The 113,433-nt window shown below is 62.4% G+C and carries 108 protein-coding genes, 1 pseudogene and 1 riboswitch (2 of these 110 cut by a window edge); of the genes and pseudogenes, 62 read left to right on the top strand and 47 right to left on the bottom strand.

What is annotated here, in order from left to right; translation table 11 throughout:
* From J4E08_RS01885 to J4E08_RS01855, 7 genes and pseudogenes are all read left to right on the top strand, one after another.
* Positions 1–457: the 3' end of a sodium:calcium antiporter gene (locus J4E08_RS01885; RefSeq protein ID WP_349537061.1), read on the top strand. It extends 572 nt beyond the left edge of the window; only the last 457 of its 1,029 coding nucleotides appear in the window; its start codon lies off the left edge, out of view; its stop codon occupies positions 455–457.
* Between the two features lie 94 nt (positions 458–551).
* Entirely contained in the window at positions 552–1,691 is a 1,140-nt protein-coding gene (locus J4E08_RS01880) for an acyl-CoA dehydrogenase family protein (protein ID WP_349537060.1), read from the top strand.
* Between the two features lie 80 nt (positions 1,692–1,771).
* Positions 1,772–2,782, top strand: a pseudogene (locus J4E08_RS01875) (enoyl-CoA hydratase/isomerase family protein); the annotation flags it as partial.
* 30 nt (positions 2,783–2,812) lie between these two features.
* Positions 2,813–3,688: a 3-hydroxyisobutyrate dehydrogenase gene (gene mmsB / locus J4E08_RS01870; RefSeq protein WP_349537445.1), complete on the top strand. Its 876-nt coding sequence runs from the start codon at positions 2,813–2,815 to the stop codon at positions 3,686–3,688.
* Positions 3,689–3,793: 105 nt separating this feature from the next.
* The gene (locus J4E08_RS01865) at positions 3,794–4,144 is read left to right on the top strand and encodes an excinuclease ABC subunit A (protein WP_349537059.1); all 351 of its coding nucleotides are present in this window, start codon (positions 3,794–3,796) and stop codon (positions 4,142–4,144) included.
* 92 nt (positions 4,145–4,236) lie between these two features.
* Positions 4,237–4,437: a YgaP family membrane protein gene (locus J4E08_RS01860; protein ID WP_349537058.1), complete on the top strand. Its 201-nt coding sequence runs from the start codon at positions 4,237–4,239 to the stop codon at positions 4,435–4,437.
* Positions 4,438–4,543: 106 nt separating this feature from the next.
* Positions 4,544–5,578 carry a hypothetical protein gene (locus J4E08_RS01855; RefSeq protein ID WP_349537057.1) on the top strand — a complete coding sequence of 345 codons (1,035 nt, stop codon included), beginning with the start codon at positions 4,544–4,546 and terminating at the stop codon, positions 5,576–5,578.
* A gap of 67 nt (positions 5,579–5,645) precedes the next feature.
* Here J4E08_RS01855 and uvrA read toward each other — a convergent pair whose 3' ends face one another.
* Entirely contained in the window at positions 5,646–8,534 is a 2,889-nt protein-coding gene (uvrA, locus tag J4E08_RS01850; protein ID WP_349537055.1) for an excinuclease ABC subunit UvrA, read from the bottom strand.
* Between the two features lie 155 nt (positions 8,535–8,689).
* Between uvrA and J4E08_RS01845 the strand changes: the two genes are divergently transcribed.
* Positions 8,690–9,046, top strand: a complete 357-nt coding sequence (locus J4E08_RS01845) for a rhodanese-like domain-containing protein (protein WP_349537054.1) — start codon at positions 8,690–8,692, stop codon at positions 9,044–9,046.
* Positions 9,047–9,091: 45 nt separating this feature from the next.
* On the opposite strand, the gene J4E08_RS01840 is transcribed toward J4E08_RS01845, so the two are convergent.
* The 5 genes from J4E08_RS01840 to J4E08_RS01820 form a co-directional block, all read right to left on the bottom strand.
* Entirely contained in the window at positions 9,092–10,177 is a 1,086-nt protein-coding gene (locus J4E08_RS01840) for an ABC transporter ATP-binding protein (RefSeq protein ID WP_349537053.1), read from the bottom strand.
* A gap of 62 nt (positions 10,178–10,239) precedes the next feature.
* The gene (locus J4E08_RS01835; protein WP_349537052.1) at positions 10,240–11,886 is read right to left on the bottom strand and encodes an alpha-glucosidase; all 1,647 of its coding nucleotides are present in this window, start codon (positions 11,884–11,886) and stop codon (positions 10,240–10,242) included.
* Positions 11,887–11,974: 88 nt separating this feature from the next.
* The gene (locus J4E08_RS01830) at positions 11,975–13,129 is read right to left on the bottom strand and encodes a carbohydrate ABC transporter permease (protein WP_183965065.1); all 1,155 of its coding nucleotides are present in this window, start codon (positions 13,127–13,129) and stop codon (positions 11,975–11,977) included.
* Between the two features lie 18 nt (positions 13,130–13,147).
* Positions 13,148–14,149 carry a carbohydrate ABC transporter permease gene (locus J4E08_RS01825; RefSeq protein WP_349537050.1) on the bottom strand — a complete coding sequence of 334 codons (1,002 nt, stop codon included), beginning with the start codon at positions 14,147–14,149 and terminating at the stop codon, positions 13,148–13,150.
* 72 nt (positions 14,150–14,221) lie between these two features.
* Positions 14,222–15,487 carry an ABC transporter substrate-binding protein gene (locus tag J4E08_RS01820; protein WP_349537049.1) on the bottom strand — a complete coding sequence of 422 codons (1,266 nt, stop codon included), beginning with the start codon at positions 15,485–15,487 and terminating at the stop codon, positions 14,222–14,224.
* Positions 15,488–15,733: 246 nt separating this feature from the next.
* On the opposite strand from J4E08_RS01820, the gene J4E08_RS01815 reads away from it, so the two are divergent.
* The 6 genes from J4E08_RS01815 to J4E08_RS01790 all read left to right on the top strand — a co-directional run bounded on the left by J4E08_RS01815 (position 15,734) and on the right by J4E08_RS01790 (position 23,038).
* Positions 15,734–16,756, top strand: coding sequence for a LacI family DNA-binding transcriptional regulator (locus J4E08_RS01815; protein ID WP_349537048.1), 1,023 nt, complete (start codon positions 15,734–15,736; stop codon positions 16,754–16,756).
* A 9-nt stretch (positions 16,757–16,765) separates the two neighbouring features.
* Positions 16,766–18,088: a GH1 family beta-glucosidase gene (locus J4E08_RS01810; RefSeq protein WP_349537047.1), complete on the top strand. Its 1,323-nt coding sequence runs from the start codon at positions 16,766–16,768 to the stop codon at positions 18,086–18,088.
* 17 nt (positions 18,089–18,105) lie between these two features.
* A complete protein-coding gene (locus tag J4E08_RS01805; RefSeq protein WP_349537045.1) occupies positions 18,106–19,062 on the top strand; it encodes a glucokinase in 957 nt (318 codons plus the stop codon).
* Positions 19,063–19,162: 100 nt separating this feature from the next.
* Positions 19,163–20,071 (top strand): DMT family transporter, encoded by a 909-nt coding sequence (locus J4E08_RS01800; RefSeq protein WP_349537044.1) that lies wholly within the window; start codon positions 19,163–19,165, stop codon positions 20,069–20,071.
* Between the two features lie 125 nt (positions 20,072–20,196).
* A complete protein-coding gene (gene eno, locus J4E08_RS01795) occupies positions 20,197–21,471 on the top strand; it encodes a phosphopyruvate hydratase (protein WP_349537043.1) in 1,275 nt (424 codons plus the stop codon).
* Positions 21,472–21,622: 151 nt separating this feature from the next.
* The gene (locus tag J4E08_RS01790) at positions 21,623–23,038 is read left to right on the top strand and encodes a sensor histidine kinase (RefSeq protein WP_349537042.1); all 1,416 of its coding nucleotides are present in this window, start codon (positions 21,623–21,625) and stop codon (positions 23,036–23,038) included.
* Here J4E08_RS01790 and ccmE read toward each other — a convergent pair.
* Positions 23,020–23,469: a cytochrome c maturation protein CcmE gene (ccmE, locus tag J4E08_RS01785; protein ID WP_349537041.1), complete on the bottom strand. Its 450-nt coding sequence runs from the start codon at positions 23,467–23,469 to the stop codon at positions 23,020–23,022. The two genes, J4E08_RS01790 and ccmE, sit on opposite strands and share 19 nt — an antisense overlap.
* 176 nt (positions 23,470–23,645) lie before the next feature.
* The gene (argC, locus tag J4E08_RS01780; protein WP_349537040.1) at positions 23,646–24,674 is read right to left on the bottom strand and encodes an N-acetyl-gamma-glutamyl-phosphate reductase; all 1,029 of its coding nucleotides are present in this window, start codon (positions 24,672–24,674) and stop codon (positions 23,646–23,648) included.
* Between the two features lie 389 nt (positions 24,675–25,063).
* On the opposite strand from argC, the gene J4E08_RS01775 reads away from it, so the two are divergent.
* On the top strand, positions 25,064–25,681 hold the full coding sequence (locus tag J4E08_RS01775; protein WP_349537039.1) for a BLUF domain-containing protein: 618 nt from the start codon (positions 25,064–25,066) through the stop codon (positions 25,679–25,681).
* A gap of 12 nt (positions 25,682–25,693) precedes the next feature.
* Here J4E08_RS01775 and J4E08_RS01770 read toward each other — a convergent pair whose 3' ends face one another.
* Positions 25,694–26,506 carry a glutamate racemase gene (locus J4E08_RS01770; protein ID WP_349537038.1) on the bottom strand — a complete coding sequence of 271 codons (813 nt, stop codon included), beginning with the start codon at positions 26,504–26,506 and terminating at the stop codon, positions 25,694–25,696.
* 185 nt (positions 26,507–26,691) lie between these two features.
* Complete coding sequence (locus tag J4E08_RS01765) at positions 26,692–30,108, bottom strand: indolepyruvate ferredoxin oxidoreductase family protein (protein WP_349537037.1); 3,417 nt, start codon at positions 30,106–30,108, stop codon at positions 26,692–26,694.
* 166 nt (positions 30,109–30,274) lie between these two features.
* Here J4E08_RS01765 and J4E08_RS01760 point away from each other — a divergent pair, with 166 nt between their 5' ends.
* The 5 genes from J4E08_RS01760 (at position 30,275) to J4E08_RS01740 (ending at position 35,763) form a co-directional block, all read left to right on the top strand.
* A complete protein-coding gene (locus tag J4E08_RS01760; protein WP_183965085.1) occupies positions 30,275–31,180 on the top strand; it encodes a LysR family transcriptional regulator in 906 nt (301 codons plus the stop codon).
* 327 nt (positions 31,181–31,507) lie between these two features.
* Positions 31,508–31,903: a YbaN family protein gene (locus J4E08_RS01755; protein ID WP_349537036.1), complete on the top strand. Its 396-nt coding sequence runs from the start codon at positions 31,508–31,510 to the stop codon at positions 31,901–31,903.
* A gap of 80 nt (positions 31,904–31,983) precedes the next feature.
* Positions 31,984–32,553, top strand: a complete 570-nt coding sequence (locus tag J4E08_RS01750; protein ID WP_349537035.1) for a DUF6151 family protein — start codon at positions 31,984–31,986, stop codon at positions 32,551–32,553.
* Between the two features lie 75 nt (positions 32,554–32,628).
* The gene (purL, locus tag J4E08_RS01745; RefSeq protein WP_349537034.1) at positions 32,629–34,788 is read left to right on the top strand and encodes a phosphoribosylformylglycinamidine synthase subunit PurL; all 2,160 of its coding nucleotides are present in this window, start codon (positions 32,629–32,631) and stop codon (positions 34,786–34,788) included.
* Positions 34,789–35,076: 288 nt separating this feature from the next.
* The gene (locus tag J4E08_RS01740) at positions 35,077–35,763 is read left to right on the top strand and encodes a M48 family metallopeptidase (protein ID WP_183965708.1); all 687 of its coding nucleotides are present in this window, start codon (positions 35,077–35,079) and stop codon (positions 35,761–35,763) included.
* A 5-nt stretch (positions 35,764–35,768) separates the two neighbouring features.
* Here the strand turns inward: J4E08_RS01740 and J4E08_RS01735 are convergent, their stop codons facing one another.
* Positions 35,769–36,920, bottom strand: coding sequence for a YhaZ family DNA alkylation repair protein (locus tag J4E08_RS01735; protein ID WP_349537033.1), 1,152 nt, complete (start codon positions 36,918–36,920; stop codon positions 35,769–35,771).
* Entirely contained in the window at positions 36,921–37,700 is a 780-nt protein-coding gene (locus tag J4E08_RS01730; protein ID WP_349537032.1) for an SDR family oxidoreductase, read from the bottom strand.
* Positions 37,701–37,827: 127 nt separating this feature from the next.
* Here J4E08_RS01730 and J4E08_RS01725 point away from each other — a divergent pair, with 127 nt between their 5' ends.
* Positions 37,828–38,823, top strand: a complete 996-nt coding sequence (locus J4E08_RS01725; protein WP_349537031.1) for a Hint domain-containing protein — start codon at positions 37,828–37,830, stop codon at positions 38,821–38,823.
* Positions 38,824–39,001: 178 nt separating this feature from the next.
* Here the strand turns inward: J4E08_RS01725 and J4E08_RS01720 are convergent, their stop codons facing one another.
* Positions 39,002–39,265: a DUF7218 family protein gene (locus J4E08_RS01720; protein WP_349537030.1), complete on the bottom strand. Its 264-nt coding sequence runs from the start codon at positions 39,263–39,265 to the stop codon at positions 39,002–39,004.
* A 186-nt stretch (positions 39,266–39,451) separates the two neighbouring features.
* Here J4E08_RS01720 and J4E08_RS01715 point away from each other — a divergent pair, with 186 nt between their 5' ends.
* Both J4E08_RS01715 and J4E08_RS01710 read left to right on the top strand, forming a co-directional pair.
* Positions 39,452–41,062, top strand: a complete 1,611-nt coding sequence (locus tag J4E08_RS01715) for a peptide chain release factor 3 (RefSeq protein ID WP_349537029.1) — start codon at positions 39,452–39,454, stop codon at positions 41,060–41,062.
* A gap of 103 nt (positions 41,063–41,165) precedes the next feature.
* The gene (locus J4E08_RS01710) at positions 41,166–41,585 is read left to right on the top strand and encodes a hypothetical protein (protein WP_349537028.1); all 420 of its coding nucleotides are present in this window, start codon (positions 41,166–41,168) and stop codon (positions 41,583–41,585) included.
* Positions 41,586–41,678: 93 nt separating this feature from the next.
* On the opposite strand, the gene J4E08_RS01705 is transcribed toward J4E08_RS01710, so the two are convergent.
* From J4E08_RS01705 to J4E08_RS01695, 3 genes are all read right to left on the bottom strand, one after another.
* Positions 41,679–43,949 (bottom strand): OmpA family protein, encoded by a 2,271-nt coding sequence (locus J4E08_RS01705; protein WP_349537026.1) that lies wholly within the window; start codon positions 43,947–43,949, stop codon positions 41,679–41,681.
* Between the two features lie 134 nt (positions 43,950–44,083).
* On the bottom strand, positions 44,084–45,334 hold the full coding sequence (locus J4E08_RS01700) for a vWA domain-containing protein (RefSeq protein ID WP_349537025.1): 1,251 nt from the start codon (positions 45,332–45,334) through the stop codon (positions 44,084–44,086).
* Positions 45,335–45,437: 103 nt separating this feature from the next.
* Positions 45,438–46,346, bottom strand: coding sequence for an AAA family ATPase (locus J4E08_RS01695; protein ID WP_349537024.1), 909 nt, complete (start codon positions 46,344–46,346; stop codon positions 45,438–45,440).
* 204 nt (positions 46,347–46,550) lie between these two features.
* Between J4E08_RS01695 and J4E08_RS01690 the strand changes: the two genes are divergently transcribed.
* From J4E08_RS01690 to J4E08_RS01640, 11 genes are all read left to right on the top strand, one after another.
* Positions 46,551–47,600 carry a glycosyltransferase family 2 protein gene (locus tag J4E08_RS01690; RefSeq protein WP_349537023.1) on the top strand — a complete coding sequence of 350 codons (1,050 nt, stop codon included), beginning with the start codon at positions 46,551–46,553 and terminating at the stop codon, positions 47,598–47,600.
* 82 nt (positions 47,601–47,682) lie between these two features.
* A complete protein-coding gene (locus J4E08_RS01685; protein ID WP_349537022.1) occupies positions 47,683–48,321 on the top strand; it encodes a sulfotransferase in 639 nt (212 codons plus the stop codon).
* Position 48,322: 1 nt separating this feature from the next.
* Positions 48,323–50,788 (top strand): glycosyltransferase family 2 protein, encoded by a 2,466-nt coding sequence (locus J4E08_RS01680; protein WP_349537021.1) that lies wholly within the window; start codon positions 48,323–48,325, stop codon positions 50,786–50,788.
* Position 50,789: 1 nt separating this feature from the next.
* Positions 50,790–51,491, top strand: a complete 702-nt coding sequence (locus J4E08_RS01675; protein ID WP_349537020.1) for an FkbM family methyltransferase — start codon at positions 50,790–50,792, stop codon at positions 51,489–51,491.
* Positions 51,492–51,546: 55 nt separating this feature from the next.
* Entirely contained in the window at positions 51,547–52,596 is a 1,050-nt protein-coding gene (locus J4E08_RS01670; RefSeq protein WP_349537018.1) for a glycosyltransferase family 2 protein, read from the top strand.
* Between the two features lie 133 nt (positions 52,597–52,729).
* A riboswitch (cobalamin riboswitch) is annotated at positions 52,730–52,936 on the top strand.
* Between the two features lie 134 nt (positions 52,937–53,070).
* Positions 53,071–54,873 (top strand): TonB-dependent receptor plug domain-containing protein, encoded by a 1,803-nt coding sequence (locus tag J4E08_RS01665; RefSeq protein WP_349537017.1) that lies wholly within the window; start codon positions 53,071–53,073, stop codon positions 54,871–54,873.
* Positions 54,874–54,898: 25 nt separating this feature from the next.
* The gene (locus tag J4E08_RS01660; protein WP_349537016.1) at positions 54,899–55,750 is read left to right on the top strand and encodes an ABC transporter substrate-binding protein; all 852 of its coding nucleotides are present in this window, start codon (positions 54,899–54,901) and stop codon (positions 55,748–55,750) included.
* Entirely contained in the window at positions 55,750–56,733 is a 984-nt protein-coding gene (locus tag J4E08_RS01655; protein ID WP_349537015.1) for a FecCD family ABC transporter permease, read from the top strand. Before J4E08_RS01660 ends, J4E08_RS01655 begins: the two co-directional genes overlap by 1 nt.
* On the top strand, positions 56,730–57,485 hold the full coding sequence (locus J4E08_RS01650; protein WP_349537014.1) for an ABC transporter ATP-binding protein: 756 nt from the start codon (positions 56,730–56,732) through the stop codon (positions 57,483–57,485). Before J4E08_RS01655 ends, J4E08_RS01650 begins: the two co-directional genes overlap by 4 nt.
* On the top strand, positions 57,485–58,144 hold the full coding sequence (locus J4E08_RS01645; protein ID WP_349537013.1) for an adenosylcobinamide amidohydrolase: 660 nt from the start codon (positions 57,485–57,487) through the stop codon (positions 58,142–58,144). Before J4E08_RS01650 ends, J4E08_RS01645 begins: the two co-directional genes overlap by 1 nt.
* A 135-nt stretch (positions 58,145–58,279) precedes the next feature.
* Entirely contained in the window at positions 58,280–59,236 is a 957-nt protein-coding gene (locus J4E08_RS01640) for a phosphoadenosine phosphosulfate reductase (RefSeq protein ID WP_183965123.1), read from the top strand.
* A 3-nt stretch (positions 59,237–59,239) separates the two neighbouring features.
* Here the strand turns inward: J4E08_RS01640 and J4E08_RS01635 are convergent, their stop codons facing one another.
* On the bottom strand, positions 59,240–59,515 hold the full coding sequence (locus J4E08_RS01635; RefSeq protein ID WP_349537012.1) for a hypothetical protein: 276 nt from the start codon (positions 59,513–59,515) through the stop codon (positions 59,240–59,242).
* An 85-nt stretch (positions 59,516–59,600) separates the two neighbouring features.
* Between J4E08_RS01635 and pyrC the strand changes: the two genes are divergently transcribed.
* Positions 59,601–60,635 (top strand): dihydroorotase, encoded by a 1,035-nt coding sequence (gene pyrC, locus J4E08_RS01630; RefSeq protein WP_349537011.1) that lies wholly within the window; start codon positions 59,601–59,603, stop codon positions 60,633–60,635.
* A 329-nt stretch (positions 60,636–60,964) separates the two neighbouring features.
* On the top strand, positions 60,965–61,432 hold the full coding sequence (locus J4E08_RS01625; protein ID WP_349537010.1) for a DUF6647 family protein: 468 nt from the start codon (positions 60,965–60,967) through the stop codon (positions 61,430–61,432).
* 9 nt (positions 61,433–61,441) lie between these two features.
* On the opposite strand, the gene J4E08_RS01620 is transcribed toward J4E08_RS01625, so the two are convergent.
* On the bottom strand, positions 61,442–61,900 hold the full coding sequence (locus J4E08_RS01620; RefSeq protein WP_349537009.1) for a thiol-disulfide oxidoreductase DCC family protein: 459 nt from the start codon (positions 61,898–61,900) through the stop codon (positions 61,442–61,444).
* A 147-nt stretch (positions 61,901–62,047) separates the two neighbouring features.
* On the opposite strand from J4E08_RS01620, the gene J4E08_RS01615 reads away from it, so the two are divergent.
* Entirely contained in the window at positions 62,048–62,713 is a 666-nt protein-coding gene (locus J4E08_RS01615; RefSeq protein ID WP_349537008.1) for an orotate phosphoribosyltransferase, read from the top strand.
* A 245-nt stretch (positions 62,714–62,958) separates the two neighbouring features.
* Positions 62,959–64,434 (top strand): replicative DNA helicase, encoded by a 1,476-nt coding sequence (locus J4E08_RS01610; RefSeq protein ID WP_183965136.1) that lies wholly within the window; start codon positions 62,959–62,961, stop codon positions 64,432–64,434.
* Between the two features lie 7 nt (positions 64,435–64,441).
* Here J4E08_RS01610 and J4E08_RS01605 read toward each other — a convergent pair whose 3' ends face one another.
* A complete protein-coding gene (locus tag J4E08_RS01605; protein WP_349537007.1) occupies positions 64,442–65,221 on the bottom strand; it encodes an adenosylcobinamide-GDP ribazoletransferase in 780 nt (259 codons plus the stop codon).
* A gap of 115 nt (positions 65,222–65,336) precedes the next feature.
* On the opposite strand from J4E08_RS01605, the gene alr reads away from it, so the two are divergent.
* The 14 genes from alr (at position 65,337) to J4E08_RS01535 (ending at position 78,040) form a co-directional block, all read left to right on the top strand.
* Positions 65,337–66,374, top strand: a complete 1,038-nt coding sequence (gene alr / locus J4E08_RS01600; RefSeq protein WP_349537006.1) for an alanine racemase — start codon at positions 65,337–65,339, stop codon at positions 66,372–66,374.
* Between the two features lie 8 nt (positions 66,375–66,382).
* Complete coding sequence (locus tag J4E08_RS01595) at positions 66,383–67,165, top strand: MlaE family ABC transporter permease (RefSeq protein ID WP_349537005.1); 783 nt, start codon at positions 66,383–66,385, stop codon at positions 67,163–67,165.
* A 67-nt stretch (positions 67,166–67,232) separates the two neighbouring features.
* Complete coding sequence (locus J4E08_RS01590; RefSeq protein WP_349537004.1) at positions 67,233–67,979, top strand: ABC transporter ATP-binding protein; 747 nt, start codon at positions 67,233–67,235, stop codon at positions 67,977–67,979.
* A 60-nt stretch (positions 67,980–68,039) separates the two neighbouring features.
* A complete protein-coding gene (locus J4E08_RS01585) occupies positions 68,040–68,426 on the top strand; it encodes a hypothetical protein (protein WP_349537003.1) in 387 nt (128 codons plus the stop codon).
* Positions 68,427–68,485: 59 nt separating this feature from the next.
* On the top strand, positions 68,486–68,911 hold the full coding sequence (locus tag J4E08_RS01580; RefSeq protein ID WP_349537002.1) for a paraquat-inducible protein A: 426 nt from the start codon (positions 68,486–68,488) through the stop codon (positions 68,909–68,911).
* A 146-nt stretch (positions 68,912–69,057) separates the two neighbouring features.
* Positions 69,058–70,425 carry a DNA repair protein RadA gene (radA, locus tag J4E08_RS01575; protein WP_349537001.1) on the top strand — a complete coding sequence of 456 codons (1,368 nt, stop codon included), beginning with the start codon at positions 69,058–69,060 and terminating at the stop codon, positions 70,423–70,425.
* 54 nt (positions 70,426–70,479) lie between these two features.
* Positions 70,480–71,040, top strand: coding sequence for a CvpA family protein (locus tag J4E08_RS01570; RefSeq protein ID WP_183965159.1), 561 nt, complete (start codon positions 70,480–70,482; stop codon positions 71,038–71,040).
* A 700-nt stretch (positions 71,041–71,740) separates the two neighbouring features.
* Complete coding sequence (purF, locus tag J4E08_RS01565; RefSeq protein ID WP_349537000.1) at positions 71,741–73,231, top strand: amidophosphoribosyltransferase; 1,491 nt, start codon at positions 71,741–71,743, stop codon at positions 73,229–73,231.
* Positions 73,232–73,313: 82 nt separating this feature from the next.
* Positions 73,314–73,862, top strand: a complete 549-nt coding sequence (locus J4E08_RS01560) for a DUF2199 domain-containing protein (protein WP_349536998.1) — start codon at positions 73,314–73,316, stop codon at positions 73,860–73,862.
* Positions 73,863–74,059: 197 nt separating this feature from the next.
* Positions 74,060–74,326: an amidophosphoribosyltransferase gene (locus tag J4E08_RS01555; protein ID WP_349536997.1), complete on the top strand. Its 267-nt coding sequence runs from the start codon at positions 74,060–74,062 to the stop codon at positions 74,324–74,326.
* 249 nt (positions 74,327–74,575) lie between these two features.
* A complete protein-coding gene (locus J4E08_RS01550; RefSeq protein WP_183965165.1) occupies positions 74,576–75,211 on the top strand; it encodes an SDR family NAD(P)-dependent oxidoreductase in 636 nt (211 codons plus the stop codon).
* Positions 75,212–75,336: 125 nt separating this feature from the next.
* A complete protein-coding gene (surE, locus tag J4E08_RS01545; protein WP_349536996.1) occupies positions 75,337–76,122 on the top strand; it encodes a 5'/3'-nucleotidase SurE in 786 nt (261 codons plus the stop codon).
* Positions 76,119–76,760, top strand: coding sequence for a protein-L-isoaspartate(D-aspartate) O-methyltransferase (locus J4E08_RS01540; protein ID WP_183965169.1), 642 nt, complete (start codon positions 76,119–76,121; stop codon positions 76,758–76,760). Before surE ends, J4E08_RS01540 begins: the two co-directional genes overlap by 4 nt.
* Before the next feature lie 65 nt (positions 76,761–76,825).
* Positions 76,826–78,040 (top strand): peptidoglycan DD-metalloendopeptidase family protein, encoded by a 1,215-nt coding sequence (locus J4E08_RS01535; RefSeq protein WP_349536994.1) that lies wholly within the window; start codon positions 76,826–76,828, stop codon positions 78,038–78,040.
* Positions 78,041–78,118: 78 nt separating this feature from the next.
* Here the strand turns inward: J4E08_RS01535 and J4E08_RS01530 are convergent, their stop codons facing one another.
* The 4 genes from J4E08_RS01530 to J4E08_RS01515 are packed head-to-tail and all read right to left on the bottom strand — an operon-like array spanning position 78,119 to position 80,618.
* Positions 78,119–78,961, bottom strand: coding sequence for an ATP-binding protein (locus J4E08_RS01530; RefSeq protein WP_349536993.1), 843 nt, complete (start codon positions 78,959–78,961; stop codon positions 78,119–78,121).
* Positions 78,958–79,908: a twin-arginine translocase subunit TatC gene (gene tatC, locus J4E08_RS01525; RefSeq protein ID WP_349536992.1), complete on the bottom strand. Its 951-nt coding sequence runs from the start codon at positions 79,906–79,908 to the stop codon at positions 78,958–78,960. Before tatC ends, J4E08_RS01530 begins: the two co-directional genes overlap by 4 nt.
* Positions 79,905–80,390, bottom strand: coding sequence for a Sec-independent protein translocase protein TatB (gene tatB, locus J4E08_RS01520; protein ID WP_349536991.1), 486 nt, complete (start codon positions 80,388–80,390; stop codon positions 79,905–79,907). Before tatB ends, tatC begins: the two co-directional genes overlap by 4 nt.
* Positions 80,391–80,396: 6 nt before the next feature.
* On the bottom strand, positions 80,397–80,618 hold the full coding sequence (locus tag J4E08_RS01515) for a twin-arginine translocase TatA/TatE family subunit (protein WP_183965173.1): 222 nt from the start codon (positions 80,616–80,618) through the stop codon (positions 80,397–80,399).
* 262 nt (positions 80,619–80,880) lie between these two features.
* On the opposite strand from J4E08_RS01515, the gene J4E08_RS01510 reads away from it, so the two are divergent.
* Positions 80,881–81,534 (top strand): helix-turn-helix transcriptional regulator, encoded by a 654-nt coding sequence (locus tag J4E08_RS01510; protein WP_349536990.1) that lies wholly within the window; start codon positions 80,881–80,883, stop codon positions 81,532–81,534.
* Positions 81,535–81,612: 78 nt separating this feature from the next.
* On the opposite strand, the gene J4E08_RS01505 is transcribed toward J4E08_RS01510, so the two are convergent.
* From J4E08_RS01505 to J4E08_RS01490, 4 genes are all read right to left on the bottom strand, one after another.
* A complete protein-coding gene (locus J4E08_RS01505) occupies positions 81,613–82,509 on the bottom strand; it encodes a fructose bisphosphate aldolase (protein WP_349536989.1) in 897 nt (298 codons plus the stop codon).
* Between the two features lie 166 nt (positions 82,510–82,675).
* Positions 82,676–84,031: a cytochrome P450 gene (locus tag J4E08_RS01500; RefSeq protein WP_349536988.1), complete on the bottom strand. Its 1,356-nt coding sequence runs from the start codon at positions 84,029–84,031 to the stop codon at positions 82,676–82,678.
* On the bottom strand, positions 84,028–85,257 hold the full coding sequence (locus tag J4E08_RS01495) for a hypothetical protein (protein ID WP_349536987.1): 1,230 nt from the start codon (positions 85,255–85,257) through the stop codon (positions 84,028–84,030). Before J4E08_RS01495 ends, J4E08_RS01500 begins: the two co-directional genes overlap by 4 nt.
* A gap of 57 nt (positions 85,258–85,314) precedes the next feature.
* Positions 85,315–86,064: a cytochrome c biogenesis CcdA family protein gene (locus J4E08_RS01490; RefSeq protein ID WP_183965186.1), complete on the bottom strand. Its 750-nt coding sequence runs from the start codon at positions 86,062–86,064 to the stop codon at positions 85,315–85,317.
* A gap of 93 nt (positions 86,065–86,157) precedes the next feature.
* On the opposite strand from J4E08_RS01490, the gene J4E08_RS01485 reads away from it, so the two are divergent.
* Positions 86,158–86,379, top strand: a complete 222-nt coding sequence (locus J4E08_RS01485; protein WP_349536986.1) for a sulfurtransferase TusA family protein — start codon at positions 86,158–86,160, stop codon at positions 86,377–86,379.
* A 68-nt stretch (positions 86,380–86,447) separates the two neighbouring features.
* On the opposite strand, the gene J4E08_RS01480 is transcribed toward J4E08_RS01485, so the two are convergent.
* Both J4E08_RS01480 and J4E08_RS01475 read right to left on the bottom strand, forming a co-directional pair.
* Entirely contained in the window at positions 86,448–89,726 is a 3,279-nt protein-coding gene (locus J4E08_RS01480; protein ID WP_349536985.1) for an Rne/Rng family ribonuclease, read from the bottom strand.
* Positions 89,727–90,412: 686 nt separating this feature from the next.
* A complete protein-coding gene (locus J4E08_RS01475) occupies positions 90,413–91,546 on the bottom strand; it encodes an anhydro-N-acetylmuramic acid kinase (protein ID WP_349536984.1) in 1,134 nt (377 codons plus the stop codon).
* 62 nt (positions 91,547–91,608) lie between these two features.
* Here J4E08_RS01475 and tyrS point away from each other — a divergent pair, with 62 nt between their 5' ends.
* The gene (gene tyrS, locus J4E08_RS01470; RefSeq protein WP_349536983.1) at positions 91,609–92,862 is read left to right on the top strand and encodes a tyrosine--tRNA ligase; all 1,254 of its coding nucleotides are present in this window, start codon (positions 91,609–91,611) and stop codon (positions 92,860–92,862) included.
* A 74-nt stretch (positions 92,863–92,936) separates the two neighbouring features.
* Here tyrS and J4E08_RS01465 read toward each other — a convergent pair whose 3' ends face one another.
* A complete protein-coding gene (locus J4E08_RS01465; protein ID WP_349536982.1) occupies positions 92,937–93,104 on the bottom strand; it encodes a hypothetical protein in 168 nt (55 codons plus the stop codon).
* A 161-nt stretch (positions 93,105–93,265) separates the two neighbouring features.
* Between J4E08_RS01465 and J4E08_RS01460 the strand changes: the two genes are divergently transcribed.
* A complete protein-coding gene (locus tag J4E08_RS01460) occupies positions 93,266–94,045 on the top strand; it encodes a GNAT family N-acetyltransferase (RefSeq protein WP_349536981.1) in 780 nt (259 codons plus the stop codon).
* On the opposite strand, the gene J4E08_RS01455 is transcribed toward J4E08_RS01460, so the two are convergent.
* The 4 genes from J4E08_RS01455 to J4E08_RS01440 all read right to left on the bottom strand — a co-directional run bounded on the left by J4E08_RS01455 (position 94,046) and on the right by J4E08_RS01440 (position 97,083).
* A complete protein-coding gene (locus tag J4E08_RS01455; protein WP_349536980.1) occupies positions 94,046–95,017 on the bottom strand; it encodes a DUF3179 domain-containing protein in 972 nt (323 codons plus the stop codon).
* A 53-nt stretch (positions 95,018–95,070) separates the two neighbouring features.
* Positions 95,071–95,946, bottom strand: a complete 876-nt coding sequence (locus tag J4E08_RS01450) for an alpha/beta fold hydrolase (RefSeq protein WP_349536979.1) — start codon at positions 95,944–95,946, stop codon at positions 95,071–95,073.
* Between the two features lie 74 nt (positions 95,947–96,020).
* Positions 96,021–96,584 carry a peptidylprolyl isomerase gene (locus tag J4E08_RS01445; RefSeq protein ID WP_349536978.1) on the bottom strand — a complete coding sequence of 188 codons (564 nt, stop codon included), beginning with the start codon at positions 96,582–96,584 and terminating at the stop codon, positions 96,021–96,023.
* Entirely contained in the window at positions 96,574–97,083 is a 510-nt protein-coding gene (locus tag J4E08_RS01440) for a peptidylprolyl isomerase (protein WP_183965202.1), read from the bottom strand. The genes J4E08_RS01445 and J4E08_RS01440 overlap by 11 nt, the downstream gene beginning before the upstream one ends.
* A gap of 146 nt (positions 97,084–97,229) precedes the next feature.
* Here J4E08_RS01440 and J4E08_RS01435 point away from each other — a divergent pair, with 146 nt between their 5' ends.
* Positions 97,230–98,444, top strand: a complete 1,215-nt coding sequence (locus J4E08_RS01435; protein WP_183965204.1) for a phosphoglycerate kinase — start codon at positions 97,230–97,232, stop codon at positions 98,442–98,444.
* Between the two features lie 55 nt (positions 98,445–98,499).
* On the opposite strand, the gene J4E08_RS01430 is transcribed toward J4E08_RS01435, so the two are convergent.
* A complete protein-coding gene (locus J4E08_RS01430; protein WP_349536977.1) occupies positions 98,500–99,438 on the bottom strand; it encodes an alpha/beta hydrolase in 939 nt (312 codons plus the stop codon).
* Positions 99,439–99,689: 251 nt separating this feature from the next.
* Between J4E08_RS01430 and J4E08_RS01425 the strand changes: the two genes are divergently transcribed.
* From J4E08_RS01425 to J4E08_RS01405, 5 genes are all read left to right on the top strand, one after another.
* Entirely contained in the window at positions 99,690–99,992 is a 303-nt protein-coding gene (locus J4E08_RS01425; protein ID WP_183965208.1) for an FtsB family cell division protein, read from the top strand.
* Between the two features lie 158 nt (positions 99,993–100,150).
* On the top strand, positions 100,151–101,158 hold the full coding sequence (pdhA, locus tag J4E08_RS01420) for a pyruvate dehydrogenase (acetyl-transferring) E1 component subunit alpha (RefSeq protein WP_349536976.1): 1,008 nt from the start codon (positions 100,151–100,153) through the stop codon (positions 101,156–101,158).
* Positions 101,158–102,555: a pyruvate dehydrogenase complex E1 component subunit beta gene (locus J4E08_RS01415; protein ID WP_349536975.1), complete on the top strand. Its 1,398-nt coding sequence runs from the start codon at positions 101,158–101,160 to the stop codon at positions 102,553–102,555. The genes pdhA and J4E08_RS01415 overlap by 1 nt, the downstream gene beginning before the upstream one ends.
* A gap of 10 nt (positions 102,556–102,565) precedes the next feature.
* Positions 102,566–102,808: a hypothetical protein gene (locus J4E08_RS01410; protein WP_183965214.1), complete on the top strand. Its 243-nt coding sequence runs from the start codon at positions 102,566–102,568 to the stop codon at positions 102,806–102,808.
* A 3-nt stretch (positions 102,809–102,811) separates the two neighbouring features.
* Positions 102,812–104,086 (top strand): 2-oxo acid dehydrogenase subunit E2, encoded by a 1,275-nt coding sequence (locus J4E08_RS01405; RefSeq protein ID WP_349536974.1) that lies wholly within the window; start codon positions 102,812–102,814, stop codon positions 104,084–104,086.
* A gap of 58 nt (positions 104,087–104,144) precedes the next feature.
* Here J4E08_RS01405 and cysE read toward each other — a convergent pair whose 3' ends face one another.
* From cysE to J4E08_RS01350, 12 genes are all read right to left on the bottom strand, one after another.
* Positions 104,145–104,963, bottom strand: coding sequence for a serine O-acetyltransferase (cysE, locus tag J4E08_RS01400; RefSeq protein WP_183965218.1), 819 nt, complete (start codon positions 104,961–104,963; stop codon positions 104,145–104,147).
* 102 nt (positions 104,964–105,065) lie between these two features.
* Positions 105,066–105,365 (bottom strand): DUF7742 family protein, encoded by a 300-nt coding sequence (locus tag J4E08_RS24460; protein ID WP_502949228.1) that lies wholly within the window; start codon positions 105,363–105,365, stop codon positions 105,066–105,068.
* Positions 105,362–109,318 (bottom strand): baseplate multidomain protein megatron, encoded by a 3,957-nt coding sequence (locus J4E08_RS01395; protein WP_349536973.1) that lies wholly within the window; start codon positions 109,316–109,318, stop codon positions 105,362–105,364. The genes J4E08_RS24460 and J4E08_RS01395 overlap by 4 nt, the downstream gene beginning before the upstream one ends.
* 3 nt (positions 109,319–109,321) lie before the next feature.
* Positions 109,322–109,753: a C40 family peptidase gene (locus J4E08_RS01390; protein ID WP_349536972.1), complete on the bottom strand. Its 432-nt coding sequence runs from the start codon at positions 109,751–109,753 to the stop codon at positions 109,322–109,324.
* A complete protein-coding gene (locus tag J4E08_RS01385) occupies positions 109,750–110,634 on the bottom strand; it encodes a phage/gene transfer agent baseplate hub protein (RefSeq protein WP_349536971.1) in 885 nt (294 codons plus the stop codon). The genes J4E08_RS01390 and J4E08_RS01385 overlap by 4 nt, the downstream gene beginning before the upstream one ends.
* On the bottom strand, positions 110,634–111,266 hold the full coding sequence (locus tag J4E08_RS01380) for a phage distal tail protein, Rcc01695 family (protein WP_349536970.1): 633 nt from the start codon (positions 111,264–111,266) through the stop codon (positions 110,634–110,636). Before J4E08_RS01380 ends, J4E08_RS01385 begins: the two co-directional genes overlap by 1 nt.
* Positions 111,267–111,290: 24 nt before the next feature.
* Positions 111,291–111,950, bottom strand: a complete 660-nt coding sequence (locus J4E08_RS01375; RefSeq protein WP_349536969.1) for an RcGTA-type gene transfer agent tail tape measure protein — start codon at positions 111,948–111,950, stop codon at positions 111,291–111,293.
* Entirely contained in the window at positions 111,947–112,156 is a 210-nt protein-coding gene (locus tag J4E08_RS01370) for a rcc01693 family protein (RefSeq protein WP_349536968.1), read from the bottom strand. Before J4E08_RS01370 ends, J4E08_RS01375 begins: the two co-directional genes overlap by 4 nt.
* Positions 112,143–112,475: a gene transfer agent family protein gene (locus J4E08_RS01365; RefSeq protein ID WP_349536967.1), complete on the bottom strand. Its 333-nt coding sequence runs from the start codon at positions 112,473–112,475 to the stop codon at positions 112,143–112,145. Before J4E08_RS01365 ends, J4E08_RS01370 begins: the two co-directional genes overlap by 14 nt.
* Entirely contained in the window at positions 112,475–112,897 is a 423-nt protein-coding gene (locus tag J4E08_RS01360) for a phage major tail protein, TP901-1 family (protein ID WP_349536966.1), read from the bottom strand. The genes J4E08_RS01365 and J4E08_RS01360 overlap by 1 nt, the downstream gene beginning before the upstream one ends.
* Positions 112,898–112,942: 45 nt before the next feature.
* On the bottom strand, positions 112,943–113,359 hold the full coding sequence (locus J4E08_RS01355) for a DUF3168 domain-containing protein (protein WP_183965236.1): 417 nt from the start codon (positions 113,357–113,359) through the stop codon (positions 112,943–112,945).
* A protein-coding gene (locus tag J4E08_RS01350; protein WP_183965238.1) for a head-tail adaptor protein crosses the window boundary here: on the bottom strand, positions 113,356–113,433 show its end. 279 nt of this gene lie beyond the right edge of the window; 78 of the gene's 357 nt are visible here — the last part of the coding sequence; its start codon lies beyond the right edge, outside the window — the gene reads right to left on this strand; its stop codon occupies positions 113,356–113,358. The genes J4E08_RS01355 and J4E08_RS01350 overlap by 4 nt, the downstream gene beginning before the upstream one ends.

Below are 113,433 nucleotides of genomic sequence, written 5' to 3'. Positions count from 1 at the left end.
TCCCGCCATGATCTTCATCGCTTTGGTGACGCTGATGGGGCTGGCGGGATGGGTCATCAGCCAGATCGGCGGAAGCTTCATCACCCGCTTCGGGCTTTCGTCCTCGCTTGTCGGCGCGCTGCTGACCGCCGTCGTCACCTCCCTGCCCGAACTGGTCACCACCATTGTCGCCGTGCGCAAGGGCGCGTTGCAGCTGGCCGTGGGCGGGATCATCGGCGGCAACACCTTCGACACGCTGTTCCTCGTGTTCTCCGACGTGGCCTACCGCGATGGGTCGATCTACAACGCCGTCGGCCTCACCGATCTGTACTGGCTTGCCACGGGCCTGTTGATGACGGCCGTTCTGCTCGCGGGTCTCGTGCTGCGCCAACGGCGCGGTCCGGCCCGCATCGGCGTCGAATCCGTGGTGATGATCTGCATCTATGCCAGCGCCGTCGCTGTCGAAGTCCTCGCCTGACACACCTTGCAATCTGCGCCCCTCCCTGCCTAATCTGAACAAGCGTTCATTTACGGAGCCGCCCCAGCGGCCCCACGGCATGGGAGGGTCAGAAATGGATTTTGCGCTGACAGAGGAACAATCGGCAATTTTCGACATGGCGCATGCCTTCGGGCAGGAACACATCGCGCCACATGCCCGCCAATGGGAAGCCGATGGCACCATCCCCAAAGATTTCTGGCCCCAGCTGGCGGACCTGGGCTTCGGCGGGCTCTATGTCTCCGAGGAATCCGGTGGCGCAGGTCTCAGCCGTCTCGACGCCACGCTCGTGTTCGAGGCGCTCTCCATGGCCTGCCCGTCTGTCGCGGCCTTCCTGTCGATCCACAACATGTGCGCCCGCATGATCGACAGCTTTGCGGACGACGCGTTCAAAGCCCGCGTTCTGCCAAAGGCGCTCAGCATGGAAACCGTGCTCAGCTACTGCCTGACCGAACCCGGGTCCGGCTCTGACGCCGCCGCCCTGAAAACCCGCGCCGCAAAGACCGATCAGGGCTACACCCTCAACGGCACCAAGGCCTTCATCTCCGGCGGCGGCTATTCGGATGCCTATATTGTCATGGCCCGCACCGGCGCGGACGGCCCCAAAGGCATCTCCACCCTGTACGTGGAGGACGGCACCAAGGGCCTTTCCTTCGGGGGGCTGGAGGAAAAAATGGGCTGGAAAAGCCAACCCACCCGGCAGGTGCAGTTCGACGACTGCCACGTCCCGGCAACCGCCCTGCTCGGCGAAGAAGGCAAAGGCTTCAAATACGCCATGGCCGGGCTGGACGGCGGCCGCCTGAACATCTCCGCCTGCTCGCTCGGCGCGGCGCAGACCGCGCTCACCATGACGCTGCAATACATGTCCGAACGCCGTGCCTTCGGCCAATCCATCGACCAGTTTCAGGCGCTGCAATTCCGCCTTGCGGATATGGAAATCGAACTGCAGGCCGCCCGCACCTTCCTGCGTCAGGCCGCCTGGAAGCTCGATACCGGCGCGCCTGACGCCACCAAGTTCTGCGCCATGGCCAAGAAGTTCGTCACCGAGGCGGGCTCCAAAACCGTGGATCAATGCCTGCAATTGCACGGCGGATACGGCTACCTCGCGGATTACGGCATCGAAAAACTGGTCCGCGATCTGCGCGTGCACCAGATCCTCGAAGGCACCAATGAAATCATGCGCCTGATCGTCGCGCGCCAGATGCTGGCCAGCTGAGCCATTCCGTTTCTCTGCGTTACAAATACCTCCGGGGTCCGGGGCAGCGTCCCGGTCCAACCACACCTTAAAGGCCCGACATGAGCGATCTGCACATCCGTACCACCGGCCAGGCTGGCCACATCACCCTCACCCGGCCAAAGGCGCTGAACGCCCTGTCCCACGACATGTGTCTGGCCATCGAACAGGCCATCGACGCCTGGCGCACTGATGACTCCGTCGCGCTGGTGATCCTCGACGCCGAGGGAGAAAAGGCCTTCTGCGCCGGCGGCGACATCGCGCAGATGTACCGCAGCGGCATCGCGGGCAACCCGGACTTTGCCCGCACGTTCTGGCGCGAGGAGTACCGCCTCAACGCCAAGCTGGCAGAATACCCCAAGCCGATCGTCTCGTTCCTGCAGGGGTTCACCATGGGCGGCGGCGTAGGGCTTGGCGGCCATGTCAGCCACCGCATTGTCGGCGACACCTCAAAGATTGCGATGCCGGAGGTTTCCATCGGCTTCATCCCGGACGTGGGCGGCACCTACCGTCTGGCCAAGGCGCCGGGCCGCCTGGGCGAATACCTCGGCCTCACCGCCCACCGCATGACCGCCGGTGATGCGATCCACGCGGGTTTTGCCGATCTCTACATCCCTGAAGACGCGTGGCCCACGCTCAAGACCACCCTGTCCGAGACCGGCCAGACCGACGCGCTCACCCAAGCCGCGCAGACCCCGCCCACCAGCGCCCTCGCCGACCAGCAATCGCAGATCGACGCCCTCTTCGCCGGGGAGACGCTGACAGATGTCATCAACCTGCTGCGCCACGGCACATCGGATTTTGCGGCCGAAACCCTCGCCACGCTGGAGAAACTCTCGCCGTTGTCGATGGCCATGACGCTGGAGATGATCCACCGCCTGCGCGGCCCCTCGCTCGACATTCGCAAGGCGCTCGAACTCGAATATCGCGTCAGCCACCGCATCATGGAGCATGGCGATTTTCTCGAAGGCATCCGCGCCGCCATCATCGACAAGGACAAGACCCCGCACTGGCGTCACACCCTCGACAATCTGCCCACGGTGGCGGTGTCGAAAATGCTGATGCCGCTGGGCAAAGACACATTGGATTTCAAGGAGAGCAGCATGAACATCGCCTTTATCGGACTGGGCAACATGGGCGCGCCCATGGCCGCCAACCTCGCCAAGGCAGGCCACACCGTCACAGGCTTTGACGTGGCCGGCACCACTGCCGAGGGCGTGACCATGGCCGACACAGCGGCCAAGGCCGTCAAGGACGCCGCCGTGGTCATCACCATGCTGCCAAACGGTCAGATCCTGCGTGACGTCGCCGCCGACATCATCCCGCACATGGCCAAGGGCGCGGTGCTGCTCGATTGCTCCACCGTGGACGTGGACTCCGCCCGCGCCGTGGCCGAGCTCTGCACGCAATCGGGGCTGCTCGCGCTGGACGCGCCTGTCTCCGGCGGCATTGGCGGCGCGGCGGGCGGCACGCTCACCTTCATGGTCGGCGGCTCCGACGACGCCTTTGCCATCGGCAAGCCGCTGTTCGACATCATGGGGCAAAAAGCCGTGCACTGCGGCGCCTCCGGCAACGGTCAGGCGGCCAAGATCTGCAACAACATGATCCTTGGCGTCACCATGATCGCCACCTGCGAGGCGTTCTCGCTCGCGGACAAGCTGGGTCTCTCGCGTGAGGCGATGTTCGACGTGGTCTCTACTTCATCGGGGTACTCGTGGTCGATGAACGCCTACTGCCCCGCGCCGGGCGTCGGTCCGCAATCCCCGGCGGACAACGACTACAAACCGGGCTTCGCCGCCGATCTGATGCTGAAGGATTTGCGCCTCAGCCAACAAGCCGCCGAAGCCGCAGATGCCGATACCCCCATGGGGGAAGCCGCCTGCGAACTCTACCGCCAATTCGTCGAGGCCGAGGATGGCAAGGGCCGCGACTTCTCCGCCATGTTGCCCCGGCTCGCCGCACGCAAACGCGGCGAATGATTGCCTGCCGCTCAGCGCCAAATCGCTGAGCGGCAAAGCACTTATGGAACGGTTTCCCGGACGGGCGCATTTCTTGCAAATCGTCCCTGTCAAAGGAATCGTTCCATGTTTCGGACACTGACCGCTGCCACCCTCGCCGTCGCCACACTGTCGATGCCCATCGCCGCCCAGGCGGGCTCCGCTGGGTGTCCTCAAGGTCTGGCGCAAAAGAACAATGGATGCATGGCCCCCGGTCAGGCGAAAAAGCAGCCGGCCTCAAATGACCATGCAGACATCATTGTGCTGGCTCCGGGTGACCGTCTCTCTGGCGAATACCGCCGCATTGATGACCCAAGCCAATACGGTCTCAATCCGCATCGCGCGTATTACCGCGTCAACGATCAGATCTACCGCGTTGATCGCCACACCAAAGAGGTTCTGGATGTCATCGGAGCCGTCGCCGCGCTGGCGAACTGACCCGACAGACGCAAGGTCGCTTGATCCATGTCATATTCAAATTCTCATACATGATTTACTCTGATCTCAGAAAACAGATTGGGAGTGATGACATGACAAAGAACATGGGACAGGCCGACCGCCTCATCCGAAGCATCCTGGGCGTTGTGCTCATTTTGCTCGCCGTTACGAGCCTGGCTGGCGCTTGGGCATGGATCGCCGGAGGTGTCGGCGCCGTCATGCTCGCGACCGCGGCTTTGGGCACGTGCCCGCCCTACAGCTTGCTCGGCATCAACACCAGCAGTCGAAAGTGACATAAGCAGACGACGCCGAATGCTCTCAAAACGGGCGGTGGAGACCTGCGATCAGGGAACGGTTCCCGATCACATCGCGTTGATCTCTCAAAGAAAGGTCCAACGCATGTACAAACTTCTCATGGGTGGAGCCGTGGCCTTTGCCATGTCCTCCACCGCGCTCTCCGCCGCGCCTATTCAAATGCACAGGGGCATCTCGTTGCCCAGCGACGCCGCTGCCCAAGCCGACATCTGGCTTGCAAAAGGCAAGGATGACAAGGGCAACGGCAAAGCCAAGGGCCACGCCAAAAAGGTGAAGAAAAACCACGGTCCTAAACATGAGGACAAGGGCCCGAAGGGCAAAGACAAGCCCAAGAAAGCCAAGGCTAACGGCAAGCCTGAAAAGGTCAAAGCCGACAAGGGCAAGGGCAACGGTTCTGCGAACGCCGCAGAAAACAACCCCAGCGCAAAACTCCGCCGCGCCTTCACCCCCGAAGAGCGCCAGGAAACAGCAACCCGCCTCTTTTCAACTTCTGCGCCCAGTGGCCGTGATATGCTGACCGTGCTCGGCGCGACAGCTCTCGGTCTGGCATCGTCGCAACTGGTGGTGGCTGACACACCCGAGGATGAGCTGATCACCTACGCCAACTGCCCGCCAGGGCTTGCCAAGAAAGACCCGCCCTGCGTGCCCCCGGGCCTCGCCAAGAAAGGCGTGACCTTCGACGAATGGGCATCTTACGATCGCGACCGCTATGACGAGATCTGGGTAGAGAGTCGCGAGGCATGGAATGACCGCGATGTGGTGCCGGAACCAGACCTGCTGTTGCTCCAATCCGATGACATCGCAGAACTTTTCAATCTCGGCCCCGCGCCCTCAGGGCAGCGCTACGGCCTGATCGACGGCCTGCCGGTGTTGCTGGACGAGGAAGATTACACATCGCTTCTGCTGGTCAATCAGATGGCGCAGATCGACGGTCTCAGCGACAGCCTGCCCATCGCGCCGACCGCCGCGCTGACGCAAGAGGAGCTGATCAGCCTCTACCGCTTGCCGCAACTCGGCGCGGAAGAAAACTACGCCGTGGTCAACGGCCAGCTCGTGCGGATGAACGACGACGAATACGAAATACTCCAGCTGATCCGTGTAGCACGCGCGATCCTTTAACCCGTTACCCCGAAACGACAAAGGGACGCCAAACCGGCGTCCCTTTTTTCATGCCTGAGCGGTAAACCTACTCAGCCGCGACTTTCTTGGGCTGCAACATCGGCTTCAGATAATGACCGGTGTGCGAGCGTTCCACCTCGGCCACCTGTTCCGGCGTGCCGACGGCGACGATTTCACCACCGCCATCACCGCCTTCCGGGCCGATGTCGATCAGCCAGTCCGCCGTCTTGATGACATCCAGGTTGTGTTCGATCACGATGACCGAATTGCCCTGCTCCACCAGCTCGTGCAGCACCTCCAACAGCTTGCGCACATCCTCGAAGTGCAGGCCCGTGGTTGGCTCATCGAGGATATACAGCGTCCGCCCCGTGGATCGTTTTGCCAGCTCCTTGGACAGCTTCACCCGCTGCGCCTCACCGCCCGACAAGGTCGTCGCCTGCTGGCCGACCTTGATGTAGCCAAGGCCCACCCGCATCAGCGCGTCCATCTTGTCGCGGATGCTCGGCACCGCCTTGAAGAACTCCTGCGCATCTTCAACCGTCATATCAAGAACGTCGGCTATGCTCTTGCCTTTGAACTGAATTTCCAAAGTTTCGCGATTGTAGCGCGCCCCTTTGCAGGTCTCGCAGGTCACGTAGACGTCGGGCAAAAAGTGCATCTCGATCTTGATGACGCCATCGCCCTGACAGGCCTCGCACCGCCCACCCTTGACGTTGAAGGAGAAGCGTCCCGGCTTGTACCCGCGCGCCTTTGCCTCCGGCAGACCGGCGAACCAGTCGCGGATCGGCGTGAACGCCCCGGTGTAGGTCGCAGGGTTCGAACGCGGCGTGCGCCCGATGGGCCGCTGGTCGATGTCGATGACCTTGTCGAGATGCTCCAACCCCTTGATCGTCTCGCAAGGGGCCGGTGTCTGACGCGCGCCGTTCAGCGCCATCGAGGCCGATTTGAACAGCGTCTCAATGGTCAGCGTCGACTTGCCGCCCCCCGACACGCCCGTCACACAGACAAACTTGCCCAGCGGGAACTCCGCCGTCACGTTTTGCAGGTTGTTGCCCGTCGCGTTGACGACCTTGATCTTCTTCTTGTTGCCCTTGCGCCGCTTCAACGGCACTGCGATTTCGCGCGTTCCGGCAAGATACTGGCCCGTGATGCTGTTCGGGTCGTTCTGCACGTCCATCGGCAGGCCATGCGACACCACCTGGCCACCGTGCACCCCGGCGCCCGGTCCAATGTCGAACAGGTAATCCGCCTCGCGGATCGCCTCTTCGTCGTGCTCCACCACGATCACGGTATTGCCCTGATCGCGCAGGCTTTTCAGCGTTTCCAACAGCCGCGAGTTGTCGCGCTGGTGCAGGCCGATGGACGGCTCGTCCAGCACATACAGCACCCCGGTCAGCCCCGACCCGATCTGGCTCGCCAACCGGATACGCTGGCTTTCACCGCCCGACAACGTGCCCGCGTTGCGCGACAAAGTCAGATATTCCAGGCCCACGTTGTTCAGGAACCCTAGCCGCTCGCGGATCTCCTTCAGAATGGCGCGGGCGATCTCGTTCTTCTGCTTGGTCAGCGCTGCGGGCACGGTTTCGCACCAGTCAAAGGCCTGCTTGATCGACATCTCGACCACCTGCCCCACGTGACGCAGATCGTCCTGGGGACCGATCTTGACCGCCAGGGCCTCCTCGCGCAGACGATAGCCGTCACAGGTCCCGCATGGGCGGTTGTTCTGATAGCGTTCGAACTCTTCGCGGATCCAGTTGGAATCCGTCTCGCGGTAGCGGCGTTCCATGTTGGGGATCACCCCTTCGAACACGCGTTCCACGTTGTAAATGCGCCCGCCCTCATCGTAGCGGAACATGATCTCCTCATCGCCGGAACCATGCAGGAACACCTGCTGCACATGGGCGGGCAGATCTTTCCACCGGGCGTTCTTGTCGAACTCATAGTGCTTGGCCAGGCTGTCGATGGTCTGGATGAAATAGGGCGACTTGCCCTTGCGCCACGGAGCCAGCGCACCGTCCTTGATCTTCAGTGTCTGATCCGGCACCACCAGCCGTTCGTCAAAGAACAGCTCGACGCCAAGACCGTCACACTCCGGGCAGGCCCCAAACGGCGCGTTGAACGAAAACAGCCGCGGTTCGATCTCGGGGATGGTAAACCCCGACACCGGACAGGCGAAATTCTCAGAAAACGTCATGCGTTCCGGGGTGGCCGCGTCCTCGCCGTCCTCCGCCTTGGGCGCGGTTTCCAGAATGGCGATCCCATCCGCCAGATCCAGCGCCGTGCGAAAGCTGTCCGCCAACCGCGTCTGCATCCCGTCGCGCACCACGACCCGGTCCACCACGACGTCGATGTCATGGCGGAATTTCTTGTCCAGCGTCGGCGGCTCGTCCAGTTCGTAGAAGTCGCCGTTGACCTTCACCCGCTGAAAACCCTGCTTGCGCAGCTCCAGGAACTCCTTGCGGTACTCGCCCTTGCGGTCGCGCACGATGGGGGCCAGTAGGTAGGCGCGTGTGCCTTCCTCCAGACCCATGACGCGGTCAACCATGTCCTGCACCTGCTGCGCCTCGATGGGCAGGCCGGTTGCGGGGCTGTAGGGCGTGCCGACCCGCGCATACAGAAGACGCATGTAATCGTAGATCTCGGTCACGGTGCCAACGGTCGAGCGCGGGTTCTTGGACGTGGTCTTCTGCTCGATGGAAATCGCCGGGCTGAGGCCGGAGATATGATCCACATCGGGCTTTTGCATCATGTCGAGGAACTGCCGCGCGTAGGCGGACAGCGATTCCACGTAGCGGCGCTGCCCCTCGGCGTAGATCGTGTCAAAGGCCAGCGAGGATTTGCCCGATCCCGACAGGCCGGTGATGACAACCAGCTGATCGCGCGGAATATCCACGTCGATGTTCTTCAAATTGTGCTCGCGCGCGCCGCGCACTTCGATTTGCTTGAGATCAGGCATTGGCGTCCTCGGCAGTCATGACCGACCAAACATAGGGCAAATGCTGCACCGCGCCAATGGGGGTCGCGGAACATTTACCGAACATCAAGGATTCCTGTTTACATTCATATTGCAGAATGGATCAATTTCATGGTTCCCGACAGGAGGGGCTGAAAATGTTCGCATTCATGCAACGCAGCCGAGAGGTCGCCGCCATGACCGCTGCGGAGGCTGTGACCCGCCACGCCGCCGGTGACATCGTATTGATCGACATTCGTGATCCATCCGAATTGCGTCATAGAAAGGCGCGCGGCGCGCTGAACATTCCCATCGCCAACCTGTGGAAATACGCCGACCCGCGGTCCACGACATGCCAGCCGGAGCTGAAACAGGGTAAGCCCATCGCGGTCTACTGCGCCTCCGGGGCCCGCTCGGCCGAAGCCAAACAGATGCTCCAGCGGCTCGGTCACGAACAGGTTCACAACATCGGCGGGCTGGTGCATTGGCGCCGTGCCGGGGGCGCCGTCGACTAAGGCACAGGGCACCTCGCAGCGCCCTGCCCCACGCCGGAATACCGCTCACCGATACAACAACGACTCTCCGTCAGCGAAGAGATGCACCTTGGACGGCTCGGCGGTCAGCGTCACGCCCCGCCCGCGCATCCCCGTGTGGATGCCCGGCAGCTTGGCGATGACCGCCGCGCCGCCTTGCGGTTTGAAATACAACAACGTGACCTCGCCAAGCGCCTCCGTGATCTCCACCTCTCCGGTGAACACCGGCGGCGCGTCGGTCAGGGTGAAATCCTCTGGCCGTATGCCGACATTCACCGTGCGCCCCATGTCGGAGGCCTCGGTGGGCACATCGGTCAGCACCTCGCCGCCACCGGCCAGTGTCACACGGGTCTGTGCCCCGGTGGCGGTCACCTCGCCGGGCAGCAGGTTCATCGCTGGAGAGCCGATGAACTGCGCCACGAACTCGTTGCGCGGCTGCTCATACAGCTCCAGCGGCGGGCCAACCTGCGCGATCCCCTTGTTTGCCAGAACCACGATGCGCGTGGCCAACGTCATCGCCTCCACCTGATCGTGCGTCACATAGACCATCGTCCGGTCGGGCATGGATTCCTTGAGCTGCGCAATCTCGATCCGTGTCGCCACACGCAGCGCCGCATCCAGGTTCGACAAGGGTTCGTCGAACAAGAACACCTTCGGGTCCCGCACGATGGACCGCCCGATGGCCACCCGCTGGCGCTGCCCACCGGACAGCGCCTTGGGCAGGCGATCAAGGTAGGGATCAAGCTGCAACATCTTCGCCGCGCGGTTCACCGCCGCGTCGATCTGCTCGGGCGATTGCTTGGCCAGTTTCAACGCAAAGGCCATGTTCTCGCGCACCGTCATATGCGGATAAAGCGCGTAGGACTGAAACACCATGGCGATGCCGCGCTGCGCCGGCGGCACATCGTTCACCACCTGGCCGTCAATTTCCAGCGTGCCACCGGTGATCTTTTCCAACCCCGCAATCATGCGCAGCAGCGTCGACTTGCCACAGCCCGAGGGACCGACAAACACGATCAGCTCCCCCGGTTCGATGTCCAGATTGATGTTGCGCAACACGTTGACCGCGCCGCCGTATGTCTTCTCGACATCTGTAAGTTTCAGTCCCGCCATCTCTCTCCCCCTTTGATGCGCGTCCGCCACAGGCTCGATGCTGCGGCGAACGCGACTGAAGTCTACTGCGCCTTCAACGCCAACGCCGGCTGCCACGGCCCAAGATGCAGCTTGCCGTCCCACCCCGGTGCAGCGCTGCCAAGCTCCTGGCCAATCTGGTGCCATTCCCCCGCCGGTGCGTCGATCGTTGCGGGTTCTCCGGACAGGTTCACCGCGACAAAGATCGTCTCGTCTTCATGCGTCCGGGTGAAATGCACCACGCTGCCCGTTGCCGCGACCTTGGAATGCGCACCCTTCTTCAGGGCCTTGTGCGCATGGCGGAATCCGATCGTCCGGCGATAGTGGTGCAACAGCGCGCCGGGATCGTTCTCCTGCTCGGACACCGCCAACGGCAGGTGTTGATGCGACACCGGCAGCCACGGTCTCTCTGCCGAGAAGCCGCCGTTCTGGCTGCTGTTGTCCCAGACCATCGGCGTACGACACCCGTCGCGGCCCTTGAACTCCGGCCAGAACTCGATGCCGTAGGGGTCTTGCAGATCCTCGAACGGCACATCCGCCTCGCCCAGACCCAGCTCTTCGCCCTGATAGATGCAGACCGACCCGCGCAGGCACATCATCAGCGTGTTCATCGCCCGGCTGGCCGCAGGTGGCAGATCCCAGCGCGTCGGGTGCCGCACCACATCGTGGTTGGAATAGGCCCAGCAGGCCCAGCCGTCCGGCACCTTCTCGTCGACCATCTCCATGACGTTCACGACGCGCTCCGCCGAGGGGCGGTGATTGGCGAGGAATTCAAACGAATAGCACATGTGCACGCGGTTATCACCGGCAGTATATTCGCCCATGATCTCCAGCCCCTTCTGGGCATCGCCAACCTCGCCCACGGCCGTTGCCGCCGGGTATTCATCCAGCAACGCGCGGAACCGCTCCAGAAAAGCCAGGTTCTCCGGCCGGTTCTTGTCATACAGGTGCAGCTGGTGGTTGTACGGGTTGACCTTCGGCGCGATGGAATCGTCACGCTCCTCCGGCGGCAGGCCGGGGTTGTCGCGCAGCTCGAGGTCGTGGAAGTAAAAGTTGATGGTGTCCAGACGGAAGCCATCCACCCCGCGATCCAGCCAGAACCGCACCGACGCCAGCAAGGCATCCTGCACCTCCGGGTTGTGCAGGTTCAGGTCCGGCTGCTCGACAAGGAAGTTGTGCTGGAAATACTGCTCCCGCCCCGGATGCCACTGCCAGCCCGGCCCGCCAAAGATCGACAGCCAGTTCGTCGGCGGCGTGCCATCGGGCTTGGGATCGGCCCAGACGTACCAATCCGCCTTCGGATTGTCGCGCGACGACTTGCTTTCAAGGAACCACGGATGCTCGTTCGAGGTGTGCGACAGCACGAGGTCGATCATCACCTTGATGCCGTAGAAATGCGCCGTCTCCACCAGCACGTCGAAGTCCGACAGCGTGCCGAACATCGGGTCAACGTCGCAGTAATCGCTGACGTCGTAGCCGAAATCCTTCATCGGCGAGGTGAAAAACGGCGAGATCCAGATCGCATCCACGCCAAGCGACGCGATATGCGGCAGGCGTCCGGTGATGCCGTTCAGATCCCCGATGCCGTCACCATTGCTGTCTTGATAGCTGCGCGGATAGATCTGATAGATCACCGCACCGCGCCACCAATCCTTGTCCACGGATTTCGGGTCGATTGTCTGCTCTTTCATAAAATGTCTTTCCTGTTCCGGGCCGGGAGGTCTGGCTCGCACGGGCCCGTCTTTCGCCTCGGACAGCCGCCCAAGGCATGGTTAACCTCTATTTCACCGATCCCGCCAGCAAGCCACGCACGAGATACCTTTGCATTGCAAAGAACACGAACAGCGGGACTGCAATGCTGACAAAGGCCGCCGTGGCAAGGATTTCCCAATTGCCCCCGCGCGTGCCCAACAATTCAACGATCTGGTTGGTCATCACGGTGGTTTGACCTGTCGCATCAATCAGGAAAACCTTCGCCACCAACAGATCGTTCCACGTCCACAGGAACTGAAAGATCGCAAACGACGCCAGCGCCGGATAGCTCAACGGCAGGATGATCTTGGTGAAAATCTGAAACTCGGTGGCCCCGTCCACCCGCGCGTTTTCGATGATATCGCGCGGCAGACCGGCCATGTAGTTGCGCAGCAGATAGATCGCCAGGGGCAGGCCAAAAGCCGTATGCGCCAGCCACACCCCAAGGTAGCCCTTGCCGATGCCGATCTGCAAGTGCAGCTTCAGGAGCGGGATCAGCGCCAGTTGCAAGGGCACCACCAACAGCCCCACCACAAAGGCGATCAGCAGCGCGCGCCCCGGAAAGTCCATCCACGCAAGGGCATAAGCCGCGAACGCCGCCACCACGATGGGTATGATCGTCGCCGGGATCGTCACGGTCAGCGTGTTGAAAAACGCCTTGGCCATGCTGTCCGTCGCATTGTCGCTGAACAGCACCTGTTGGTAGTTGGCCAGCGTGAACTCCGGCGGCACCAGCGCGGTGACAAACACCCGCTGCCCGCGCCGCCCCTCGATCTGCTCGGGCGCTTCCATCCGGTAGTCGCCGTTCTCCTGCACGGTGACGCGCTCGCCGGCGCGGGTCTCGGCGGTCTCGCCCGCCGCGTAAGCCCCCACATCGCGCGAGGACGTGCCCCAGACCGAGATCGGCGCAGGCTCCACGCCCTCCTCGTCGAACAGGTTGCCCTCGATCACCCAGACATCGCCGTCCTGCACCTGCGTCTCCGGCGACCCCGTGCGCAGCGTCAGGTTCTGCTCGGCGGCAAAGGGGGCCTTCCACCAGCCGGTCGTGGCGATCTGGTCCGCCGTGCGAAACGACGACACGAACAGCCCCACGGTCGGGAACAGCCAGAGCGCCACGATCAGCACCACAGAGATATTCACCGCCCAGCTCAGCGAGGACTTCGATCCAGCGATATTGTCCATCAGGTTTCCTCTCGCGGCTCAGCGCATCTCGCGGCGCGCCTGCACCACGTTCCAGACCAGAATTGGTGTCACCAAGACCATGATGACGATGGCAGAGGCCGACCCCACCCCCCAGTCATTGGCACGGAACAGCTTGTCGAACATGTAGTTGGCCAGAACCTGCGTGCCCCACTGGCCGTTGGTCATGGCAAACACGATGTCAAAGATTTTCAGCACCACCAGCGTGATCGTCGTCCAGACCACCATGATGGTCGGGTAGATCTGCGGCACCTTGATCTTGAAAAATATCTGGAACGGCCCGGCCCCGTCCACGATGGCGGCCTCGATGGTTTCTTCGGGAATGCCGCGCAGCGCCGCCGACAGGATCACCATGGCAAAGCCGGTCTGGATCCAGATCAGAACCACCATCAGGAAAAAGTTGTTCCAGAACGGCATGGTCAGCCATTGCTGCGGATCATTGCCGCTGAACCAGACGTACATGGCATTCAACACGCCGATCTGCTCGGTGTCCGGCGGGCGCGCGTCATAGACCAGCTTCCAGATCACCGACGCCCCCACAAAGGAGATCGCCATCGGCATGAAAATCAGCGATTTCGCGATATTGCCCCATCTCAGCCGGTCGGTCAGCTGGGCCACGATCAGACCCAGCGCCGTGGACATCGCTGGAACAACGAACAGCCACAGCATGTTGTTGGTCATGGCCTCCCAGAACTTCGGCTCAGAGAACATCTGGCTGTAGTTGGCCAGACCGACAAATGCCCCACCCTGATCGCGGTCGGTCATCGACAGGCGCAGCGTCTCGACCACCGGATAGGCCAGGTAGAGCGTCAGCGCGAACAGCGCCGGAAACAGGAACAGCCAGGGTCGCACCATGTTCGCGCGGTTGATATTGCGCCCCGCGTTCGGCCCCTTGGCGGGAAACAGCACACGGTCGACCAACTGGTTGGAAAAATAGAAATAGGCGACGCAGGCGCCCACACCGATCACGATGGTCATCAGACCTTGTATTGCCGGATGCATCAGCCGCTCTCCTCCCCCAATTGGCAGCCAAAGGCACCCCGCGACCGCGGGATGCCCCGTAAGTTCAGCGCGTTACTTCAGCGCGTCCCAGCTGTCCTGGATCTCCTTGCCGACCTCTTCGGACGATGCGCCGCCCGCGTAGTCGACCATCCCGGTCCAGAACGTGCCCGCGCCGACGCCACCGGGCATCAGGTCCGACCCGTCAAAGCGGAAGGTCGTCGCATCCAGCAGGATTTCGTTCATCGCGCGCAGCGTCGGATCAGAGAACTTGTCCAGATCGACCCCGGTGTGCGGCGTCAGGAAACCCTTCAGCCCCATCCAGATTTCATGCGCGTCCGGCGTTTGCAGGTAGGCGATCAGGTCATGCGCCGCCTGGTTCTCGTTGGTGATGGCCCAAAGCGTACCCGCGCCCAGAACCGGCTTGCCCAGATCCTTCTCCGCGTAGGCCGGGAAGTAGAAGAAGTCCGCATCCAGACCCACTTCGGTGCCTTCGGGGAAGAACGCCGGGATAAACGACGCCTGATGGTGCATGTAGCACTGCGGCGGCGAGGCAAAGAGCCCCTTCGGGCTGTCGCGGAAGTCGGTGGAGGCCACAGCGCCCCGGCCGCCCGCAACGCGCGCGTCTTCGATGAACCAGCCGAATTCGTCAATCGCGCCGGTCACTTTCGGGTCGGTGAACGGCAGCTCGTTGGACACCCAGGCATCGTAATCCTCAGGCGATTGCGTGCGCAGCATCATATCCTCGACCCAGTCGGTCGCAGGCCAGCCCGTCGCGCCACCCGATCCCAGACCGATGCACCACGGCGTCTCGCCGTCCTCGACCATCTGCTCGGTCAGCGCCTTGAGATCTTCGAGCGTCTCCGGAACCTCGTAGCCCGCGTCCTCGAAGTTTTCCGGCACGTACCAGACCAGAGATTTCACATCGACCTTGTAGAAAAAGCCGTACAGGTCGTCTTCGCCATCCGGTCCGGTGTAGCTGCCCAGATCGACCCAGGACTGCCCGGCAGCGTAGTTTTCCTTGATCCAGTCGCCGGTGCCGTCCTTCAGCGGCGTCAGGAACCCGCGCGACGCCATGTCCGAGGCAAGCCCCGGCTGCGGGAACACCGACACGTTCGGCGCGCTGCCCGCTTCGGCATCCACCATGATCTGCTGCTCAAAGCTGTCAGAGCCGACGTAGGACACGTTGTGACCCGATTTCTCGGCAAAATCCGCCAGCACGGTTTCGACCATTTCCTGGTCCGGCCCCAGCCAGGGCCCAAACACCGTCACATCTTCGGCCTGCGCGGCCCCTGCCCCCAGCGCAACACATGCAACACCAGCATAAAGCGATTTCTTCATTCTCAACCTCCCGGACGACCACAGCTTTGTGGATGAATTCTCGTGCTCCCCGCGCCAAGGTGATTCCCCTCCCCCAAAGCGCTTTGGAGACTTTCAACCTGAGACAAAGCTTAGACTCTGTCAACGCAGAGTCCAACGATTCCCTCCTTTTTCAATGCTGCGCCGCAGCATGCCACGCCGCGCTGCCGCGTCGAAAATACCCCAAGATCGCTTGACTATTCAAAGCGCTTTGGGTGACATGCCGCCATGAACCTCAAAGAACTCGCAAAACACCTCAAGTTGTCTCAAACCACCGTCAGCCGCGCGCTGAACGGCTACCCCGAGGTGAGCGAGCAGACCCGCCAGAGGGTTCAAAGCGCCGCGCGCTCTTTGAACTACAGCCCGAACACCCGCGCCAAAAGCCTGGCCACCGGGCGCACACAGGCGATCGGACACGTGCTGCCGATCTCCGCCAGTCACGAGATGGTCAACCCGGTGTTCGGTGACTTCATCGCCGGCGCGGGCCGCACCTACTCTGCCGCAGGATACGAGATCGTCATCTCTCTGGTGCAGGATCAGGACGAGGCCGCAGCCTACCGCAACCTCCACGCCCGCGGCTCCGTCGACGGCATCCTCGTGCACGGCCCGCATATGTCAGACCCCCGCATCCCGCTGCTGCGCGAGCTGGGGTTGCCCTTCGTGGTACACGGCCGCGCCTCGCAAGAAACAGGCCCCTACTCCTGGCTCGACATCAACAACCAGCGCGCCTTTGAACGGGCCACGGAATTCCTGCTGCACCTCGGCCATCGCCGCATTGCGCTGGTCAACGGCCTGGAATTCATGGACTTCGCCTTCCGCCGCCGCGCCGGTTTCGAGGCCGCGCTGGCCGCTCGCGACCTCAAACCCGACCCCGCGCTCATGCGCTCCGAGGAAATGACAGAGGTGTCAGGATACCGCGCCGCCCGCGAGATGCTGGCGCGCGACGATGCCCCCACCGCCTTTCTCGTCTCCTCCATGATCACCGCCATCGGCATCCGCCGCGCCATCCACGAGGCGGGGCTGGAGATGGGCCGCGACGTCTCGGTCATCACCCATGACGACGATCTGGGCTACCTCAAGAACGGCCACTCCGTGCCGATCTTCACCGCCACGCGCTCCTCCGTGCGCCTCGCGGGGGAACAGGCCGCCGCCATGTTGCTCGACCTCATCCGCGATCCCGCGCGCACCCCGAAAACGCAGGTGCTGGAGGCCGAACTGATTATCGGCGCCTCCACCGGCCCCGCTCCATAAGGACCTTCCATGCGACACAAACGCTCTGATTTTCCACAGGATTTCCTGTTCGGCACAGCCACGTCCTCCTACCAGATCGAAGGCCACGGCCAGGGCGGCGCAGGCCGCACCATCTGGGACGATTACGCCGACACGCCCGGCAATGTCGTCCGGGCAGAGAACGGGCAACGCGCCTGCGATCACTACAACCGCTACGAGGCGGACCTCGATCTGGTGCGCGACGCGGGCTTTGACTGCTACCGTTTCTCCCTGTCATGGGCGCGGATCATGCCAGAGGGGCGCGGCACGCCCAACGCCGAAGGTCTGGACTTCTACGACCGCCTCACCGACGCCATGCTGGACCGCGGGTTGAAGCCCGCCGCCACGCTCTATCATTGGGAACTGCCGTCGCCCTTGCAGGACATGGGCGGCTGGCGCAACCGCGACATTGCCGAATGGTTCGCCGATTACACCCGTGTCATCATGGACCGCATAGGCGACCGCATGTGGTCCGTGGCCCCGATCAACGAACCGTGGTGCGTGGCATGGCTGTCGCACTTCATGGGGCTGCAAGCGCCCGGCGTACGCGACATCCGCGCCACCGCCCGTGCCATGCACCATGTGCTGCTGGCGCATGGCCGCTCGATCGAGACGATGCGCGACATGGGGCTGAACAACCTTGGCGCGGTGGTGAACATGGAATGGGCCACGGCTGCCGATGGCTCTCCCGAATCTGTGGCCGCCGCCACGCGCTACGACGCCTATTACAACCGATGGTTCTTGTCGGGCCTGTTCAAAGGCGCATATCCCGAAGCCGCTTTGGAAGGGTTGGAGCCACACTTGCCCAAAGGCTGGCAAGACGACTTCGCCACCATCGGTGCCAAGCTCGACTGGTGCGGCCTTAACTATTACACGCGCAAGTTGATCGCCCATGACGACACGCCTTGGCCCTCCCTCAAGGAAGTCGACGGACCACTGCCCAAGACATTGATGGGATGGGAGATTTATCCTCAGGGGCTTCAGGACTTTCTTGAGCGCACCGCCCGGGAGTACACCGGCGACCTGCCGCTCTATGTAACCGAAAACGGCATGGCCTCCCCGGATGTGCTGACCGACGGCACCGTCCGGGACGAGGCGCGCATCGCTTATATCAATGACCATCTGGACGCGGTACAGCGCGCGCACGCGTCGGGCGTGCCAGTGAAGGGCTACTTCGTCTGGTCCCTTCTCGACAACTATGAGTGGTCGCTGGGATATGAGAAACGTTTCGGCCTCGTGCATGTGGATTTCGACACGCTGGCACGTACGCCGAAAACCTCCTACCATGCGCTGAAACATGCCCTGACCGCCTGACGACACGAAAGACTTTCATGCAGAAACCCGTATCCGTAACCGTTGACATCGGCGGCACCAACACGCGCGTGGCGCTTTGCTCTGGCGGGGACTTGCTGGACGAGACCGTGCAGCGCTTCCGCAACGCGGACTTCCCCGCGCTGGAGCCGGTCCTCGATGCCTATCTGGCGCCGTATCCCATGGTGAACGCGATCTGTATCGACATGGCCGGCCCCGTGAAAGACGGGGTTGGCACGCTGACCAATCTGGACTGGACGATCGACGCAAGCCGCCTGTCGCAGCGCACCGGCGGCGCGCGGGTCGCTGTGCTCAACGACCTTCAGGCGCAAGGTCATGCGGTGCCGTATCTTGCCTCCGACAGCCTGATGACGTTGCTGCCGGGACAGACCGGGCCATCGGATGTGCGACTGGTGGTCAACGTGGGCACCGGGCTGAACGCCGTGCCGGTGCACACCTCCGGCGCGTTGACTTTGGTCCCTGCGGCCGAAGCGGGACACATCAGCCTGCAAGCGCGCACCGCCGAGGAGCTGAGGCTGGTGGACTTCATCGGCGCACGCCTGCCCTCCTGCGGGCTGGAAGAAGTGCTCTCAGGCCGGGGCTTGGAACACCTGCACGCCTTTGTCTGTGCCGATGAGGGCACGGGCAGCCCATTGAGTGCCGCGGCGATCAAGGATGCGTTTCTCGCCGGGGAGCCGCAGGCGCTGCGCGCCGCCAGGCTGTTCGCCCGCTACCTCGGACGCTATGCCGGGGATCTGGCGCTGACCAACCTGCCCTTTGGCGGGATCTACCTCGTGGGCGGTGTGGCAGGACACCTGGGCCCGCACCTGATGGATCTCGGCTTCGGCGAGGCCTTTCTCGACAAGGGACGCTTTGCCGCGTTCATGGAGCAATTCCCGCTGCACCTCGTGACCGACGACTACGCCGCGCTGCGCGGCTGTGCGCACCATCTGGCAGAGCTTCAGGCAGCGACCTGAAGCGCCCCATCCTGAAGAAATCGTAAATTTGTTGTCAGCCGCAACTGCGTGCTGACGTCATGCGTCTTGCCCCTCTGCGTCAAAGCGGTCACAAGACGTCATGACATTACGCGCCATTCTCCTGATGATCCTGTCCATGTCCCTGCTGGCGTGGTCCGATGTGTTCTACAAGCTCGCCACGCAAGGCAGCTCTATCGGGCAGGCCATGACACTGGTCGCCCTTGGCGGCACGGTGCTGTTCGTGCTGCTCAGTGTCGTGATGAAGGTGCGTATCCTGACGCGGGACGCGCTGCACCCGATGATCCTGCTGCGCAACGGGTTCGAGATCATCGGCGCAATCGGCATGGTCACCGGGCTGGCCTATGTGTCGCTGCCTGTGTTCGCTGCGATCATGCAGACAGGGCCGCTGGCCGTGACCATCGGCGCGGCGATCTTTCTCAAGGAAGAAGTCGGCCCGCGCCGTTGGGCGGCTGTGGGTGTCGGCATCCTTGGCATGTTGATCGTGATCCGCCCTTGGTCGGCGAGCTTTACCGGATACGAACTTTTTGCCGTGATGGGCATCGTCGGGCTGTCCGGGCGCGATCTGGTGACGCGCCTGTCGCCGTCGCATATCCCGGCGCTGGCGATCTCTACCTGGGGGTTTGCCTTTACCATCCCGGCCGGATGTGTGCTGTGGTTCCTGTCGGACACCCCGTCGGATTGGTCTGCGCCGACCTTGTGGTCCGTGCTGGGCGCAGTGATTGTGACCGCCTCGGGCTACCTTGCGATCACAACGGCAATGCGGCTGGCCCCTGCCGCCATCGTGGCACCGTTTCGCTACACGCGTCTGGTGTTCACCCCGGCGCTTGGCATCCTGATCTTTGGCGACCGGCCTGATGCGCTGACCTACGTTGGCGCGGGGATCATCCTTGTGGCGGGGCTCTACACGTTCTTCAGGGAGCGCGCGCTGGCACAGTCCGTCGCCCCAGTCGGAACCGCTGCGCCATCGCCGGCGCGCAAGGTATCCTGACCCGTCAGGACCGGCGCAACCGTTAGCGCAATCCCTGTTGCAAAGCGGCGTTAGCGATAACAGAAGCGTTTACTTTCTTCACGTGCCTGTTAAACCCATGCCAAACGCCGCTTTGGGAGAGTACCATGAGCACCATTATCGATATCCACGCCCGCGAGATCCTCGACAGCCGGGGCAACCCCACCGTCGAAGTCGACGTCACCCTTGAAGACGGCACCATGGGCCGCGCTGCCGTGCCATCGGGGGCCTCGACCGGGGTCCACGAAGCCGTGGAAAAACGTGACGGCGACAAATCCCGCTACATGGGCAAAGGCGTGCTGGACGCCGTCGCGGCCGTGAACGGCGAGATCGCCGAGAACCTCATCGGGTTCGACGCCACCGAGCAGGTCGCCATCGACATGATGATGATCGAACTCGACGGCACCGACAACAAGAGCCGCCTGGGCGCCAACGCCATCCTCGGCGTGTCGCTGGCCTGTGCGAAGGCCGCTGCCGATTTCTCTGGTCAGCCGCTGTTCCGCTACGTGGGCGGCACCTCTGCGCGCACCCTGCCCGTTCCGATGATGAACATCATCAACGGCGGCGAGCACGCGGACAACCCGATCGACATTCAGGAATTCATGATCATGCCGGTCTCCGCGACCAGCATCCGCGAAGCGGTCCGCATGGGCTCCGAAGTGTTCCACACGCTGAAGAAAGAGCTTTCGGCGGCGGGCATGTCCACGGGTCTGGGCGACGAAGGCGGCTTTGCCCCTGAGCTGAAAGGCACGCGCGACGCGCTGGATTTCATCCTGAAGTCCATTGAAAAGGCGGGCTACACGCCCGGCGAGGACATCTACCTCGCGCTCGATTGCGCCGCGACCGAATACTACAAGGACGGTAAATACGAGATGAAGGGCGAAGGCCTGTCGCTGACCGCCGAGGAAAACGTCAAGTACCTCGAAGCACTGGTCAACGACTACCCGATCATTTCCATCGAGGACGGTTGTTCCGAGGATGACTGGGACGGCTGGAAGCTGCTCAATGACGCCATCGGCGACCGTTGCCAGTTGGTGGGCGACGATCTGTTCGTGACCAACCCGGCGCGTCTGGCGATGGGGATCGAGCGCGGCTCTGCCAACTCCATGCTGGTGAAGGTCAACCAGATCGGCACCCTGACCGAGACGCTTCAGGCGGTGGAAATGGCGCACCGCGCGCGCATGACCAACGTGATGTCGCACCGTTCCGGCGAAACCGAGGATGCCACCATCGCTGACCTCGCAGTGGCCACCAACTGCGGCCAGATCAAGACCGGCTCGCTGGCGCGGTCGGACCGGTTGGCAAAGTACAACCAGCTGATCCGCATCGAGGAAATGCTGGAAGACACCGCCATCTACGCAGGCCGCGCCATCCTGCGTTAATCTGAGTTTCAGATACACCAATCGGCAAAATTCGGCTGATCCCACCCTGCAAGCCGCCACGTATTCCATAAACGTGGCGGTTTTTTCACGCTTCGATTACGGTAACTCGACTATGTGGAATTGCAGGCAATTTGGCAGGAACTCTTGGACGGTGACAAAAGCCCCCTTTGAAGACCGTCTCGACGATGTCAGACGGGCAGAATACGGCGCCCCCATGGAGGTTGCTGCGCGTTTGGCGGCGGTGACCGTGACGGCGCTGCTTGTGGGCGTGTTTGGCGGCAATGTGTTGTGCCTGATCTGGTTGACGGTGCATCTGGTGTCTCAGGCGACGTTTGCCGGGTTGCTGTTTCGGCGGTTTCCCGTGCCTGATCGCCTGGCCTTCCCGATTGCCATCGGTCTGTATGCCTTCATGATCGTGAACTATTCCATTTACCCGCTGTATCTGATCGCGTTGAACCAAAATATCGCCCTGCTGACCGTCGCGAGTTTTGCGCTGGTCGGGCAAGTCACCTACATTCAGCAACGCCGATTGTTGGAGCCGCATATCGTGGCCACGGACGTGATCAGCATGGCCCTGATCCTTGTCACGTTGACGGCCATTCTTTTGCCCTACGCGACGCAAATGTCCGATCGGGTGCTGTTGCTGGTCACGCCGGTTGTGTTGTTCGGCTACGTCCTGTCGTCGCTGTTCAGCGGATTGCGACAGCAACGGCTGCTGCGCGATACGCAAGCGCGCTACGCGTCCTCTCAGAAAGCGCGGGCGCTGAACCAGTTCGTCGGCGGCGTGGCGCATGATTTCAATAATCAACTGACCGCGATCCTTGGGCATCTGGAGCTGTATGAGCTGCTGGACAACCCGGAGGAACAACGGCAGGCGTTGTCTGAAAGCCGTGCTGCCGCCCGTCGCGCCGCGCTGACGGTCCAGCAGCTTCTGACGTCATCGGGGCGCACGCGGCTGTCGCCGGCGCAGGTGCCGATGGATGCGTTTCTCAACCACCTCAAGGCCCTGCTGCCCGACTTGCTGGGCCCGGGGATGCGCGTGACGGTCACGGCACCACCGTCGACACAGACCGCCTGGGTCGATGCGGATATGCTGGAAACCTGCATGGTTCAGATTTGTCTGAACGCACAGGATGCTTCTGTGGGCACGGGGCGTGTGCGCATCTGGACGGAAACCTGCACCCAGCTCCCGCCACAGGAGCAGCCCATTGGCTCTGAGCCGCCCTGGACTGTTCTATGGATCGAGGACGACGGGCCCGGTGTCTCGCCGGAGGCGTTGCCCCAACTGGCGGAGCCGTTTTATACTACCAAATCCACCAGCGAGGGCGCGGGGCTTGGCCTGTCCGCCGTCGCCGGATTCGCGCGGCAATCCGGCGGCCAGCTCATGATCCGAAGCGCGCCTGAGACAGGTTTGCAGGTCGGCATCGCGCTCCCGTCGAACGCACCGTGTCCCGGCGTCCAGAAGAAGCAGCAGGAGCGCGCGAAACGTGCGTCGTCACCAAAGCCTGACATGACAACGCCAAGGCGCTCCCCCAAACGGTCGGAAGTTCAGGTCTCTGGCTCCTGATAGACGCCTTGCGCCTTGAGCGCGTCGACAACTTCCTTGGGCATGTAGGTTTCGTCATGCTTGGCGAGGATCTCAGAGGCCTGAAACACGCCTTCTACATAACGGCCGGTGCCAACCATCCCCTGGTTTTCCTCAAAGAGATCGGGCAGCACGCCGGTAAAGACCACGGGCACTGTCGCGCCGCCATCGGTGACGGAAAAGCGGATGGTTTCGCCATCGTCACGGACCAGGGTCCCCTCTTCGACCAGGCCACCGATGCGGAACACTTCCGTTTCGGTGGGCGGCGCCTCCATCACCTGGCTGGGCGAGCGAAAGAAATTGATCCCGTCGCGCATGGCGTAGCCGATCAACCCGGTCGAGACGATCAGAGCCACCGCCGCCAAAGCGACCACTTGGATTCGGCGTTGCTTTTTCAGCGATTTCAGGGCCATTCACGTTCTCCCGTCACATGAGCGTACTGCTATATATGCGATTTTAACGACCAAGGGGAGAGGCGCGTCGATTTGACCAAATTTGGCCTCGGCCACGCCGCGCCTCCCCTTTTCAGCGTCGCGAAACAGGCCGGGGTCCGGGGCAGCGCCCCGGCGCCCGCAGAGCCAGGACAAGCTTACGGGAAACAGGGCGCCAGCATCAGGCCGGCGGTTTCGTCGATGCCGAGCATCAGGTTGGCGTTCTGCATCGCCTGCCCGGACGAGCCTTTGCACAGGTTGTCCAGCGCCGCGACCACGATGACACGGCCCGGCAGGCGGTCGGCCACCACGCCAATATGCACGAAGTTCGAGCCGCGCACGTGGTGCGTTGAAGGCGTCTCCCCCATGGGCAGGACTTCGACAAAAGGTTCATCGGCGTAGGCGGTCCGCAGCACGGCGTTGATCGCCTCAGCCTCCCCCCGAACGTAAGCCGTGGCCAGGATGCCGCGGTTGAAGGGGCCAAGATGCGGCGTGAACTGGATCTTCACCTCGCGCCCTGCCAGCGCGGAAAACTCCTGATCGAACTCCCCCAGGTGCCGGTGCGTGCTGCCCACGGCGTAGGCGTTGGTGCCCTCGGACAGCTCTGCGTGCAGCAGGTTTTCCTTCAGCGACCGGCCCGCGCCGGACACGCCGCATTGCAGATCGAGGATGATCTCGTCGAGGTCGATCACCCCGCCGGAAATCAGCGGGCGCAGGATGTACTGGCCGGTCGCAGCGTTGCAGCCGGTTCCGGCGACAAGCCGCGCGCCCTTGATGTCGTCGCGGTAAAATTCGGTCAGCCCGTAAACGGCTTCTGTCTGCATCTCCTTGGCCGCGTGGTCGTTGCCGTACCATTGCTTGTACGCCTCCGGGTCGCGCAGCCGGAAGTCCGCCGACAGGTCGACGATCTTGACCGTCTTCGGCAGCTTGGAGATCACCTCCTGCGAGGTCTTATGCGGCAGCGCGCAGAAACACAGGTCGATCTGGTCAAAGTCGATCTGCTCCCATGTCACCAGTTCCGGCAGGTCGAGGTGACGCAGATGCGGGAACACCGACGCCAGCGGCTGCCCGGCCTTGGAATTCGCGGCCAGTGCGGTGATCTTGAACGAAGGATGCGTGGCGATAAGCCGGATCAGTTCCGCGCCGGTGTAGCCGGACGCACCGATGATGGCGATGGATTGGGTCATGAGACACCTCGAATTTTCAGAAAGCAGGACACAGGCATGGGCACCGCACCGAGGATCGGGCGGATGGCGGCTTTATCGTCGGCTGAGAGGCGCGATAATGTCATACATGCTAGGTCTCCTTGGCTTTGAGATACCCTGTCTCCCCCCCGGTTTCAACAACGGAACACGCGCAAAGCCACGAGGCGAGCGGAGTATAAATCAATCGCGTTTATACTTTGGCGCGTGAAAGTCAGCTGTGGGTCGTCGTTTTTGGCGTGTCTCCAAACGGGCGATTAAGATTTGAATGGAATCATCTGAAACGTGGGAATGACCCACGAGGCGGCAGAAGTCCCTGGAGGCGCGCGCTGGCAGAGCTGTGAGGCCTGACCATCGTGCCAAGGAGGTGACAAATGTCCACACACATGCATACCGAATTGAGTGGCCCGGTCGTACGGGTGGCCACGGGGCGCGGATACACCGGCATGGCTGTCGCGGATTTCAGCGACGTTCTTGGCAAGGCTGATGACAAGGCCACGTCCAAGACTGCGGAGTTGTATCGCGCGATCTATATCAGCCATACCCGCAACCGCCTGACAGATCAGCAGCTCGATGCGTTGATGACGGATCTGCATCGGCAACATGCCATCTGCGGCATCTCGGGCCTGCTGCTGTACAAATCGCGCACCTTTTTTGAAATCATCGAAGGCCCGCAGCACACGGTCGACCGGACGCTGGACCGGATCTTTGCCGATCCGCGTCACTACAAGATGAAGGTGATGCTGTATCAACGCGCGCCGAGCCGCAGGTTTGATGGCTGGTCCATGGGGTTTCGCAGGCTGGATGGCCGCAAGACCAGGCAGACCTGCTATTTCACCCTGACGCGGCGCGCGTTGGAAGAAAGGTTCCCCCGGGGCGCGACCAAGGAAATCATGTATTTCCTGCGCGCCTATCTGGAGGCGCGTTTCACCCTTCCACCACAACAGGAGATCGCGGTGCGCTGCCGCGTAAACCCCAGGCTGAACGCCTGAGATGCTGCGCGATCAGACAGATTCGAAGATGATCTGGTGCCGCAGAAAGCTGGTGGCGTGGCGCGAGACCCTGGCCGGGTCACCGGTGGTGAGGAACTTCGAGGTGGTGCCGCTGCCCAACATGTTCGGGTGACGGTCGAGATAATCCGCGAGGCTGTCGGGCACCAGATCCGCCTGGCTGAACAGCTTTACATCCGCACCAAGCGCGTTCTGGAAGATGTCGAACATCAGCGGGTAGTGCGTGCAGCCAAGGATCGCCGCCTGCGGCCTTGGCATCTTGCGCTTGAGGGCATCGACGTGAGAGCGCACGAGCGCCTCGGCCAGGATCATGTCGCCGTCTTCGATGGCGTCCACCAGACCGCCGCAGGCCTGTGCCTCCACATCGACGCCGATGGCGCGGAAGGAAAGCTCGCGCTGAAAGGCACGGCTGCTGACCGTGGCTGGCGTGGCAAAGAGCGCCACATGGTTGACGGCCACTTCGCGCGGGGGAGAGTTGTCGCCCCATTGCCTCTCGGTCATGGCCTCGATCAGCGGGACAAAAACGCCGAGCACCCGCTTGTCGCGGGGAATCCAGTTTTCCTGCATCCGGCGCAGCGCGGCGGCGCTGGCGGTATTGCAGGCGAGGACAACCAGATCGCAGCCCTCGTCGAACAGGCGCGACACGGCCTTGGTCGTCAGGTCGTAGATGTCATCGGCGTCGCGGACACCGTAGGGCGCGTGGGCGCTGTCGGCGAAATAGACGAAGGGCACATCCGGCAGCCGCCTCACCGCTGCATCCAGCACGGTCAGGCCGCCCAGACCTGAATCGAAAACGCCAACTGCCATGTCTTTCGCCTTTTCACCCGCGCGGTCTCGGTGCCGCGTCTGTGCCTCGATTGCGCCCGCGCCGATCCTTGGACAGATGGCGCGGTCATGGATATCTCATAAGAGGCTTTTGCGGGGAAATCCATCACGGCGCGCGCCTATGATGCGCGCGCCGTGATCTGTGGTGAAATGACACCGCCCGGCGGCTATTCCGCTGCGTGGGCCATGCCTTTGCCGCCATCGCGCATGGCGGCGAGCAGTTCTTCGCGGCGCTTTTCTGCCGTTGCGGCGTTGGCGAGTTTCACCGGGCCAAAGCCGCGGATGCTGAGCGGCAGTTCGGCCAGGGCAATCAACGGCTCCATGATCTCGGGCGCGGCCTTTTGAAGCCATGCATGCATGTCGGCCTCGTATTGCGCGATCAGGGCCCGTTCCATGCGGCGTTCCTCGGTCCGACCAAAGGGGTCGAGCGCGGTGCCGCGCAGGCGTTTCATCCGTGCCAACCAGCGAAAGCCGGTGAGCATCCTGGGGCCGAAGGTCTTCTTCTTGGGGCGACCGTCGCTGCCCTCCTCGCTCATCAAGGGCGGCGCGAGGTGGAAGGTCATCTTGAAATCACCGTCAAAGGTGTCGCGCGCCTTTTGCTCGGTCTCCAGATGCAGGCGGGCCACTTCGTATTCATCCTTGTAGGCCAAGAGCTTGTGGTAGCTTTTTGCGACGGCTTCCTTCAGCTTTGGATCCTGGATCGGGCGCAGCATGTCGCGGTAGCGCGCGGCGAGGTCCTCGTTCTGGTAGGCGGTCAGATGCTCCGCACGAAAGGCGATTTTCTCATCGAGCGATTTGGGTTTGCTGATGACGTTGGGTTTGAGCATCCCGGCGGCGTCCTCGGGGTACAGCACGGCCCAACGGCCAATGTCGAAGGCGCGCAGGTTGGCCGCAACCGCCGCACCGTTCAGCTCGATCGCCTGCTGGATCGCGTCGAGCGACAGGGGCACCAGCCCGCGCTGCCATGCCGCGCCAAGGATCATGATGTTGGAAAAGATCGAATCCCCCATGGTGGCGCGCGCCAGCTCTGACGCGTCAAAGAAGGCGGCCCGCTCTTTCAGGCGTGCCTGCAGGGCCAGGGTCAACCGGTCGGCGGGCAGCTGGAATTCGGTGTTGCGGGTGAATTCGCCGGTGATGATCTCGTGGCTGTTGACCACGGCGCCGGTGCGGCCCGTGCGGGTCAGGCCAAGCGTTTTCGCCCCCGCAGAGACGACCAGATCGCCGCCAATCAGCGCGTCCGCCTCGCCCGTGGCGACACGCACGGCGCTGATGTCATCGGGCCGCTCTGCCAGACGCAGGTGGATGTGCACCGCACCGCCCTTTTGCGCCAGACCGGCCATTTCCATCATGCCCGCGCCCTTGCCGTCGATCTGCGCGGCCTGCGCCAGCACCGCACCGATGGTGACGACGCCGGTGCCGCCGACCCCGGTGATGACAACGTTCCATGTGCCGTCGATCCTGGGCAGGACGGCGTCGGGAAGGTCGGGCAGCTCAAGCGTTTTGGTCTGCGCCTTGCGCACCGTCGCCCCTTCGAGGGTGACGAAGGAGGGGCAGAACCCCTTGAGGCAGGAGAAGTCCTTGTTGCAGGCGGATTGGTCGATGGCCCGTTTGCGGCCCAGTTCGGTTTCTTCCGGCACGATGGCGACGCAGTTGGACTGGACGCCACAATCGCCGCAGCCTTCGCAGACGTCGGTGTTGATGAAAACCCGCTTGTCCGGGTCGGGGAACAGGCCCCGCTTGCGGCGGCGTCGCTTTTCGGCGGCGCAGGTCTGGACGTACAGCAGGACAGACACGCCCTCCTGCTTGGCCATGCTGCGCTGCACCTCGTCGAGGTCTTCGCGTTCGTGCAGGGTTACGCCGTCAGGGTAGCCATGGGAGACGTCTTCCTTCTGGTCGTACACCACAGCCACGCGGCTGACGCCCATGGCGCGGACCTCGGCGGCAATACGCTGGGGCGAGAGGCCGCCCTCGTTCGCCTGCCCGCCGGTCATGGCGACGGCGTCGTTGTAGAGGATCTTGTAGGTGATGTTGGTGTTTGCCGCGAGCGCCGCGCGGATCGCCTGAACGCCGGAGTGGTTGTAGGTGCCATCCCCGAGGTTCTGGAACACATGCGGGGTGGTGGAAAACGGCGCCTCCCCGATCCAGTTCGCGCCCTCGGCTCCCATGTGGGTAAAGCCGGAGGTCTCGCGGTCCATCCACTGCACCATGTAGTGACAGCCGATGCCCGCGTAGGCGCGGCTGCCGTCAGGCACCTTGGTTGACGAGTTGTGCGGACAGCCGGCACAGAACCACGGCGTGCGGGCGGCGATTTCCTCGGCATTGTCGGCGCGATTGGCCTCTTCGATGCGGATGAGGCCGGCCTTGACGCCATCGGTGCCCCTGCCCTCTTCGATGAGGATATCGCCGAGTTTCTGCGCGATCCAGACCGGGTCGAGCGCGCCCCGCGTCGGGAACAGCTCCTCTCGGTGCATCGCGCCGGAGCCGCCTTTATACCAGCCGTAGACGCGGCGCCCGCGACGGTCGTCAAAGATCGCCTCCTTGACCTGCACTTCGATCAGCTTGCGCTTTTCCTCGACGATGACGATCAGGTCCAGCCCTTCGGCCCAGTCGTGAAAGCCCTGCATGTCGAGCGGAAAGACCTGCCCCACCTTGTAGGTGGTGATGCCGAGGCGCTCTGCCTCCGCCTCGTCGATGCCGAGCAGCGCCATGGCGTGTTGCAGGTCGAGCCAGTTCTTGCCCGCCGAGACGAAGCCGATCTTGGCGCCGGGTTTGCCCCAGACGCGTTTGTCCATGCCGTTGGCGCGGCTGAAGGCTTCGGCGGCAAAGCGTTTGTGGTCGATCATGCGCGTTTCCTGCGCATGGGGCGTGTCGCCCAGACGGATGTTCAGACCGCCCTCCGGCATGGGGAAATCCGGTGTGACCAGCTGCACGCGATCCGGGCGGCCATCCACGACGGCCGTGGCCTCGACCGTGTCTTTCATGGTCTTGAGGCCGACCCAGACCCCGGCGAAGCGGCTGAGCGCGTAGCCATAAATGCCGTAATCGAGGATTTCCTGCACGCCTGCGGGGCTGACAACGGGCATGTAGGCGTCCACCAGCGCCCATTCGGACTGGTGCAGAACGGTGGAGGATTCGCCGGTATGGTCGTCGCCCATGGCCATGAGCACGCCGCCATGCTGCGACGTTCCGGCCATGTTGGCGTGGCGCATGGCGTCGCCGGAGCGGTCCACTCCCGGCCCCTTGCCGTACCAAAGACCAAAGACGCCGTCGAACTTGCCCTCGCCGCGCAGCTCCGCCTGCTGGGCGCCCCAAAGGGCCGTGGCGGCGAGGTCCTCGTTCAGCCCCTCCTGAAAAAGAATATCGTTTTCATGCAACTGTTTTTGGGCGCGGTGCATTTGCATATCGACGGCGCCGAGTGGCGAGCCCCTGTAGCCAGTGCAATATCCGGCGGTGTTCAGACCCGCAGCGCGGTCGCGCGCCTTTTGAGTCAACATCAGCCGAACAAGTGCTTGCGTGCCGTTCAACAGGACCGTGTCCTTTGTCAGGTCGAACCTGTCATTCAGGGTAATCCGATGCTTGCTCATGATACGCCTCCCAACGCTGAGTTTAGAGGCATTATACAGACAAACAAGGTCAATGAAACTGACCTATGCGTGATTTTTTTCTTAAAGACCGACGCTTAAATCAAGTTGGTATTCATTTAATCGTTTTCTGCGTCTATGTGTGCGCCAGCAGCTGAAAGTGTAAGATATGGACTGGGACAAGCTAAGGATATTTCACGCGGTCGCGGATGCGGGCAGTTTGACCCATGCGGGCGATGCGCTGCATTTGTCGCAATCTGCCGTGTCCCGACAGGTGCGCGCCCTCGAAGAGGCGCTCAACACCACCCTGTTCCACCGCCACGCGCGGGGGCTGATTCTCACCGAACAGGGGGAACTGCTGTTCGAGGCGACCTCTTCGATGATCAAGCGGATCGACAGCGCCACCGCGCGCATCCGCGACTCCGAAGAAGAGGTGTTCGGCCAGCTCAAGGTGACGACCACGCATGGCTTTGGCGCGCTGTGGCTCGCGCCGCGGCTGGCGAAACTGTACGACAAATATCCGGATCTGAAGATCGACCTGATGCTGGAGGAGCGCGTGCTCGACCTGCCGATGCGGGAGGCCGACGTTGCCATCCGCATGAAGGAGCCGAGCCAGGCCGATCTGATCCGCAAGCGGCTGATGTCGATCCGGATGCGGATGTATGCATCACCCGAATACCTTGAGGCGCACGGTGTGCCGACGGAAATCTCGGACATTCAGAACCACCGTCTGATCTGCCAGGCGCCCGGCGCACCGCAGGTTATGGCGGGTGAACAGCTGGTTGAATCGCTGCTGGCGCATGACGTTCAGACGTCGCTGACGGTGAACAACTACTTTGGTGTCTTGCAAGCCGTGGTTGCAAACCTCGGGATCGGCGTGCTGCCGGATTACATCATCGAGGACTTCCCCACGATGATCCGCGTGCTACCTGATATAGAAAGCATCGAAGTGCCTGTTTTTCTGGCATATCCAGAAGAACTGCGTCAGTCGAAGCGCGTTTCGGCCTTCCGCGACTTCGTTCAGGACGAAATTATAGCACACAGACGCCAAAGACGCGCCATGGGCGCCGACTAAGTCAACTCAGGGGAGAAATTCTCAGTGTGGTATGCGCACAACGCATAACAGCAATGCTGCATCTGCGACATGGTTTTGCTTGCTCGACTCATATCTGATGATTTAATCGGCACATGTTGATGCAGCGTAGTATCTGCGATGCATCTTCAACCTCCCTGTTGGACTTCGGCCGAGCTTTGTGCTCGGCCTTTTTTTTGGCCAATCGCCAGGACGCGACACCGTGTTTTAACGAAGTCTGCGCGATACTTGGCTTGCCCTCTTCCCCAACCTGCGGCGCGCGCTAGCATTCCCCTCAGTCAGCCAGCCCGAAAGGTGTACAAAGTGCAAATGCCGCCGCCCCGTGTGCCGTATCGTTCGGCGCATCGCTTTGCCCGTCCGTTGTGGACGGCTGCGGGGATATTGGCCGTGGCCCTCGGAGTGATCGGCATCGTGCTGCCCGTCTTGCCCACGACACCGTTTCTGCTGCTGGCGGGGGTGTGCTTCGGCAAGGGGTCGCCGCGGCTGCGCCATTGGCTGGAAACGCATCCACGCCTTGGCCCGCCGGTTGTCGCCTGGGAGCAGACAGGTGCAATTGCCAGACGGCACAAGAAACTGGCGCTTGGCATGATGGCGGGGACCTTTGCCATCGGCCTTGCCTTTGGCCTGCCCGCGCATGTGCTGGGCATCCAGATGATCTGCTTTCTGTGTGCGGGCAGCTATGTCTGGACCCGCCCCGACGCGTGATCGCGAAAACCCTCAGTTGCATCGCCGGGGAAACAGCCTAACCTGATCGCATCGCTACAGAACGTTCCGGGGGCCTTTCGATGCAAAGCACGCAACATATCTCCTGCTCTTGTCATGCCATGACCTGGAGCCTGTCTGACAGCGCGCCCGGTCGCCACGTGGTCTGTTATTGTACCGACTGCCAGTCCTTTGCGCGCCATCTGGGACATACGGAGATCTTCGCGCCCCACAACGGCACGCACATCTGGCAGACCGTTCCGGAGGCGTTGCAGATCACCGGCGGGCTGGAGCATCTGCGCGCTCTGCGCCTGTCGCCCAAGGGGTTGGTGCGCTGGTACGCGGGCTGTTGCGGGACGCCCATCGCCAACACGCTGGCCAAGCCGACGGTGCCCTTTGTCGGTGCCATCCTGCCGGCGCCGGGCGACGGGTTCGGCCCGGTGAAAGGTCATGTGAACACCGCCATCACGCGCGGCGCGGTCAAGGAACGGGGGCTTCACGCGGCAGGCGGCACGATCCTGCTGCGCGCCGTCGGTGCCCTGTTGCGGCAAAAGACGCGCGGCAGCTTCTTTGACGAGGCGGGCCGGCCGGTGCGCGATCCGCAGGTTTTGACCGTGGCAGAACGCACAGCAGCACGGGACGCGACAGCCTGAGGACCGCCTTGCCCCTTCCCCCCGCGCCCGCCTTGGCTTAAAGAGCGCGGCAAATGCCAATCGAGGGGGAATCCCATGCAGGAACCGGCCATCACCGAAGAGCTCATCGCATCTCACGGCATCAAGCCCGATGAATACGCCGAGATCCTGCGCATCCTGGACCGGGAGCCGACCTTTACCGAGCTTGGCATCTTCTCTGCCATGTGGAACGAGCACTGTTCCTACAAGTCCTCCAAGCTGCATCTGAAGAAACTGCCGACCACCGGCCCGCAGGTGATCTGCGGCCCCGGTGAAAATGCCGGTGTGGTGGATATCGGCGACGGTCAGGCCGTGGTGTTCAAGATGGAGAGCCACAACCACCCCTCCTACATCGAACCCTATCAAGGTGCTGCGACCGGCGTGGGCGGCATCCTGCGCGACGTGTTCACCATGGGCGCGCGTCCGATTGCGGCGATGAACTCGCTGTCGTTCGGTGAGCCTGACCATCCCAAGACACGGCAATTGGTGCATGGCGTGGTCGAAGGCGTCGGCGGCTATGGCAACGCGTTCGGCGTGCCCACTGTGGGTGGTGAAGTCCGCTTTCATCCCGCCTACAATGGCAACTGTCTGGTGAACGCCTTTGCCGCCGGTCTGGCAGACACGGACAAGATCTTTTATTCCGCCGCGTCGGGCGTGGGCCGTCCGGTGGTGTATCTTGGGGCCAAGACGGGCCGTGACGGGGTTGGCGGGGCGACCATGGCCTCGGCCGAGTTTGACGAGACCATCGAGGAGAAGCGCCCCACCGTTCAGGTCGGCGACCCCTTCACCGAAAAGCGCCTGATGGAAGCGACGCTGGAGCTGATGCAGACCGGTGCGGTGATCTCCATTCAGGATATGGGCGCGGCGGGTCTGACCTGCTCTGCTGTTGAGATGGGCGACAAGGGTGGCCTTGGCGTGCGGCTGGATCTGGAAAAGGTGCCGCAACGCGAAACCAACATGACAGCCTATGAAATGATGCTGTCAGAATCCCAGGAACGCATGTTGATGGTGCTGGACCCGGCGAAGGAAGCCGAGGCCAAGGCGGTCTTTGTCAAATGGGATCTCGACTTTGCCATCGTGGGCGAGACGATTGCCGAGGACCGCTTCCTCATCGTGCACAACGGCGAGGTCATGGCGGACATGCCGCTGTCCAAGCTGTCGTCCTCCGCTCCTGAATACGATCGCCCGCATGTGCCCACCCCGGAGGCCGCGCCGCTGGCGGATGTGCCGCAGATCGACCCGATCGACGGGCTGAAGGCGCTGCTTGCCAGCCCGAACTACGCGTCCAAGGCCTGGGTCTACAACCAATACGACAGCCAGGTGATGGCCGACACTATGCGGACGCCGGGCTTTGGCGCGGGCGTGATCCGCGTGCATGGCACCGAGAAGAAGCTCGCCTTCACCTCCGACGTGACGCCGCGCTACGTCAAGGCCAACCCCGTCGAGGGCGGCAAGCAGGCGGTGGCCGAAGCCTATCGCAACCTGAGCGCCGTGGGCGCGCTGCCGCTGGCCACCACCGACAACCTGAACTTCGGCAACCCCGAGAAGCCAGAGATCATGGGCCAATTCGTCGGCGCGCTGGATGGCATCGGTCAGGCCTGCATTGCGCTGGACATGCCCATCGTGTCGGGCAACGTCTCGCTGTATAACGAGACCGACGGCACCGGCATCCTGCCGACCCCAACCATTGGCGCGGTGGGCCTGATTGCCGCCGACGAAGCCCCGATCCTCGACACCCCGCGCGAAGGCCATGTGGCGCTGCTGCTGGGGGACACCGGCACACATCTGGGCCAGTCTGCCTTGCTGGCAGAGGTCTTCAACCGCGAAGACGGCGATGCGCCGCATGTGGACCTCGCGGTGGAAAAGGCCAACGGTGACTTCATCCGGGCCAACCGGGACTGGATCAAATCCTGCACCGACCTGTCGGATGGCGGCCTTGCCATGGCCGCGTTCGAAATGGCCGCAGCCGGTGATGTGGGTGTGGTGCTCGACAGCGCTGACACGCAGGAGCTGTTTGGCGAGGATCAGGGCCGCTACTTGATCGCCTGCAACTTCGACCAGGCGGAGGCACTGATGCTGGCGGCCGCGCAGGCTGGCGTCACGCTGACCACAGTGGGGAAATTCGTTGGCACCACGATGAAGATGGGCAGCTCCGAGGCCCCCTTGTCCGAGTTGGTCAACGTCCACGACGGCGCCTTCGCCGCCACCTTCGGCTAACCTCGTCAGAAGCTTTTGCTTCGGAGCCGCCGTCGCCTGAGAACGGGGCGACGGACGGTATCACGGCACGCAAGCTGTTTCGCCGAGGGGCCCCGCCGCGCGGGGAGACGGCTAAACCGCTTGCGGGACGGGGTGGCGTGCGTCAGCACAGGATCAGGCGACGGCGGCTTTGATGCATTTGCTTTGGTGAGCCAGAGCCTCCTTCCTTCCCTCCCGCTCCCCGGCAAATCAATTCTTTTCACGCATTGCGCCCTTCCCCGCTGGCACGTCGTGCCCCATATTCACATCATGCTGAAGTTCACGCCCCTCCTGCTCGCCATTCTCTATGCGCTGGTCATGTATCAGGTCTCGTCCTGGCGCACCCGGCGGGAGCTTGATGCGAAATCCACCGAACTGGCTGATCCGGGGTTGAAACGCCTGACCGATCGCATGGCCAAGGCGCTGGATCTGCCGCGGATCAAGGTGCATATCTACGAGATCGATCCCGTGAACGGGCTTGCCGCGCCGGACGGGCGGATTTTCATCACGCGTGGGTTCTACCGCAAGTATCGCAATGGCGAGGTCACGGCAGAAGAGCTGGCCTCGGTCATCGCGCATGAATTGGGTCATGTGGCGCTAGGGCATTCGCGGCGGCGGATGATCGACTTTTCCGGGCAAAACGCAATTCGCACGGCGTTGATGATGATCCTCGGACGCTTTCTGCCTTTTGGGATCGGCGCGCAACTGGCGCATTTCGCGGCGTCCTTGCTGGCGGCGCGACTGTCTCGCAGCGATGAATACGAGGCCGACGCCTACGCCAGCGCGCTCTTGCACAAATCCGGCATTGGTCTTGCCGCGCAAAAGAGCCTGTTCCAAAAGCTCGAAGCGCTCACCCAGTCGCGCGGTGGCGCCCCTGCTTGGCTTATGTCACATCCGAAAACCGACGAGCGGATCAAGGCCATCGAGGCGATGGAGACCCGCTGGCAGAACACCTAGGCCTGTCATCCTTCTGCGTGGGACAACAGCTCGAAGCCGCCTTCGGCCACGTCCTCGCCATTGACCTGCACCACCAGCCGGTGCCAGCCCGGATGCAGCTTGTAGGTCGTTGCATCGCCGCGCAGGGGATGGCGTTTTTCAAACGTGGTCGGCTGACCCTTTTGCAAGCGGCCGGTCTTCAGCTTGAACACCTTTTCCACCGCGCGCCCCGGTCGGGCAAATCCCAGACGGTAGTCGACCATGACATTGCGGTCGTCTGCGCCAAGCAGGTCGACGGCAAAGTGCAACGCCTCACCAATCCGCAAGGTCGGCGTCTGGACCGTCAGATGCGCGGTGACACCGCCCGCGCGATAGCCAAGCAACGCCAAGGCGCCGGGCTCGCCGCGCTTTGCCGCCGTGCGCAGCGCGTGGCGGGTGATCCAGTCGATCTCTTTCGCTGCTTGTCGCCCGGACGCTTGCCAATCTGACAGATGTGTCACCACGGTCTCTGGCATCACCTTCGACAAATCGTTCATGTGGTTGGCCACAGACCGCGTCACGTAGCGGGTGGGATCGCTGTGCAACGCATCGAGGAAGCGCAGCGGCACGCTTGGGTCCAAGGTCAGGTTGCGCGCCCACGGCAGGCGGGGCCGCGTGCCTTCGCTCACCAGCCTGCGCACGTGGTAGTTGTCGTCCTCAACCCACCTGTCCAGCCGTGCGAGCGTTTCCTCCGGCCAGCGGTTGAGGAAGGGACGGATGTAGAACTCCATCGAGAAGCGTTTTGTCGCGGCGTAAAGCAGATCCAGCGCCCGCTCCCGGTGATCCTCCAGCCCGTGCCGCACCGCGAGGATACCCGGCACTGCATGGATAAAGCGGCCAAAATCGTTGTCCGTCAGGCTGTTGTCCAGCGCAGGCGGCATCGCGGCCTCCAGCGCGTCGGCCATGGCGAAGAAGTTGGAGGGCAGTTGCGCCTCCAGCCCGTCCGCGATCCAGTCAAGCCGCTCCAGCAGGCCGCGCGACGCCAGTCCCGGCACAACCTGTGCCACGAAACGGTCCGCGTCAAAGCCCGGCAGCACCGTGAATTGCGCCCCCAGATCCGCGACGGACTGCGCGTTGAACAGTTGATCGGCGAGGGAGACGCCTTTGCCGCCCCCCACACCATCCGGTCCACGGGCCATTCAGATCGTGGCCAGGGTCGCGCCGCCGTCGAGCAGCACGTTCTGCCCCACCATGAAGCCCGCGTGTTGCGAACACATGAAAGCGCACATGGCCCCGAACTCCTCGCGCGTGCCGTAGCGCTTTGCGGGGATCGTCGCCTGACGCTGTGCCTTGGCCGCGTCGAGGGAGATGTTCTGCTGCTGCGACACGCCGGTGTCCAAGGCGATGGCGCGGTCGGTGGCGTGGATGCCCGGCAGCAGGTTGTTCACGATCACCCCGTGCTCGGCCACTTGCCGCGCTGTGCCTGCCACATAACCTGTCAGTCCGGTGCGTGCCGCGTTGGACAGTCCCAGCACCGCGATGGGCGCCTTGACCGATTGCGAGGTGATGTTGACCACCCGGCCCCACCCCTTGTCGATCATCTTCGGCATCAGCTCCGTCATCAGCGCGATGGGCGTCAGCATGTTCGAATCGAGCGCGCTGAGGAAATCCTCGCGGCCCCAGTCGGACCACATGCCCGGAGGCGGTCCGCCCGCGTTGGTCACCAGGATGTCCACATCACCGGCGGCCTCCAGCACCTTGGCGCGGCCGTCCTCAGATACGATATCCGCCGCGACAGTGGTGACCGTCACGCCAAAGCGGTCGCGGATAGACTGGGCCGTCCCTTCCAATGCCTCCGAACCGCGCGCGTTCATGACCAGATCCACGCCTGCTTCGGCCAATGCCTCGGCGCAACCGCGTCCCAAACCCTTACTCGACGCACAAACCAGTGCGCGTTTCCCTCGAATGCCCAGATCCATGGCACCCTCCTTGCTTTGTTTACGCGACGTCAGCAAATCGCCGACCTCACACCTATTTGATGCCACAATGTGGTGGCATACAATGGATGTGCGCTGCATCACTTTTCAGTACGTCAGGGACGGTATAATGCCCACCACCGATTTGAATGTTTTCCCCGCCACCGCGCTGCGCGTGATCAACGGGGCGAACCTTGGCGATGCCTTGTCCTGGGCGGATGATCTGGTGCCGGACGATGTGTACCGCCTGTCACCGATGTCGATGCTCAAACCGCTCAGCGTCACAAGCGCGGCAACCCCGCCGTTCCGCGTGGCGGAGCTGTCGGAACAGGGTGTGCCCGGCCATGCCCTGCACCTTGATTGCTGTGTGACGTTCATGTCTGGGTCGGGCGAGACGACGGAATGCCTTGTTCTGGTGGAAACCGACGACGCGGGCGACGCGGCACAGGTCCATGTGATGCCGCTGGCCGAAATGACGCCGAACACCGACTACGTGCTGGTCGGCGTCTCAGAGGAGGCTGCGCTGGCCCGCTATGCCCAGACCGCCTGCACATCCTTTACGGCCGGGACCATGATCACCCTGGCGAGCGGCGCACAAAAAGCGGTCGAGGATCTGGCGATCGGCGACCGGGTTCTGACCCGCGACGACGGCCCGCAGCCTATCCAATGGATCGGCCACCACACGGCGCGCGCAACGGGGCGTTTTGCACCGATCCGCATCGCCGAGGGCACGCTGAACAACGCGCGCGACCTCTATGTCTCTCCGGATCATCGGCTGTTCATCTATCAGCGCCTCGACAAAATCGGAGCCGGTCGTTCGGAGATTCTGGTGCGCGCACGCCATCTGGTGAACGGCAGCACGGTCACCGTCGCGCCGGGTGGCTTTGTCGACTATTACCAGATGCTGTTTGACGCTCATCAGATCATCTACGCCGAAGGGATCGCCGCAGAATCAATGCTGGTCAACACGCGCACCCAAGCTGCCCTGCCAGAAGAGCTTTTGGACTCGCTGTCCAATCTGGTGCCCGGACACAAGCGAAGCGATATTTCCGATCTGGAGATTGGAGAGTCGCTGCTGTCGCACCCGGATGCGGCAGCGCTGTTGCGCAGTTCATCCACGGGTTAGAGCCTCTCTTCTCCGCGCCCGAGCTTAGGGCAGAAAGTTTGCACCTGGCTGGTGGTCCCAGGTGTGGGACGCATTATGGCCGCGCAATAACGCGCCGCTGCCCAACCTCGCGGGGAGTGTCACGGCGCGCAGAACCCTGCGCCGCCCTGAGGTGTCCGCCGCGCCGCTCCAACCAGCCTCAATGGTTGCGCAAAGCCTCGATCAACGCGTCCTTGTTCATGTCTGACCGCCCATCAATCCCGATCTCCTGCGCGCGCGCGTAGAGCTCGTCCTTGGTCCAGTCCTCGTACGGGGGCTGCTTGCCGCCCTTTTCCGACGGGTGCATGTTGTCATTGGCCTGCGCATTGGCGATCCGCGCGGCCTTTTCCTTGGACATGCCCTTGTCACGCAAATCCCCGTAAAGCTTGTCATTCTTGATAGATGATCCGTGGTCTTCGGCCATGTCAGTCACTCCCTGTCTGATCTGCACATCAAACCCAAAGCCATGGCACAGAGTTCCCGATCATATGTCCGGCGCGACGAAGCCACCCCAGGCTTCCTTGCTTTTAGAAATACTCAAAACGCTTCGGCGCCAAGCGGCGCAACTTCGCCAATGGACGAGACCTCGAATTCACGCTATCTGCGCGCCATGCTTGACAATCGCCCCACCCTTCCGCCTGAAATCGCCCGCCGCCGGACTTTTGCGATCATTTCGCACCCGGACGCCGGCAAGACGACGCTGACTGAAAAATTCCTTCTCTATGGGGGCGCCATTCAGATGGCCGGTCAGGTGCGGGCCAAGGGCGAGGCACGGCGCACGCGCTCGGACTTCATGCAGATGGAAAAGGACCGGGGCATCTCTGTCTCGGCCTCCGCCATGTCGTTCGATTTTGCCAGCGGCGACAAGAATTTCCGCTTCAACCTTGTGGACACGCCCGGTCACTCGGACTTCTCTGAGGACACCTATCGCACGCTGACAGCCGTGGATGCCGCCGTGATGGTGATCGACGGGGCGAAGGGGGTGGAGAGCCAGACGCAGAAGCTGTTCGAGGTCTGCCGCCTGCGCGATCTGCCGATCCTGACCTTCTGCAACAAGATGGACCGTGAAGCGCGGGACACCTTTGATATCATTGACGAGATTCAGGAAAACCTTGCGATCGACGTGACGCCGGCCTCTTGGCCGATTGGCATGGGCCGCGATTTCCTGGGCTGTTACGACATGCTCAACGACCGGCTGGAGCTGATGGACCGCGCCGACCGCAACAAGGTCGCGGAGTCCATCCGTCTGGAAGGTCTCGACGATCCGCGCATGGAACAGCACATCCCCGCTGGCCTGCTGGAAAAGCTGCGCGAAGAGGTCGAGATGGCGCGCGAACTGCTGCCAACGCTTGACCCGCAGTCGGTCCTCGAGGGCCATATGACCCCGATCTGGTTTGGTTCTGCCATCAACTCCTTTGGCGTGCAGGAACTGATGAACGGCATCGGCACCTACGGGCCGGAGCCGCAGATCCAGAAGGCAACACCGCGGGAAATCGCGCCTGAGGAAAAGAAGGTCACCGGCTTTGTGTTCAAGGTGCAGGCCAATATGGACCCCAAGCACCGTGACCGCGTGGCCTTTGTCCGTCTGGCTTCCGGGCACTTTCATCGCGGGATGAAGCTGACCCATGTGCGCACCAAGAAGCCCATGGCGATTTCCAACCCGGTGCTGTTCCTCGCCTCCGACCGCGAATTGGCGGAAGAAGCCTGGGCCGGTGACATCATCGGCATCCCGAACCACGGGCAGTTGCGCATCGGCGATACGCTGACCGAGGGCGAGCCGATCAAGGTCACGGGCATCCCGTCCTTTGCGCCGGAATTGCTGCAGGGCGTTCGGGCGGGCGATCCGATGAAATCCAAGCACCTGGAAAAGGCGCTGATGCAATTCGCAGAGGAAGGCGCGGCCAAGGTGTTCAAACCGATGATCGGCTCGGGCTTTATCGTGGGCGTCGTTGGCGCGTTGCAATTCGAGGTTCTGGGCAGCCGGATCGAGATGGAATACGGCCTGCCGGTCCGCTTTGACCCGTCGCAATTCACCTCCGCCCGCTGGGTGCACGGGGAGAAGGACGCCGTCGAAAAGTTCGTGAACGCCAACAAGCAGCACATCAGCTACGACAATGACGGCGATGTGGTCTACCTGACGCGGCTTCAGTGGGACATCGACCGGATCGAGCGCGATTATCCGGATGTCACGCTGTCCGCGACCAAGGAAATGATGGTCTGAGACACGCCGCGCCGAACAAGCGCCAAATCGCCATCGTGACGGGCGCCCTCTGGCAGAGTGGCGCCCTTCGTTTTATGTCTCAATCAAACCAAAGGAGGTTCTCATGCGCGTCCCCTCTCTTTTCGCGGCCTTTTGTTTGGTCGCGGCTCCCGCCTTTGCCAATCCATGGGAGCTGATCACCGGCATCGAATACGCCGAAACCGAGACGGAGACCGAGTGGAAGGTCGAAAAAACCATCCCCGAGGCGCTGCGCGCGCAGGCGGAGGCTTTCGAGATCACCGGATTTTACGTGCCGGTCGAAGCGCAGCCTTACGTCAGCCAGTTCCTGATCGTACCAGATCCTGAGGACTGCCCGTTTTGCGGGTCGAACGGCTATGGTCCCACATTGGAAGTCCACCTGTCCGAGCCGATGGAGGATATCCCGGAAGCGACGGAAGTGAAGGTGCGCGGCACATTGAATTTCGATGAAAGCACCGAGACCTATCGCGCGGTCTTCTTGACGGATGCCCAAGTGGCTCAGTGAGCCGCTCGCAATTGCCGATATGAGGCCCGGATATGAAAGCGCCCCCGCAGTGTCCTGCGGGGGCGCTTTTTACATCGCGGAACCAGTGTCAGATCAATTCTGAGCTTGCAGCAGCGACGTGATGCGACGCACGGCGGCCCGGCGGTTGGCCCGCTCGGCTTGTGTGGTCGGCACGACAAGGTCGCTTTCACCGTAGCCTTGCAGGATCATGTTCTCCGGCGGCACCTGAAAGTACTCGGTCAGGGCAAGCGCCACGGATTCTGCACGACGGTCGGACAGGGCAAGGTTATAGGCATAGTTGCCAACGGCGTCGGTGTGGCCCTCGATCAGGAAGACTTCGCCGGGGTTACGATCAATGGCATCGCGCATGGCGTTGCCCAGAGCCGACAGTTCTTCGGCCTCGACGGCACGAATGGCGGCGCTGTTGGTTTCAAAGTTGATCGTGTCAACGGTCACTTCGGGCACCAGTTGGCGCACTTTCTCGATGTTACGCACCTGGTTGAGCGAGAACGTTCGGTTGACGCCCTGGATCTCCTGAGCGGACAGCGCACGGGCAAGGGCATCGTTGTCGTTGGTGTCACGGTAGACCACACGCTCACGCGGGCGGGTTGCGTTCACCTGCGGCAGGTCATTGATGACCACCTCTTGCGTGGCTTGCGTGTCATCGAACAGAACGACCTCGTTGCCATTGGCCAAGGTACGCGAGCGGCGCAGAACGCGGCCATCGGCGGCTTTGATGGTTTCGACCACGGTGCCGTCTTCGTAGGTCACCACGTTGCGGGTGGAGCCATCGTCGTAGCGGTAGGTGGTCACATCAGCACCGGGACGGCGCAGCAGGACGTCGTCGTTGCGCAGCACGCGGAAGTTGCCGTTGTCCTCGATCACCACGCGGTCACCGCTGTTGGACACAACCTTTTCGTCGCCTTTGAGGATTTCGTTGAGCGCGACTGCGCCGAGCCCCAGAAGTGCGGCACCTGCGACAGTGCGCGCGCGTTCCGCGTCCCTGCCATTGTCACGGGCACGGTCCTTGGCGTCCTCCAGCTCCTGCGCGGAAGTGTCGGTCGGGGCGGCGGTGACGGAGTTGGCGAAGTCCTCGGTGGAGCTGCGCACGTCGTCTGCGGTCACGGTTTCTTCGACCACTTCCGGCTCGTTGCCAGAAGCACCTTCACCGGCTGCAGCGGCAGCGGTCGATTGGTCGGCCTGAGAGACGGCATCGGCCTGCGCCTGCGCATTGGCATCTGCCTGCGCCTGAGCTTCGGCATCCATTTCGCCCTCGGCGTTGGTTTGTGCCTGCGCTTCGGCAGCGGCTTCGGCCTCGGCCACCGTTTCGGCGGATTCATCTAGGCCGGCCTGTTCAAGGGCCTGTGCAAGATCGCTTGAGGAAATACCGGTGTCGGCCACCGGCGCCTCAGGATTATCGGTCAGGGGCGCAGCGACTTCGTCTTCGTCGAGTGCTGGCACCTCGGTCTGAGCGGTTGCCTCCCCGTCTTGGGTGCCGGATGCAACGTCTGGCTCTGATGCGGCATTGCCTTCGGAGGCAACATTAGCACCAGCGGCGGCGTCTGCGTTTTCTTCGGCTTCAACCTGCGGAAGCGGATCTGTGGTCGTGTCGGCCTGCTGCGCAGCCTCTGCATCCGCTTGCGCGGCTGCGTCGGCTTGAGCCTGTGCGTCGGCTTCTGCCTGTGCCTGCGCCTCGGCGTCTGCTTGTGCTTGTGCGGCAGCCTCAGCATCTGCCTGCTCTGCTTCGGCCTGAGCGGCCTGCTCTTGCTCGGCTTGAGCTGCTTGTTCAGCCTCTGCCTGGGCCTGGGCTGCCTGTTCGGCGTCTGCCTCGGCGGCCTGCTGTGCTTCGGCTGCGGCTTGTGCTGCTTGCTCAGCTTCGGCCTGCGCGGCGGCCTCTGCTTCGGCAACTGTCGCTTCGGCTTCGGCCTGAGCGCTGTCTGCCTGCGCCTGAAGGTCGTCGGCAGCGGCTTGAGCCTGTGCTTTCAACGCGGCGGCAAGGTCGTCCTCGGTGGGCGCGGCAGCCTCGGCATTTGCATCAGCTGCGACGGTCGCCTGCGTGTCAGCCTGCGCCAGTTGCATCAACTTTCCCGATGCAGGGAGGTCAACGCCGTCAGCTGCAAGGTCCGCGGCCATGTCCATAAGCTGAGGCTGCTTGGACGGGTCCGCTTGTGCTTCGGCCACAAGGGCACAATCCAATGCCTCGGGGAGCGCCTCGCCCGTGGCGCAGAGGTCGGTGAGCGCGTCGACAATCTGGTTCACCTGGCCGTTCGGCAGGTTGGCGGCAGCGTTCTGGGCCTGTGCGACGCTGCTGACGCTGAGCGCCAGAGCGGCGGTCGACGCCGTAAGAAACTTGCGAGTTTTCATTATGTCTCCTCTCAATGCCCCGACGGGGCTTGAGCTTATAACGCGCGGTAAGGCATTCGGTTGCGTGGCGCATTTGAAACAGGCGGTTTAACGCTGGGCAGCGTCAGAACGCCCTCATGGCAGGCCGTTGTGCGTCACAGCATCGCCATGAGACGGGCCTTTTCGCCTGCGTCGTCGGGTTTGGAGATCGCTTCGGCCAGTTGCTCTAGCGACTGGATGGAATGGCCGGCGCGAAAGCTGTCCACATACGGCAGCATGGCACGGATGCCGCTGGCCTTGGGCGCAAACCCGTCCCAGCGCAACAAGGGGTTCAGCCAGATCAGCCGCTTGGAGGACAGCTGCAAGCGCTGCATTTCCTTCTCAAGGTCGGAGGCGGCATCCCGGTCGAGCCCGTCCGTGATCAGCAGCACGACAGCGCCCTGCCCCATGACGCGGCGGGTCCAGTGCTTGTTGAAATCATGCAGGCAGTCGCCGATGCGTGTGCCCCCCTCCCAATCCTGCGCTTCGGCCCCGGCGGCCTTGAGCGCGGCATCCACGTCGCGGGTGGCAAGGTGGCGGGTGATGTTGGTGAGCCGCGTGCCAAAGGTGAAGGCGTGCACCTTCGCCCAGCCCTGCCCCTTTTCGTTGGCGACCGCGTGCAGGAAGTGCAGCACCATGCGGCTGTACTGGCTCATCGACCCGGAGATGTCGCAAAGCACCACAAGGTTGGGCCACCGCAAGCGCGGCTTGGCATGGGCGACGGCACGGATTTCCCCGCCCTTGCGCAGGGCGTCGCGGATCGTCTTGCGGTGATCGGTGCGCTTGCCGTGAGAGGCCGCCATGGAGCGACGGCTTTTGATCGGCTTCACCGGCAAGGTCAGCTGCGCGATCATCTTTTTGGCCTGCGCGATCTCGTCGAGCGACATTTGCTCGAAATCCAGCGTCTTGAGCTTTTCCTCGGTGGAGATGGTGAAGGAGGCGTCGACTTCGATCTGCTCGGCCTCTTGTTCCTGCTCCGGTTCGGGCATCTCCGGCATCTCGTCGCCCAACAGCGCCTGAGCCGCGCGCTTCTCGGCGGCCTGGGCCAGCTTTTCCTCCTGGACGCCGCGCACGGCGGGCAGCAGCATGGACATCATATGTTCAAGGAACCGGGGGTCACGCCAATACAGGCGAAAGATCTGGGCGTAGACGATGCGATGTTCCGGACGGTTCACAAAGCAGGCATGCAATGTCCAGTAGAAGTCCATGCGGTCGGTGAAACCGGCAGCCTGCACGGCCTTGATGGCCTCGATCACGCGGCCCGGCCCGATGGGCAAGCCCGCACGACGCAGGGCGCGCGCGAAATGAATGATGTTCTGCGCCAGTCTTGGATTGTCCGGCACGGACAGCGGGATGTATTCTGCCATGGGTGCGGTCCTTGGTGCGGCCTTGGGGACCGGGGCGTTGCCCCGGACCCGGATGTATTTCGAAAGCAAAAAGTAGCCCGGGCCTGGTGCCCTGATTGGCGGCTTATGCCTCTTCGAGGGTTTTTCTGGCGTCCTTGAGGAGGCGGGCCGTCTCCGTCCCGCCGATCTTGGCGATGTCGTCCTGGTATTTGAGGATCGCGCCAAGGGTGTCGGAGATCACCTGCGGGCTGAGATCGACCACATCAAGCGCGAGCAGGCATTTGGCCCAGTCGATGGTTTCCGCGACGCCCGGCTTCTTGAAGATGTCCTCGGTGCGCAGCGCTTGCACGAAGGCGATGATTTCCTTTGAGAGCTGCTCTGAGACCTCCGGAGCCCGGGCGTTCAGAATCTCTACCTCGCGGTCAAAGTTGGGGTAATCGACCCAATGGTAGAGACACCGACGTTTGAGAGCGTCGTGCACCTCGCGCGTGCGGTTGGAGGTCAGAATGACGATGGGCGGTTCGGGCGCCGCGATGGTTCCGATTTCGGGAATGGTGACCTGAAAGTCGGAGAGCGCCTCCAGCAGGAATGCCTCGAACGGTTCATCCGTGCGGTCGAGTTCGTCGATCAGCAGGACCGGTGCGCCGTTTTCATCGGGGCGCATCGCTTGCAGCAGCGGGCGTTCGATGAGGTAGTCCTTGCCGAACAGCTCTGTCTGCAGAGCGGTCCGGTCCTGTGTGCCTGCCGCCTCTGCGGTGCGGATGGCGATCATCTGCGCCGGAAAGTTCCACTCGTAGACGGCGCTCGACGCATCGAGGCCCTCGTAGCATTGCAGGCGGATCAGGCGGCGGTTCAGACATTTGGCCAGGGCCTTGGCGATCTCTGTCTTGCCGACGCCTGCCTCGCCTTCGAGGAACAGCGGGCGGCCCAGTTTCAGCGACAAGAACACCACGGTCGCCAGCGCGCGGCCACACACGTAGCCGGTCTCGGACAGGCGGGCCTGTACCTCGTCAATCGTTTTGGGAATGGTCATGTCTCTCTCCTTGGGGGAGAGGTGTCCCAGCCCGCAGGCATGGGGTCAATAGCGCGAAGGTCGCACACTGCACCCTGCGGTTCGGGTGGACGTTGACGCGGGACCACCGGAATGTAATGATTCGTGCATATAATGCATCGGGGCCAACCCGGGATGGGACAGCAGGCCGAACCGCCTCACGAACACGAAGGAAGCGGAGCGCCGATGCGCATCACCGCCGTCACATGCGTAAAGAACGAAGGCCCCTTCCTGCTGGAATGGATCGCCTTCAACCGCCTGCTGGGCGTGACAGATCACCTGTTTTATTCCAACGACTGCAGCGACGGGACCGATACCCTGCTGGATGCCTTGGCGGAACGGGATGATCTGGCTGAATTGGCTGGCAACGTCGTTCATTTGCCCAACCCCGCGAAGGGCCGCAACTACCAGATGGAGGCGCTGAAGAACGCGGCGCATCAGGCGGTTGTGAAACAGGCCGACTGGGTCTGGGTGGCCGATGTGGACGAGTTCCTCAACATCCATGTGGGCGATCACACGATCCCGTCGTTGATCGCGGCCTGCGGCCATCCGCAGGCGATTTCCGTGTCCTTCCAGTTTTTCGCCAATGGCGGCGTTGATGCGTTCGAAGACCGGCCGGTGATCGTGCAGTTCGATCGTTCGCACAACCCCGACCTGTGGTGTGGCGAGACGGCAATCGAGGTGAAGTCTTTGGTGCGCAAGGATTTCCCGTTGCAGTACTTCGGCGCGCATCGCCCGTTTTTCAAGAAGGGCATCGCCGAAGGGACGTATCCAGCATGGACTGATGGGGCGGGCCGGGATGTGCCGCACAAGTTCCTTGTGGCCGACAACCCTCGCCGGATCCGCAAGTTTCCCGCCGCCGGGGCGCGGGCCTTCGCGACGTTGAACCACTATGCGTTGCGCTCTCTCGACAGCTATCTGGTGAAGAACGACCGCGGGGATGTGAACCGCGAAAATCGCGCCTTTGACGACACCTATTGGCGGGAACGCAACGATCCGGCGTGGCAGGACACCAGCATACAACGCTATCTGCCGAAGCTGGAAGCGGCCCTCGAGGCGTTGAAGGCAGACGCCCGGATCGGCGCGCTGCACGCCCGGGCCGTGGCCGCGCACAAGGCGAAGCGGGACGAATTGATGGCGCAACCGCACTATCGAGAGATGTTTGCACATTTGAAGGGGCTGCCCCCCTATCCTCCCGGTGAGTACGCGTTGATGACGGAGCTGGGGTTGGCATGATACCACTGGTGATGCGCGGATCGGGGCGGGACAAATTTGGCAAGCGCTGCTGCGCTCCAATCTTGCGTATGAAGGCCGTGACATGACCCAGACTGGCCGCCTCAAGATCGTCAACCTTGGCCTGCCAAAGACCGGCACGACCACCTTTGCCCGCGCGCTGCAAGAAGCGGGCCTATTCGTTGCGGATCACCGCGTGCGCGGAGAGCACACAGACGACACCAGAATTCGGCGCGATTTTGTCGGGGCCGGCATCTACACCAGTTGGTATGCGACGGGAAATCCGCTGGAGCTGTTGGACTTCTACGATGCCTTGACGGAAATCAGCGGGCTGAAGCCGCCGCTCGCGCTGTTTCCGCAGTGCGATTACGCCTTGTTGAAAGCCATGCGGGACAAGAACCCGGACGTGAAGTTCGTGACCACGACCCGCCCGCCGGAGGCGATTTGCGCCAGCATGGACAATTTCCGCAACATGGGGAAACGCGTCGCGCAGGCCAATATCCCCGGCCTGCCGCACGGTTTTGGCAAGGATTGGACCGAGCGTGTGACGTGGATCGAGACCATGCTCGACATGCACCGCGACGTGTTCGCGGGCCGCGATAACTATCTGCAACTGGATGTCGGCGCGCCGGATGCAGCCGAAAAGTTGTCGGCGTTTATCGGTTTGCCGTTGCCCTGGTGGGGACGTGAGAACGTTACGCAGCCCCCGGCGGAGACCCGGTAACGTGACACGGATCTTTGTTCATATCGGCCCGGATGCCGCGACCTCTGACCGGGTGCAGCGGATCCTTGATGCCAAGCGCGACCAGTTGAGGTCCAAGGGCGTGCTGTATGCCCGATCTCCCGGTGCAAGAAACCACACGCGGCTTTTCATGGCTGTCAGCGACCCTGCCAACGTGGATTCTTTGCGCTTCAATCGTGGGTACATCACCCCGGAGAAACAGCAGGTTTTGCATGATGATGTGGCCAGCAAACTGGCCGAGGAAGTGGCGCGCTCTGGCTGTCACACGGTGATCCTGTCGGCGCATCAACTGGGAACGTCGTTGGTCACCCGGTCGGAGCTGGCGCGGCTCAAGGCCCTGCTGTCGCCGATGTCCGACGATATTCGCATCGTGGCACATCTGGATGATCCGGCGCGCATGGCTGTGCGGCGCTACACCGCGCAACTGCTGGAGGGGCGCGCCACATCGCTGGAGGCGGAGTTGGCCTGCTGTGATGCGCCGTCGTTCTGGGATGACGCGCTGCGCACACGTCCCGCGCCGGACCCGCAGGCGGGCGTGTTCGCAGAGGTGCAAGGCGCGCAGTTCTGGCTCGATTTCAGGCGGATGACGTCCGAATGGGAGGCGGTTTTCGGCCCCGGTGCCATGCGGTTGCGCGCCACCGATCTGGATGTGCTGTCGTCGGAGACCGCGCCGGAGGAATGCCGCGCGGCCTTTGACATCGTGGAGACCATCGGCAAGGCCGACCCCTGGACGCCGCCAGAGCAGCCCCCGGCGGCGTGGATGACCCGCTGTCGCCTGTTCAACGACGCGGCCCTGCGGTTGCTGGCGCGCGAGAACGTCATTCTGCCCCGACAATTGTGGCGCAAGCTTTTGGGGGAGATAAAGGTGCATGGTCCACCCATCGCGCCCGGCAGCCTACAGGCGCTGTCGAACCGATTTTCCAACGATATCAAAATGCTCTGCGCCGAACATGATCTGCCGGATGGGCTGATGGCACCGGACGCGCCCGTTGCCGATTGGGCTGAGGCGGACCCCACACGCGGCTTTCGCGCGACGCAGTACCTCATGGCGTTTCGCCGGCGGATCAATCAGGCGACGAAGGAAGAACTGGCAAACAAGGCCGCCGACCTTGCGCGCGTTGGCGCAGCGCCACTGTCCCCGATGGGCAACGCCACGAAGGGATCGGGCTCGGAAATGGCTGGTGCGGCCGCCGATGTTTCACCTGCTTTGCACGCCGCAGCCACAGCCGAGCGCCCCATGGTCCCCAACGATGTTGATGCGCTGCTGACCCCCAGCGCGCGGCGTCTGATGCCGGATCTGGCCAAACAGAACTTCGTCAAGCTACAGACCTCCCCCTATGCCCCGCACAACCGAATGGGCAAGGTGAAGGAAGACGTGCAAGGCGTTGATTACACGCCCTCTTTGAAGCGCGACTTTCCCTCGGGCAGCTCTGGCCGCGTGATCGTCGGCTGCATGAAGAACGAAGGTCCCTACATCCTGGAATGGGTGGCCTATCACCGCGCCATCGGCTTTGACACTTTCCTGATCTACACCAATGACTGCACTGACGGGACGCGCGAAATTCTGGATCGGTTGCAAGAGCTTGGCCTTGTGCAGCACCGCAATAACGACAATTGGTCCGGCAACAGTCCGCAACAGTTCGCGCTGGACAATGCGTTGACTGAGCCGGTGATCAAGACCGCTGAATGGATCGCCCATATCGACGTGGATGAGTTCGTCAACATCCGGACCGGCAACGGCACGCTGGACGATTTCTTTGCCGCCGTGCCGGATGCGACCAACGTGGCGATGACCTGGCGGCTGTTTGGCCACAATGATGTGGTGACGCTGGAGGATCGCCCGGTGATCGACCAGTTCGACACCTGTGCCCCGAAATTCTGCCCCAAGCCGCACACCGTCTGGGGTTTCAAAACCATGTTCCGTAACATGGGCGCCTACGCCAAAATGTCCTGCCATCGTCCCAACAAGCTGACTGACGGGATGGAGGCGCAGGTGAAATGGGTGAACGGTTCGGGCAAGGACATGACCTCCGAGGCGATCCGGAACGGCTGGCGCTCGTCGAAGAAATCCATAGGGTATGACCTGATCCAGTTGAACCATTATGCGCTGCGCTCCGCCGAAAGCTATCTGGTGAAACGCCAGCGCGGCCGCGCCCTGCACGTGGACCGCAGCATCGGCATAAACTACTGGATTCGCATGGATTGGTCGGTGCACCGCGACGTGACGATCAAGCGCAACCTGCCCCGGCTGCGCGCAGAACTGGATCGGCTGATGGCGGACCCGGTGTTGAAGGACTGGCACCGCCGGGCCTTTGACTGGCATCGCGCCAAGGCAGATGAGCTTCACCGAATCCCGGAATTCGAAGAGCTGTACCAGCAGGCGCTGTCGTTGAAATTGACGGAAACGGAACGGGTGGCCTACGCGCTGTCCCTTGATCTGGAGAACTGACATGGAGGACGAAGAAGTCATCACGCCCAGCCCCTTCATCCGCTCCCGCGGGTTGAAGATACCGAAGCATCCGGAGCTGACCACCGGTCGCGTGCGGGCTGCGCTGAAGCAGGGCACTTACGAGCGCAAGGAGTGCGACGCCGTGATGCGCGTGGTGCGCGAAGGGGATACCGTGCTCGAACTGGGGGCGGGGATGGGCTACATGTCGACGCTTTTGTCGGTGAAGAAGAAGGTCAAGCGGGTCGTGTCCTACGAGGCGAACCCGTCTTTGATCGACTACATCCGCTCGGTTCATGCCGCCAACGGGGTGCAGGTCGCGGAGGTCCGCAACGCGCTGCTGACGCCGGAGGGCGGCGACCCCGTGCCGTTTTACATTCGCCAAAATTTCCTTGCGTCCTCGATGGACGGCACCATTGACACGGATCTGATCACCGGGACCGCCCAGATCGATCAGCACGCCATTGGCCCGGTTCTGGATGAGGTGAAACCGGATGTTCTGGTGTGCGACATCGAAGGCGCGGAGGCCGATGTGCTGCCCGCCGGGGATTGGACCGGCCTGCGTGTGGCGGTGATCGAGCTGCACCCGCAATGGATCGGTCAAAGCGGCGTGCAAGCGGTGTTTGACGCCATGCACAAGGCCGGCCTGAGCTATTTCCCGAAAGCCTCGGAACAGAAGGTCGTGACCTTCCGCAAGGGCTGGTGACGCCGCGCAGGGTCTGTCAGGTTCAGGCCCGAAACACGCCACAGGATTGCGATACATGAACATCACAGCCGTGCTTTTCGTCCGCAACGAAGCGGCCTTCTTGCTGGATTGGATGGCGCATCATCTGGCCTGTGGCGTGACACATGTGGTGGCCCTGTCCAACGCCTGTGACGATGGCACAGATGCGATGCTGGATCGGCTGGCCGAGCTGGGGCATGTGACCCACATCCGCAACGATGGCCCCTATGACAAGGGCGGCATCCAGTTCACCGGGCTGAAACTGGCAGACACATGCAGCGCGGTGCGGGAGGCTGACTGGTTGTTGTCGCTGGACATCGACGAATTCGTGAACGTCCACGTGGGCGACCGTACCCTGCCCGGCCTGATCGCTGCCCTGCCCGACGCGGACGCCATTACGCTCACGTGGCGGCTGTTCGGCAATGCGGGCGTGGTGCGGTTCGAGGACACTCCGATCCCTGAACAATTCACCCGCGCCGCGCCCGAGATCATGCATTGGCCGTGGCGCGCGGCGATGTTCAAGACGCTCTACCGCAACGATGGCACCTACCGAAAGCTCGGCGTGCATCGGCCGCGCAACCCCGATCCCGACCGGGTAGATCAGGGGCGGTGGGTGGATGGATGCGGCAACGCGCTGGATGCACAGTTCCGCACCCGCCGGATCTTTTCCAACTATGGGCGACCCATGTACGCCATGGCGCAACTGAACCACTACCCGCTCGGCGCGATGGAAAGCTACGTGCTCAAGGCCGACCGGGGCCGCGCGGTGCATGCGGATCAATCGCTTGGAATGGATTACTGGGTGGAGAGGAACTGGTGTGTCGCCGAAGACCGTTCCGTGCTTGATCTGCCGGGGGTGGCGGAGCATCGAGCAGGGTTTGCCGCTGATCCGGTGCTAGACCTGTTGCACACGCAGGCCGTCGCATGGCGCAAGGCGCGGTTCGAGGCGCTTTTGGCGCAGGAGCCCATGCGCGCGCTTTTTGCCCGGCTCCTGATGACGCCCCCGGCGCGCCCGGTTCCCCTGGACGCCGCGCGGTTTCTGGCCCGGCACGCCACGATGGCCCGGCAAAGCGACGACACGGACTGAGGGCGACCGCCGTATCGTCCTGCGCAGATCACGTGCACCAAATATCGGCCGCGCGGTGTTGCATTCGCGCCGCACTCCTTGCGTCCGCGCGCTCTACGACCAAGCGACAGCTTTCCCCGTGTGCGCGGCCCGGCTAGTCAGGCGCTGCTTCGGTCCGGACACTTTCCGGATAATAGGGAATGCGGTGCGGGCGATCTGGCCCAATGCCGTGACTGCCCCCGCAACTGTAAGTGGCGAGTGAAGCCGGATGAAACCACTGCGTCAGGCGTTGCCTGCGCGGGAAGGACCGGCCAAGCTGCGACCCACAAGTCAGGAGACCTGCCGAAGAGATCACCCAGCCAGACGCGGGGCGCGTCAGGAGCTACGGTCCCATTCCGTTGAGGTGACGTTTCGTCGGGCCCGTCGGATCTGTCTGTCGGGCACCAGATCTGACCCGTGGTCCCTGACCGGATCACCAAGACGGAGTGTCCGTGTATGACCCACGCACGCATCCTTTGCACCACCGCGCTTTGTGCGCTGGCCTCGACCGCACACGCGCAAGCCTATGACCTTGGCACGCTGGTTCTGTCGGGCAGCCTGTCGCCGGTTCCGGCAGAACAGACCGCCTCCACGGTGGAGATCATCGAAGAAGACGCGCTGTCCGTGGCTGCTGACACCCCGCTTTTGCAGACCCTGTCGCGCCAGCCCGGCCTGTCCTATTCGTCCAACGGCGGGCTTGGCACCACGACCAACCTGCGCGTGCGGGGGCTGGACGTGCGTTATACCGCCGTGCGCTTTGACGGCATCGACATGTCCGACCCGTCCAGTGCGCAGACGTCCTTCAACTTTGGGCGCCTGTCCGGCACGGCCGTGTCGCGGGTCGAGGTGCTCAAGGGCGCGCAATCGGCGCTTTATGGCTCCGAAGCGATTGGCGGCGTGATCAACCTTGAAAGCTGGAAGCCCACGCGTGACGGTGCCTCCGCCGAGGTCGCGCTTGAGGCCGGCAGCTACGAGACCTTCATCGGGTCTGCTTCCACCGGGTATAAATCCGCACGTGGCGAGATCGGCCTGACCTTTGGCCGCACCGCGACGGAGGGGTTCTCCACCCGTCCGGGCAACGATGAGGACGATGGGTTCTGGCAGGATGAGGTCGTGGCCTCGGCCCGCTACGACGTGACAGAGGCCGTCGAAGTGGGCTTCACCGCCTTCTGGCGCGACAGCGAGCTGGACATCGACCGCAGCAACACCAACCCCGATGGACAGAATTTCACCATCGAGCGCGGCGCGCGCGTGTTCGCCGAAGGCAACAACGGCGGCCCGCTGACGGCGCTGCTGGCCTTCAGCCGCTATTCCATCGAGCGCGATGACCCGACCGGCTTCACCACCTTTTTCGACGGTATGCGCGATGAGGCGGAGTTCAAGCTGGGCTACGACGCCGGTGGCGCGATCACCGCGGACTTTGGCCTGACCGGCACCGTGGAAACTGCGGAGACGTCAGGCTTCGATGAGGAAGACGAGGTGAACAGCGCGGCGTTCGGCGAAGTGCGCTGGCAGATGAACGATGCGGCAACGCTGTCGTTCGCCTTGCGTCACGATGACAATTCCGACTTTGGCGGGCAGACCACCGGACGTCTGGCCATGACCTACGGCATTGCCCCCGACCTGATCCTGCGCGCCGTCGCGGGCACAGGCTATCGCGCGCCCTCCCTGTTCGAGCGCTACAGCTCTTACGGCAACCCCGATCTCGACCCCGAGAACAGCCGCACCGCCGAGATCGGCATCGAAAAGCGCTACGGTCAGGACACCTTTGTGAAGGCGACCCTGTTCTACACCGAGATCGACGACCGCATTGACTATGACTTCGGGACCTCGACCTACAATCAGGTTTCCGGCACCACCGTATCCGAGGGGCTGGAACTGTCGGGGGCCTATGCGCTCAATGATGCTGTGACCTTTGCCGGGGCCTACACCTATACCAACGCCGAAACAGATGGCGTCGCGGCACAGCGTGTGCCGCGCTATGATCTGGTTCTGGGTGTGGAAGCAGATCTGTCCCCGCGCCTGCGTGGCAGTGCCGAGGTGCAGCGCCTGGCCGACATCGAGGCGTCGGAATTTGCCCCGACGGATCACAAGGTCGGTGATTACACGCTGGTCAATCTTGGGCTCAGCTACGACGTGATGGACGACAGCGAACTGTACATGCGGGTCGAAAACGCGCTGGACGAGGATTATGAAACCGCTGGCGGCTACAACACCTCCGGTCGGGCTGTCTATGTCGGTATCAAGACCTCCTTCTGAGCATTTTTCGTCGCGGGTCCGGGGGATGCTCCGGGCCTGCGCCGGTCCTTCTGTCATCGCGGCCACGGTCGCGGTGGCTTTGCCTGCCGTGTCGCAGGACATGCCGGAGCGCCCCGAAAGGGTCGTCTCCGTCAACCTGTGCACCGATCAGCTTGCCATGATGCTGGCGGCGGAAGGGCAATTGATTTCCGTCTCTGACGTGGCGCTGGACCCGCAGGTGTCCGCCATGACCGAAGAGGCGCAGAACTATCGCATCAACTACGCGCTGGCCGAAGACATCTATCTCATGCAGCCCGATCTGGTGATCGCGGGCAGCTATTCGGCGCAGGCGACCCTGGATATGCTGGAACGGCTGGGCATTACCGTGGCGCGCTTCGCCCCGGCCTATTCGCTGGCGGAGGTGCGCGATCGCATGGCACAGATGGGCGACCTTCTGGGACGCCAAGAGGCCGCGGACGCCATGATCGCCGATTTCGACGCGCGGCTGGCCGCCCTTCGCGCAGAGGTCGATGAACGTCCCACCGCCGCACTGTATTATGCCAACGGCTACACCTCCGGCGACAAGACCCTGTCGGGCGAAATCCTCGCCGCCGCCGGGTTCGAGAACATCGCAGGCAAGCTGGGCTTTCCCTCCTTCGGGCGCATCCCGCTGGAGGTTCTGGCGCTGGCACAGCCGGACGCGCTGGTCACGTCCCGCCCCTACCCCGGCGCGTCGCGGTCAGAGGCGATCCTCGATCATCCCGTGGTCGAAGCCTTGCGCAAGGGGCGCGCTGATGCGAGCTTCTCCGACAAGGATTGGGTCTGCGGCACGCCCTATGTGCTGCGCGCGATCGAAGGCCTGCGCCCCCTGCGCAACGCCCTGACCAAGGAGCCCTGATGGCACGTCCCGCGCTTTGGCTGTCCCTTCTGACGGTCGGCCTGTTTGTGATCGCGCTGACCCTCGGCCCGGCGCAGATCGGGCCGTTTGAAAGCCTGCGTGCGCTGGTCGTCGACGATTCCAGCCCGCTGACCATGGTCATGCGCGAAATTCGCCTGCCGCGCGCGATCCTTGCGGTGCTGGTGGGCGCGAGCCTTGGGCTGTCGGGCGCCGCGATGCAAGGCTACCTGCGCAACCCGCTGGCAGAGCCGGGGCTGATCGGCGTGTCCGGCGCTGCGGCACTCGGGGCCGTGCTGGCGATCCAGACGGGTGTGGCGGCGACGGTCACCTTGGGCCTGCCGCTGATGGCGCTGGCCGGGGCACTGATCGGGGTGCTGCTGATCCTCGCACTGGCCGGGCCGCGCGGGTCATCCCTGACGCTGATCCTTGCCGGGATTGCGATTTCGGCGCTCAGCGGGGCGCTGACCTCGCTGGTGCTGAACCTGTCGCCCAACCCCTTTGCCGCGTCAGAGATCATGTTCTGGATGATGGGCTCGCTTGCGGACCGGTCGATGACCCACGTTTGGATCGCCCTGCCATTCGTGCTGGTCGGGGGCGGCGTGCTGCTGTCGCTGGGTCGTGGCCTCGACGCGCTGACACTGGGCGAAGACGCGGCCAGCGCCATGGGCATCCGTCTGACCCGCCTGCGGCTGGTGCTGGTGTTGGGCACGGCATGCGTGATCGGAGCGACCACCGCCGTGGCGGGGGCCATCGGCTTTGTCGGGCTGGTCGTGCCGCATATCCTGCGCCCGCTGGTCGGCGCGCGGCCCTCGCGGCTGCTGTGGGCCTCGGCGCTGGGTGGGGCTGTGATGGTTCTGGCCGCTGATATCGCCGTTCGGCTGATCTTGCCGGAACGCGACCTGAAGCTCGGCGTTGTCACCGCACTGGTGGGTGCACCGCTGTTTTTGCACCTGATCTACAAGACACGGAGCCAGTTGGGATGAGCCTTTTGCGTGTCGAGCACCTGAGCGTCACCCTGCGCAATCGGCCCGTTTTGCGCGATGTCAGCTTTGACGTGGCCGAAGGCGAATGCGTCGGGCTGATCGGCCCAAATGGCGCAGGCAAAAGCACCCTCATGCGCGCGGCGCTTGGGCTGGTCGCTCATGAGGGGCAGAGCTCCATCGCCCGGATGCGCGATGCCGATCGCGCCCGTGCCGCCGCGTGGATGCCGCAGATGCGCGAGATCGCCTGGCCCGTGACAGTGGACACGCTGGTGATGCTGGGCCGTATCCCGCATATGGCGGGCGGCCAGAAACCCAGCGCCGAGGACCATGCCCGCGTGGATGCGGCCATTGCTGCGACGGGGCTGGAAGCATTTCGCCAGCGCACTGCGACCCGGCTGTCGGGTGGCGAACAGGCGCGCGTTCTGATCGCCCGCGCCCTGGCGCAGGACACGCCGCTGATCGTGGCGGACGAACCGGTGGCCGGACTGGACCCGGCGCATCAGATTTCGACGATGGAGACCTTCGCCAAGCTCGCCCGCGACGGACGCAGCGTCATCGTCTCGTTGCACGATCTTGGCCTGGCGGCGCGTCATTGCACGCGCCTGATTATCCTGTCCGAAGGGCGCATTGCTGCTGATGGCGCTCCGGCAGATGTGCTGACGCTGGACAGCCTGCGCGATGTGTTCGGCATCACCGCCTATTTCCGCGACACTGACCAAGGTCCGGTGTTTCAGCCGCTCTCGGTGATCTGATGACGGACCGGGTGGCGCTGGATCGTCCCTGGCTGACGCTGGACCTTGGCCAGCCCATGCAGGTGCTGAGCTGGGCGCTGAACCGTCCGGGCTTTGTCACCGCGGATCGCATCGTCTGGCGCGAAGTGCGCAATGCCGACCTGCCCGAGGATCTGGATGTGGCGGTCTGGTTCGACGACGCCTTGCAGGCACGCGGCGTGGCCGACAGCGTGGCGTTTCTGACCTCGCGCGACATTCGCCGCTTTTGCACCGCCGAGGCGCAGGTTGGCGACACACATGTTTTTTGCCTCGCCACCGTAGGACTGTCGAATGCAGAGCGGATCGGCCAGCGCCTGCCCTATCACGCGCCGCCCGCCGGGACGATCAACGTGGCGGTGCAGATATCCACCGGGCTGACGCAGGCCGCGATGCTGGAGGCCATGAGCCTTGCCGTTCAGGCCCGCACCGCCGCCATCATGGATGCCGAGATCCGCATTGGTCCGGACAGGCTGCCCGCCACCGGCACCGGAACCGATTGCGTCGCCGTCGCCGCGCCGGAGGGGCCGACCTGCTTTGCCGGGCTGCACACCGCGTTGGGAGAAGCCGTCGGCCGGGCCGTCTATGACGCCGTGTCCCGGGGCGCGCGCGATTGGAAGGCCGAACCGCGTCCCGGCCAGTGAGCACACAGAAACTCCCCCTCTTCGCCACACTCTTGCCATTGAGCGACGACATTGTTTCCCTGTAGGCGTGAGAAGCGTCGGAAATTTCCATTTCGGCCACAGGTTTGGCCACAGCATTGAGCCAAAGGATTTGGCATGTCAGCACAGAACGGCTTTTCCCCCGATTTCAGCGCGCTTGGCCGCGGCGAATGGTTGTCAGCCCTGCGCACGTTGGGGCAGGAACACGGCTTTGCGGAACCGCTGGGCAAACGACATGCCGGTATCTTCATCGAGGATGGCGACACGCTGCTGGTGTCGTTTGAAACCATGTCGGGCATCGAGGCATTGTCGCAAACCCGCACGCCGCTGGGCTTTGACATGGTGCGCACAAAAGGCTGGTCCTCGCTCTCGCTGCTGAGCCACGGCGACACTTGGTTCCGCGATCCGCGCGTCTATGAGTTCTTTGACCAACTGCTTGATGACGACTTTTTCGACGAATTCGAACAGGTGGTGTTTTACGGTGCCGGCCCGTGTGGCTACGCGGCGGCGGCCTTTTCCGTGGCCGCTCCCGGTGCCCGCGTGCTGTTGCTGCAACCGCAGGCCACGCTCGATCCGCGCGTGACCGAATGGGATGACCGGTTCACAGACATGCGGCGCCTGGATTTCACCTCGCGCTATGGCTATGCGCCTGACATGCTGGACGCCGCCGATGCAGCCTACGTCCTGTACGATCCGCGTGAGAGATTGGACGCCATGCACGCGGCTTTGTTCACGCGCTCGAATGTGACCAAGCATAGAATGTCTTTGTTTGGCAACGCCTTGCAGACCGATGTTCGCATGATGGACGTGATGCCAAGACTGCTGGAAGACACGGCAGAGGGCAATCTGACGCGGGAGCGTTTTGCGGGCTACATGCGCGCACGCCGCAGCTATCTGCCCTATCTACGCCGGCTGCTTGCCCATACGGACGGTGAAAAACGCGACGCGTTGACCCGTATGCTGTGTCACAATGTGTCATCACGCCTGAACGCACCGAGATTCCGGCGCCGACTGGCCGGGCTTGATGCCGCCGCGTCGGACACCGAAGACGGCGCCACTCAACAGGTCGGGTGACCGCTAGCGCTTGCGGGACAGGACGCTTTCGCGCAGCTCCTGCTGGAAATAGCCAAGGCTGGCAACCAAGGTGAACAGGAAGACCCGACCGCTTTCGCCCAGCAGGCTGAGGGTGGCCGCTGCCGCCATCAGGCACAGCAGCAACGACGCCACGCCACGATCCTGATCGGCGATCATGTGGTCATCGCCCAGCCAGCGATACAGCTGGTCGGTCACCTGCGTTTCGATCTGCCGGGCGCCCCATCCCGCCAGCGCGCCAAGGATGACTGTAAGGATCATCGCCACATTCCCTCTTTCGGTTTCAGACGTTTTAACCCGCATCGTGGCTCTGGTGAAGAACCCGACCTCATGCTAGCTCAATCGCATGACCCAGATCACTTTGCCCCGCCCCGATGACTGGCACCTGCATCTGCGCGATGGCGCAATGCTGCGTGCCGTGACCCCAGAGACCGCACGCCACTTTGGACGCGCGATCATCATGCCCAACCTCGTGCCGCCGGTTGTGACCGGCGCGCAGGCCAGCGCCTACCGTGACCGCATTCGCGCCGCCCTGCCCGAGGGCAGCGATTTCACGCCGCTGATGACGCTGTATCTGACGCAGGAAACCGACGCCGCCGACCTCGTGCAGGCGCATAAGGATGGCATCATCACCTCGGTGAAGCTGTATCCGGCAGGTGCGACGACGAATTCTGCGTCTGGCGTGCGCGACTTTGACAAGGTGCGCCCGGTGCTGGAGGCGATGGCGGAAAACGGTGTGCCGCTGTGCGTGCATGGCGAGGTCGTGGACTCGGACATCGACATCTTTGACCGCGAGGCTGTGTTCATCGACCGTGTGCTGGACCCGATCCGTCGCGCGACGCCCGGCCTGCGCGTCGTGATGGAACACATCACCACCTCTCAAGGCGCGGATTACGCGCGCGAGGGGGGTGACGATCTGGGCGCGACGATCACCACGCATCACCTTGTCATCAACCGCAACGCGCTGCTGGTGGGCGGGATCAAGCCGCATTATTACTGCCTGCCCGTGGCCAAGCGCGAAGAGCACCGGTTGGCCTTGCGCAAGGCTGCGACATCGGGCGATCCGTCGTTTTTCCTTGGGACCGACTCGGCGCCGCACACCGATCCGCTGAAGGAAAACGCCTGTGGCTGCGCGGGATGCTTCACCGCGACGAACACGCTGTCGATCCTGGCCGAAGTGTTCGAACAGGAGGGCGCGCTGGATCAGCTGTCGGCATTTGCCTCTCAGAATGGCCCTCGGTTCTACAGGCTACCGGTCAGCGACCAGACCGTGACCTTGGAAAAGGGCGCGCCCGTTGTCTATCCGGACAAGATCGAAACAGAGGATGGCCTGGTCACCGTGTTCGATCCCATGATGCCTCTGCATTGGCGGGTCCTCTGAGACCTCTGGGGCTCCGCCCGACGGTGCCCCGACCGGCCTTTGGTCGATTGAAAAAACTCTCCCACATCACCGCGCATTTCGTGACCGACAAGATTGATCGTTGTCACGCCAAACGTCTGCGAAGCTGACTGATCCGTCACCGCCAGATCCGCCTGGACCGGGCGTTTCCGCCAACGGTCCGCTCCGAATATGGTAAAGATTGCACAGCAATTCACCAAATGTTGCGACGACGGGATCTCCGACCGCAAGCTTCATTTGATTTTAAGGCATGTATAGTTAGCCTATTCTGGAAGTCGGTCAAGACCGAGGGACAGAAAAAGGAGCCATCCATGGAAGGCTTGATTGATTTGCTTCTCAGCTTCGTGGAAGATCACAGCGCCTATGACATTGCGGGCATGGAACATCCGGTGGTGGTCGAGGTCAGCCGAGAGGATCTGACGAAGCAGTTTTTCCGCGGTCGCGCCCATATGATGCCCGCCGACGGGGTAGAGGAACGGCTGAACGCATTGTATGTCGCGGGACGTGACGGGCCAGACGTGATCTTCATCGTTCCTGCGGAAAACGTCGCTGGCGCGAGCCACTTTGACAACCCGTATGGCAATCCGCTCTGGCGTGAGATTTTGCTGCACGAGCTTGTGCACCACGCCCAAAAAGAACAAGGCGGCGAAACCTGGACCTGCGTGTCCAGGGGAGAAGCTGAGGCCTATGAGATCGGCGGCGTCTACCTGGAAACGCTTGGCCTGCCTGACCCCATGTCCAACCGCAACATCTGGAAAGACCTGTACGAGAGCTGCTGACGCCCAAATTCATGGCAGCAGGCGCCGTTGCAGTTCCGGGTCGGGCATGGCGCAGAGGTCGGTTTTGCCAAAGTGATAGCGGTTGCGCGCGATCCGGGCATACAGCCAATCCTGAACGCCAACCGGCAAAACCCGCAGCAGCTTCAGCGGAGCAAACCCTCGATGCAGCCGAGGGAAAAGCGCAATCATCGCATCGAGCGAGCCACGCGCTTCCCCGTTTTCCAGCAAAAGCCAACTGTCCGGATCATCGGGATTCAAACCGAAGTGACCAAGCAGCCCGCGCCCCAAGGGCGACTGCGCCGTACTAATGCGGATCCGGTCTGCCCGGTCAAGCCGCGCGATGCGCCGCGCCGTGGCCGAACAGATCGCGCAATCGCCATCCATGACCACGACTGTATAGCGATCATCAAAGTCAGGCACCGCCGGATCGGCGCGGTACGAATGGGGCAATCGTGTTTTGGGCCGCATGAGCAGTCTCCTTCCGGGAGACACTATCGCAGCACGGCGCGCGGCACACGCGGCAAAAGGTCGAAACACGCAGCGGAGACGCGCCTGCGGGCTTCCCCCGCCGGGCAAAACCCGCTAATCGGCGGGCAGCCCAAAGGAGTGCCGCCCATGATCCCCTCGACCTACCCCACCGCCGAAGAAATGGCCCGCCTGACCGCGCGCATGTTGTGGGAGATCGAGGCGGTGAATTTCATGGAAGACGAGCCGTTCAAGCTCGCCTCCGGTCAGTTGTCGCCGGTCTATATCGACTGCCGCAAGCTGATCTCTTTTCCGCGCATCCGCTCCACCCTGATGGATTTCCTGACCATCACGGTCATGCGCAACGCCGGGTTCGAGGCGTTTGACAACATCGCCGGTGGCGAGACAGCCGGCATTCCCTTTGCCGCATTGGTGGCGGAACGTATGGCGCTGCCCATGACCTACGTCCGCAAGAAGCCCAAGGGCTACGGTCGCAACGCCCGAATCGAAGGCGCCATGTCCGAGGGCGAGCGCGTTCTGCTGGTCGAGGATCTGACCACCGATGGCGGATCAAAGCTGTCTTTCGTGGACGCCATCCGCGACACGGGGGCGACATGTGGCCATACAGCGGTTATTTTCTACTACGGCATCTTCCCGGAGACGATCAAAACGCTGGGCGATCACGGCGTGCAACTGCACCACCTGTGCACCTGGTGGGAGGTGCTCGCAGAGGCGCCGGCGAAGCATTCCGGCGTTCTGTCCGAGGTCGAGTCGTTCCTCAAGGATCCGCACGCCTGGCGCGCTGCCCGCGCCTGATTGTTGACGTAGCGAAAGCCTTACATTTACGCGCGTCTATTTTTGCAACGGCGTAACCTCGCCGAAAAGCCGGTAGACAGCGAAACCAAATCTTGCGCGGAGATGCATTTTCCGGGCAAGATAAGGTGTTTCCGACGGTCCACAGAGATATCCCCAGAGATATACATTTTGCCTGACGGCCTTGGCATCTGCTAGGTGGGCCGCCTGGGCGACAGGCCAAACAGCAGCAGAATAATGGGGAAACCATGAACGAGATCGCAGCGATCAATCCGACCGGAGTCCAAGTCGACGCGGCGGAGACCATGCCCCACTCCATCGAGGCTGAGCAGCAGCTTCTGGGTGCCATCCTTACCGACAACGAGATCTTTGACCGGATCGCCACGCTGATCCGTGCAGAGCATTTCTATGACCCGGTTCACCAGCGCATATTCGAGATTGCCGCAGCACGAATCGCCAAGAACAACCTCGCCTCGCCGGTCACGCTGAAGGCCTTCATGGCCGACGACGAGGGCCTGGCAGAGCTGGGCGGCGCGGCCTATCTGGCGCGACTGGCGGCATCCGCGGTGTCCACCTTTGCGGTGCGCGATTACGCGCAGATGATCTACGATCTGTCGATTCGCCGCGACCTGATCCGTCTGGGGCGCGACATTGCCGATCAGGCGGCGAAGGTCGACGTGGCCTCCGAGCCGAGCGAGCAGATCGTCAACGCTGAACAGAAACTTTACAAGCTGGCGGAACAGGGTCAGTCTGAATCGGGTTTCCAATCGTTCCTGCGCGCCGTGACCGAAGCCGTGAACGTGGCAAACGCCGCCTATCAGCGCGATGGCGGCATGGCCGGCATTTCGACCGGGCTGCTCGACATGGACAAGAAGCTCGGGGGGTTGCACCCGTCCGACCTTCTGATCCTCGCGGGACGCCCGTCGATGGGTAAGACCTCGCTGGCAACCAACATCGCCTTCAACGTGGCCAAGGCGTATCGCAAGGGCGCAAAGCCCGATGGATCGCACGGCGCTTTGGAGGGCGGCGTGGTCGGCTTCTTCAGCCTCGAAATGAGCGCGGAACAGTTGGCGGGTCGTATCCTCGCCGAAGCCTCAGAGATTTCGTCCCACAAAATCCGTCAGGGTGATATGGAGGAGGAAGAGTTCCGCCGCTTCGTCCAGGCTGCCAAGGATCTCGAAGCCTGCCCGCTTTATATTGACGACACCCCCGCCCTGCCGATTTCGCAGGTGGCCGCACGGTCGCGTCGCCTGAAGCGGACGCATGGGCTTGACCTGATCATCGTCGACTACCTGCAGCTCTTGCGCGGCACCGCCGACAACCGCGTGCAGGAAATCGCCGAAATCTCCATGGGGTTGAAGGCCATCGCCAAGGAGCTGAACATTCCCGTGATAGCCCTGTCCCAGCTGTCGCGTCAGGTGGAAAGCCGCGAGGACAAACGCCCGCAGCTGTCCGACCTTCGGGAATCGGGCTCGATCGAGCAGGATGCCGACGTGGTGATGTTCGTGTTCCGCGAGGAATATTATGTGGAACGGGAAAAACCCGGCGAGCACGAGCTGGACAAGATGGTGGACTGGCAGGAACGCATGTCGCGCCTGCACGCCAAGGCCGAGGTCATCATCGGCAAGCAGCGTCACGGCCCCATTGGCACGGTCGAGCTGTCGTTCGAAAGCCAGTTCACGCGCTTTGGCAACCTTGTGAAACCTTGGCAGAACGAAGGCTGATCCTGCGCTACACCGCCAGGGCCAGTCCGAGATAAGCGCCAAGCTGGGCCGCGATCTGAATTGCGCCCAGCCCCTCGCGCGTGAAGCCCCCCAGCCGGGACACAAGCCGCCAGCGCAGGGTCTGGCCCGACGTCACCGCCCCCAGAAACGCCATGGCGGCCGCGCCGAATCCGATGGTCAGCCAAAGCCCCAGCAGCACGAGCAGGGTAGACAACAGCGCCACGCGGTAGCCTTCTTCGGTGATGGTGAACAGCCGCGCCTGCATCCCTTCGGTGCCGACTTTCCACGTTGTCGCCTTGACATGCACGCGCGCCATGCCGCCCAGTGCGGCGCCCGCTATCAGCGCCCCACCCGCGGCGCTGGACGGCAACGTTGCCACAATTGCGGCTGACAATCCCAGACCCAAGGCCAGTGTCATGCCGCCACAGGCATCCAGCCCCGGCAAGCGCATGCGCCGCAACACGTCCTGTGTCCGGCGGCCTGACGTCAGCCCGTCCATTGTGGCCGCCAACCCCTGCCAATTGCCGCCGTCGCCCATCAATATCAAGGCGATCAAGGCAAGAACCGCAGCAACGCTTTGCGCCAGGAACAGCCCTGCCCCCCACAGCACCAGCGCAGCCATCAGCCCGCACAACGCCTGCGTCACGGGCCAGAATTGGCGAGACCGGATGTCGAGATCATCGGACGGCAGCAACCCGCGCGTCACGGGCAAGCCTGTCGTCGAGGCCAACGCGCGGCGGAACAAGTCCGCTTGAAGCGACAGTCTTTGCGTGGTGGCCCGTTTCATGCGCAGTGGTCTCTCGAACGTCATACTTCAATATGGCAGTCAGAGTGCCAATAACCACCTAATGCGGCCGCGTTTCCCTCTTGACCCGGCATCAAATCTTGCCAAGACAGGCGCCATGGCCCAGGCAAGACTGACAATCGACCTCGACGCGCTCTGTGACAACTGGCAGAGCCTCAACGCCCTTTCCCAAACCGAGACCGGCGCGGTGGTGAAGGCCGACGCCTATGGTTTGGGTGTCGACCGGGTCGCCCCGGCGCTGGCCAGGGCAGGCGCGCGCACCTTCTTTGTCGCGATCGCCGAAGAAGGGGCAAAGCTGCGCCGCATCCTTGGACCGGACGTGGACATCTGCGTGTTCTCCGGCCACATGCCCGGCGATCTGCCCCTGATCCGCGATGCGCGGCTGGTGCCGATGATCAACTCCATCGACCAGATGCTGATGCATGTGGAGGGGCTGCCCGGCCATCCTTTTGGCATCCAGCTCGACAGCGGCATGAACCGTCTGGGGATGGAGCCCGCCGAATGGTCGGCGCTGCGCGACATTGCCCTGGCACAAAAGCCGCGTCTGGTGATGAGCCACCTTGCCTGCGCCGATGAGCCGGATCACGCCATGAATCGCCGTCAATTGCAGGCCTTCGTCGCCATGACCGAGGGCATTGACGCGCCGCGTTCGTTGGCGGCCACCGGGGGTGTTCTGCTGGGCGAGGACTACCATTTCGACATGACCCGCCCAGGGATCGGCGTCTATGGCGGCCTGCCGTTCAGCGATGCCAAGCCCGTGGTGTCACTTGATATTCCCGTCATTCAGTCGCGCGACGTCCTGGCCGGGGAAAGCGTCGGATATGGCAACACCTGGGTGGCGGAGCGGCCGACCCGCGTCGCCACCATCGCCGGTGGATACGCCGATGGTATCTTCCGCGCCATGGGACCACGGGCCAGCGTTTGGGCCGGAGAGCACAAGTGCAAGGTGCTTGGCCGCATTTCCATGGACCTGATCGGGGTTGACGTCAGCGCCGTGGATCGCGTGCCTGAAACGGTGGAGCTGCTTGGCCAACACCAGGGCATCGACCTGCTGGCCGATTGGGGTGGGACCATCGGGTACGAAATCCTTACCGCGCTCGGCGCGCGCTACGACCGCAGCTACCTCGGCGGGTGAGCGCGGCCATGGCTCTCCTGCAGCCTTTGGGTGCGTTGGGCCGTGCCACATTGGCGCTGCTGGCGGCCCTTGGACGTGTGACGCTTTTTGCCCTCCGCGCCGTCAGCCACATGGTCCGGCCCCCGTTTTATGGGCGAGAACTGGCTGTGGCGCTGCTGAACATCGGCTGGCTCTCGCTGCCCGTGGTCGGGCTGACGGCTGTGTTCACCGGGGCCGCGCTGGCGTTGCAGATCTATTCAGGCGGCGCCCGTTTCAGCGCCGAGGCGGTGGTGCCGCAGATCGTTGCCATCGGAATGGTGCGCGAACTTGGCCCGGTTCTGGTGGGTCTGATGATCGCGGCGCGCGTGACCTCCAGCATCGCGGCAGAGATCGCCACAATGAAGGTCACCGAACAGATCGACGCGCTGACCACCCTGTCCACCAACCCGATGAAATACCTTGTCGCGCCACGCGTTCTGGCGGCGCTGATCGTGGTGCCCCTGCTGGTCGCGGTGGGGGATGTGATCGGGGTTTTCGGCGGCTTTGCGGTGGCGACCGGATCGCTGGGGTTCAATCCCGCCTCGTATCTAAAGAACACCGTGGATTTCCTTGAACCGCTGGATGTGGTGTCGAGCCTTGCCAAGGGCTGCGCCTTTGGCGGGATCGCCGCGACCATGGGCTGTTATTTTGGCATGAACTCTGGCCGCGGCGCGCAAGGTGTGGGCCGTGCAACCAAAGGGTCGGTCGAGGCCGCTGCCATCCTGATCCTTGCCGCGAATTTCGTTCTGACGGGAGTTTTCTTTTCGCTATGAGTGTCGCAGCGCGCCCCCGTATTCCTGCGGACCACTTGGCGATGCCTTGCGCATCCGGGTGGGAGACATGATAGAACTTTCCAACGTTTCCAAAGCCTTCGGGGCCAATCACGTTCTGCGCAGTGTCGATCTGGAGATCACAAAAGGCACGTCGATGGTAATCATCGGCGGCTCTGGCACCGGGAAATCGGTGCTGCTGAAGTGCATTCTGGGGCTGGTGTCTCCGGACACCGGGACGATCACGCTCGACGGACGTGACGTGACGCAACAGGATCGCGATGCCTTTCTTGCCCGGTTTGGCATGTTGTTTCAGGGCGGCGCATTGTTCGACAGCCTGCCCGTCTGGCAGAACGTCGCTTTTCGCCTGCTGCGGGGATCGCTGAAAAGACCCAAGGCCGAGGCCCGCGAGATCGCCATCGAAAAGCTGCGCCGCGTGGGTCTGACGCCGGATGTTGCGGATCGCTTTCCCGCAGAGCTGTCGGGCGGTATGCAAAAGCGTGTGGGCCTTGCGCGCGCCATCGCCGCCGAACCGGAAATCATCTTTTTCGATGAGCCGACCACGGGTTTGGATCCGATCATGGCGGGCGTCATCAACGATCTGATCCGCGAGATCGTGACCGAGATGGGCGCCACGGCCATGACCATCACCCACGACATGAGCTCTGTCCGCGCCATCGCGGACAACGTGGCCATGTTGCACGGCGGCAAGATCCGATGGACAGGCCCGGTGTCGCAGTTGGACCGTTCGGGCGATGCGCATGTGGACCAGTTCATTCATGGCCGCGCCGAAGGACCGATCGAAGCCGTAAGGTGATCCGTTGCCAAGCCGCGGCACTGGTGGCATGACAGCCGCACTGTCGTATCCGGGGGTTCCATGGAAAGCTTCTTTCAGCCGCCGCCCGAGGTGGTTGCCTTCTTGTTCATCAAGAAATTCGTCTACCTTGAACTGCTGGCCTGTCTGGCACTGATCCGGGTGATTGTCGGTCGCGGCATAGCACGTTGGCCGGCGTTGGTGACGCTCTTGATGGCCGCTGCGGGCGTCTTTACCACCTTTGCACCCGCGTTGAACCTGGCCCAGGGGCCGATCTACACCAGCCTTGCGCAATTCATGGCGGGCGGCGGCGGCATGTCCGCACTGCTGGTGCCATCGGTGGTGTTTCTCATCTCCTCGATCACGCCGCGCGCACGGTGGCGGGTGATCGACTGGATCCACATCCTGATGATGGCGGCGCTGGTCGGCCTGTGGTGGTGGACCTCCTGAGCGGGCAACACGAGGCGCCCTGCCCTGAGGACGGGTGATCCACAAAAGGATGGACACGCATGCGCTGGCTGAACCTGGCATTCATATTCCTCTACCCGATGTCGTGGTTTGCCCCCTTGATGCGGGCCGGGTTGCTGCCGCTGTTCGGGATGTCAGAGATTTCCGTGGTCTCCGGGCTGCAATCGTTGTGGGCCTCTGACCTGTTCCTTGGGCTGGTGGTGGCGGTTTTCGCCTTGGGGGCGCCGATGGCAAAGACCGTGGGGCTGGCGCTGGTGCAGTTCGGGGTATGGAATCGCCGGACGCTGACAGCGATCAACATTCTTGGCAAATTTGCCATGGCGGATGTGTTTTTGATCGCGCTCTATGTGACGCTGGCGAAGGGGCTGGGGATTGGCCGCGTGGAAACTGCCTGGGGGCTGTACCTGTTCACAGCGTTGATCCTGGGGTCGATGGTGATCGGAGCAATCGAGGCGCGGAGCAGCTAGAGTGCCGGGGCGTGCGGAACGGGGCCAGCCCCCCATGCCCCCGGAGTATTTTCGTAGCGCAGAAGCCGATGCGAACCCGCATTCCCGGCGTTTCCTTTTCTGGCGGGACGGTCTAAACCCGGCGCTCAACGCAAGGGGAGCGTGTCATGGCCAAGGCCACCAGCCGGTTCGTCTGTCAAAAATGCGGCAACGTCACGAACAAGTGGGCGGGGCGCTGTGATACCTGTGGCGAATGGAACGCCATCGTCGAGGAGACGCCGCTGGCGCAAGGCCCTTCTGGCAAGACCATCGGCACCAGCCGGGGCCGCAAGGTGCCGCTGTCCGATCTGTCGTCCAAGGAAGCGCCGCCGCCGCGCACCGCCTGCAAGATCGACGAGCTGGACCGCGTTTTGGGCGGCGGGCTGGTGCCCGCGTCTGCCGTACTCGTCGGGGGTGATCCCGGCATCGGCAAATCGACGCTGCTGTTGCAGGCCGCCGCCGCCTTTGCGCGGGCGGGGCTGAAGGTGGTTTATATCTCGGGCGAGGAAGCCTCTGCCCAGGTGCGGTTGCGCGCGCAGCGGCTGAACCTCACGGACGCGCCGGTGAAGCTGGCGACAGAAACCAACCTGCGCGATATTCTGACCACGCTGGACGAAATCAAGCCGGACCTCGCGATCATCGATTCGATCCAGACCATGTGGGCCGACAATGTGGAATCCGCCCCCGGCTCTGTCAGTCAGGTGCGCGCGGCGGCCCATGAGCTGACCAGCTTTGCCAAGCGGCGCGGCTGCGCGGTGTTCCTCGTGGGGCACGTGACCAAGGAGGGCAACCTCGCCGGGCCGCGCGTGGTGGAACACATGGTGGACACCGTGCTGTATTTTGAAGGCGAGCGTGGCCACCAGTTCCGCATCCTGCGCTCGGTCAAGAACCGCTTTGGCCCCGCAGACGAAATTGGCGTTTTCGAGATGACCGGCGGCGGCCTGGCCGAAGTAAAGAACCCCTCGGCACTGTTTTTGGCAGAGCGCGGCGAGCCTGCGCCCGGATCGGTGGTGTTTTCGGGGATTGAGGGTACCCGCCCGGTGCTGGTGGAGTTTCAGGCGCTGGTCGCCCCCTCGCCCCACTCGCAGCCTCGGCGCAGCGTGGTGGGCTGGGATGGCTCGCGACTGGCGATGATTCTCGCAGTGCTCGAATCACGCTGCGGCATCCCCTTTGCCGGGCTCGATGTTTACCTGAACGTGGCGGGTGGGATGCGCGTTGGCGAGCCTGCCGCGGATCTGGCTGTGGCGGCTGCGCTACTTTCCGCCCGAGAGGACGCGGCGCTGCCGGCGGAGACTGTCGTTTTCGGGGAAATCAGCCTATCAGGTGCGCTGAGACCGGTGGGGCAGACCGAAAATCGCTTGAAGGAAGCCGCGAAACTTGGTTTTTCCACCGCGATTCTGCCGACGGGCGGCAAGGCGCGGGGCAGCAAGTCGATGAAGCTGATCCAGATGAGCGATCTGGCCGGTTTCGTGGGTGAGGTCTTTGGCGCCGGATAACGGCGTCTGACCAGTGATTGAAATACAAAAACGCAGGCAAAAAAGGCAGCGACTATGGAAGGTTTCACTATCGTCGACGGGGTCGTCGGGCTGATCATCGTCATGTCGGCTTTGCTGGCGTATTCGCGCGGCATCGTCCGGGAGGCCATGGCCATCCTCGGCTGGATCGCCGCCGCGGTTCTGGCGTTCATGTTCGCCGCGCAAGTTCAACCGCTGGTGAAGGAAGCGCCGATGGTTGGCGAGTTTCTTGCCGACAGTTGCGAGTTGTCGATCATCGCAGCCTTTGCGGTGGTCTTTACCATCGCGCTGTTAATCGTGTCGTTGTTCACGCCTTTGTTTTCCTCGCTGGTGCAACGCTCGGCGTTGGGAGCGTTCGATCAGGCGCTTGGCTTCTTGTTCGGCGTGGCGCGGGGCGTGTTGCTCGTGGCGATCGGGTTCTTTGTCTACCAGACGGTCATCACCGCGCAGGACATCGCCATGATTGACGATTCGCGTTCGGCTGCGGTGTTCAGCCAGTTCACCGGCAAGATCGAAGAGCAGAACCCGGAGCAGGCGCTTGGCTGGATCACGGCGCAATACGAACAGCTTGTCGGCACCTGCGACGCGCCGGTCTAAGACCCGCCTGTCGGGGCGTGCATTATCAATGGCAACGCGGCTGGCATGAATTGCCGGCCGCCGCGCCGCAGATTGAAAACGCCTCCGCACACCCCAAATCATCGAAAACACCGGCATGCATTTAGGGTTTTGTCGCCTGAGATGCCGCAACCTTGCCAATTCTGTCTGCCCAAGGGTGCAGGTCTGGCCAAGCGGATGACGCAGAGCCCCAACCATTACGATCAAGATACGCCCATTCGTCAGGCGCATACGCTGTTTCCTGCGACACTAGCTGATATCCGCCTGCCACGTGTTGGCGGAACAGACCCGACGCGCCCCTCACTTTTGGCGACAGCTCTCCGAGCAGCTTGGTGGACTACGGATCACATGCCATGACCTTGGCGATGCACCAAGAACCATGGTCGCAAGGCCGTCAGAAGCGCATGGCGACGCGCTGACGGTCCTGAGCACGGCAATTTACGGCGCCGCGTCAGGTTTTCCCCTCGCACATTGACCGACCTCTCCCTCAGACGCGCATGGCGTCGAGCCGGCGATTGTGCGGCGACCGTAGGCGGGTTGAGCACCGGCTGCCGTGCCGATGGGCCTGTGGTGTTTGTGGCGAAACAGCCCTCTCACGGATAGTTTTGTGATCCTTCCGTGACACTGCGCATTTAACACCGTATGTGGAGCGCGACCTTACCCGGAATCGGAGACGCGCCTCTTGTCCGACCCCCAATCCGCCCCCCGTACCCTGACAACAAATCCCTTCGATGCTGACGGCGACACTCTCCATGAAGAGTGTGGCGTTTTCGGTGTCGTCGGTGTCACGGATGCTGCCAACTTCGTCGCCCTCGGCCTGCATGCGTTGCAGCACCGTGGCCAGGAAGCCGGTGGTATCGTGTCACATTCGTCGGATGTGGGCTTCAGCTCTGTCCGTCGTTTTGGCTATGTCCGGGATAACTTCACCCGTGCCTCGCTGATGGAAACGCTGCCTGGCCCGCTTGCCATCGGACACGTGCGTTATTCCACCGCCGGATCCAAAGCCGCGGCGATTCGCGATGTTCAGCCCTTCTTTGGAGAATTCTCCATGGGGGGTGCGGCGATTGCCCACAACGGCAACATCACCAACGCCAATGCTCTGCGGCGCGAGTTGATCGAACGCGGTTCGATCTTTCAATCGTCGTCTGATTCGGAATGCATCATTCACCTGATGGCCCGATCGCTGCAACGCGACATCCCAAGCCGGATGGAAGACGCATTGCGCCGTGTCGAAGGCGCATTCTCGATCGTTGCCATGACCCGCACCAAGCTGATTGGCGTGCGCGACCCCTTGGGCGTCCGTCCGCTGGTTCTGGGCAAAGTGGGTGACTCAGGCTGGGCCTTGTCGTCGGAAACCTGTGGGCTGGACATCATCGGTGCGACCTACGTCCGCGAGATCGAGCCCGGCGAGATGGTCGTTATCACCGAGAACGGTGGCATCGAATCCTCTCACCCCTTCCGCAAGGCAAGCTCACGCTTCTGCATCTTCGAGCATGTTTATTTCTCGCGCCCTGATTCGATCATCGGCAACCGCAGTGTTTACGAGACTCGCCGCCAGATCGGTGTGGAACTGGCCCGCGAAGCACCGGTGGACGCGGATCTGGTCTGCGCCGTGCCCGACAGCGGCACGCCTGCGGCCATCGGGTTTGCCCACGAAAGCGGCATTCCGTTCGGGATGGGAATCATCCGCAATCAATATATGGGCCGGACGTTCATCGAGCCGACAGAGCAGATCCGGAACATGGGTGTGCGGCTGAAGCTGAACGTGAACCGTGCCCTGATCGAGGGCAAGCGCGTCATCCTTGTCGACGACTCCGTCGTGCGCGGCACCACCTCGCGCAAGATCAAGGAGATGGTTCTGGATGCCGGCGCGGCAGAAGTTCACTTCCGCATTGCGTCGCCGCCGACCTCATGGCCGTGCTTTTACGGTGTGGACACGCCTCAACGCGAAAAGCTGCTGGCCGCGACCATGTCCGAAGAGGAGATGACCCGGCACCTGGGCGTCGACTCGCTGAAATTTGTGTCTCTCGATGGCCTGTATCGGGCCGTGGGCCAGGCCGAAGGCCGCAACAGCAAGTGCCCGCAGTATTGCGACGCATGTTTTTCCGGTGAATATCCCGTGAAACCATCCGACATGATCGAACAGGGTTTCGAGATGAAGGCGGCGGAGTAATCCTCTGTAAAATATGTTTTCAGATGGGTGGTCCTCGGGCCGCCCATTTGCGTTTCTTCCTTTTGACAACAGGACTCTGGCCATGAACCTTCTCGACCTCGACGCCCGCTGGAAGCGTCTCAATGACCCGGACTATGTCTGCCCCTGCTGCGGTCGCAGCTTTGGCGGGGTGATCGACATCGGGTTCGAGGAACCCGAGGATTGGCCACACGGCCCGTTGCAGGGCGAGGACATGACCGTGGGCGAGGATCGGCTGACGCCGGACCTGTGCCGTCTGATGGGCCGATATTTCCTGCGCGTCACCCTGCCCTTGCCCATTCGGGGCGCATCCGAGGCCATGAATGTCAGCCTTTGGGCAGAGGTCGCGCGCGACACCTTCGATGCTTACCTCGACACCTTCGACAGTGGCGCGGCCTTCACCGGTGAGGGGCTGAGCGCCAACACCGTTCCCGGCCTCGACAATGACGCCACTCCCCTGGCGCTGGAAGCCGCCAATGCCAGCCAGCGCCCCGTGGCCAAAGCGCTGGACGGGCCGATGGCCGAAACACAGGCGGAGGGTCTGTCGTTGGACGATCTGCTGGATCTTTATGCGGCTTCGGGCAACGATATCCGGCCTCACCTGAAGGGCTAGGCGCTGTTTACGGGTCGGCGGGCGGGCGCCTTCGGGCGCAGCCCGAACAGTACGTCCCGCCGACAAAGCAAGTTTCCGCACAGTCGTCTCTGCCGATGGGCGAGGCTCCGCACGGCGGAAATCCCCCGTCTTTGCTTTCTGACCCAAGGCTCGTAAACGCGGCTTTCTCAAATACATAGGGAGCAGCGAGACGACCCATGGCACAGGACACCACCACCTCTGACGCCGTCAATCAGGCGGCAACGCAACGCTCCGTTGGCGCGCTCGACGGGCTCATCCTGCTTGGCACATTCGGCAACGACGAGACGCCGCGCGCATTGGTGCGCACATCCAAGGGACAGACGGTGACGCTCAAGGTTGGCGACCGCATCGGCACGGCGCCGGTGATCGCAATCCAGGACGGTCGGCTGGCCTACGCGGCGCATGGCAACACCAAATGGCTGAAACAGCCGGCCAAGCCGTGAACGCGCCAGTGTTTCCCCCTGCCGGGCGACCGGCGTAGGTGGCGCGGTGCAGAAAATAACCCGGTCCCGGATACCGCGGAGATGGTTGATATTGTGACCAAGGCCACGCCGCCGACCGACGGACCTGCCCCCGCTACACGCTGCTCGCAGCCCCGGATATAAAACTCCTGCAGACCTGCGGCCACTTGACCACAAACAGGGGCCACGCGCCCGCTTGACGGGCCAGCATTTCAGGTCCAAACCCCCGCCATGACCAAGCTTGCTCTTATCACCGGCGCCTCACGTGGGCTGGGCTATGCCCTCGCTCTGAAACTCGCGCCCGAGTATCACATCCTCGCCGTCGCACGCACCGTGGGCGGGCTGGAAGACCTGGACGACGAGATCAAGGCCAAGGGCGGCGAAGCCACTCTTGCGCCGATGGATCTGACGGACCGCGATGCCATGGCGCATTTGTGCCGCTCGGTTTTTGACCGTTGGGGTGGGCTGTCGCTTTGGGTTCATACGGCGATCCATACCGCGCCATTGGCCCCCGCCTGGCAATTGGATCAGAAGGACTGGCAGAAGTCCGTCGACACCAACGTCACGGCCACGGGCTACATGATCCCTTTCGTCGCACCCTTGCTGGGTGAGCAGGGCAAAGCCGTCTTCTTCGATGACCAGCACGGCGGCGAAAAGTTCTACGGCCATTACGGCACCACCAAAGGTGCTCAGATCGCATTGGCGAAAAGCTGGGCCGCCGAGACGGAGAAAACCGGCCCCCAGGTGCAGTTTCTTGAGCCGCAGCCGATGTGCACGGGCCACCGCGCGCGCTTTTTCCCCGGCGAGAGCCGCGATACGCTGGCGACGCCCGAGGCTGAAGCAGCCCGCTTGCGCCCACTGATCTGAAAAGACCAATGGCCCGCGCCGCAGGGCCCGCTGCCATAACGCGTCGCCCTTGCAATAGGGCTGCGCCGCTTGTTCTCGACGCGCCCATCCCGTAGAGAACACAAAACACTTTTCCGGGCGGTCCCATGCGTATTCTCATCACCAACGACGACGGTATCAACGCGCCCGGCCTGGCCGTGCTGGAACAGATCGCACAGGAGCTGGCCGGACCTGACGGTGAAGTCTGGACCGTCGCGCCGGCCTTCGAGCAATCGGGCGTCGCGCATTGCATCTCCTACGCCCATCCGACGCTGATCTCCAAGATGGGAGAGCGTCGTTACGCAGCCGAGGGCAGCCCCGCCGATTGCGTGCTGGCGGGTGTCGGCGATGTGCTGAAGGGCCATCCGATCGACCTGATCCTGTCCGGCGTGAACCGGGGCAATAATTCCGCTGAAAATGCGATGTATTCAGGCACTTTGGGCGGCGCTCTCGAAGGCGCGCTGAAAGGTCTTCGCTCCATCGCCATGTCGCAGTACCTCGGGCCGGAAAACGTCAACATCGACAACCCGTTCGAGGCCGCCGCGCAATATGGCGCAGAGGTCGTCCGCAAGATCATCGCGTTCGATGCCGATGAGCAGGATGGATACCGGCTGTTTTACAACGTGAATTTCCCGCCCGTTCCTGCGGCGGCTGTCAAAGGTATCTGTGCCGCGCCACAAGGCAAGCGCGACCACACAGGGTTCAGCGTCGAGCCGCACATGTCACCCTCCGGCCGTCGATTCCTCTGGGCCAAGGGCGGCGACCAGCGCGCGCCCGTGGCCGCCGGGTCCGACGCGGCTGTGAATATGGACGGCTGGATCTCCGTGACGCCGATGCGCGCGGATTTCACCTGCCGCGACAGTCTGACGGCGCTGGAGGATGCCTTGAAATGACCTTCGACGCCGACGCCAAGATGCAGTTCCTCTTTGCTCTGCGCTCCAAAGGGGTGACGGACAAGGACGTGCTCAACGCCATGGAACGCATCGACCGCGGCTTGTTCATTCAAGGTTATTTCTCGGAGCGTGCCTACGAAGACATGCCCCTTCCGATCGCCTGCGGACAGACGATTTCGCAGCCGTCGGTTGTCGGTCTGATGACGCAGTCCTTGCAGCTCGGCTCGCGCGACAAGGTGCTGGAGGTCGGCACCGGTTCTGGCTATCAGGCCGCGATCCTCAGCCAGCTGGCGCGACGTGTCTACACTGTTGACCGGCACAAGCGTTTGGTGGCCGCCGCGCGCAAGGTGTTCGACACGCTGGAACTGGCCAACATCACGGCGTTCACCGCAGATGGATCGTTTGGATTGCCAGATCAGGCGCCGTTTGATCGCATTCTCGTGACCGCCGCCGCCGAGGACCCGCCCGGCCCGCTCTTGGCGCAGTTGAAGATTGGCGGTATCATGGTGGTGCCCGTCGGCCAGTCCGACGCGGTACAACATCTGATCCGGGTCACCCGGACGGAAACAGGGTTTGACTACGACGAATTGCGCCCCGTGCGCTTCGTCCCATTGGTAGAGGGGCTGGGCAAGGATTGACGCCCGGCTGGCAATTTTTGAGTGACGCTCCGACCACAAGGTGCGCATGAGATGAGGACATCGAGATGACGACCCATACGCCTTTCTGGGCCCGCCCCATTTCCGCACTCGCGCTGCTGACCGCCCTTGGGGCCTGTGCGGGCGATGGCCTGGATCTTGACATGCGGGGGCGCATGGGTGGTCCTATGGATACCTCCGCTGCGGCGGCCACTGCGGTTGCCGACCGTCCGGCCCCGGATGATCGCGGTGTCCTGTCTTATCCCAGCTATCAGGTGGCCGTGGCGAAGCGGGACGATACCGTCGCGCGGCTTGCGGATCGCGTGGGCCTGCCTGCGCAGGAGCTGGCACGTTACAATGGGCTGCAAACCGGTGACACGTTGCGTCGGGGCGAGATCGTCGCCCTGCCCCGCCGGGTGGCCGAGCCGTCGACCTCCACAGGGCTGAGCCGCGCCCCCGCCGTGGATGTGGCGACACTGGCAGGCAACGCCATCGAGCGTGCCCAGCCGACCACGCCGACCCGCACCAGCAGCGGCACCGGGGTTGAACCGGTCCGCCATCAAGTGGCACGCGGCGAGACCGCCTTTACCATTGCGCGCCTTTACAATGTCACCCCACGCAGCCTTGCGGAATGGAATGGTCTGGATAAAGAGTTCACCGTCCGCGAAGGTCAGTTCCTGCTGATCCCGACCAGCACGGCCTCTGCGAGCGCATCCAGCACGACCACTGTGTCGCAGCCGGGGGCCACGTCCAGCACGCCCATCCCGCCGTCCTCCGCCACACCTTTGCCAGAGGTCGACGCAGAACCATTGGAACGCGCAGCGCCCGCTGCGCCGGCGGCCTCAAGCACAGCCGCCGCAGACAAGCCCAAGCCCAAGCCTGCGAAACCCGCAGAACCGGTTGCCGACATTGGCCAGTCGCAAGCGAAAGCCAGCGGAGAAATGGCGATGCCCGTTTCCGGTGCGATCATCCGCGAGTACAAGGCCGGCGTGAACCCCGGCGTGGATATTGCAGCGTCTCCGGGTCAGCCGGTGGGTGCGGCGGCCTCCGGGAAGGTTGTACACATCAGTGAAAAGACCGATGGAACGCTGTTCATGATCGTGCGCCACCCCAACGAGGTGAGCTCTGTCTACATGAACATCGCCGACGCGACGGTGAAGAACGGCGATTCGGTAAGCCGTGGTCAAACCATTGCGCGGGTCGGCCCCGGCTCGCCGTCCTTCCTGCACTTCGAGGTGCGCAAGGGACTGGATGCCACTGACCCGATGGCCTACCTCAACTGAGGTCATTCCATAAAATACAAAACGGGCGCGTCCGAGGTTTCCCGGACGCGCCCGTTTTCGTTTCCGTGGCTTTGAACCTCAGGTCAGAGAGATCCCCTGCCGCCCTGCCAGATCGACAAAGAACTGCCAGGCCACACGACCCGATCGAGAGCCGCGCGTCGCCTGCCATTCGATGGCTTCCGCACGCAGGGTGTCGGCATCGACCTCGAGGCCATGGCTGTCGCAGTAGCCTCTGATCATGTCGAGGTATTCGTCCTGCGAACAGGGATGAAAACCCAACCACAGCCCAAAGCGATCTGACAAGGAAACCTTTTCCTCGACCGCCTCTGACGGATTGATGGCCGAGCCGCGCTCGTTTTCGATCATGTCGCGCGGCATCAGATGGCGCCGGTTCGATGTGGCATAAAGCACCACATTCTCGGGCCGTCCCGCAACGCCACCGTCCAGCACGGCCTTCAGGCTTTTGTAATGCTCGTCGTCATGGCTGAAGGAAAGGTCGTCGCAGAACAGCACGAAACGATATGGCGCATGGCGCAGCACATCCAGCAATCGACCGACGGTCGGCAGGTCTTCGCGCTGCAGCTCCACCAGTTTCAGGTCATGCCCCTCGGCGCGCACGGCGGCGTGAATCGCCTTGACGATGGACGACTTGCCCATGCCCCGCGCGCCCCAGAGCAGGGCGTTGTTGGCGGGCAGACCGCGCGCAAACTGGCGGGTGTTGGCGAGCAGCGTGTCGCGTGACCGTTCCACGCCGATCAGCAGATCAAGCGGCACGCGGGACACGCGGTCGATGGCCACAAGACGGTCTGGGCGTGTCTCCCAGACGAACGCTTCGGCGGTGAAATCAGGGGCGCCGAGCGGCGGTGGAGACATCCGCTCCAAAGCCGCCGCAATGCGTTCCATCGGGTCCGTATTGGTCATTTGTCCTCGTCGAATTCCTTGAACATCGGATCGTCTTTCGACGCCTCTGCCGGATCATCCTCGAACCACAGACCCTGGGCCCGCAGATCCTTTTCCCGCTTCTTCTCGACGCGGCGCACCAGAAGGATGGAAACCTCGTAAAGCCCGTAGACCACGCAGAACAGGATCATCTGCGTGACCACATCCGGCGGCGTGACCACAGCGGCCAAAACCAGAATGGCCACCATGGCGTATTTGCGCACCGAGCCCAGACCATCCGCAGAGACCAGCCCGGACTTGCCCATCAGCGTCAGCAGAACCGGCAACTGGAAGCACAGGCCAAAGGCCATGATGAAAATCAGCGAGGTTTGCAGGGATTCGTTCACCTTACCAAAGAAGGTGATCTGCAACCCGCTCGTCGTTTCCGGCACCACCACGGTCGTGGCAGGCGTATCCACGGCGCCGCTCATCATGTTGACAAAGATCGACGGCGCGTCGGTGAAGCCCAGGAAAAAGGTCATCGCCAGTGGTGTCACGACAAAATGCGCGAATGCCGCACCGAGCAGGAACATCACCGGCGAGGCGATGAGGAACGGCAGGAAAGCGCCCTTTTCGGATTTATAGAGTCCGGGCGCGACAAAACGCCAAAGCTGCGTCGCGATCACCGGAAAGGCCAGCGCGAAGCCAAAGACCATCGAAATCCGGAACAGAACAAACAGGTATTCCTGCGGGCTGGTGTACTGCAGCGTAGGCGACGGGTCGCCCATGGCACGCAGGGTCGCCTCGATCGGGCCAAGCAGGAAGCGCAGCACATGTTCCGCCAGGAAATCTCCCTGGATCGGAATGAACATGATGCAGATGCCTACGAACAGGGCAAGGATCGACCGGATCAGCCGCGTGCGCAGCTCTGCCAGATGTTCGATCAGCGGCGCTGCGCTGTCTTCGAGGTCGTCTTGGGTTTGGCTCATGCCTTGTCAGCCTCGTCCTTTGCGGCGTCTTCGGCCAGCGCGCGCTCCATCTCTGCCGCTTTTTGCGAAGCGGCTTCGGCTTCGCGGGATTTGCGGTCAGCGGCCGCGCGGGCGGCGTTCGCCTCGATCTTGCGGCGGGCAGCTTCGCGTTCCTCGGACAGCTTCGGCTTGTCCGCGCTTTGTCCAGTGCCGCCTGACCCGCCGATGTCGGTCATGGATTTCGCCGCGTCGCGGACCCCATCCATGGCGCTGCTCATCGGGTTGCTCGCCGACTTGAAGGTCTTCTGAATGTCCTTGACCCCGGCATCGTCGGCGGCGTCATTCATGGCGCGGGAAAACTCGCGCGCCATGCCGCGGGCCTTGCCCATGAAGTGCCCCACGTTGCGGAACAGCATCGGCAGCTCCTTCGGCCCGACGACGATCAACGCCACGATGCCGATGACAAGAAGCTCGCCAAAGCCGAAATCGAAAACCATCGGCATGGTGATTTACACCTTGTCCTTGTCTTCGGAAGCGGGCGTGACGTCTTTGGCGTCTTCGGACTTGTCGTCTTCGATTTCCTTGCTGCCGTCGCTCACGCCCTGTTTGAATGCCGTGATGCCTTTGCCCACTTCGCCCATCAGCGACGAAATCTTGCCGCGGCCGAACAGCACCAGCACGACGACGGCAATCAGCAGAAGGCCTGGCAGGCCGATGTTCCCGATACCCATGGTTCAAGTCTCCGTTTGTCTGAACGCGGGCCGCCTGTGGCTGCGAACGCCCGCTGGAAAATTCACACCGTTGGATACGGCAGCTTTGCCGCAGGGAAAAGACGCAATGCGCCAGCGCGGGCGGGCTTGTGTGTCATGAGGTTGTCAGTTGTCAGGTTTATGTCAGTATGGTCGCGCAGCACGCCGGATTATTCAGCCGAATCCGCGCTCTGCCCGCCGCAGTGACGCGGCGGATCACGCCAAATCCGGGAATCGCCGCGCCATGAATCGCAAGGATCGTCTCTACGCCATCACCCAGCGCCTGCGCGACGGAGCGTTGCATACGGCGGAGGCGATGGCGCAGGACCTCGATGTTTCCGTGCGAACGATTTACCGGGATATGGAAGTCTTGGCCGCGTCAGGTGTGCCTGTCGCCGGCACGCGCGGCTATGGCTACACGGTGCAGGCTGCGATCACCTTGCCACCCCTGAACCTGACCGAAGCTGAGCTGGAAGCTTTACATCTGGCGCTGGCGATCCTCGGCGGGTCCGACATGGACGAGCACGCGGAAGCGGCGCGTCAGTTGTCGGCCAAGATCGACGCGGTCTTGCCTGAGGAAGCTGGGCAAACGCCGGCCCCCTTTGGCTATGCCACCGATGCCTTTGCCGAAGCGGCGCATGGGTTTGTGCATATGCCGGCGATCCGGTCTGCCATTCGGGCGCGGCAAAAGCTGCGCGTGTCTCTGGATGGCGTGGAACACGATCTGCGGCCCCTGACGTTGGACTACTTTGGGCGCGTCTGGACCTGTGTGGCGTGGTCGGAGATGACGGCGGATTTTCTGAGCTTTCGCATCGACCGGATCGACACGCTGCGCCCGCTGCCCTCTCTGTTCGTTGATGAGCCGGGGCGGACGCTGGCGGACTGGCGCGCGCGCTGAACTCAAAACGCCCCCACCCGGATGGACGGAGGCGTCGAGCAACGGCGAGACGGCAGGATCGCCCCTGCCCTGTGGAGGTCAGATCGAGGCTTGATAGATCTTGTCGATGTTCGACCCCAGCGCCGCGTTGAACGCTTCATCGGACTGCTGTTTTGACAGACCTTCGGCCAGCGCACGGCTGAACGAGGCGATCATGGTCGGCTGTTTGGACAGGCGTTCGCAGGCCTCGTCGGTGGAATAGCCACCGGACAGAGCCACGACCCGGATCACGCGCGGGTGTTCTGCGAGGCTGTCGTAAAGGCCGACTTCGGTCGGGATCGACAGTTTCAGCATCACCTCCTGACCCGCATCGAGTGTATCGAGGTGCTTGGCGATCTCATCCTTGAGCATTGCTTCGGCCTCGGCCTTGGTGCCGGAATGGATGTTTACCTCGGGTTCGAGGATCGGGACCAGACCACAGGACAGCACCGTGCGGCCCACATCGAACTGCTGCGCCACGACAGCGGCGATGCCGTCGGAGTTTGCCTCGTGGATCACCGACCGTTCCTTGGTGCCAAAGATGCCAAGCCCTGCCGCGTCTTTCAGCGTGTCTTCGAGACCCGGAATCGGCTTCATCATCTGAACGCCGTTGGCCTCGTCTTCCAAGCCCTTGTCGATCTTGAGAAACGGAACGATGCCGCGGTCTTCCCACAGGACGGTCGGCACGGGTTTGCCATCAATGTCACCGCGCATGGTGCGCTCGAACAAGATCGCGCCAAGCACCTTTTTCTTGGTGAAATCCGGCGCTGTGATGATGCGCGTGCGCATGGCATGAATTTCGCCGAACATCTCTGCGTCGCCGTTGTACATGTCCTCTGTCACGCCATATTGACCCAGCGCCTTGGGCGTCGAGCCGCCCGACTGGTCCAGCGCCGCGATAAAGCCCGCGCCCTCGGTCATTTGGTGTTTCATCGCGTTGAATGCGTCGCTTGTCATGAGGCTTCTCCCGGTCAAATTGGTTACCAATCGGTTACCCGGTATTCTTTCACAAACCTAGAGCAATATCAGACTGTTAACGCTAAACCTGACAAAGGTTTTGTGACCTTGTGGTTTGGACTGCCAGAGACCGGGCAAACCTGTGTTTGGTGTCTGGTGCGACACCCTATCGCGAGTCGACGCGCAGCCAGATGCCGTCCCGTGCCCGCACGGTCAAATGCGCTTCCGGGACAGGCTCCTTCCCGTCAACCAAGGTCACACGAAGATCGCGCAGCAGAAGCGAGAGCATAAGTACGCCTTCGACCATGGCAAAACCGGCGCCAGTGCAGCCCCGTGGCCCCGCCGAAAACGGGATGTAGGCCTCGCGTGCGCAGGTCCTGCCGTTCTCCGTCTGCCAGCGCGCGGGGTCGAAATCGTCCGGACGCTCCCACAAACGCTCATGGCGATGCAGGTGCCACGGGCTGAGCACCATCTGCGCCCCTTTTGGAATATCGCGGTCGCGGAACCGTTCCGGGCAAGTCGTTTCGCGGACCATCATCGGCACCGGCGGATACAATCGCAGCGTTTCGCGGAAGACGTCACGGCTGATCCGCAGGCGACCGACCTCTGAGAATGTGCCGTCGACCAACTCGGCGCGGGCCTCCTCGGCCAAGCGGTCCTGCCACTCCGGATACAGCGCCATGAGGTACAACGCCCAGCCGAGCGCGCTGGCCGATGTCTCGTGCCCCGCGAGGAAAAAGATCGCCACTTGGTCCACCATCTCCGAAGAGGTGAAGGTCTCTCCCGACTGCGGGTCGGCGGTGGTCATGATCTTGGTCGCCAGATCGTCGGGCGCGGTGCCCGCCGCGATCTGGGCGGCACGGGTTTCCGTCAGCTGAGCAATCAGGCCGCGAATGCGCTTGGCTGTCTGCTTGGTATCACGGCGAAACAGACGCGGCATCCAGTCCGGCCCCTTGATAAAAGCCGCAAGGTTCAGAATCGGCTGCGTGCGCTGGTAGCGGCGGAACTCATGAAAGACGGCGCTCGCCATGTCATCGTCGATGGGCAGGCTGAACAAGGTGCGAAAGATCACGTCGGCGGCGGCATGGCTGGCCTCTTGCTCAACCTCCACCACCTGCCCTGCCTGCGCGGCCAGGCGGACGCGCGCGGCCTCGGCAGCCGCGTACATTGCGGGAAAGGTCTCCTTCAGTCGGCCGCCCTCAAATGCGGGATCGATGATGCGGCGCTGCCGCTGCCACTGTGCGCCGTTGGTCAAAAAGACCGACTCGCCCAGCAAGGGCCGCAACCCTGCGCCGATGCGATCGGATTTCGGGAAGTCCATTGGCCGCTTCTTCAAGACCTCCGCAACCAGATCGGGCTGGTTCAGCAGATAGGAGCGAAAGAAGGGCGTTTTGAACTCCGCCATCCATGCCCGATACAGCCGCGCGGGCTGGGCCGACAGGATGTCTTGCCGGAACAGTTTGACATAGCGCCAGAGCGACACGCGGTCGGCACGCGGTACAGGCTTTGGCGGCTGTCTCATGGCGTCTTGGAAGTGTATTTCGACACCGCCGTGTCGATACGGCTGGCCGAGGGCGGCCTGTGGGCATAACGCGCGGCCAGCGTCTGCGGCCCGGCGGTGATGCGGAAGTAGTCGTAATCCAAAGGGCGGTCGAAAGCGCAGAGATACTGAAAATGCAGTCGGAAGAACTTCCACCGCAGCGCCTTCCAGCGCTCGGGCGACAGTGATTTCGTGAATTGCGCCGAAAACACCAGCGGCCAGCGCTTGTCCTTCGGTGCGACACCCGACACGCTGACCGGGTCACACAGCGCAAAGGCGCAACCGTCGCCCGGCGCTGTGACATCGATCCAAGCGAGTTCGGATCTGGCGCTGAGGTAATGCAGATCGCCCCGCAACCGATAAGCATCGCGCAGGAATGACACCATGGGAACAACCTGGCCCAGGCTCAGGAAAGAAAGCGCGGGACCATCGGCAGGCACACGGTTTGCGCGTAGCAGATCAGCAAGGATCGAGACCGCCAGATGCGCGCCTGAGGAATGTCCGACCACCAGGACTTCGTCCCAGTCCTCGGTCAGCGCCTCGGCAACGGTGTCGGCAAATTGCGCCATGCGGGTTTCCAGCTCCGGGGGATTGGCCCCCCGATACTGAGCCGAATAGGCGTAGTCGTGCATAAGATAATAGACAAAGGTCTTGCCGTCCTTCGCCTTGAACCAGCGGAGCAGCAGCACGGCAACGGCCAGTCCCGCACATGTGCCAATGATCCGCCCGGCGATCCCGCCAAAGCTGCCGATCCCGTACAGGATCCATCCCGCCAAAACCGCCAAAAGCAGTTGCAGCAGAAGCGCCCCAACGGGATAGAGCGCTGCAATCACCGGCCCCTTGCGCAGTCGCATCAGACGAAACAGCGCGCCGGTGGCGATGTATTCCCAGGCCGTGCGCAGCATCTGGCCGTAGGTCGCGACAATGGTGTTGGACATGCTGTCGCGCACGATGTCGGACCACACCAGCACGTCGATATCGGCGCGCACAGCCTGCCCTTCCTGCGTGCTTTCGACGTGCCAGCCGTAGGCGCCGCCGGTCTTTTTTGGCGACAGGCTGAGTGCATAGCCAGAGATTTCGGCCTGCGCGGCCCCCTCCTTGCGATAAAGCTCGCGATACCTGCGGGGATGAATCGGGTCATAACCGGGGATGTAAAACACCCGGCGGCGTGTGACCTGTCTGTCGCTCTGGGCTACCTGCGCTGTCATGCCTTGCCTCTTTTCATCAAGGTTAACGCAGCTTTCAGGCGAGAGTAAGGCGGCCCATCACCCCAAGGTGGCCAGCGCTGGGAACGTCTCCAACAGCCAGAAGGAGAACGCCGAGAACGCCCCGGTCAGAAGTGCCAGCCCGACCGCGATCAGGAGCGCGCCCATGACCCGCTCGATCGTTTTCATGTGGCGCTTGAGGCGGTTCATCAGGCCCATGGCGCGGCTCAGGAAAATCGCAGCCAACAGAAAAGGAATACCCAGACCAGCGGCATAGACGCCGAGCAGAAGCGTGCCGCGCGCCAAGGATGCTTCGGTCATGGCAAGGCTCAGGATCGCGCCAAGCTGCGGGCCAATGCAGGGGGTCCAGCCAAAGGCGAAGGCAAGCCCAAGGACGTAGGCCCCAAAGGCCGACCCGCCCGTATCGCCTGCGTCAATGCGCGCTTCGCGGTCAAGAAAACCGATGCGGTAGACTCCAAGGAAGTGAAGCCCGAAGATGATGACGACAACGCCTGAAATTCGGCCCAGAAGCACTTGGTTTTGCAAGAAAAACGACCCCAGCCATGAGGCTGTGAACCCCAGCAGCACGAAGACGGTCGACAGACCCAGCACGAAAAACAGCGCGGCAAGAATCACGCGCCCACGAGCGCGCCCCTCCTGCATTTCGCCCATGCTGACCCCGGACATGAACGCCAGATAAGGCGGCACGATCGGCAGCACACATGGGCTGAGGAAGGACACAATGCCGGCGCCAAGGGCAACCAACATGGCGGGCGCGAGCGACGCGTCAATGATCTCGATTCCAAACATATGCACAGGCTTAGGGCAAAGCATGGGTGGCGTCACCCACCGACCGCTCACATCCCCGTGGACGTGTTGTCACAAGCGGTCTACATGGCGGGCATGACACATATTCTCGACGCAACCGGTCTGCTCTGCCCGCTTCCCGTGCTGAAGGCGCGCAAACGCCTGAAGGCGCTGGAGTCGGGCGAAACGCTGACCGTCACCACCGACGACCCTGCTGCCGTCATCGACATTCCACATTTTTGTGCAGAGGCGGGGCATGACCTGATCGAGACCCGCGAAGACGGTGCCAGCATGGTCTGGACCATACGCAAAAGCTAGGCCGTTTAGGCAAAACGAAAAAAGGCCCGCGTCATACGCGGGCCTTTGTCATTTGGTGTTGGTTTGGATCAGCGTCCCAGCGACCACCAGCCGCGGCGCTTCTTCTCTGGAGCGGCTTCCGTGTCGTCCTCCGGCGCGGCGTCGGCTGTCGGCGCCGGCGCCGCATCGGACGGCGCGTCGACCTTCGGCGTGTCCGTCACATCGGCCGGCGTTTCAGGTGCCTCTGCCACGGCCTCTGGCGCAGGATCCGTCGCCGCGTATTGCGCAATGACATCAGATGCCTTCACGCGGGTCCGGGCGGGGCGTGCTTTTTCGCCACTGTCGTCAGAAGCGGTCTCCTGTGCAGACGCTTCCGCAACGGCAGGCTCTGGCTCTACCACCGGAGCTGGTGCTGGTGTCGGAGCAGGTTCTGGCTCTGCAGCAACAGCAGGTTTCTCCGGAGATGCCACAGCAGGTTCGGCCGGAGCAGCAACCGGTTCCGGCGCCGCAACGGGCGCGGCTTGCGCCTTTTCAGGCTGGGCCTCAGCCTTGACGTCGGCGGCTGACTGGGCGCTTTCAGTGAGCGCCTGATCGCTGCTGTCCGGCGATTTGGGTTTGCTGCGCGAGCGCGACCGGGACCGGGAGCGCGTCGGTTTCTTCGGCGTCTCGGCATCGGCGGCACCGTCTGACGCGGCTGACGACTCATCACTCGTGTCCTGAGCCTCGCCTTTGGGCGTCGGCTTATGATTGGACACATCCCAATCGTCGTCATTGCTCTTGTCGTCAGAGGACTGATCGCCAGCGTCACTGCTATCGCCGTTCTGCTCGTTGTCCTTGGACTTCGACCGACGACGCCGACGGCGGCGCTTCTTTTTCGGTTTATCGTCAGACTCGTCGTGCTGTTCAGGACGATTGGTATCAGCTTTGGTCTGTGCCGCCGGCGCTTCTTCGGCCTCTTCGACCTCCTGAACATCGTCCACCACGTCCTCGGCCTCGGCCGCCTCGTCGATGGCGTCCATGATGGAGGTATCAGCGGAGACGACAGGCGCGCTTGCCTCTGGCACGGCCCGTGTCGCGGTCTTGAACTTCTCCATAGAGAAATCCGGCGCGATGAGATGAGGATCACCTTCGATGCGAACAGCCATGCCGTAGCGTGCTTCGATGACGGCAATGTGTTCACGCTTGGCGTTCATCAGGTAGTTGGCGATGCCGACCGGGCATTTCACCAGAACCTCGCGGGAGCGGCGGCGCACGCCCTCTTCTTCGATCTGGCGCAGGATTTGCAGCGCCATGTTATCGTCCGAGCGGATCAGGCCGGTGCCGTGGCAGGCAGAGCAAGGCTGCGTGGTGGCCTCAATCATGCCGGGGCGCAGGCGCTGACGCGACATTTCCAACAAACCAAAGCCCGAGATCCGGCCCACCTGAATGCGGGCGCGGTCGGTCTTCAGCTTGTCCTTGAGCTTCTTCTCGACGGCGGCATTGTTCTTGCGCTCGTCCATGTCGATGAAGTCGATGACGATCAGACCGGCCAAGTCACGCAGACGCAATTGGCGCGCCACCTCCTCGGCGGCTTCCAGGTTGGTCTTGGTGGCGGTGTCCTCGATGGACCCCTCTTTCGTCGCGCGGCCGGAGTTCACGTCGATGGCGACGAGAGCTTCGGTGACGCCGATCACAATGTAGCCACCGGACTTCAGCTGCACGGTCGGGTTGAACATCCCGCCCAGGTAGCTTTCGACCTGATGGCGCGCGAAAAGCGGCATCGGTTCGACATAGTGTTTCACGTTCTTGGCGTGGGACGGCATGATCATCTTCATGAAGTCCTTGGCCACGCGATAGCCACGCTCCCCTTCGACCAGGACTTCGTCGATCTCACGCGAATAAAGGTCGCGGATCGACCGTTTGATCAGGTCGCCTTCTTCGTAGATTTTTGCCGGTGCGATGGATTTCAGCGTCAGCTCGCGGATCTGTTCCCACAGCCGCTGCAGGTATTCATAGTCGCGCTTGATCTCGGTCTTGGTGCGCTTGGCCCCTGCCGTACGAATGATCAGGCCCGCGCCCTTGGGCACGTCGATCTCGTTCGCGATCGCCTTCAGCTTGGACCGGTCAGCGGCATTGGTGATCTTGCGGGATATGCCGCCGCCACGCGCGGTGTTCGGCATCAGCACACAATAGCGACCTGCCAAAGACAGGTACGTGGTGAGCGCCGCGCCTTTGTTGCCGCGCTCTTCCTTGACGACCTGCACCAGCATGATCTGGCGAACCTTGATCACTTCCTGGATTTTGTAGCGACGCGGACGCGGCTTGCGCACGGGACGGATATCCTCATGCGTGTCGTCGTCGGCGACGTTCTCGATGTTCTCGTCGCGCGAGGAGGCGTCGGCATTGACTGTCTCATCGTCGTCACCGTCGTCGTCCGATTGGGTCTCCCCCGGCTCGCTGGTCACGACATGTGCATCGTCGTCGGAGTTCGCTGCCATGGGACGAGACGGCGAACTGTCGTCGTCATCTTCGTCGGAGGCGGTTTCCTGATGCTCGGACGCCTCGGCCGCGGGTCCGTCCACTGGCTGAACCGGAGCGGCATCGGCAGGCACCGCTTCCGCGGACGGAGGCGTATCTTCTGCGGAAACACCGATGGACGGCAAAGCCTCGGCCTGTGTCGGCTCGGGCGTTGCAACTGTTACGGCCGGTTCGGAAACAGGCGCTGATTGCAGCGACGCTTCATCAGCCTGAACCGGCGCAGCCTCCGTGCCAGACACGGCTGAAGCGCCTTCGGCAGTGGACGGCTCAGGATTGCCATCCGATTCGATCGAGTCGACCGGCTCTCCCACAGGCGTTTCGGCCACGCGCTCCATCGGGGAGAGACCCTCACCCGGCGCTCCGGCGTCGGTTCCTGTCTCTGCGTCATCGCTGAGATCGATGGTTTCCATGCCAGAGGGCTCGCGCGCAGTGTCTTGCGGCGATGCGTCTGGCTGGTTTTGGTCCGACGTGTCGGAGGACTGGGTCTTCGACGCAGGCTTTTTGCGTGAGCGTGACCGCGTCGACCGCTTCGGCTTGTCCTCTTCTTCCTCGGCGGCGGCTGCCAGTGCGGCCTCCTCCTCCATCAGCGCCTTACGGTCGGCGACGGGGATCTGATAATAATCCGGATGGATTTCCGAGAACGCAAGGAACCCGTGGCGATTGCCACCGTAATCCACAAATGCCGCCTGCAAGGACGGCTCAACGCGCGTTACCTTTGCGAGGTAAATGTTTCCGGCGAGCTGCCGTTTGTTCTCCGATTCAAAGTCGAATTCCTCAACCTTGTTTCCGTCCACAACCACAACACGGGTCTCTTCCGCGTGTGTGGCGTCAATGAGCATCTTCTTTGCCATGTAACCTTATTGCACGCCGGGAGCCCCCTTGAACCGGGTGGCGCAAGGAGTCGCGGGGCGTGTCTTGTCTGAGCGAAAAGTGACGGCGGCGCGCATAGGTTCAGGCGGGCGTTTCCGCTCCTGCCCTTTTGCCTCAAATGCGTCGCGCGCGTCATCGCGGTTCTTCTCCGACGTCGCTCTTGCGCATACTCCGCACGCGACGCCCGTTCATGAAACCCGTCGCCTTTGGCGGATCGGGTTCGGTTCACTGGCCTTCGCGTTGCGGCGGGTCCTGCCCGCCCGCACCTCTAGGGCCCAATCGGTCCGTGCGGTGCGTCATATGACACCGTCACGGCGAATCTCTGAAGCTCTCCGGACCTCGTCACGCATCTGTTGAGACGACATGACACCCGGATTCAGCCTATCGGTTAGCATAAGGCCCTGACGCGACAAAACACAATGGACAAAACGCGCTGACGGCCTCCCCTTGCTGAAGCTTTTCCACAAGCGCCCGAATTTCTACCGTTCGTTCAGGTTTCTCGGCCACGCGGAACACCCGACCGGAGACTGAGGGAGACCGGTCGGTTCACAACCACGCGTACTGCACGAAGAATTAAAGTCTGGTTAACACCCGCAAGCGGGTGGCCGTGATGCCCGCATCGAAATGCGGCTGCCTGATCGCTTTGCGTGTCGTTCCGCGCACGCCTTCACGCACCACCACCACGCGACCTGCGCGCGCCTTTTGCCAAGCCAGTGCGACTGATCTGACCACCGCCAATGGGCGTCGCCACCCCTGTTGTGCCCGGTGCGGAGGTCGGCAAACCACGCGCCACGCGCACCGCAAGATAGGCAAAGGCCTGCGCCTCCAGCATATCACCGTCCAGCCCCACGTCCTCCACCGGCTGCACGGGACAGTCGAGCCCGACGGACAGCATCTGCATCATCACCGGATTCTTGCGCCCGCCGCCGGTCACCAGAACGCGCGAAGGCTGAACAGGACAATGCTCCATCCCGACCATCACAGCCGTCGCCGCCATTCCGGTCATCGTCGCCGCGGCATCAGCGTCGCCAAGCTCGCGCACGAGATCCAGCATCAGGGAAAAATCGTCACGGTCCAGGGACTTGGGCGGCATTCGGCGAAAGAACGGCTCGTCCAGAAACAGCTCAAGTGCACCATCCTCGACCGCCCCCTGTCGCGCCAAACCGCCATCGCGGTCAAAGCTGACGCCCCGTCGCTGCATCATCAGATCGTTGAGCGGGGCATTTGCCGGGCCGGTGTCAAAGGCCAACAGCGCGCCGTCCTCCTCGGGTTTGGACAGGCGCGGATCAACCCAGGTCAAGTTGCCGACGCCGCCAAGGTTGAGAAAGCACACTGGCTCCGTCGCCCCGATCCATCTGGCGCACGCCCAGTGAAAGAAAGGTGCAAGCGGCGCGCCCTCCCCTCCCAAAGCCACATCCGCGGATCGGAAATCCCAGACCACATCGCATCTCAAACCCTCGGCTAGCGCCGCCCCATCGCCCAGCTGATGCGTGCCGCGCCCCTGCGGGTCATGCGCCAGGGTTTGGCCATGAAAACCGACCAGATCTGCGCCGTCAAAGGGAGACAGCGCGTCCATGTGGGCGCGCTGGATGACCTGACTGGCGGCCTCCAGATCCGCACCGGGCCATTTGCCCAAGGCCGCGCGCAGTACTGATTGCTCTGGCTCGGTATACGGCCGATAGCCGCTTTCCCCGAACCGGGAGATCGTCACCCCATCGGTCAAAACACAGGCCGCATCGACCCCGTCCAGCGACGTGCCCGACATCGCCCCCAATGCCCAGATTGGCCCTTGCTTATTCATGCCCTTTTCCTCGCGCGCCTCGGCCCTTATACGGCTGACACGTTATATACGAGAGGGCCACCATGACCTACCATCCCAAATCGGATTTCATGCGCGTCATGATGGAGCGCGGCTATCTGGCCGACTGCACCGATTACCAGGCATTGGACGAAAAGCTGTCGAACGGGGTAGTCACGGCCTATATCGGGTATGACGCCACGGCGCAGTCGCTCCACGTCGGGCACCTGCTCAACATCATGATGCTGCGCTGGCTGCAAAAGACCGGGCACAAGCCGATCACCCTGATGGGCGGTGGCACCACGAAAGTGGGCGACCCTTCGTTCCGATCCGACGAACGCCCGCTTCTGGGACCGGAGCAGATCGACGCCAACATCGAGGGTATGAACCAGGTCTTTGCCAAATACCTGAGCTATGGCGACGGCAAAACCGACGCGCTGATGCTGAACAATGCCGAGTGGCTGGACGGGCTCAACTACCTGGAGTTCCTGCGCGACATCGGTCGGCACTTTTCCGTCAACCGGATGCTGTCCTTTGAATCCGTGAAGTCGCGCCTGGACCGGGAGCAGTCGCTCTCCTTCCTCGAATTCAACTACATGATTCTGCAGGCGTATGATTTCCTTGAGCTCAACAGACGGTACGGCTGTCAGCTGCAAATGGGCGGCTCGGATCAGTGGGGCAACATCGTCAACGGGATCGACCTGACACGCCGGGTCATCGACCAGCAGATCTTTGGCCTGACCTCTCCGCTTCTGTCGACCTCCGATGGCAAGAAGATGGGCAAGTCAGCGGATGGCGCGGTGTGGCTGAACGCCGACATGCGCGCGCCCTACGAGTTCTGGCAATTCTGGCGCAACACCACAGATGCGGACGTTGGCCGGTTCCTGAAGCTCTATACCGAGCTGCCTGTCGAGGAATGCGAGCGCCTTGGTGCGCTGGATGGGCGTGAGATCAACGACGCCAAGATCATCCTTGCAAATGAGGTGACGACCTTGTGCCACGGCGCCGAGGCGGCGGCAGCGGCTGAGGCCACGGCGCGCGAAGTGTTTGAAAAAGGCGGTGTCGGGGATGACCTTCCGACCTTGGAGCTCTCGGCAGAGGAATTGGGCGACGGCATTTCCATCGTGCAACTGATTGTGCGGGCAGGTCTGGCGAAATCCGGCAAGGAAGCCAAGCGTCTGATCGCCGAGGACGGTGCGCGCATGGACGATGCGCCCCTCTCCGACGCTGGCCTGATGGTGGATGCGGGCGCGCTGGCGTCGCCGATCAAGCTTTCAGCCGGCAAGAAGCGCCACGCTCTGGTAAAGCTCACGGACTGATCAGCGCACCACGCGCGAAATCTGGCAGGGTGGTCCGTCGGGCAGCCCTGTTTTTCGTTCGCCTCCGCGCTGCGTCAGAGCAAAGCCTGGATCGCAGCCATCAGCATAACAGGAACCGAAAGCGCCGCCGTCATCAGCAGCGCCGCAGCGAAGGTGGGTCGCGGCCGGGCGATTGCCTGCGCGGCGCGGTTGTTGGTCAGCTCAGAGCGGGGCGCGCTGCGGCGCAGAGTTCGTGTCATCATGACGGCCATTAAGCCATTCACAAGTTTTCATAGCGTTAATGACCGGCATGACCGACTCACTTGCCCTCCCCCTTCCCCAAAGTCCGCAATTTGCACGGACCTGTGAGGTTCTGGGTGTGCCGTTGCGTCTGTGCAAACGGGAGCGGCGACGACATGTCAGCATGGTATGGCAGGTACAATCGCGGCGGCTTGGCCCATTGGGACGTGTGGATCTGGTGTCGCGCGGCCCCGTGGCAGAGAATTCGGATGATTTGAACGACTGGGCGCAGGTTTGGCGTCACTGGCATGATGGCCGGCCCATGATTCTAAACGCCGACGGGATAGCCGCCAAAACCCTGCGGGCCGCCGGGTTCTGGCCCTTGCTGACGCCTGCAACCTTGGGCGTGTTGCCGTTGGGCGATACGGCAAAGATGCGCGCGACCCTTCAACAGAAGTGGCGAAATCGGCTCAATCGCGTTCAGCGGACCGATGTGACGGTGGTGAAACGGGCGTTGAAAACTGAGGACTGGCTGCTGCAAGCGGAAGCCGAGCACGCAAAGACAAAGGGCTATCGCGGCTTGCCCCCCGCTTTTTCCGTGGCCTTCGCGCAAGCCAACCCGGGCCTCGCCTGCGTCTACGAGGCGCGTCACATGGGGCAGCCCGTCGCCGCCGCTTTGATGTTGCGGCACGGGCGGATGGCCACCTGGCAAATCGGGCAGAGCACCGAGGCGGGCCGCGCCTTGAACGCCATGAACCTTGTTCTGTGGGAGGCTATGCAGGATCTGGCACGCGCGGGACACGATCAAATCGACCTTGGGATCCTGAACGAACAAGACGCCGCCGGTCTGACACGCTTCAAGCTGGGCACAGGGGCCCGGGCGCATCGCTTGGGCGGCACCTGGCTGCATCTGGGATGCCTCGCCCCAATGGCGCGATGGCTACCGGATCGCATGTGTGCCTGATCAGTCGAGCATCCATATGCCGTCGGGCCAGAACGCATGGAAGGCAAAAGCAAACATGACGTCATGCGGCAGATCCTTGCCGTCGGCATCCCGCACTCGGACAGAGCCGACATCCCGCCCGTCGCGGATGAAATCACTGTCCAGAGCCGAAGCCTGACCCGCGCGCCAGCTCAGCAGCAAACCGCCTTCGCGCAGTTCTTTGGCCTCCGCCAGCCTCGAGAGGGGCCATGCGCGGTCCCCGACGCGCACCACGCGCACAAGGGGCGCGATGCCATGGGGCGGCATCTCCCCGGAATAAAGGAACGGACGATGCGACGAATCATAGCCACGATAAGGGTTACGCCCATACGGTCGGTTCCACGCCGGTTCCGCCATCACCAGCCCGCCTCGCGCTCGCGCGGCAAAATCCCCGTAGCTTTCCATCCATGACGGCAGGCTCGTGAGCGTTTTGCCCGTCATCTCGCCCACGATCCCGGTGCCGATCGCCTGCTGCCACCAGCTTTGAGTTTCACGGTCGTACATGATCATGTCGGAATTGCGCAGTTTGCCGGAGACGCCGAAGGTCAGCTCCTGCCCCGCCACGCGCCGGTCAAAGGTCAGGGCGGAGTTGCACAGAGGACAGAAAGTCACCGCAACGGGCACGTCACCGATGCGGTCATTGACGATTTCGTGCCACGTCAGATATCGGATCGGATAAGCCCGCGGTGCTTCGCCGTCGAGGTCCACGGTAATGACCGGTTCGCGAGCATCGATCCCCTGCGCCTCCGCGACAGGCAGGAACGACGGATCAGACAGCGCGGGGATACCGTCCTTTCCCGGCCCGCCGGAAATGACCTCGGCCCAATTGCCCAATGACGTCTGAGAGAAGTCCGTCGCTGGCCATTCGTTTTTCCAAAAAGACGGGTCTGCCGCGGTGGCGTGCCCTGTCAGGGCAAGCGTGCCGCCCAAGACCAGTCCCAAAAGTCGTCGCATCGCCGCCCTCCCCCAATGGTCAGAACCACCCTGTCAAGAAACGACGCTTTTGCCTAGGCGGTGTACAGATCGCGTTGATTAAGGAAGGTCAGGATCGCTTCCGCCAGATGCGGCGCAACGGTCGGGTCGAGATGAAAGTGGTGGTCGCCGTCAAGGTCCAACCGTGTGTAATCACCGATCAGATCAGCGGCCTGCGTCAGGAGGGCGGCCAGTGCAGGACGTGTGCAGATGCCGTCTCGGGCCATGATGTTCAGGACAGGACAGCGCAGGTTGCGCAACACATCCTCCACATCGGCTTGGGTCAGCTTGACGGCAGAGCTGGCAAAGAGCCTGCGGTCGCCACGCAACTGATAGCCGCCCTCAACAGGCTGCAAGGCGCGCGACGCCAACGCCCGAGATGTGGCGGCGCTATTGCCTTGGGCGGCGCGACGGGCCGCATAGGCGTCAACGGTTTCAAACGTGCGCGGCGAACGCGTGGATTGGGCACGCACGTCGGTCACGAACTTGCCGAGCGTCTCTGCAAAGCCAACCTGCGTCGGCTCCGGTGCCAAGGCATCCAAAGACACCAAGACACGCACCCGATCCGGCTGCGCAGCGGCAAAGAGCGCCGCGATGTTGGCCCCGCGTGAATGCCCCATGAAGCCAGCCTGCTCCCAGCCGAGGAGATCCAGCAACCCGGCAATCTGAGGCAGATCATCCCAGATGTTGTAGGTCGCGTGAGCCGCGCGGTGGGCGCTCAGGCCCTGCCCGCTCAAGTCCAGCGCCACCACGCGGTATCCGGTCAGACGTGGCGCCAACACAGAAAAGCTGTCGGCGTGATCCATCCAACCATGCAGCGCCAAAATCGGTGTGCCGTCGTCCGGTCCCCAGATGCGGCCGGCATAGGTCAGCCCGTCCACCGTCCACTCTGCCTCTATACCCTGCGTCATGTCATTGCCTATGTTACTAAAAAGCCCTCCCCGCGCGGGCGGAGAGGGCTGATCTATAAAAACCGTCAGAGCCGTCAGTTGGTGACAGTGACTTTGGTCATACGGTCCGGCTCGCCCGACACTGCGCCAGAGCGGCCCGCGCCACGCTTGATCCCGTCGACCACGTCCATACCGCTCGTGACTTCACCGATGACCGTATACTGACCGTTCAGAAACGGGCCAGGCTCGAACATGATGAAGAACTGAGAATTGGCGCTGTCCGGCGATTGCGACCGGGCCATGCCCACGATGCCACGCTCGAACGTCCGGTCGGAGAATTCCGCACCGATCATGCCAAGATCAGACCCGCCGGTGCCCGCGCGCCGCATGTCGAACCCGTCATCGGTTGCATCCCCGAACTGCACGTCGCCAGTCTGCGCCATGAAGCCGTCGATCACCCGGTGAAACACGACACCGTCATAGGCACCCTGTTCAGCCAGCTTGGTGACCTGTGCCACATGGTTCGGCGCGACGTTCTCAAACAGGTCGATGGCGATGGTGCCCTTGGGGCCGCCTTCGCCGGCGACCTCGATCTGCAGGCCCGTGGCCAGCGCAGGGCCTGCCAAAACCGCCAGAGCCAGAGTCAGCTTACGCAACATCTGCGGCCACCTTTACAGAGATCATGCGATCCGGGTTCGCGGGCGGCTCGCCACGCGTGAGGGCGTCGACATGCTCCATGCCTTCGATCACCTGACCGTAGACCGTGTACTGGCCGTTCAGGAAATCGTTGTCCTTGAAGTTGATGAAAAACTGCGAGTTGGCAGAGTTCGGGTTCTGCGACCGCGCCGCGCCCAGAGTGCCACGGGCATGCGGCACGCGGGAAAACTCCGCGGGCAGATCGGGAAGCTCGGAGCTGCCTGTGCCAGCGCGACGCGGGTTGTAGTCTTTTTCCATGTTGGCATGCTCGACATCGCCGGTCTGCGCCATGAAGCCGTCGATGACGCGGTGGAAGGCCACGTTGTCATAGGCACCTGCGCGGGCCAGCTCTTTCATGCGTTCAACGTGCTTGGGCGCAACGTCGGGCATAAGTGCGATGGTGACAGTGCCACCTTTGAGTTCCATCACGATGGTGTTCTCGGGATCCTTGATCTCAGCCATGGGGTCCACTCCTTGTCCACATTGCCGGGATGTGTATCGTGCTGCGCGCGCAAAGCCAAGCAGACGTTGACCTTGGGCCGCGCAGAGGGCAACACGGTGCAAAAGTGCGCGGACCCTCGCGTATTCAGGGATATGGGAGCAAAGACATGACCTGGAAAACCCTTGATGACATGGATCTTGATGGCCAACGGGTGCTGACGCGCGTCGATATCAACGTGCCGGTCGAAAATGGGAAAGTCACGGACACCACCCGGATGGAGCGGATCGCCGCGACAGTTCAGGACATCCTCGCCCGCGGCGGCAAGCCGGTGCTGCTGGCCCATTTCGGCCGCCCCAAGGGGGAACGCCGCGATGACATGAGCCTGAAGATGCTGGTGCCCGCACTGCAGGATGTTCTGGGGGCCGACGTGGTCTTTGCAGACGACTGTATTGGACCGGTGGCGCAAGCCGTTGTCGACACGCTGGAAGAAAACCAGGTGGCGCTGCTGGAGAACACCCGTTTCCATGCCGGCGAAGAGAAAAATGACGAGGCGCTCGCGGCACAAATGGCCGAACTGGGCGACATCTATTGCAACGATGCGTTCTCTGCCGCGCACCGCGCCCATGCCTCGACCGAGGCACTGGCGCGGTTGCTGCCGTCCTGTGCCGGTCGCCTGATGCAGGGCGAATTGCAGGCGTTGGAATCGGCGCTTGGCTCACCGGAGCGCCCTGTGCTGGCGGTGGTCGGCGGCGCCAAAGTGTCCACCAAGCTGGATCTTCTGTCCAACCTTGTTGAAAAGGTCGACATGCTGGTCATCGGTGGCGGGATGGCGAACACCTTCCTCGCGTCTCAGGGCATCAATGTGGGCAAATCGCTGTGCGAGCACGACATGACCGACACCGCGAAGGCAATCGCGGAGAAGGCCGTGACCACGGGTTGCGCCCTGCTTCTGCCGCGTGACGTCGTCGTCGCGCGCGAGTTCAAGGCCGGTGCAGAGAACGAGATCGTGCTGACAGAGAACTGCCCGTCTGATGCGATGATCCTCGATGCCGGGCCCGACAGTGTGGCCCATATCAAGCAGGCCATCGACGACGCGAAAACCCTGATCTGGAACGGTCCACTGGGCGCCTTCGAGATCGAGCCGTTCGATGCGGCGACCAATGCGGCGGCCAAACACGCGGCGGCCCGGTCCGAACACGGTCAGCTTGTGTCCGTCGCAGGCGGCGGTGACACGGTTGCAGCTTTGAACAAAGCCGGGGCAGCGGAAGATTTCTCTTACATTTCAACCGCGGGCGGCGCGTTCCTCGAATGGATGGAGGGCAAGGTTCTGCCCGGCGTCGCGGCGCTCGATCAAGGTGAGAAAGCCACTGCCGAAGGCTGACCCACCGTGAGACAAGAACAGGCGGCTCGGACTGGTTCCGAGCCGTTTTGCGTAGTCAGCCACCCGGACTGCCGCTCATGTCTTTCAGCAGGCGAATGGCCTCTGGCGCGGTAAAGGCGGTCAAATGGCCGCCGCGTGCGCCCCCTTTCATATCCGTCAGGTCGATGACCTGCACCGGAAGGCGGCCCAGCCTCGCAGGGTCGTCGATAGAGCCGAGCCTTGTGGGTTTGCCGGTCAGAAAGGCCGAGAGTTCCAGCACCCTGTCCCGCTCTGACACCAGCAAGGTAAAGGGGCGCGGGAAGGGTTTTATGCGGCTGGCCTGACGGACAAAGACATCCTCGTCGATGTCCGGACTGATGAGCGCGACGCCGGTCACATTGGCAAGAGCCGCGCGGTTGCCGGAGATCGACATTTGCCGCAGCGTCTCCATCACCAATTGGCTGCCCATGGAATGCGCCACCACCAGCACACCGTGGCCGCCTTTGTCGAGCGCTGTCAGCAAAGTCTCCAACCCATCGCGGGAAAACATCACGCTGTCACGGTCGTAGGCGTAGCCACGCGGACTGCCCGCTGACGGCCATGAAAATGCGATCACCGGGACGCGGGCGTCATAGTCGACCGCGACCTGCCCCAACCGATAAATCGCTTCGGCGTTGTTGATGTTGAAGCCGTGGACGAACAGCACCACCTCCTCGCCAGGTGCGCCATGCTGGTCGAGCGCGGCGACGAAGGCCTCCGCGTTTTGGTACCCGACACTGGCGCTGACGATGAAGTGCTTTTGTGGGTCCGGCACAGCACTTCCAGGCCATTCGATCTGGCCGGTGGTGTGCGCCGGCGGCACCGACAGGTCCACCCTACCAAAACGCAAGGTCGGATCGCGCACATCGCCCAACTGCTGGCCGAAGAAGATCGACTGTTCGACTTTACGCGGCAGGCGATTCGAGGCGACAAAAACCTGCTGAACCTGAGGCTCTGCCCCGGCGAGAGTTGGCATCAACGTCACCACTCCGCGCGGCGCGCAAGCCAAGAGAACCAGACCAAGCAGGATAGAAAAAGGGAATCGCGTCATGGGCGCAAGATACCCTGACATGCGGCTGACGCCAGAGAAGCTTTGGTCATGGCAGGAATGCAACGGTCCGAAGCCGATTCGCGGCCTCACAACACTGTTGGTTTCACTGATTCGCTGCCTATGACAAATTGGCGACAATAGCATCCAGAGACGATGCACCGCAGGCAGACACATTCATGACGCACCGCCAATCTCGTCCGTCGCTCGGCAGCCTTGTGTTCTTTGCAGGGACCATGAGCCTTTCGGCCTATTTTACCTTTGCCGCCGTGCAGGGGGATTTTGGCGTGTTTCGCCGTGCCGAGATTTCAGTGGAATCCTCAAAGCTGCAAGCAGAGCTGGACGAATTGCAGGACGAGGTGACGCGCATGGAAAATCTCACCATGCGTCTGTCGGATGACTATCTGGACATCGACCTGCTCGACCAGCAGGCTCGCGATGTGCTGGGGCTGGTGCGCGGCGACGAGATCGTCGTGAACTAGAGACCCATCCTGGCTTTATGCGTAGATCCCAGACCCTTGCCAATTAATCTGACGTATTGAGCGCGAAATAATCTTGCGTTGTCTGGACGCCATGGGCCGGCCAGTCTACCCTCAGTGACAACCGTTTAACATTAAACATGTCCTGGGGAGGAGAGGCGATGGTCACGCGAAAGCCGGCTGCAAAGCCGAACGTCTCAGCCGATGCGCTGAAGACTTGGTATCGCGACATGCTGCTGATCCGCCGGTTCGAGGAAAAAGCCGGACAGCTTTATGGCATGGGTCTGATCGGAGGGTTCTGTCACCTCTACATCGGTCAGGAAGCCGTCGTCGTTGGGCTGGAATCCACTGCAGAAGAAGGTGACAAACGCATCACCTCGTACCGCGACCACGGGCATATGCTGGCCTGCGGCATGGACCCAAAAGGCGTCATGGCAGAGCTGACGGGACGAGAGGGCGGCTATTCCAAAGGCAAAGGCGGCTCGATGCATATGTTCAGCCGAGAAAAGCACTTTTACGGAGGTCACGGGATTGTTGGCGCGCAAGTGCCGATTGGGGCCGGGTTGGCGTTTTCGGACAAGTATCGCGGCAACCAGAACGTGACATTCACCTATTTCGGCGATGGCGCCGCAAATCAGGGTCAGGTCTACGAGACCTTCAACATGGCCGCTTTGTGGAAACTGCCGGTGATCTTTGTGATTGAAAACAACCAATACGCCATGGGCACGGCGCAGGTGCGCTCCACCTCCACGCCGGATCTGCACACACGCGGAGAAGCCTTTGGCATTCCCGGCGAAATCGTCGATGGGATGGACGTGCTGGCGGTGCGGGACGCAGGCGAGAAAGCGGTGAAACACTGCCGATCCGGCAAGGGGCCGTATATCCTCGAAATCAAGACATACCGTTATCGCGGTCACTCCATGTCCGATCCGGCGAAGTATCGCACGCGGGAAGAGGTGCAGAAGATGCGCTCTGAACGAGACCCGATCGAACATGTCCGTGAGCTATTGCTGCAGGGCAAGCACGCCACCGAGGACGACCTGAAAGCCATCGACAAGGAGATCAAGGCGGTGGTGACAGACGCAGCTGATTTCGCACGCAAGTGCCCCGAGCCGAAGCTGGACGAACTTTGGACGGATGTCTACGCAGACGCCGGGGAGGTCAGCTGATGGCGACCGAGATCCTCATGCCCGCGCTTTCCCCCACGATGGAAGAAGGCACATTGGCCAAATGGCTGGTGAAAGAGGGCGATACCGTACACTCCGGCGATGTGATCGCAGAAATCGAGACCGACAAGGCAACGATGGAATTCGAGGCCGTGGATGAGGGCGTCATTGGCCGCCTGCTGGTGGCTGACGGCACGGCCAATGTCGCGGTGAACACCCCCATCGCCGTGCTGGTGGAAGATGGCGAGACGGTCGAGGCTCCGCCCAACCGCCCTGCGCAACAGCCGGTTCCGGCCGACAAGACGCTGACCTCGGAAAGCGCACCTGCATCTGCCAAGCAGCACCCCTCCCCCGGTTCGTCAACACAGGATGCGCCCGAGTGGACCGCGCCGGAACCCGATTGGCCTGAAGGCACAGAAACGCGAAGTCAGACAGTCCGAGAGGCCCTGCGCGACGCGATGGCCGAAGAGATGCGCCGGGACGGAGACGTGTTCCTCATGGGCGAGGAAGTGGGCGAGTATCAGGGTGCCTACAAGATCAGCCAGGGATTGCTGGACGAATTCGGATCGAAGCGCGTGATGGACACGCCGATTACGGAACACGGCTTTGCCGGGATCGGTGTCGGTGCGGCCTTTGGCGGTCTGCGCCCGATTGTCGAATTCATGACGTTCAACTTCGCCATGCAGGCGGTAGACCAGATCGTCAATTCCGCGGCCAAGACCCTGTACATGTCCGGCGGGCAAATGGGGTGCCCGATCGTGTTCCGTGGCCCCAATGGCGCAGCGGCCCGGGTCGGCGCGCAACACAGTCAGGATTACGCCGCATGGTACGCCCATATACCCGGGCTGAAGGTGTGCATGCCATACTCGGCCTCTGACGCGAAAGGCCTGCTGAAAAGTGCGATCCGCGATCCGAATCCGGTGATTTTTCTCGAAAACGAGATCCTGTATGGGCGGTCCTTCGACGTGCCAATCATGAAGGATTTTACCGTGCCTTTCGGCAAAGCCCGCATCTGGCGAGAGGGCACAGACGTCACGCTGGTGAGCTTTGGGATCGGGATGACCTACGCGCTGGAAGCCGCTGAAAAGCTGGCAGCCGAGGGGATCAGCGCCGAGGTCATAGACCTGCGGACGCTGCGGCCACTCGACACTGCCACGGTGATTGCCAGCGTGCAAAAGACCAACCGTTGCGTCACGATCGAAGAGGGCTTTCCGGTGGCCAGCATCGGCAACCATATCTCGGCCAAATTGATGCAGGAGGCGTTCGATTATCTCGACGCCCCGGTGATCAACCTGACAGGTAAGGACGTGCCGATGCCCTACGCCGCCAATCTGGAAAAACATGCGCTGGTGACCACCGACGAGGTGATCGCAGCCGTCCACAAAGTCACCTATCGCTGAAGGGAGCGTCATGGCTGAAGAGATCGAGATCCTGGGCCTTGGCCCGAACGGGCTTGCCGTTGGCATGGGGCCACACACCGCTTTGGTTCCCATGCCTTTGCTGGAACGCGAGATGATGGAAGTCACAAAAGATGGCGCGGAGGAATGGGCCGCCGCGCAAAGGTTTGAACTGGCACAAGCCATTGGCAAGCTGGTGAAGGGCGAGGTGCCCCCCGCCCCCTTTGACGGCATGGTGTTGGAAGCGGAGGCCTGAGCAATGCCTATCGAGATCCAGATGCCTGCCCTGTCTCCGACGATGGAGGAAGGGACATTGGCCAAATGGCTGGTGAAGGAGGGCGACACGGTCACCTCTGGCGATGTGATCGCAGAGATAGAGACGGACAAGGCAACGATGGAGTTCGAAGCCGTGGACGAAGGGGTGATTGCCCGGATCGACGTGGCCGAAGGCACCGCACAGGTGAAGGTGGGCACGGTGATTGCCATGCTGCTGGAGGACGGCGAAAGCGGTGCGGACCTTGGGTCTGGACTGGGCGCGTCGGTATCAGTCCCCGAGCCAGAGGTCGCGGCGACGCCGACCGTGGCTCCTGCCGTTGGGCCTGGTGACAAAGATGCGCGTATCTTAGCCTCACCGCTGGCGCGCCGCATTGCTGAGGAACGCGGCCTGGACCTCAGACAGATCACCGGATCCGGGCCACGCGGCCGGATCGTCAAAGCGGATGTGGAAAGTGCCCTGGCCGGTTCGGTTGCGACTGCAACGCCGTCGAAAAAGACGGCACCCTCCGCCGTACCCGCACCTGCCCCGGTCGATCCGGACAGCGTTTTGGCGCTCTATGCGGATCGGGCGTATACCGAGGTGCCGCTGGATGGCATGCGTCGCACCATTGCCGCACGTCTGACCGAGGCAAAGCAGACCATCCCGCATTTTTATCTGCGCAGGGAAATACGGCTTGATGCGCTCCTGTCGTTTCGGGAACAGCTCAATGCCCAGCTGGCAAAGCGTGGCATGAAACTGTCGGTGAACGACTTCATTATCAAGGCCTGCGCACTCGCACTGCAGGAAGTGCCCTCAGCCAATGCCGTTTGGGCGGGTGACCGTATTTTGCAGCTCACCCCCTCAGACGTGGCCGTGGCGGTGGCCATTGAAGGTGGGTTGTTCACCCCGGTGCTGAAAGATGCCGAAAGAAAATCGCTCTCGCAGCTGTCATCTGAAATGAAAGACCTTGCCGCACGGGCCCGTGACCGCAAGCTTGCCCCACAAGAGTATCAAGGCGGGAGCTTTGCCATTTCCAATCTGGGAATGATGGGGGTGGAGAATTTCGATGCTGTCATTAACCCGCCTCATGCGGCGATCCTCGCAGTGGGCGCAGGGATCAAGAAGCCTGTGGTAGGCGCAGATGGTACGCTGGGGGTCGCCACCGTGATGTCGGTGACGCTATCAGTGGATCACAGGGTGATTGATGGGGCGCTGGGGGCCGAATTGCTCGGCGCGATCAAGGAAAACCTAGAAAATCCTGTGGCGATGCTTGTCTGATTAAGAATGCATAAGGCCTCGAAATCCTCTGGGCCTTTGCTTCAATTGTCGGACGCTTTTACATTCCGAAGGTGTCACCTTTGAACACATGATCCATCTGCATGGCGGGCTGGTCGCAGCCCGCTTCGCCGACGATCTTGGCCGGAATGCCCGCAACGGTGGTGCAAGGGGGAACCTCTTTGAGAACGACAGAACCGGCCGCAATGCGGGAGCAGCGGCCCACTTTGATGTTTCCCAGAACCTTAGCGCCCGCGCCGATCAGAACGTTGTCACCGATCTTGGGATGGCGATCACTGTCTTCCTTACCGGTGCCGCCCAGCGTCACCGAATGCAGCATCGATACGTTGTCGCCGACCACTGCCGTCTCACCGATGACGATGGAGTGTGCGTGGTCGATCATGATCCCCCGCCCGATGCGTGCCGCGGGGTGGATATCAATGCCAAAAGCCTCTGAGGAGCGCATCTGAAAGAAATACGCCAGATCCTTGCGCCCTTGACGCCAGAGCCAATTTGCGACCCGATAGGCCTGAACCGCTTGAAATCCTTTGAAAAACAAAAGCGGTTGAAGGTAGCGATGACACGCAGGATCACGTTCAAAGGTGCCGGTGATGTCCGCGCGCGCTGCCTGGCCCAGTTCAGGGTCGGAGGCATATGCCTCATCACAGATTTCCCGCAGAATCTGTTCCGACATTTCACCATTCGCGAGCTTCAGGGAGGTGCGGAAACTGAGCGCGCGTTCAAGGCTGGGATGGTGTAGAATAGAGTAATGCACCATGCCACCCAGAAGTGGCTCAGCGGCAACGGCCTCTTCTGCTTCATGCGTGATGCGCCCCCAAACGGGATCAACCTCGGCCAGTCTTGCGCGTGTCTCAGCCATACGGCGTCCTCCTTGGGCCTCAAACTTGAGGATTAGATTAGCAGATAGCCCCTATCATGAGAAACGCAATTCCGTGATGGCGCAGATTGTCAAAAGAAATGTTCAAATCCGCTCTTTGCTGGGTGCAAAATGCCTGCGCAAGGCGTCAATGATCGTGGCATGACAGTGAAGATAGTCCGGGTCGCTGAAATTAGGCTCTTTCGCAACGGGATGCGCTAGGGCGGCGGCCATCAAAGTACCATCACCCCAATGCGCGTGGCATTTGCCAAGCCTGCGTCGATGACGGTCCGCGGCATGGGCTTGCGCAATGATATCATGGGCAAGTCCGGGGCGCACGGACTGTGGCACGCGCAACAAAGCGCGCGCCACAGCGGTTACATCGCCTGCGAGGACCGGTCTCATGCCTCTCGTCGCATACTGGCAAAGGGTCCGGGACCGAAGCGTCCCGAGATCTGCGCCACAGCAAGATCGTAGCTGCCCGACAGATTGTCCGCGGATTGCTCAGCCGCCGTGTAGGTCCAGCTTGGCGTGTCTGTCTGAACCTCACGCACGATAGTTCCCGCTTGCAGCACGCGGACCAGATAGGTTTCCCTGTCCTCGCCGAGCGGCACCTCGTAGAGGTCCCAGCCATCTCCGTCGATACGCGTGCGTCTCACCCAGCTGAGCGACAGATCCCCGCCGGTTTCCATGACAGTCAGATGCGCCGGACGATAGGGACGAAGACCATTTCCGTTGAACGCTTCTACCTGATGTACGAAAGACGGGTCGTCATAGGCGCGCTTGGCCGGCCCGATCCGAAAATGGCGTGAAACGCGTCTGAGCGAAGGCGACAAACCGATTTGCTCCGCAGCGCCATTCATCAGCACAACGTAGGACCCGGCGGGCCAGACCTCCGGCATCACGGAATCGCTGCCCGCCTGGCCGCGCAGACGATGAGACAAGGCCCATTGATCTTCAGACAGCAGAGCCGCATCCCGAGACTGGAACAACTCCCAATTGTCCGCCGATCCATCGCCAATGGCCATCAAGTTGCCCCCGGCAAGAAAGGCCGCCTCTCCGATGGAGGTCAAGACACCATGGGCGAGCCGAACGCGCAATGGCGCTCCGGGGTCTATCAACCCAGGGCGCGCGGCCATGAGCGGGGTTTGGGTGACACCAACCACCGCGCGGGTGGGTATCAGCGTGTTGAGCGTATAATCCGCGTCGTCCGGCGCGTCATAGACCGCGACAGATCCGGCCCAATTCTGCGCCGTGACCGCCAGATGTGGCGCATGCGGCACCTCCTCACCGCTCATGAGCGGCAAGTCCATGAACAACGGCGTCACCGGACCGACGGCTGTAAATGGCCGGAGCGACATGGCTTCATCATGATACGGCGACGGTTGGAATACATCCGGTTCGATCCGCACAGCGTCGATCACTTGATGGTCCATCACGTCCACCCGATCGACGCGAGCCAGTACAGGACCGGATTTGGTAGGCACCCGCACCACATCCCCCGCGCCAATTGCAATCCGCGATGGCGGCAGGGCAAAGCGCAGGGTGTCGCGCGCCACGCGGGCCTCAGCCAGCCAGCGTTCCGCAGTCTGCCGCCCCTCCGCACGGGTCATGGAGAGAGCTATATCCGTGTCTGCGACGGCGTGTGTGGCATCATCGGGCAGCACGGCTTCTTCAGATGCAATCTGGTGGTCGGCATCGGCGAGCACAAAGCCCAGGCGCACACGGCCTGTCATCTCTGCCTCGCCGGCGCGAACCTCCACAAGGTCGCCGTCCGTTTCTTCGCTGACTGCAAGCGAATCCAATTCCAGATCGACCGGGGACTGACCACTCCGCATCCGAAAGACCAGCACACCATCCCGCTCGATGGCGTCAAATCCATACGCCAGCATCAGCGGCTGCAAGCTTTGCCGCGCGTCTGCAACCCCCGGGCCCACATACCCGCGGACGAACCCGACAAGCCCACTGGTGTCGACATGCGCAAGGCCAACCCGCTGGCAAATTTCATCTACCACGGACGATAGCGTCCGCCCGGAAATCCGACCGTTCAACCAATGCCCAGCGCGGTAGTTTGGCCCATCTGACCAAAGATCCTCATTGGCAGGAAACCAAGGAAAGGGTCGTGCATCCCACGCCCAGACAAACGCGTGGTTCATATCCAGCATCGGCCCGCCGTAGACGCCAGAGGTCGGATTGTTGGCAGCCTCATCCCAGTAGCCCAGCATCGCGCGAAGGTATTGGTGTTGGATTGCCTCGTCCCGCAAGCCATTCGAATAATGCGGCAAGCTGGATTCAGAGGACTTCGGATCAACAAATTTGTTTGGCTGGTTTGTGCCCTTATCCACCGAGGCACAGCCCAACTCCGTAAACCAGATGGGCTTGCTTTGCGGAACCCAAGCCGTGGATGACGCCAAACGCACACCAACGATGCGCTCGTGGTGAGCATTGCCCCACCAATTACGGATGTCCTTGTACCGCCAAACCCATGGCTCCCCGTAGGTGCCATCGGTGATGGCCGTGCGGGTCTGCGTTTCGCGCGCCTCCTGCGAGGGATAATACCAATCGTAGCCCTCACCGCCCTCGATGTTGGCGCGCAGATACTCAATGTTGTGGATTGCGCCCCATTCCGCATCTGCATGGTCGCTCTCATCGCGCCAATCAGACAGCGGCATGTAGTTGTCGATGCCGACAAAATCGATGTTCGGATCGCTCCAAAGAGGGTCGAGGTGAAAATAGAGATCACCGGAGCCGTCCTGCGGATGATAGCCGAAATACTCCGTCCAATCGGCGGCATAGCCGATCTTTACTCCCGGCCCGAGAATGGCACGGCACTCCACGGCAAGAGCTTTCAACGCCGCGACAGCGGGAAAGCCCGCAACTCCACGGATTTGCGTCAGTCCACGCATTTCCGAGCCGATGCAGAACGCCTCGACGCCGCCCGCCGCAGCACACAGCGCCGCCTGATGCAAAATAAAGCGGTTGTAACGCCATTCCGGAGGACCGCTGTAGCTTACGGAGCCGTCATTGATTGAGAAATCCGACGCTTGGGCTGTTCCAAAAAACGCAGCGACCTCCGTATCAGCGGCGGCTGATTGATCAGGCGAGCCGCTCTGCCCCGTTGCCAAGCTCAAGGTGATGCGACCACGCCAAGGTAAAACTGGCTGATCTGGCTCGCCTGTCCACGGATCAGTCAGTCCATTACCCTCCATCTGCTCCATCAAGATGAACGGATAATACATCACGTCCAGACCTTGCGCGTTCATTCTCTGGATCGACTGGATGACGGATTGGTCGGTGGGCGTTCCCCCATAGACAGGACGACCGTCCTCCTTCGGGACTTCGAGCGCCTCATCCCGCGTTACGCCGCTCACCGTCCACGGCATCTTGGCGTCGTATTCGGTTTGCTCGACCTTTGGCATGATCTGACAGGCGCCACAGCGCAGGTCACTCCCGAACCAGCTCACGATCAGCGAGCTTGCTGTGCAGGCCGGTGCCTCGTCGGTCAATTGGCGCAGAGACGTGTTGAAATCCGGCTCTTCCGCCGGTGAATTGACATTGGCCACAGCCTGACCGCCTGACCCGACGCCAAAGATCTTCTCGGACCCTGCCTGATGGTTCCAATACACCGGCTCTGTGGCCAAGGCGTACTCGCCCGTCCCCGGGATCATCGCAACGGCGTTCAACAAAGCGGGCAGTTGGTCTGAGCCAAGGTCAGGGCGCGTGACCTCAAAGCTGAACTGAGGCACACGATTGCCAAAGCGCGTCAAATCCAAGTCTTCTATAACAACATAGGCCGTACCACGATATGCTGGCACCATCCCCGTGCCTTCGACGGCTTCCATCTTGGGATCAGGCTGCTGGTTCTGGCTGCCGGAGTAGACGCGCATATTCAGATCATCGACGGGTATTTCTGCGCCATCGGCCCAAATCCGATTGACGCCGGTGATCTCCCCCTCGCAAAGCGCCATCGCAAGGCTCACTGTGTAGCTGTAGCTCACAACCTTCGGCTCCGCCGGCGATGACGTCCCCTTGCCCCCGCCGGAGCCACCGCTCTTCTTGCGATGTTCCACGAATTCCGTCGCCCAGATCACATGACCGCCGATGCGGGCACGTCCGTAGACCTGACCAATCGGATGGCCCTCACCAGAGCCTGTGATGCGAAACCGCTCAACGCGACCCGTTTCCACCACGTCCGACCCCTGCCCCATAAGGCGCTGGCTCATTAGTCGCGCATCAATGGAACGGCCGACGGCCGCCCCGACAAAACGTCCGGCTGCCATGGCAGACAACCCCAGCACGGAGCCACCGATCGAACTGCCGATAGCCGCCCCTGCAGCGGATAAAAGGATCGTTGCCATCGCTCAAGCCTCCGTTGGAAAGGTAAAACGGGCCACCACCCGCCGCGCCCATGGTGCGCTTAGCGCGCTTTCGATCACGCCGTGACCGCTGTAGGCATGGACGAAACTCGGGGACTGCCCGACCTCAGCCTGCACGCCTAGGTGTTTGGCCACCGCGCCATCGCGCATGCGGAAGAGCAGAACATCACCGGGGACCGCATCAGTCAGTGTCTTGCGGCGAAGATGGGTCAGGCCCGCGCGCAAAAGACGCTCGTCCCCCTGAGGTTCAGACCAATCGCGGGTATAGGCCGGGATGGGCTCCGGCTCTGCTCCGATGATGTCGCGCCAGACACCGCGCAACAGACCAAGGCAATCGCATCCAGCGCCTTTGACAGAAGCCTGGTGCACATAAGGCGTCCCGATCCATGCGCGCGCCGCGGTCACAATGGCAGTCATCGTCGGCTCCCCCCGTTCTTTGCCTTTGCACTGGAAGGTTGGACTGTCATCCAGTCATCCTCCGGCACATCAGGGAATCCTTGAAAGTTGATCAGGTTGGCGAATTTTTCGCGACAGGTGCGGAACAGCTTGTCACAGCCAGCATCGAGCCGCACCAAGTCGCCTGCCTGCGGTTTAGCGCGCAGCGGTTCCCAGATCTCGATGACACGAGAGCCATCGGATGTTCGGTGATCACGCTTTATCGCCGCAACAAGGCCAGAAGCTGAACCGCTCAAAACTGTCAGCTTGCCACGTTGAAACCAGCCATCTGCAAATTCAGACAACATCCCGCAATCGAACACCCGTGCATCTTCGACAGCGTCCAAAGCGGTTTCATGACGGTAGCCTCCGGTTCCGAGGTCAAAGCCACAGGAACTGTCGCCCAAGACCGCTGTGCAGGGCTTTTGAAATACGCGCCCTACAGGTCGGTTCAGTCGTTCCGTCAGCCCGCACAATTCGGCGTGGAACGCACCGTCGCCACGACGAAGCTCGCCGATATGGCCTCGGAACATGACGCGCCGGGCGTCGACATCAGCCCAATTCACCAACCACGCTGTCACCTCCGCCCCATCATAGCGGCCAGCAGCGATGTCTTCCTCACGGATCGCAGTATCGGTGAGCGCGCCCATGGCTTCAGTGTTGTCCACCGACAGACCCGTCGCCTGTGCCAAAGCTCGGGCGGTCAAGCCTGTCTCCGCCTTGAAGGTCACGCCATCAAAGGCAAGGTCACGATCATGATCGGTGAAGCCAAGGATGACGCCGTCCGACCGTGTGACTGCCCAGGCGCGTGCGACCGTACTGACACCCTCTGCCAGATGCGCATGTAACGCTTCTCGTCCCATCAGACCCGCACCTCCACGACCGGCACATCCGGCACCTGGCCCGCGCGAAAGCTCGCCACGCTGACCGTGATCCGATCCGTGTCAAAGCGGACCGGCACATCAAACTCGAAACCCGCTGTGACTTCCTTCTCTGAGGCCGGCGCGGTGGCGAGGGTGACGATCCCAGTACTTGCATCGACGGTAAAATCCACTCCCTCAGTCAGAGCGGTCCCATCAACGGCAATCACCACTTTACCTGCCATGGGCTTGGTAATCGGCCGCGCATAGGATCCCTCGCCCGAACGATAGGTCTTGATCAGCGGAAAACTGACCGCCGCCCCATCCCCCAATGCGATGACCTGGTCCGACGCAGATATCGTGTCAGACGGTAAGCAGGATTTGAAATCAACCCAGTCCTTCCATCGGAATCCGAACAGTTGCCCCTGCCGTGCCTCGAAGAAATCAATCACCGAAGACACATCATCCAACGACCGCATCCCAAGCCCCGCGTCGTAACGCCTGCGCGAATGTGCCCACGGCGTGTTGCGCTCTTCGAACCCGCTTGTCAGCGAGACGATGTCGGTCCGCCGCTCTGGCCCGCCGACCGAGCCAAAGCTCAGGTCCGTCGGAAATCTCACCTCGTGAAAGCCCATCTGTCCCTCCGTCTACCTTGATTTTCAGCGATTGCGCGCACCACGGCCCAGCGCCGTGCTCATTCGTGCCGCGATCTGGCTTTGACTGCGCTCGAAAGACCTCGCATCCGGCGTCGTGATGTTCATAATCACCGTGACCGGTTGACCGCCACCAGCAGCCCGCACGCCCAGTTTGCCATCGGCCCCACGTGCCAGTGGCATGATGGCTTCGGGCCCTGCCTCGCCCATCAGACCCGCACCGCCCCGCATCGGAAATACCGTCGGGCCATTCACGATCCCACCGTTGGCAAAGGGCATCACCCGGCCTTGGGCAAAACCGCCCCCCTTCGCAAATGATGAATGGTCGCCCAGTACCGACGACACGCCAGAGGCTATAAAGCCACCGACATGATTGGCCACAGGACGGACCGCGGCTTTCCATGCCGCGTCGATCATCGACTGCGCTACGGTGCCCAGCGCGTCCGAAAGTTTCATGCCGTCCAGCACCACGCCGTCGATGGCGCGCGACACACCGCGCGACAGGCTTGCCTCCAACCGGACGGCGCTGCGCCCCGTGGCGGAAAAGGTCGTGTTGATCCTGTGCATTTCTGCGTCAAAGGCCGCTGCCATGCTGGTGGCCCCGGACAGGGATCGTTCCAGCTTGGCCGCCTCTTCGCCCAGATCATCCACATCCAGTGTATTCATATCTCTTCACTCCTGTCCGGAAAGGCCGCCATCAGCGCGTCCAGCCGCTGACGCCCCAATGGGCGCCCGCCAGAGCCTTCACCAAGCAGCATCTGCAATTCGGCGGGGGTCAGCGCCCAGAACTCCCAAGGCTTCAACCCGAGGCCCCGCATGCCGGCCCGCATCAACGCGGGCCAGTCAAAGCCTTCCGGCTCAGGCCGCGCCATCTGCCTGCTCCGGCACCATGAAGGCACGGGCCAACAGCTCAGCCGCAGCCCGAGCAGCCACCATAGGCCCGCCTTCGATTTCAGCTGTCGTCAGATCCGAAGCCCGTCCAGCCCAGCCACCGCCGCGCAGACCCGCCACGATCAGCGCCAAAACGTCACGAGTGCTGAAGTTGCCCGCCTCGAACCGCTGCGCCAGCTCCACCAGGGATCCGGTCTGCAAACCCGCTTCAAGCTCCGCCAACGCACCAAGCGTCAGCCGCATCACATGGCGCTTATCATCAATGACCAGCGCCACATCTCCCCGCCACGGATTGGCCATCACGCCACCGGGGCGGCGGTGAAGACCAGATGCCCCGCAGAGGCAAGCGCCATCTCATAGGTCGCCTCGCCGTTGTGAGATCCCGCGTACTCGATAGAGGTCAGCTGAAACTTGCCTTCGACTGTGCCGAAATCCGGAATGATCACCTGAAAGTCCGGGGTGACACCATCAAAGAAGATCTGCCGCGCGCGCTCGTCCGAGGTGTCATCCTTGAAGACGCCAGACCCGCTGATGTTGGCCGACTTCACCCCGGCACCCGCCAGCAGTTCCCGCCAGCCGTCCTGGCTTTCGAGCGTGGTCACATCCACACTATCGGCGTTGAAACTGACCCGCGTGGCCCGCAGCCCCGCCATGGTTTGAAAGACCCCATTGCCGGTCATGTCCACTTTGATCAACAGATCTTTACCGTTTTGAGCAGCCATAATTCATACTCCGTCCAAGATGTTTGATTGTCCCTGACCGGCCCCTCAAGGCGCAGTCGTGTCCTCGACCCGAGCGCGAAACGTCAGATCAATCCGACGTCGCCCATCGGTTTCTCGTTTGGCGGTGGCTTTGCGAAACCACATGCCGATCAGCCGGCCACGGGTCAGTGCGACCTGCGCATCCTGCAAGCTGTCGCTCACCAGACCGGCGGCTTGCTTGGCACCCAGAAAACCTGAATTTTCTGACACCACGGAAATCACGAATTCATGCCAGGCACCGCTGTCGCTGCCATCGCTCGCGTCCCGCACCCGCTCCGGGCCAAGCGCAACATACATCGCGGGCAGCGGACCCGACGGCGGGTTGTCGAAGATGTTCCCATCCACCATCAATCCGAGCTGCATGTTGTCCTGAAGCAGTCCAAAGACAGCCGTCTGCAAGGAAGCCGAAAGCGCATAGGTCATACGTAGACCTCCTCTTTGCAGAGGCACCGCAGGTACAGACCGTGTGGTTCCTGTTCCGTGACGGACTCGATCAG

Origin of the sequence: Sagittula sp. NFXS13, from assembly GCF_040148795.1 — a bacterium.
GTDB classification, from domain to species: domain Bacteria; phylum Pseudomonadota; class Alphaproteobacteria; order Rhodobacterales; family Rhodobacteraceae; genus Sagittula; species Sagittula marina.
Note: the sequence above shows the minus strand (reverse complement) of the source record. Positions and strands in the feature narration are given on the sequence as shown.

Bases quoted from the DNA above. Each gene is read 5' to 3' on its own strand.
- J4E08_RS24460 (WP_502949228.1), bottom strand. From the start codon at position 105,365: ATGAGACCGGTCCTCGCAGGCGATGTAACCGCTGTGGCGCGCGCTTTG.
- J4E08_RS01740 (WP_183965708.1), top strand. From the start codon at position 35,077: ATGCTGAAGTTCACGCCCCTCCTGCTCGCCATTCTCTATGCGCTGGTC.
- J4E08_RS01580 (WP_349537002.1), top strand. From the start codon at position 68,486: ATGCGCTGGCTGAACCTGGCATTCATATTCCTCTACCCGATGTCGTGG.
- J4E08_RS01550 (WP_183965165.1), top strand. From the start codon at position 74,576: ATGACCAAGCTTGCTCTTATCACCGGCGCCTCACGTGGGCTGGGCTAT.
- J4E08_RS01515 (WP_183965173.1), bottom strand. From the start codon at position 80,618: ATGGGTATCGGGAACATCGGCCTGCCAGGCCTTCTGCTGATTGCCGTC.
- J4E08_RS01675 (WP_349537020.1), top strand. From the start codon at position 50,790: ATGGAGGACGAAGAAGTCATCACGCCCAGCCCCTTCATCCGCTCCCGC.
- J4E08_RS01650 (WP_349537014.1), top strand. From the start codon at position 56,730: ATGAGCCTTTTGCGTGTCGAGCACCTGAGCGTCACCCTGCGCAATCGG.
- J4E08_RS01595 (WP_349537005.1), top strand. From the start codon at position 66,383: ATGGCTCTCCTGCAGCCTTTGGGTGCGTTGGGCCGTGCCACATTGGCG.
- J4E08_RS01405 (WP_349536974.1), top strand. From the start codon at position 102,812: ATGCCTATCGAGATCCAGATGCCTGCCCTGTCTCCGACGATGGAGGAA.
- J4E08_RS01695 (WP_349537024.1), bottom strand. From the start codon at position 46,346: ATGACCATTCCCAAAACGATTGACGAGGTACAGGCCCGCCTGTCCGAG.
- J4E08_RS01445 (WP_349536978.1), bottom strand. From the start codon at position 96,584: ATGTTGCGTAAGCTGACTCTGGCTCTGGCGGTTTTGGCAGGCCCTGCG.
- J4E08_RS01605 (WP_349537007.1), bottom strand. From the start codon at position 65,221: ATGAAACGGGCCACCACGCAAAGACTGTCGCTTCAAGCGGACTTGTTC.
- J4E08_RS01370 (WP_349536968.1), bottom strand. From the start codon at position 112,156: ATGGCGCGGCCTGAGCCGGAAGGCTTTGACTGGCCCGCGTTGATGCGG.
- J4E08_RS01620 (WP_349537009.1), bottom strand. From the start codon at position 61,900: ATGCGGCCCAAAACACGATTGCCCCATTCGTACCGCGCCGATCCGGCG.
- J4E08_RS01505 (WP_349536989.1), bottom strand. From the start codon at position 82,509: ATGACAAGCGACGCATTCAACGCGATGAAACACCAAATGACCGAGGGC.
- eno (WP_349537043.1), top strand. From the start codon at position 20,197: ATGAGCACCATTATCGATATCCACGCCCGCGAGATCCTCGACAGCCGG.
- pdhA (WP_349536976.1), top strand. From the start codon at position 100,151: ATGGTCACGCGAAAGCCGGCTGCAAAGCCGAACGTCTCAGCCGATGCG.
- J4E08_RS01760 (WP_183965085.1), top strand. From the start codon at position 30,275: ATGGACTGGGACAAGCTAAGGATATTTCACGCGGTCGCGGATGCGGGC.
- J4E08_RS01465 (WP_349536982.1), bottom strand. From the start codon at position 93,104: ATGATGACACGAACTCTGCGCCGCAGCGCGCCCCGCTCTGAGCTGACC.
- J4E08_RS01475 (WP_349536984.1), bottom strand. From the start codon at position 91,546: ATGAATAAGCAAGGGCCAATCTGGGCATTGGGGGCGATGTCGGGCACG.
- J4E08_RS01510 (WP_349536990.1), top strand. From the start codon at position 80,881: ATGAATCGCAAGGATCGTCTCTACGCCATCACCCAGCGCCTGCGCGAC.
- J4E08_RS01805 (WP_349537045.1), top strand. From the start codon at position 18,106: ATGCAGAAACCCGTATCCGTAACCGTTGACATCGGCGGCACCAACACG.
- J4E08_RS01825 (WP_349537050.1), bottom strand. From the start codon at position 14,149: ATGCATCCGGCAATACAAGGTCTGATGACCATCGTGATCGGTGTGGGC.
- J4E08_RS01670 (WP_349537018.1), top strand. From the start codon at position 51,547: ATGAACATCACAGCCGTGCTTTTCGTCCGCAACGAAGCGGCCTTCTTG.
- J4E08_RS01355 (WP_183965236.1), bottom strand. From the start codon at position 113,359: ATGACCTATGCGCTTTCGGCTTCCTTGCAGACGGCTGTCTTTGGACTG.
- J4E08_RS01810 (WP_349537047.1), top strand. From the start codon at position 16,766: ATGCGACACAAACGCTCTGATTTTCCACAGGATTTCCTGTTCGGCACA.
- purL (WP_349537034.1), top strand. From the start codon at position 32,629: ATGCAGGAACCGGCCATCACCGAAGAGCTCATCGCATCTCACGGCATC.
- J4E08_RS01820 (WP_349537049.1), bottom strand. From the start codon at position 15,487: ATGAAGAAATCGCTTTATGCTGGTGTTGCATGTGTTGCGCTGGGGGCA.
- surE (WP_349536996.1), top strand. From the start codon at position 75,337: ATGCGTATTCTCATCACCAACGACGACGGTATCAACGCGCCCGGCCTG.
- J4E08_RS01455 (WP_349536980.1), bottom strand. From the start codon at position 95,017: ATGCGACGACTTTTGGGACTGGTCTTGGGCGGCACGCTTGCCCTGACA.
- J4E08_RS01495 (WP_349536987.1), bottom strand. From the start codon at position 85,257: ATGACAGCGCAGGTAGCCCAGAGCGACAGACAGGTCACACGCCGCCGG.
- J4E08_RS01815 (WP_349537048.1), top strand. From the start codon at position 15,734: ATGAACCTCAAAGAACTCGCAAAACACCTCAAGTTGTCTCAAACCACC.
- J4E08_RS01395 (WP_349536973.1), bottom strand. From the start codon at position 109,318: ATGGCAACGATCCTTTTATCCGCTGCAGGGGCGGCTATCGGCAGTTCG.
- J4E08_RS01625 (WP_349537010.1), top strand. From the start codon at position 60,965: ATGGAAGGCTTGATTGATTTGCTTCTCAGCTTCGTGGAAGATCACAGC.
- J4E08_RS01485 (WP_349536986.1), top strand. From the start codon at position 86,158: ATGACACATATTCTCGACGCAACCGGTCTGCTCTGCCCGCTTCCCGTG.
- J4E08_RS01430 (WP_349536977.1), bottom strand. From the start codon at position 99,438: ATGCCAACTCTCGCCGGGGCAGAGCCTCAGGTTCAGCAGGTTTTTGTC.
- J4E08_RS01735 (WP_349537033.1), bottom strand. From the start codon at position 36,920: ATGGCCCGTGGACCGGATGGTGTGGGGGGCGGCAAAGGCGTCTCCCTC.
- J4E08_RS01765 (WP_349537037.1), bottom strand. From the start codon at position 30,108: ATGAGCAAGCATCGGATTACCCTGAATGACAGGTTCGACCTGACAAAG.
- J4E08_RS01830 (WP_183965065.1), bottom strand. From the start codon at position 13,129: ATGGACAATATCGCTGGATCGAAGTCCTCGCTGAGCTGGGCGGTGAAT.
- J4E08_RS01715 (WP_349537029.1), top strand. From the start codon at position 39,452: ATGCTTGACAATCGCCCCACCCTTCCGCCTGAAATCGCCCGCCGCCGG.
- radA (WP_349537001.1), top strand. From the start codon at position 69,058: ATGGCCAAGGCCACCAGCCGGTTCGTCTGTCAAAAATGCGGCAACGTC.
- tatB (WP_349536991.1), bottom strand. From the start codon at position 80,390: ATGCCGATGGTTTTCGATTTCGGCTTTGGCGAGCTTCTTGTCATCGGC.
- J4E08_RS01655 (WP_349537015.1), top strand. From the start codon at position 55,750: ATGGCACGTCCCGCGCTTTGGCTGTCCCTTCTGACGGTCGGCCTGTTT.
- pyrC (WP_349537011.1), top strand. From the start codon at position 59,601: ATGACCCAGATCACTTTGCCCCGCCCCGATGACTGGCACCTGCATCTG.
- J4E08_RS01490 (WP_183965186.1), bottom strand. From the start codon at position 86,064: ATGTTTGGAATCGAGATCATTGACGCGTCGCTCGCGCCCGCCATGTTG.
- J4E08_RS01440 (WP_183965202.1), bottom strand. From the start codon at position 97,083: ATGGCTGAGATCAAGGATCCCGAGAACACCATCGTGATGGAACTCAAA.
- cysE (WP_183965218.1), bottom strand. From the start codon at position 104,963: ATGGCTGAGACACGCGCAAGACTGGCCGAGGTTGATCCCGTTTGGGGG.
- J4E08_RS01610 (WP_183965136.1), top strand. From the start codon at position 62,959: ATGAACGAGATCGCAGCGATCAATCCGACCGGAGTCCAAGTCGACGCG.
- J4E08_RS01725 (WP_349537031.1), top strand. From the start codon at position 37,828: ATGCCCACCACCGATTTGAATGTTTTCCCCGCCACCGCGCTGCGCGTG.
- alr (WP_349537006.1), top strand. From the start codon at position 65,337: ATGGCCCAGGCAAGACTGACAATCGACCTCGACGCGCTCTGTGACAAC.
- J4E08_RS01530 (WP_349536993.1), bottom strand. From the start codon at position 78,961: ATGACCAATACGGACCCGATGGAACGCATTGCGGCGGCTTTGGAGCGG.
- J4E08_RS01365 (WP_349536967.1), bottom strand. From the start codon at position 112,475: ATGGCCAATCCGTGGCGGGGAGATGTGGCGCTGGTCATTGATGATAAG.
- J4E08_RS01460 (WP_349536981.1), top strand. From the start codon at position 93,266: ATGGTATGGCAGGTACAATCGCGGCGGCTTGGCCCATTGGGACGTGTG.
- mmsB (WP_349537445.1), top strand. From the start codon at position 2,813: ATGAACATCGCCTTTATCGGACTGGGCAACATGGGCGCGCCCATGGCC.
- J4E08_RS01705 (WP_349537026.1), bottom strand. From the start codon at position 43,949: ATGAAAACTCGCAAGTTTCTTACGGCGTCGACCGCCGCTCTGGCGCTC.
- J4E08_RS01880 (WP_349537060.1), top strand. From the start codon at position 552: ATGGATTTTGCGCTGACAGAGGAACAATCGGCAATTTTCGACATGGCG.
- J4E08_RS01775 (WP_349537039.1), top strand. From the start codon at position 25,064: ATGTCCACACACATGCATACCGAATTGAGTGGCCCGGTCGTACGGGTG.
- argC (WP_349537040.1), bottom strand. From the start codon at position 24,674: ATGACCCAATCCATCGCCATCATCGGTGCGTCCGGCTACACCGGCGCG.
- J4E08_RS01480 (WP_349536985.1), bottom strand. From the start codon at position 89,726: ATGGCAAAGAAGATGCTCATTGACGCCACACACGCGGAAGAGACCCGT.
- J4E08_RS01570 (WP_183965159.1), top strand. From the start codon at position 70,480: ATGGAAGGTTTCACTATCGTCGACGGGGTCGTCGGGCTGATCATCGTC.
- J4E08_RS01730 (WP_349537032.1), bottom strand. From the start codon at position 37,700: ATGGATCTGGGCATTCGAGGGAAACGCGCACTGGTTTGTGCGTCGAGT.
- J4E08_RS01700 (WP_349537025.1), bottom strand. From the start codon at position 45,334: ATGGCAGAATACATCCCGCTGTCCGTGCCGGACAATCCAAGACTGGCG.
- J4E08_RS01855 (WP_349537057.1), top strand. From the start codon at position 4,544: ATGTACAAACTTCTCATGGGTGGAGCCGTGGCCTTTGCCATGTCCTCC.
- tatC (WP_349536992.1), bottom strand. From the start codon at position 79,908: ATGAGCCAAACCCAAGACGACCTCGAAGACAGCGCAGCGCCGCTGATC.
- uvrA (WP_349537055.1), bottom strand. From the start codon at position 8,534: ATGCCTGATCTCAAGCAAATCGAAGTGCGCGGCGCGCGCGAGCACAAT.
- J4E08_RS01645 (WP_349537013.1), top strand. From the start codon at position 57,485: ATGACGGACCGGGTGGCGCTGGATCGTCCCTGGCTGACGCTGGACCTT.
- J4E08_RS01380 (WP_349536970.1), bottom strand. From the start codon at position 111,266: ATGGGCTTTCACGAGGTGAGATTTCCGACGGACCTGAGCTTTGGCTCG.
- J4E08_RS01755 (WP_349537036.1), top strand. From the start codon at position 31,508: ATGCCGCCGCCCCGTGTGCCGTATCGTTCGGCGCATCGCTTTGCCCGT.
- tyrS (WP_349536983.1), top strand. From the start codon at position 91,609: ATGACCTACCATCCCAAATCGGATTTCATGCGCGTCATGATGGAGCGC.
- J4E08_RS01840 (WP_349537053.1), bottom strand. From the start codon at position 10,177: ATGGCGGGACTGAAACTTACAGATGTCGAGAAGACATACGGCGGCGCG.
- J4E08_RS01640 (WP_183965123.1), top strand. From the start codon at position 58,280: ATGTCAGCACAGAACGGCTTTTCCCCCGATTTCAGCGCGCTTGGCCGC.
- J4E08_RS01390 (WP_349536972.1), bottom strand. From the start codon at position 109,753: ATGACTGCCATTGTGACCGCGGCGCGCGCATGGATCGGGACGCCTTAT.
- J4E08_RS01555 (WP_349536997.1), top strand. From the start codon at position 74,060: ATGGCACAGGACACCACCACCTCTGACGCCGTCAATCAGGCGGCAACG.
- J4E08_RS01665 (WP_349537017.1), top strand. From the start codon at position 53,071: ATGACCCACGCACGCATCCTTTGCACCACCGCGCTTTGTGCGCTGGCC.
- J4E08_RS01860 (WP_349537058.1), top strand. From the start codon at position 4,237: ATGACAAAGAACATGGGACAGGCCGACCGCCTCATCCGAAGCATCCTG.
- J4E08_RS01615 (WP_349537008.1), top strand. From the start codon at position 62,048: ATGATCCCCTCGACCTACCCCACCGCCGAAGAAATGGCCCGCCTGACC.
- J4E08_RS01685 (WP_349537022.1), top strand. From the start codon at position 47,683: ATGACCCAGACTGGCCGCCTCAAGATCGTCAACCTTGGCCTGCCAAAG.
- J4E08_RS01560 (WP_349536998.1), top strand. From the start codon at position 73,314: ATGAACCTTCTCGACCTCGACGCCCGCTGGAAGCGTCTCAATGACCCG.
- J4E08_RS01500 (WP_349536988.1), bottom strand. From the start codon at position 84,031: ATGAGACAGCCGCCAAAGCCTGTACCGCGTGCCGACCGCGTGTCGCTC.
- J4E08_RS01770 (WP_349537038.1), bottom strand. From the start codon at position 26,506: ATGGCAGTTGGCGTTTTCGATTCAGGTCTGGGCGGCCTGACCGTGCTG.
- J4E08_RS01750 (WP_349537035.1), top strand. From the start codon at position 31,984: ATGCAAAGCACGCAACATATCTCCTGCTCTTGTCATGCCATGACCTGG.
- J4E08_RS01435 (WP_183965204.1), top strand. From the start codon at position 97,230: ATGACCTGGAAAACCCTTGATGACATGGATCTTGATGGCCAACGGGTG.
- ccmE (WP_349537041.1), bottom strand. From the start codon at position 23,469: ATGGCCCTGAAATCGCTGAAAAAGCAACGCCGAATCCAAGTGGTCGCT.
- J4E08_RS01720 (WP_349537030.1), bottom strand. From the start codon at position 39,265: ATGGCCGAAGACCACGGATCATCTATCAAGAATGACAAGCTTTACGGG.
- J4E08_RS01425 (WP_183965208.1), top strand. From the start codon at position 99,690: ATGACGCACCGCCAATCTCGTCCGTCGCTCGGCAGCCTTGTGTTCTTT.
- J4E08_RS01635 (WP_349537012.1), bottom strand. From the start codon at position 59,515: ATGATCCTTACAGTCATCCTTGGCGCGCTGGCGGGATGGGGCGCCCGG.
- J4E08_RS01385 (WP_349536971.1), bottom strand. From the start codon at position 110,634: ATGGGACGAGAAGCGTTACATGCGCATCTGGCAGAGGGTGTCAGTACG.
- J4E08_RS01660 (WP_349537016.1), top strand. From the start codon at position 54,899: ATGCTCCGGGCCTGCGCCGGTCCTTCTGTCATCGCGGCCACGGTCGCG.
- J4E08_RS01690 (WP_349537023.1), top strand. From the start codon at position 46,551: ATGCGCATCACCGCCGTCACATGCGTAAAGAACGAAGGCCCCTTCCTG.
- J4E08_RS01410 (WP_183965214.1), top strand. From the start codon at position 102,566: ATGGCTGAAGAGATCGAGATCCTGGGCCTTGGCCCGAACGGGCTTGCC.
- J4E08_RS01800 (WP_349537044.1), top strand. From the start codon at position 19,163: ATGACATTACGCGCCATTCTCCTGATGATCCTGTCCATGTCCCTGCTG.
- J4E08_RS01415 (WP_349536975.1), top strand. From the start codon at position 101,158: ATGGCGACCGAGATCCTCATGCCCGCGCTTTCCCCCACGATGGAAGAA.
- J4E08_RS01865 (WP_349537059.1), top strand. From the start codon at position 3,794: ATGTTTCGGACACTGACCGCTGCCACCCTCGCCGTCGCCACACTGTCG.
- J4E08_RS01535 (WP_349536994.1), top strand. From the start codon at position 76,826: ATGACGACCCATACGCCTTTCTGGGCCCGCCCCATTTCCGCACTCGCG.
- J4E08_RS01835 (WP_349537052.1), bottom strand. From the start codon at position 11,886: ATGAAAGAGCAGACAATCGACCCGAAATCCGTGGACAAGGATTGGTGG.
- J4E08_RS01845 (WP_349537054.1), top strand. From the start codon at position 8,690: ATGTTCGCATTCATGCAACGCAGCCGAGAGGTCGCCGCCATGACCGCT.
- J4E08_RS01375 (WP_349536969.1), bottom strand. From the start codon at position 111,950: ATGAATACACTGGATGTGGATGATCTGGGCGAAGAGGCGGCCAAGCTG.
- J4E08_RS01590 (WP_349537004.1), top strand. From the start codon at position 67,233: ATGATAGAACTTTCCAACGTTTCCAAAGCCTTCGGGGCCAATCACGTT.
- J4E08_RS01540 (WP_183965169.1), top strand. From the start codon at position 76,119: ATGACCTTCGACGCCGACGCCAAGATGCAGTTCCTCTTTGCTCTGCGC.
- J4E08_RS01710 (WP_349537028.1), top strand. From the start codon at position 41,166: ATGCGCGTCCCCTCTCTTTTCGCGGCCTTTTGTTTGGTCGCGGCTCCC.
- J4E08_RS01450 (WP_349536979.1), bottom strand. From the start codon at position 95,946: ATGACGCAGGGTATAGAGGCAGAGTGGACGGTGGACGGGCTGACCTAT.
- J4E08_RS01360 (WP_349536966.1), bottom strand. From the start codon at position 112,897: ATGGCTGCTCAAAACGGTAAAGATCTGTTGATCAAAGTGGACATGACC.
- J4E08_RS01585 (WP_349537003.1), top strand. From the start codon at position 68,040: ATGGAAAGCTTCTTTCAGCCGCCGCCCGAGGTGGTTGCCTTCTTGTTC.